113 protein-coding genes and 1 riboswitch (1 of these 114 running past the window's edge) are annotated in these 113,867 nt (G+C 59.2%); of the genes, 51 read left to right on the top strand and 62 right to left on the bottom strand.

What is annotated here, in order from left to right; translation table 11 throughout:
- Positions 1-850: the 3' portion of an AraC family transcriptional regulator gene (locus CL546_RS16505; protein WP_290496862.1), read on the top strand. Its footprint begins 170 nt before the window's first position; the window shows 850 of its 1,020 coding nt (coding positions 171-1,020); its start codon lies off the left edge, out of view; its stop codon occupies positions 848-850.
- Positions 851-1,026: 176 nt separating this feature from the next.
- On the opposite strand, the gene hldE is transcribed toward CL546_RS16505, so the two are convergent.
- On the bottom strand, positions 1,027-2,454 hold the full coding sequence (gene hldE / locus CL546_RS16500; protein ID WP_290496861.1) for a bifunctional D-glycero-beta-D-manno-heptose-7-phosphate kinase/D-glycero-beta-D-manno-heptose 1-phosphate adenylyltransferase HldE: 1,428 nt from the start codon (positions 2,452-2,454) through the stop codon (positions 1,027-1,029).
- 189 nt (positions 2,455-2,643) lie between these two features.
- Here hldE and CL546_RS16495 point away from each other — a divergent pair, with 189 nt between their 5' ends.
- The 4 genes from CL546_RS16495 to CL546_RS16480 are packed head-to-tail and all read left to right on the top strand — an operon-like array spanning position 2,644 to position 6,669.
- Complete coding sequence (locus tag CL546_RS16495; protein WP_290496860.1) at positions 2,644-3,810, top strand: hypothetical protein; 1,167 nt, start codon at positions 2,644-2,646, stop codon at positions 3,808-3,810.
- 7 nt (positions 3,811-3,817) lie between these two features.
- On the top strand, positions 3,818-4,732 hold the full coding sequence (gene lpxL, locus CL546_RS16490) for an LpxL/LpxP family Kdo(2)-lipid IV(A) lauroyl/palmitoleoyl acyltransferase (RefSeq protein ID WP_290496858.1): 915 nt from the start codon (positions 3,818-3,820) through the stop codon (positions 4,730-4,732).
- Positions 4,678-5,892 (top strand): O-antigen ligase family protein, encoded by a 1,215-nt coding sequence (locus CL546_RS16485; protein WP_290496857.1) that lies wholly within the window; start codon positions 4,678-4,680, stop codon positions 5,890-5,892. The genes lpxL and CL546_RS16485 overlap by 55 nt, the downstream gene beginning before the upstream one ends.
- Positions 5,893-6,669 carry a glycosyltransferase family 25 protein gene (locus CL546_RS16480; RefSeq protein ID WP_290496855.1) on the top strand — a complete coding sequence of 259 codons (777 nt, stop codon included), beginning with the start codon at positions 5,893-5,895 and terminating at the stop codon, positions 6,667-6,669.
- Here the strand turns inward: CL546_RS16480 and CL546_RS16475 are convergent.
- The 12 genes from CL546_RS16475 to tfpB all read right to left on the bottom strand — a co-directional run bounded on the left by CL546_RS16475 (position 6,666) and on the right by tfpB (position 20,907).
- Positions 6,666-7,190 carry an acyltransferase gene (locus CL546_RS16475; protein ID WP_290496854.1) on the bottom strand — a complete coding sequence of 175 codons (525 nt, stop codon included), beginning with the start codon at positions 7,188-7,190 and terminating at the stop codon, positions 6,666-6,668. The genes CL546_RS16480 and CL546_RS16475 overlap by 4 nt on opposite strands.
- 2 nt (positions 7,191-7,192) lie before the next feature.
- The gene (locus CL546_RS16470) at positions 7,193-7,969 is read right to left on the bottom strand and encodes a sulfotransferase family protein (RefSeq protein WP_290496853.1); all 777 of its coding nucleotides are present in this window, start codon (positions 7,967-7,969) and stop codon (positions 7,193-7,195) included.
- Positions 7,966-8,919 (bottom strand): glycosyltransferase, encoded by a 954-nt coding sequence (locus CL546_RS16465; RefSeq protein WP_290496852.1) that lies wholly within the window; start codon positions 8,917-8,919, stop codon positions 7,966-7,968. Before CL546_RS16465 ends, CL546_RS16470 begins: the two co-directional genes overlap by 4 nt.
- Positions 8,916-10,343: a phosphotransferase gene (locus CL546_RS16460; RefSeq protein WP_290496851.1), complete on the bottom strand. Its 1,428-nt coding sequence runs from the start codon at positions 10,341-10,343 to the stop codon at positions 8,916-8,918. The genes CL546_RS16465 and CL546_RS16460 overlap by 4 nt, the downstream gene beginning before the upstream one ends.
- Complete coding sequence (rfaP, locus tag CL546_RS16455; RefSeq protein WP_290496850.1) at positions 10,343-11,188, bottom strand: lipopolysaccharide core heptose(I) kinase RfaP; 846 nt, start codon at positions 11,186-11,188, stop codon at positions 10,343-10,345. Before rfaP ends, CL546_RS16460 begins: the two co-directional genes overlap by 1 nt.
- The gene (locus CL546_RS16450) at positions 11,185-12,276 is read right to left on the bottom strand and encodes a glycosyltransferase family 4 protein (RefSeq protein WP_290496848.1); all 1,092 of its coding nucleotides are present in this window, start codon (positions 12,274-12,276) and stop codon (positions 11,185-11,187) included. Before CL546_RS16450 ends, rfaP begins: the two co-directional genes overlap by 4 nt.
- Positions 12,273-13,298: a lipopolysaccharide heptosyltransferase I gene (gene waaC / locus CL546_RS16445; protein WP_290496846.1), complete on the bottom strand. Its 1,026-nt coding sequence runs from the start codon at positions 13,296-13,298 to the stop codon at positions 12,273-12,275. Before waaC ends, CL546_RS16450 begins: the two co-directional genes overlap by 4 nt.
- Positions 13,299-13,301: 3 nt before the next feature.
- Positions 13,302-14,090 carry a lipopolysaccharide kinase InaA family protein gene (locus CL546_RS16440; RefSeq protein WP_290496844.1) on the bottom strand — a complete coding sequence of 263 codons (789 nt, stop codon included), beginning with the start codon at positions 14,088-14,090 and terminating at the stop codon, positions 13,302-13,304.
- Positions 14,087-15,142 (bottom strand): lipopolysaccharide heptosyltransferase II, encoded by a 1,056-nt coding sequence (waaF, locus tag CL546_RS16435; RefSeq protein ID WP_290496843.1) that lies wholly within the window; start codon positions 15,140-15,142, stop codon positions 14,087-14,089. The genes CL546_RS16440 and waaF overlap by 4 nt, the downstream gene beginning before the upstream one ends.
- Positions 15,143-15,150: 8 nt before the next feature.
- Positions 15,151-16,077: a branched-chain amino acid transaminase gene (locus tag CL546_RS16430; protein ID WP_290496842.1), complete on the bottom strand. Its 927-nt coding sequence runs from the start codon at positions 16,075-16,077 to the stop codon at positions 15,151-15,153.
- A 42-nt stretch (positions 16,078-16,119) separates the two neighbouring features.
- Positions 16,120-18,984 carry a bifunctional [glutamate--ammonia ligase]-adenylyl-L-tyrosine phosphorylase/[glutamate--ammonia-ligase] adenylyltransferase gene (gene glnE, locus CL546_RS16425; protein ID WP_290496840.1) on the bottom strand — a complete coding sequence of 955 codons (2,865 nt, stop codon included), beginning with the start codon at positions 18,982-18,984 and terminating at the stop codon, positions 16,120-16,122.
- A gap of 111 nt (positions 18,985-19,095) precedes the next feature.
- On the bottom strand, positions 19,096-20,907 hold the full coding sequence (tfpB, locus tag CL546_RS16420) for a type IV pilus assembly ATPase TfpB (RefSeq protein WP_290496838.1): 1,812 nt from the start codon (positions 20,905-20,907) through the stop codon (positions 19,096-19,098).
- 312 nt (positions 20,908-21,219) lie between these two features.
- On the opposite strand from tfpB, the gene CL546_RS16415 reads away from it, so the two are divergent.
- The 3 genes from CL546_RS16415 to argA all read left to right on the top strand — a co-directional run bounded on the left by CL546_RS16415 (position 21,220) and on the right by argA (position 24,660).
- Positions 21,220-21,900, top strand: coding sequence for a TIGR00153 family protein (locus CL546_RS16415; RefSeq protein WP_290496836.1), 681 nt, complete (start codon positions 21,220-21,222; stop codon positions 21,898-21,900).
- Between the two features lie 10 nt (positions 21,901-21,910).
- Positions 21,911-23,179 carry an inorganic phosphate transporter gene (locus CL546_RS16410; RefSeq protein ID WP_290496834.1) on the top strand — a complete coding sequence of 423 codons (1,269 nt, stop codon included), beginning with the start codon at positions 21,911-21,913 and terminating at the stop codon, positions 23,177-23,179.
- A 161-nt stretch (positions 23,180-23,340) separates the two neighbouring features.
- Complete coding sequence (argA, locus tag CL546_RS16405) at positions 23,341-24,660, top strand: amino-acid N-acetyltransferase (protein WP_290496832.1); 1,320 nt, start codon at positions 23,341-23,343, stop codon at positions 24,658-24,660.
- 88 nt (positions 24,661-24,748) lie between these two features.
- Here argA and CL546_RS16400 read toward each other — a convergent pair whose 3' ends face one another.
- Both CL546_RS16400 and CL546_RS16395 read right to left on the bottom strand, forming a co-directional pair.
- On the bottom strand, positions 24,749-25,396 hold the full coding sequence (locus CL546_RS16400; protein WP_290496830.1) for a hypothetical protein: 648 nt from the start codon (positions 25,394-25,396) through the stop codon (positions 24,749-24,751).
- 95 nt (positions 25,397-25,491) lie between these two features.
- Complete coding sequence (locus tag CL546_RS16395) at positions 25,492-26,370, bottom strand: hypothetical protein (RefSeq protein ID WP_290496828.1); 879 nt, start codon at positions 26,368-26,370, stop codon at positions 25,492-25,494.
- A 786-nt stretch (positions 26,371-27,156) separates the two neighbouring features.
- Between CL546_RS16395 and ilvD the strand changes: the two genes are divergently transcribed.
- The 7 genes from ilvD (at position 27,157) to CL546_RS16360 (ending at position 35,594) form a co-directional block, all read left to right on the top strand.
- Positions 27,157-29,004, top strand: coding sequence for a dihydroxy-acid dehydratase (ilvD, locus tag CL546_RS16390; RefSeq protein ID WP_290496827.1), 1,848 nt, complete (start codon positions 27,157-27,159; stop codon positions 29,002-29,004).
- A gap of 81 nt (positions 29,005-29,085) precedes the next feature.
- Complete coding sequence (locus tag CL546_RS16385; protein ID WP_290496825.1) at positions 29,086-30,402, top strand: 2-hydroxychromene-2-carboxylate isomerase; 1,317 nt, start codon at positions 29,086-29,088, stop codon at positions 30,400-30,402.
- Between the two features lie 118 nt (positions 30,403-30,520).
- Positions 30,521-30,907: an MAPEG family protein gene (locus tag CL546_RS16380; protein ID WP_290496824.1), complete on the top strand. Its 387-nt coding sequence runs from the start codon at positions 30,521-30,523 to the stop codon at positions 30,905-30,907.
- Positions 30,908-31,007: 100 nt separating this feature from the next.
- Positions 31,008-32,003 carry a 2Fe-2S iron-sulfur cluster-binding protein gene (locus tag CL546_RS16375; protein ID WP_290496822.1) on the top strand — a complete coding sequence of 332 codons (996 nt, stop codon included), beginning with the start codon at positions 31,008-31,010 and terminating at the stop codon, positions 32,001-32,003.
- A 149-nt stretch (positions 32,004-32,152) separates the two neighbouring features.
- On the top strand, positions 32,153-33,472 hold the full coding sequence (locus CL546_RS16370) for a paraquat-inducible protein A (RefSeq protein ID WP_290496820.1): 1,320 nt from the start codon (positions 32,153-32,155) through the stop codon (positions 33,470-33,472).
- Positions 33,469-35,088 carry an intermembrane transport protein PqiB gene (pqiB, locus tag CL546_RS16365; RefSeq protein WP_290496818.1) on the top strand — a complete coding sequence of 540 codons (1,620 nt, stop codon included), beginning with the start codon at positions 33,469-33,471 and terminating at the stop codon, positions 35,086-35,088. The genes CL546_RS16370 and pqiB overlap by 4 nt, the downstream gene beginning before the upstream one ends.
- A complete protein-coding gene (locus CL546_RS16360; RefSeq protein ID WP_290496816.1) occupies positions 35,085-35,594 on the top strand; it encodes a PqiC family protein in 510 nt (169 codons plus the stop codon). The genes pqiB and CL546_RS16360 overlap by 4 nt, the downstream gene beginning before the upstream one ends.
- Positions 35,595-35,728: 134 nt before the next feature.
- Here CL546_RS16360 and CL546_RS16355 read toward each other — a convergent pair whose 3' ends face one another.
- The 7 genes from CL546_RS16355 to CL546_RS16325 form a co-directional block, all read right to left on the bottom strand.
- On the bottom strand, positions 35,729-36,961 hold the full coding sequence (locus CL546_RS16355) for a heme biosynthesis HemY N-terminal domain-containing protein (RefSeq protein WP_290496814.1): 1,233 nt from the start codon (positions 36,959-36,961) through the stop codon (positions 35,729-35,731).
- Positions 36,958-37,923, bottom strand: a complete 966-nt coding sequence (locus tag CL546_RS16350) for a uroporphyrinogen-III C-methyltransferase (RefSeq protein WP_290496812.1) — start codon at positions 37,921-37,923, stop codon at positions 36,958-36,960. Before CL546_RS16350 ends, CL546_RS16355 begins: the two co-directional genes overlap by 4 nt.
- Before the next feature lie 209 nt (positions 37,924-38,132).
- On the bottom strand, positions 38,133-38,864 hold the full coding sequence (locus CL546_RS16345; RefSeq protein WP_290496810.1) for a uroporphyrinogen-III synthase: 732 nt from the start codon (positions 38,862-38,864) through the stop codon (positions 38,133-38,135).
- Positions 38,861-39,793 carry a hydroxymethylbilane synthase gene (hemC, locus tag CL546_RS16340; RefSeq protein ID WP_290496808.1) on the bottom strand — a complete coding sequence of 311 codons (933 nt, stop codon included), beginning with the start codon at positions 39,791-39,793 and terminating at the stop codon, positions 38,861-38,863. The genes CL546_RS16345 and hemC overlap by 4 nt, the downstream gene beginning before the upstream one ends.
- Before the next feature lie 170 nt (positions 39,794-39,963).
- The gene (locus CL546_RS16335) at positions 39,964-40,275 is read right to left on the bottom strand and encodes a TRL-like family protein (RefSeq protein WP_007150603.1); all 312 of its coding nucleotides are present in this window, start codon (positions 40,273-40,275) and stop codon (positions 39,964-39,966) included.
- Positions 40,276-40,386: 111 nt separating this feature from the next.
- Positions 40,387-41,127: a LytR/AlgR family response regulator transcription factor gene (locus CL546_RS16330; protein WP_290496807.1), complete on the bottom strand. Its 741-nt coding sequence runs from the start codon at positions 41,125-41,127 to the stop codon at positions 40,387-40,389.
- A 13-nt stretch (positions 41,128-41,140) separates the two neighbouring features.
- Positions 41,141-42,169 (bottom strand): sensor histidine kinase, encoded by a 1,029-nt coding sequence (locus tag CL546_RS16325; RefSeq protein WP_290496873.1) that lies wholly within the window; start codon positions 42,167-42,169, stop codon positions 41,141-41,143.
- Between the two features lie 134 nt (positions 42,170-42,303).
- On the opposite strand from CL546_RS16325, the gene argH reads away from it, so the two are divergent.
- A complete protein-coding gene (gene argH, locus CL546_RS16320; RefSeq protein ID WP_290496806.1) occupies positions 42,304-43,698 on the top strand; it encodes an argininosuccinate lyase in 1,395 nt (464 codons plus the stop codon).
- A gap of 69 nt (positions 43,699-43,767) precedes the next feature.
- On the opposite strand, the gene rnk is transcribed toward argH, so the two are convergent.
- Entirely contained in the window at positions 43,768-44,163 is a 396-nt protein-coding gene (gene rnk, locus CL546_RS16315; RefSeq protein ID WP_290496804.1) for a nucleoside diphosphate kinase regulator, read from the bottom strand.
- A gap of 247 nt (positions 44,164-44,410) precedes the next feature.
- Between rnk and lptM the strand changes: the two genes are divergently transcribed.
- From lptM to CL546_RS16300, 3 genes are all read left to right on the top strand, one after another.
- Positions 44,411-44,596, top strand: a complete 186-nt coding sequence (lptM, locus tag CL546_RS16310; RefSeq protein WP_290496802.1) for an LPS translocon maturation chaperone LptM — start codon at positions 44,411-44,413, stop codon at positions 44,594-44,596.
- 2 nt (positions 44,597-44,598) lie between these two features.
- Positions 44,599-45,840: a diaminopimelate decarboxylase gene (gene lysA / locus CL546_RS16305; protein WP_290496801.1), complete on the top strand. Its 1,242-nt coding sequence runs from the start codon at positions 44,599-44,601 to the stop codon at positions 45,838-45,840.
- Between the two features lie 97 nt (positions 45,841-45,937).
- Positions 45,938-46,942 (top strand): Solitary outer membrane autotransporter beta-barrel domain, encoded by a 1,005-nt coding sequence (locus CL546_RS16300; protein ID WP_290496800.1) that lies wholly within the window; start codon positions 45,938-45,940, stop codon positions 46,940-46,942.
- Here the strand turns inward: CL546_RS16300 and nhaC are convergent.
- Entirely contained in the window at positions 46,929-48,404 is a 1,476-nt protein-coding gene (gene nhaC, locus CL546_RS16295; RefSeq protein ID WP_290496799.1) for a Na+/H+ antiporter NhaC, read from the bottom strand. The two genes, CL546_RS16300 and nhaC, sit on opposite strands and share 14 nt — an antisense overlap.
- A gap of 177 nt (positions 48,405-48,581) precedes the next feature.
- The gene (locus CL546_RS16290; protein WP_290496798.1) at positions 48,582-49,430 is read right to left on the bottom strand and encodes a 23S rRNA (adenine(2030)-N(6))-methyltransferase RlmJ; all 849 of its coding nucleotides are present in this window, start codon (positions 49,428-49,430) and stop codon (positions 48,582-48,584) included.
- 217 nt (positions 49,431-49,647) lie between these two features.
- Between CL546_RS16290 and dapF the strand changes: the two genes are divergently transcribed.
- From dapF to CL546_RS16265, 5 genes are all read left to right on the top strand, one after another.
- The gene (dapF, locus tag CL546_RS16285; RefSeq protein ID WP_366604585.1) at positions 49,648-50,496 is read left to right on the top strand and encodes a diaminopimelate epimerase; all 849 of its coding nucleotides are present in this window, start codon (positions 49,648-49,650) and stop codon (positions 50,494-50,496) included.
- Positions 50,497-50,562: 66 nt separating this feature from the next.
- Positions 50,563-51,288, top strand: a complete 726-nt coding sequence (locus CL546_RS16280) for a DUF484 family protein (protein ID WP_290496796.1) — start codon at positions 50,563-50,565, stop codon at positions 51,286-51,288.
- A 16-nt stretch (positions 51,289-51,304) separates the two neighbouring features.
- On the top strand, positions 51,305-52,228 hold the full coding sequence (gene xerC / locus CL546_RS16275; protein WP_290496794.1) for a tyrosine recombinase XerC: 924 nt from the start codon (positions 51,305-51,307) through the stop codon (positions 52,226-52,228).
- Positions 52,229-52,293: 65 nt separating this feature from the next.
- A complete protein-coding gene (locus CL546_RS16270) occupies positions 52,294-53,001 on the top strand; it encodes an HAD family hydrolase (protein ID WP_290496793.1) in 708 nt (235 codons plus the stop codon).
- Positions 53,002-53,018: 17 nt separating this feature from the next.
- Positions 53,019-53,333, top strand: a complete 315-nt coding sequence (locus CL546_RS16265; RefSeq protein WP_290496791.1) for a YqcC family protein — start codon at positions 53,019-53,021, stop codon at positions 53,331-53,333.
- A gap of 151 nt (positions 53,334-53,484) precedes the next feature.
- Here CL546_RS16265 and CL546_RS16260 read toward each other — a convergent pair whose 3' ends face one another.
- Positions 53,485-54,465, bottom strand: a complete 981-nt coding sequence (locus tag CL546_RS16260) for a ChuX/HutX family heme-like substrate-binding protein (protein WP_290496789.1) — start codon at positions 54,463-54,465, stop codon at positions 53,485-53,487.
- A 390-nt stretch (positions 54,466-54,855) separates the two neighbouring features.
- Positions 54,856-55,032, bottom strand: a complete 177-nt coding sequence (hemP, locus tag CL546_RS16255) for a hemin uptake protein HemP (RefSeq protein ID WP_007149677.1) — start codon at positions 55,030-55,032, stop codon at positions 54,856-54,858.
- A 280-nt stretch (positions 55,033-55,312) separates the two neighbouring features.
- Between hemP and CL546_RS16250 the strand changes: the two genes are divergently transcribed.
- From CL546_RS16250 to CL546_RS16240, 3 genes are all read left to right on the top strand, one after another.
- Positions 55,313-55,807 (top strand): DUF6231 family protein, encoded by a 495-nt coding sequence (locus CL546_RS16250; protein WP_290496787.1) that lies wholly within the window; start codon positions 55,313-55,315, stop codon positions 55,805-55,807.
- 79 nt (positions 55,808-55,886) lie between these two features.
- Positions 55,887-56,579 carry a hypothetical protein gene (locus tag CL546_RS16245; protein ID WP_290496786.1) on the top strand — a complete coding sequence of 231 codons (693 nt, stop codon included), beginning with the start codon at positions 55,887-55,889 and terminating at the stop codon, positions 56,577-56,579.
- Between the two features lie 116 nt (positions 56,580-56,695).
- Positions 56,696-57,118: an OsmC family protein gene (locus tag CL546_RS16240; protein WP_290496785.1), complete on the top strand. Its 423-nt coding sequence runs from the start codon at positions 56,696-56,698 to the stop codon at positions 57,116-57,118.
- A 190-nt stretch (positions 57,119-57,308) separates the two neighbouring features.
- Here CL546_RS16240 and CL546_RS16235 read toward each other — a convergent pair whose 3' ends face one another.
- The 4 genes from CL546_RS16235 to CL546_RS16220 form a co-directional block, all read right to left on the bottom strand.
- Positions 57,309-57,818, bottom strand: a complete 510-nt coding sequence (locus tag CL546_RS16235; protein WP_290496784.1) for a dihydrofolate reductase — start codon at positions 57,816-57,818, stop codon at positions 57,309-57,311.
- Positions 57,819-57,891: 73 nt separating this feature from the next.
- The gene (locus tag CL546_RS16230; protein WP_290496783.1) at positions 57,892-58,725 is read right to left on the bottom strand and encodes a thymidylate synthase; all 834 of its coding nucleotides are present in this window, start codon (positions 58,723-58,725) and stop codon (positions 57,892-57,894) included.
- Positions 58,722-59,519, bottom strand: a complete 798-nt coding sequence (gene lgt, locus CL546_RS16225; RefSeq protein ID WP_290496782.1) for a prolipoprotein diacylglyceryl transferase — start codon at positions 59,517-59,519, stop codon at positions 58,722-58,724. The genes CL546_RS16230 and lgt overlap by 4 nt, the downstream gene beginning before the upstream one ends.
- A 6-nt stretch (positions 59,520-59,525) precedes the next feature.
- Positions 59,526-60,329 carry a sulfite exporter TauE/SafE family protein gene (locus CL546_RS16220; RefSeq protein WP_290496781.1) on the bottom strand — a complete coding sequence of 268 codons (804 nt, stop codon included), beginning with the start codon at positions 60,327-60,329 and terminating at the stop codon, positions 59,526-59,528.
- A 169-nt stretch (positions 60,330-60,498) separates the two neighbouring features.
- On the opposite strand from CL546_RS16220, the gene CL546_RS16215 reads away from it, so the two are divergent.
- Positions 60,499-61,272, top strand: a complete 774-nt coding sequence (locus CL546_RS16215; RefSeq protein ID WP_290496780.1) for an NRDE family protein — start codon at positions 60,499-60,501, stop codon at positions 61,270-61,272.
- 35 nt (positions 61,273-61,307) lie between these two features.
- Here CL546_RS16215 and CL546_RS16210 read toward each other — a convergent pair whose 3' ends face one another.
- From CL546_RS16210 to CL546_RS16200, 3 genes are read right to left on the bottom strand one after another with little or no spacing between them, the layout of a single operon-like run.
- Positions 61,308-62,741: a M20/M25/M40 family metallo-hydrolase gene (locus tag CL546_RS16210; protein ID WP_290496779.1), complete on the bottom strand. Its 1,434-nt coding sequence runs from the start codon at positions 62,739-62,741 to the stop codon at positions 61,308-61,310.
- 55 nt (positions 62,742-62,796) lie between these two features.
- Complete coding sequence (gene ptsP, locus CL546_RS16205; protein WP_290496777.1) at positions 62,797-65,070, bottom strand: phosphoenolpyruvate--protein phosphotransferase; 2,274 nt, start codon at positions 65,068-65,070, stop codon at positions 62,797-62,799.
- Complete coding sequence (locus CL546_RS16200; protein WP_366604575.1) at positions 65,063-65,608, bottom strand: RNA pyrophosphohydrolase; 546 nt, start codon at positions 65,606-65,608, stop codon at positions 65,063-65,065. The genes ptsP and CL546_RS16200 overlap by 8 nt, the downstream gene beginning before the upstream one ends.
- Before the next feature lie 191 nt (positions 65,609-65,799).
- Here CL546_RS16200 and CL546_RS16195 point away from each other — a divergent pair, with 191 nt between their 5' ends.
- Positions 65,800-66,453, top strand: coding sequence for a histidinol-phosphatase (locus CL546_RS16195; protein ID WP_290496776.1), 654 nt, complete (start codon positions 65,800-65,802; stop codon positions 66,451-66,453).
- A gap of 12 nt (positions 66,454-66,465) precedes the next feature.
- Positions 66,466-67,437: an imelysin family protein gene (locus tag CL546_RS16190; RefSeq protein WP_290496774.1), complete on the top strand. Its 972-nt coding sequence runs from the start codon at positions 66,466-66,468 to the stop codon at positions 67,435-67,437.
- 171 nt (positions 67,438-67,608) lie between these two features.
- On the opposite strand, the gene CL546_RS16185 is transcribed toward CL546_RS16190, so the two are convergent.
- Entirely contained in the window at positions 67,609-68,208 is a 600-nt protein-coding gene (locus CL546_RS16185; RefSeq protein ID WP_290496772.1) for an outer membrane beta-barrel protein, read from the bottom strand.
- 226 nt (positions 68,209-68,434) lie between these two features.
- Here CL546_RS16185 and CL546_RS16180 point away from each other — a divergent pair, with 226 nt between their 5' ends.
- From CL546_RS16180 to CL546_RS16140, 9 genes are all read left to right on the top strand, one after another.
- On the top strand, positions 68,435-70,960 hold the full coding sequence (locus CL546_RS16180) for a heavy metal translocating P-type ATPase (protein ID WP_290496770.1): 2,526 nt from the start codon (positions 68,435-68,437) through the stop codon (positions 70,958-70,960).
- Positions 70,957-71,610 (top strand): class I SAM-dependent methyltransferase, encoded by a 654-nt coding sequence (locus CL546_RS16175; protein ID WP_290496768.1) that lies wholly within the window; start codon positions 70,957-70,959, stop codon positions 71,608-71,610. Before CL546_RS16180 ends, CL546_RS16175 begins: the two co-directional genes overlap by 4 nt.
- Positions 71,607-71,966: a cupredoxin domain-containing protein gene (locus tag CL546_RS16170; protein WP_290496766.1), complete on the top strand. Its 360-nt coding sequence runs from the start codon at positions 71,607-71,609 to the stop codon at positions 71,964-71,966. The genes CL546_RS16175 and CL546_RS16170 overlap by 4 nt, the downstream gene beginning before the upstream one ends.
- Before the next feature lie 53 nt (positions 71,967-72,019).
- Positions 72,020-72,517, top strand: a complete 498-nt coding sequence (locus CL546_RS16165; RefSeq protein WP_290496764.1) for a DUF411 domain-containing protein — start codon at positions 72,020-72,022, stop codon at positions 72,515-72,517.
- 243 nt (positions 72,518-72,760) lie between these two features.
- Entirely contained in the window at positions 72,761-73,408 is a 648-nt protein-coding gene (locus CL546_RS16160; RefSeq protein ID WP_290496763.1) for a LysE family translocator, read from the top strand.
- A gap of 22 nt (positions 73,409-73,430) precedes the next feature.
- Positions 73,431-73,838, top strand: coding sequence for a hypothetical protein (locus CL546_RS16155; protein WP_290496868.1), 408 nt, complete (start codon positions 73,431-73,433; stop codon positions 73,836-73,838).
- A gap of 35 nt (positions 73,839-73,873) precedes the next feature.
- Positions 73,874-75,835, top strand: a complete 1,962-nt coding sequence (locus CL546_RS16150) for a copper resistance system multicopper oxidase (protein ID WP_290496761.1) — start codon at positions 73,874-73,876, stop codon at positions 75,833-75,835.
- Positions 75,832-76,566: a copper resistance protein B gene (locus CL546_RS16145; protein ID WP_290496759.1), complete on the top strand. Its 735-nt coding sequence runs from the start codon at positions 75,832-75,834 to the stop codon at positions 76,564-76,566. The genes CL546_RS16150 and CL546_RS16145 overlap by 4 nt, the downstream gene beginning before the upstream one ends.
- Positions 76,567-76,637: 71 nt before the next feature.
- Entirely contained in the window at positions 76,638-77,207 is a 570-nt protein-coding gene (locus CL546_RS16140) for a c-type cytochrome (protein ID WP_290496757.1), read from the top strand.
- Between the two features lie 91 nt (positions 77,208-77,298).
- Here the strand turns inward: CL546_RS16140 and can are convergent, their stop codons facing one another.
- Both can and moaA read right to left on the bottom strand, forming a co-directional pair.
- The gene (gene can, locus CL546_RS16135) at positions 77,299-77,946 is read right to left on the bottom strand and encodes a carbonate dehydratase (protein WP_290496755.1); all 648 of its coding nucleotides are present in this window, start codon (positions 77,944-77,946) and stop codon (positions 77,299-77,301) included.
- Between the two features lie 54 nt (positions 77,947-78,000).
- Positions 78,001-79,014, bottom strand: a complete 1,014-nt coding sequence (gene moaA, locus CL546_RS16130) for a GTP 3',8-cyclase MoaA (protein ID WP_290496753.1) — start codon at positions 79,012-79,014, stop codon at positions 78,001-78,003.
- Between the two features lie 202 nt (positions 79,015-79,216).
- Here moaA and CL546_RS16125 point away from each other — a divergent pair, with 202 nt between their 5' ends.
- Entirely contained in the window at positions 79,217-79,705 is a 489-nt protein-coding gene (locus CL546_RS16125) for an FKBP-type peptidyl-prolyl cis-trans isomerase (RefSeq protein WP_290496751.1), read from the top strand.
- Positions 79,706-79,906: 201 nt separating this feature from the next.
- Positions 79,907-80,725, top strand: coding sequence for a glutamate racemase (murI, locus tag CL546_RS16120; protein ID WP_290496749.1), 819 nt, complete (start codon positions 79,907-79,909; stop codon positions 80,723-80,725).
- Between the two features lie 46 nt (positions 80,726-80,771).
- On the opposite strand, the gene CL546_RS16115 is transcribed toward murI, so the two are convergent.
- The 11 genes from CL546_RS16115 to cbiB all read right to left on the bottom strand — a co-directional run bounded on the left by CL546_RS16115 (position 80,772) and on the right by cbiB (position 92,918).
- On the bottom strand, positions 80,772-81,596 hold the full coding sequence (locus CL546_RS16115) for a hypothetical protein (RefSeq protein ID WP_290496747.1): 825 nt from the start codon (positions 81,594-81,596) through the stop codon (positions 80,772-80,774).
- A gap of 15 nt (positions 81,597-81,611) precedes the next feature.
- The gene (locus tag CL546_RS16110) at positions 81,612-82,292 is read right to left on the bottom strand and encodes a class I SAM-dependent methyltransferase (protein ID WP_290496745.1); all 681 of its coding nucleotides are present in this window, start codon (positions 82,290-82,292) and stop codon (positions 81,612-81,614) included.
- A gap of 96 nt (positions 82,293-82,388) precedes the next feature.
- Positions 82,389-83,846, bottom strand: a complete 1,458-nt coding sequence (locus CL546_RS16105; protein ID WP_290496743.1) for a cobyric acid synthase — start codon at positions 83,844-83,846, stop codon at positions 82,389-82,391.
- A 172-nt stretch (positions 83,847-84,018) separates the two neighbouring features.
- The gene (gene cobO / locus CL546_RS16100; RefSeq protein WP_290496741.1) at positions 84,019-84,630 is read right to left on the bottom strand and encodes a cob(I)yrinic acid a,c-diamide adenosyltransferase; all 612 of its coding nucleotides are present in this window, start codon (positions 84,628-84,630) and stop codon (positions 84,019-84,021) included.
- The gene (locus tag CL546_RS16095) at positions 84,623-85,987 is read right to left on the bottom strand and encodes a cobyrinate a,c-diamide synthase (protein ID WP_290496740.1); all 1,365 of its coding nucleotides are present in this window, start codon (positions 85,985-85,987) and stop codon (positions 84,623-84,625) included. The genes cobO and CL546_RS16095 overlap by 8 nt, the downstream gene beginning before the upstream one ends.
- 45 nt (positions 85,988-86,032) lie before the next feature.
- Positions 86,033-86,797, bottom strand: coding sequence for an ABC transporter ATP-binding protein (locus tag CL546_RS16090; protein WP_290496738.1), 765 nt, complete (start codon positions 86,795-86,797; stop codon positions 86,033-86,035).
- A gap of 44 nt (positions 86,798-86,841) precedes the next feature.
- Entirely contained in the window at positions 86,842-87,822 is a 981-nt protein-coding gene (locus tag CL546_RS16085; protein ID WP_290496736.1) for a FecCD family ABC transporter permease, read from the bottom strand.
- The gene (locus CL546_RS16080; RefSeq protein WP_290496735.1) at positions 87,809-88,690 is read right to left on the bottom strand and encodes a cobalamin-binding protein; all 882 of its coding nucleotides are present in this window, start codon (positions 88,688-88,690) and stop codon (positions 87,809-87,811) included. The genes CL546_RS16085 and CL546_RS16080 overlap by 14 nt, the downstream gene beginning before the upstream one ends.
- Positions 88,691-88,717: 27 nt before the next feature.
- The gene (locus tag CL546_RS16075) at positions 88,718-90,571 is read right to left on the bottom strand and encodes a TonB-dependent receptor domain-containing protein (RefSeq protein ID WP_290496733.1); all 1,854 of its coding nucleotides are present in this window, start codon (positions 90,569-90,571) and stop codon (positions 88,718-88,720) included.
- A 135-nt stretch (positions 90,572-90,706) separates the two neighbouring features.
- A riboswitch (cobalamin riboswitch) is annotated at positions 90,707-90,921 on the bottom strand.
- A 72-nt stretch (positions 90,922-90,993) separates the two neighbouring features.
- Complete coding sequence (gene cobD / locus CL546_RS16070; protein ID WP_290496732.1) at positions 90,994-91,989, bottom strand: threonine-phosphate decarboxylase CobD; 996 nt, start codon at positions 91,987-91,989, stop codon at positions 90,994-90,996.
- Positions 91,986-92,918, bottom strand: a complete 933-nt coding sequence (gene cbiB / locus CL546_RS16065) for an adenosylcobinamide-phosphate synthase CbiB (protein ID WP_463671049.1) — start codon at positions 92,916-92,918, stop codon at positions 91,986-91,988. The genes cobD and cbiB overlap by 4 nt, the downstream gene beginning before the upstream one ends.
- Positions 92,919-93,029: 111 nt before the next feature.
- Here cbiB and cobT point away from each other — a divergent pair, with 111 nt between their 5' ends.
- Entirely contained in the window at positions 93,030-94,085 is a 1,056-nt protein-coding gene (gene cobT / locus CL546_RS16060; RefSeq protein ID WP_290496730.1) for a nicotinate-nucleotide--dimethylbenzimidazole phosphoribosyltransferase, read from the top strand.
- A gap of 55 nt (positions 94,086-94,140) precedes the next feature.
- Positions 94,141-94,737 (top strand): histidine phosphatase family protein, encoded by a 597-nt coding sequence (locus tag CL546_RS16055; protein WP_290496728.1) that lies wholly within the window; start codon positions 94,141-94,143, stop codon positions 94,735-94,737.
- 182 nt (positions 94,738-94,919) lie between these two features.
- On the opposite strand, the gene cobU is transcribed toward CL546_RS16055, so the two are convergent.
- The 4 genes from cobU to moaB all read right to left on the bottom strand — a co-directional run bounded on the left by cobU (position 94,920) and on the right by moaB (position 97,921).
- The gene (gene cobU, locus CL546_RS16050) at positions 94,920-95,444 is read right to left on the bottom strand and encodes a bifunctional adenosylcobinamide kinase/adenosylcobinamide-phosphate guanylyltransferase (RefSeq protein WP_290496726.1); all 525 of its coding nucleotides are present in this window, start codon (positions 95,442-95,444) and stop codon (positions 94,920-94,922) included.
- The gene (locus tag CL546_RS16045) at positions 95,444-96,022 is read right to left on the bottom strand and encodes a PhnA domain-containing protein (protein ID WP_290496724.1); all 579 of its coding nucleotides are present in this window, start codon (positions 96,020-96,022) and stop codon (positions 95,444-95,446) included. The genes cobU and CL546_RS16045 overlap by 1 nt, the downstream gene beginning before the upstream one ends.
- A 112-nt stretch (positions 96,023-96,134) precedes the next feature.
- Positions 96,135-97,376, bottom strand: coding sequence for a molybdopterin molybdotransferase MoeA (locus CL546_RS16040; RefSeq protein WP_290496722.1), 1,242 nt, complete (start codon positions 97,374-97,376; stop codon positions 96,135-96,137).
- Positions 97,377-97,408: 32 nt separating this feature from the next.
- Positions 97,409-97,921, bottom strand: a complete 513-nt coding sequence (gene moaB, locus CL546_RS16035) for a molybdenum cofactor biosynthesis protein B (RefSeq protein WP_290496721.1) — start codon at positions 97,919-97,921, stop codon at positions 97,409-97,411.
- A gap of 155 nt (positions 97,922-98,076) precedes the next feature.
- Between moaB and CL546_RS16030 the strand changes: the two genes are divergently transcribed.
- Positions 98,077-99,441 (top strand): cytochrome P450, encoded by a 1,365-nt coding sequence (locus tag CL546_RS16030; protein ID WP_290496719.1) that lies wholly within the window; start codon positions 98,077-98,079, stop codon positions 99,439-99,441.
- A gap of 89 nt (positions 99,442-99,530) precedes the next feature.
- On the opposite strand, the gene CL546_RS16025 is transcribed toward CL546_RS16030, so the two are convergent.
- The gene (locus CL546_RS16025; RefSeq protein WP_290496717.1) at positions 99,531-100,361 is read right to left on the bottom strand and encodes a mechanosensitive ion channel family protein; all 831 of its coding nucleotides are present in this window, start codon (positions 100,359-100,361) and stop codon (positions 99,531-99,533) included.
- Between the two features lie 177 nt (positions 100,362-100,538).
- Between CL546_RS16025 and CL546_RS16020 the strand changes: the two genes are divergently transcribed.
- Together CL546_RS16020 and CL546_RS16015 are read left to right on the top strand one after the other, a co-directional pair.
- A complete protein-coding gene (locus CL546_RS16020; protein WP_290496715.1) occupies positions 100,539-101,180 on the top strand; it encodes an MBL fold metallo-hydrolase in 642 nt (213 codons plus the stop codon).
- 3 nt (positions 101,181-101,183) lie between these two features.
- A complete protein-coding gene (locus tag CL546_RS16015) occupies positions 101,184-101,717 on the top strand; it encodes a mechanosensitive ion channel domain-containing protein (protein ID WP_290496713.1) in 534 nt (177 codons plus the stop codon).
- Between the two features lie 217 nt (positions 101,718-101,934).
- Here CL546_RS16015 and CL546_RS16010 read toward each other — a convergent pair whose 3' ends face one another.
- Positions 101,935-102,618 carry a hypothetical protein gene (locus tag CL546_RS16010; protein ID WP_290496711.1) on the bottom strand — a complete coding sequence of 228 codons (684 nt, stop codon included), beginning with the start codon at positions 102,616-102,618 and terminating at the stop codon, positions 101,935-101,937.
- A 160-nt stretch (positions 102,619-102,778) separates the two neighbouring features.
- Between CL546_RS16010 and CL546_RS16005 the strand changes: the two genes are divergently transcribed.
- The 3 genes from CL546_RS16005 to CL546_RS15995 all read left to right on the top strand — a co-directional run bounded on the left by CL546_RS16005 (position 102,779) and on the right by CL546_RS15995 (position 104,229).
- Positions 102,779-103,111: a BPTI/Kunitz-type proteinase inhibitor domain-containing protein gene (locus CL546_RS16005; protein ID WP_290496710.1), complete on the top strand. Its 333-nt coding sequence runs from the start codon at positions 102,779-102,781 to the stop codon at positions 103,109-103,111.
- Complete coding sequence (locus CL546_RS16000; protein ID WP_290496709.1) at positions 103,108-103,446, top strand: DUF4870 family protein; 339 nt, start codon at positions 103,108-103,110, stop codon at positions 103,444-103,446. Before CL546_RS16005 ends, CL546_RS16000 begins: the two co-directional genes overlap by 4 nt.
- Positions 103,447-103,536: 90 nt before the next feature.
- Entirely contained in the window at positions 103,537-104,229 is a 693-nt protein-coding gene (locus CL546_RS15995) for a DUF2057 domain-containing protein (protein WP_290496707.1), read from the top strand.
- 129 nt (positions 104,230-104,358) lie between these two features.
- Here CL546_RS15995 and CL546_RS15990 read toward each other — a convergent pair whose 3' ends face one another.
- On the bottom strand, positions 104,359-104,778 hold the full coding sequence (locus CL546_RS15990; protein WP_290496706.1) for a secondary thiamine-phosphate synthase enzyme YjbQ: 420 nt from the start codon (positions 104,776-104,778) through the stop codon (positions 104,359-104,361).
- An 89-nt stretch (positions 104,779-104,867) separates the two neighbouring features.
- Between CL546_RS15990 and CL546_RS15985 the strand changes: the two genes are divergently transcribed.
- The gene (locus CL546_RS15985) at positions 104,868-105,674 is read left to right on the top strand and encodes an SDR family NAD(P)-dependent oxidoreductase (protein WP_290496704.1); all 807 of its coding nucleotides are present in this window, start codon (positions 104,868-104,870) and stop codon (positions 105,672-105,674) included.
- Positions 105,675-105,784: 110 nt separating this feature from the next.
- Here the strand turns inward: CL546_RS15985 and CL546_RS15980 are convergent, their stop codons facing one another.
- Positions 105,785-106,738, bottom strand: a complete 954-nt coding sequence (locus tag CL546_RS15980) for a 2-hydroxyacid dehydrogenase (RefSeq protein ID WP_290496703.1) — start codon at positions 106,736-106,738, stop codon at positions 105,785-105,787.
- 35 nt (positions 106,739-106,773) lie between these two features.
- On the opposite strand from CL546_RS15980, the gene CL546_RS15975 reads away from it, so the two are divergent.
- Entirely contained in the window at positions 106,774-107,442 is a 669-nt protein-coding gene (locus CL546_RS15975) for a 2-thiouracil desulfurase family protein (RefSeq protein ID WP_290496701.1), read from the top strand.
- Positions 107,443-107,899: 457 nt separating this feature from the next.
- Here the strand turns inward: CL546_RS15975 and CL546_RS15970 are convergent, their stop codons facing one another.
- The 6 genes from CL546_RS15970 to speA form a co-directional block, all read right to left on the bottom strand.
- Entirely contained in the window at positions 107,900-109,417 is a 1,518-nt protein-coding gene (locus CL546_RS15970) for a flavin-containing monooxygenase (RefSeq protein ID WP_290496699.1), read from the bottom strand.
- Between the two features lie 2 nt (positions 109,418-109,419).
- Entirely contained in the window at positions 109,420-110,268 is an 849-nt protein-coding gene (locus CL546_RS15965) for an SDR family NAD(P)-dependent oxidoreductase (RefSeq protein WP_290496697.1), read from the bottom strand.
- Positions 110,269-110,325: 57 nt separating this feature from the next.
- Positions 110,326-111,255, bottom strand: a complete 930-nt coding sequence (locus CL546_RS15960; protein WP_290496695.1) for a metal-dependent hydrolase — start codon at positions 111,253-111,255, stop codon at positions 110,326-110,328.
- A 319-nt stretch (positions 111,256-111,574) separates the two neighbouring features.
- A complete protein-coding gene (locus tag CL546_RS15955) occupies positions 111,575-112,030 on the bottom strand; it encodes a DUF4112 domain-containing protein (protein WP_290496694.1) in 456 nt (151 codons plus the stop codon).
- Positions 112,030-112,374, bottom strand: a complete 345-nt coding sequence (locus CL546_RS15950; protein ID WP_007151020.1) for a Rieske (2Fe-2S) protein — start codon at positions 112,372-112,374, stop codon at positions 112,030-112,032. Before CL546_RS15950 ends, CL546_RS15955 begins: the two co-directional genes overlap by 1 nt.
- Before the next feature lie 259 nt (positions 112,375-112,633).
- The coding region (gene speA, locus CL546_RS15945) for a biosynthetic arginine decarboxylase (protein WP_290496691.1) at positions 112,634-113,867 on the bottom strand (1,234 nt) is incomplete at its 5' end.

The following is a 113,867-nucleotide window of genomic DNA, read 5'->3' as shown; positions in this document are numbered from 1 at the left end:
GCCACGGGTAAACGACCCCATGCTGGGCTTCGAGATGGGCAGCCGGTTTGGCTTTGCCGGCTACGGCCAGCTGGCCATGCTGTTGATGACCAGCGAAACGGCCTTCCAGGGTTTTCAGTTCGGCGTGAAATACCAGGCCCTGACCTATCTGTACGGCGAAATTGCACTGGTGCCCGGCGAGCAGACGACCGCTCTGGAGCTGTACCCGATTCCCTTACCGCCTGAAGTGAGCCGCATTCTGATCGACCGGGACATGGTGGGCACCTTCAAACTGATTAATGACATTCAGACCCAGCTCAATCTGGACCTGAAACCGATGGAGGTGTGGATGCCCTACCCACGCCCCGCCCATGCCAAGACTTTCGAGGACTATTTCGGCTGTCCGATTCGTTACGATCAGCCCCATTGCAAGGCGGTGATTCGCAACCAGGACATGGGTATACGCATGCCTGGCTACAACAAAATGGCTCAGGACATGTATCGCCAGCAGTGCGACGCCATGCTGGCCCGGCGCGAAGCGCCCACCGCTGACCTGGGCGGGCGCGTCATGGCGTATCTGAACCTGTTTGTACGGACCTTCCCTACCGCCGAGCAAGTCTCTCAGGCATTCGGCATACCCGAGCGCACTTTCCGGCGCCAGCTCAGCAAGGAGAACCGCCCTTTTCAAGGCATCATGGATCAGGTCAGGGAAGACAAGGCCCGGCGCTACCTGGGGGATTCAGAGCGCAGCGTGGCGGAGATTGCCGAATTGCTCGGCTACAGCGAGTCCGCCGCCTTCGTTCGGGCTTTTGAGAGGTGGACAGGGACTACGCCAGCTCGTCATCGCAATGGCCTGAAGGGTCAATCGTAGAAGCGCCACTTGAGGCGCGAAACGAGCGTCAGCGAGTAACGAGTTTCGAGTTGCGAAAGGCAAACCCCAAACCCTTCCGGTTTGGATGTGTTGGTTTTCGAAACTCGCTTCTCGTGACTCGAAACTGGGTTGTTCGCGCCTCAAGCGACGCCCCCACAGACGCTTCGTAGAAAAGGTCAGTCCTGACGAATGCGTTCAACGATCTTGGTGGTAGAAATGTCATCGATAAAATCGAGCACCTTCCCCTCGCCGCCATAGCCTTTCACAAACTCGTGACCCACGACCTGATCCACGCTGTAGTCACCGCCTTTCACCAGCACATCCGGCTTGATGGATTCCAGCAGCGGCTCCGGTGTATCCGTATCGAACGACACCACCCAGTCCACCGCTTCCAGCGCGGCCAGCACGGCCATGCGGCGCTCAAGCGGATTAATCGGCCGGCCCGGCCCTTTCAAGCGGCGAATCGATTCATCACCGTTGACGGCCAGCACCAAGCGATCCCCCTGCCGACGAGCCGTATCCAGATAGCCCACATGGCCAGCATGAATGATGTCGAAGCAGCCATTGGTGAAGACAATTTTCTCCCCCTGGGCGCGGGCATCCTCGATGGCGATCAACAGCTGTGCTTCGGTCATCACTCCACGGCCCAGCCCACCTTCCTGGTGCACCGCCCGGCGCAGCTCTGGCGCAGACACCACGGCAGTACCCAGTTTGCCGACCACGATACCGGCGGCGATATTGGCCAGCGCGACGGCATCTTCCATGGCAGCACCCGCCGCCAACGACACCGCCAGCACGGAAATAACGGTATCCCCGGCGCCGGTCACATCAAACACTTCCCGGGCCCGGGCCGGCAGGTGCAGTTCTGGTTGGCCATCGCGGAGCAGGGTCATGCCTTTCTCGCTGCGCGTGACCAACATGGCTTGCAGATCCAGATCACGGATCAGCTGCTGGCCCTTGGCAATCAGGTCCTGCTCATCCTTTACTGCCCCTACCACAGCTTCAAACTCACTCAGGTTCGGCGTCAGCAGGGTCGCCCCGCGATAGGGCTCAAAATCGGTACCCTTGGGATCCACCAGCACCGGCACACCCGCTTCACGGGCCAGCGCAATCAGGCCGGGACAATCACGCAGGGCGCCTTTGGCATAATCCGACAACACCAGCGCCCCACAGTGAGATAACTGCTGCTTTACCTGCTCGGCAAACGGCCCCGGGTCCTGATTGTGGAAGGCTTCTTCAAAATCCAGCCGCAGCAATTGTTGCTGACGACTGATCACCCGCAATTTGGTAATCGTGGGCAGCCCATCCACTTTCTGGAAATGGCAGCCCACTTCCGCCGCCGCCAGCCGCTCTTCCAGAATCGAGGCGGCTTCATCATTGCCCGTCACCCCGACCAGCTCTGCACGGGCGCCCAGGGCGGCCATGTTCAATGCCACGTTGGCGGCACCACCGGGGCGGTCTTCCAGCTCGGTAACGCGCACCACCGGCACCGGTGCTTCCGGCGAAATGCGGCCGGTGGGGCCGTGCCAATAACGATCAAGCATGACATCGCCAGCCACCAGAACGCGGGCCTGGGCAAAAGAGGGAATTTGCGGGTTTTGCATCAATGTCTCCAAAAGACAACAGAGCCGAATTGCCCGCAATTGTAGCATAGCGGTGGAGGCAAACAGGTTCTAACAGTACACTTCGCGGCACGCCGCTACCTGCTGACCGGGCACAACAATTACGCATCGCCACGCTGTCAGGGTATCATTCAGCAACTCTTGGCCAATTTCGGAGCAACAGGACACTCTATGCCGCCACTGCCCCCCAACATCATGCAAGGTCGCTGGTTACGCTGGTGGCTGACATTGTCATTTGCGGTGATGTTCAGCGGCGTATTCCTGTTCAACTCCCGCATCGGCCTGCTCAACGTGCTCGATGTGCTGTTCTTTCTGCCCGGGCTGACCCTGCTTACCCGCGCGGTGGTCAGTGGTGACCACCGGCTGATGACCTCGCCCTTTCTTGTTCCGCTCTATCTGCTACTCGCCTGGGCCCTGCTCAGCCTGGCCTGGGCAGAGGAACCCAACTCCTCGCGGACGGTGCGCGGCGTGGTGCAAATCGTGGTCATGGTGGGCCTGTTCCGCTGGCTGCACCTCTATTTCCGCAACACCTTCAAGCAAGCCATGGCCAACGGTGCTCTGTGCGCCATGGTCGTGGCCACGGTGGTGATGGTCAGCTATTACACCACCCAGCCGTTCAGCAGCCCTCTGTTCAGCGAGCCTGCCAACCTGATTTTCCGCATGCCTTCCCTTGATCCCTCCCTGGCGCTGATGGCCATGGTGGCACCAACCTTCATCCTGCTGGCCCAAGGCATGGAAGAAGGCGCCTCCGGGAAAGGCGGACGCCGGCTGGTCGGTGCTGCGGTCGGGTTTGGTTTCTTGTGTCTGACGTCGTTACCGCTGGGGTTGATGAGCCTCATGCTCGGCATTGCCTGGCTGATCAGCCGCGGTCCGCGCCGCTTGCTGAGCCTGATCCCGCTGGTGGCTGCCCTCTACCTGATGGTAGAAGGCAGCCACAGCGTGACTGTGATCAACTACTTTACCCACCCTCTTATTGGTAACGGGTTGAACCATGAAACCCTGAACGGTGTGCTGGCCCATGATGGCGGCCACTTACGAACACTGGCGCACCCGCGCAACATCTTCCTGCTACTGATCCACGGGCTGGGGCTGATTGGCCTGGTGCTGTTCATTGCGAGCTGGGCAAGCCCACTCACCGCACTACTGCAACGACAGATCAACTGGCATGAGAATGCCGCCTACACCATTGCTGTGGTGCCCGGCCTGTGCATGACATACGCGGCCGGTGCTTATTTGATGGTGCCATTTCAGGCCAGCTGGCTGAGCCTGTGGTTGCCGCTGGCGCTGTTGCTGGCTCGCCTCAGCGAACGCCCTGCCATCCGCCCGAACAGCCGCTGAGAGCCTCATGGGAAAACGTACCAACCGCCCCTCACGGCTCTCCGATCCTCGCCTTTATCCAAGCTGGGTTGGTGCTGGCCTGTTCTGGCTGATCGGGCAACTGCCCTGGAATCTGCTGCTCGCAGCAGGACGAGGCCTTGGCCGTCTCGCCTGGCATCTGGCAAAAAACCGCCGCCATGTTGTGCAAACCAACATCCGACTTTGTTTTCCTGAATTAACCCCGCAAGAACAGGAAGCATTAGCCCGCCGCTGCATGATCAGCACCGGTGAAGCCATTCTGGAAATGGCCGGCAGCTTCAGTAACCACCGCATCAAGCTGGCCGAACGGCTGTCCATCAAAGGCATGGAGCACATCAGGAATGCCCAAGCGGCGGGGCAGGGGGCGTTATTGCTGGGCATGCACTTTAACAGTGTGGATGTGGGCTCGCGCCTACTGAGCTACGCCCTGGATATTAATGCGGTCTACCGCCCCAACGACAACCCGGTGATTGACCGCCTAATTAACAAAGGCCGTCAAAAATACGTGGAAGGGGTCGTTGATCGCATGGACATCCGCCAAATTGTGCGCCTGCTGAGAAACGGAAAAGTTGTCTGGTACGCCCCGGATCAGGACTATGGCACCGCCCATGCGGTCTATGTGCCTTTCTTCGGCATCCCCGCCGCCACTATCACCGCCACCAGCCGCATCGCCCGCATGGGCAAGGCCGCAGTCATCCCCTGCGCGCACTATCGCTTACCCGGCGGCCGCTACGAAATCGAATTCGGCCCGGCGCTGGAAGACTTTCCCTGCGGTGACGATGAACAGGACACCGCTCGCATCAATAGCACCATTGAAGGCTACGTGCGCAAATGCCCGGAGCAGTATCTGTGGGTGCACAAGCGGTTCAAGCACCAGCCCGCTGGCCAGCCGAAGCGTTATTAATGAGTTCACTTGAAACCCGTACCGACCGTTTTTTTTCTGTCTGGCTAATCATCGGATTCCTGCTCTATGCGTTTGGGTTTTTCCTCGCACCATCCAGCAAGGCGCAGTATCTAACCCTTTATATTGGATTGATTTTGCCGGCCCTGTATTTCTCCTTCTTTCACTTCAAGCAGTATTTCCTGGAAAATGACAAGACCCTGCTGTGGATCCTGTTTATCACTGTCGCCTTGTACCTCCCCTCTGCCTGGGCAGACGGAGATACACTGGACACGCTCCGAAAGAACCTTAAAGGGGTCTTGTTCGTTGTATGCCTGTCAATCGCGGTACGGCACACCTACCTCACATCGCCTCGACTTATTGGGCAATTGCCTGCTGCGCTTCTCGGCTGTGGGGCAATCGCGCTCGCCCTGTTCTATATTAAATTGGCGCAATCAGGAGTCGTGGGCGGAGGCGTACCAGGAATGGGCAACCTTGGAGAAAATCCCAACGAGACAGGGCTCGCGCTTTCAGTTGCATTGATTATTCTTGCTAGCTCCATGGCTCGCAAACCGTCCCCAGCAGGCATACTACTTTGCCTGACATTTCTCATTGCCATTTATCTGGCCTATAGCAGGGCCGCTCTCTTGGGGCTCGCCGTTACACTGCCGTTCATGCTACTCCACCAATACGGCAAACCTCGGGCCGCCACGACCTTTCTTGTATGCTGCAGTGTAGGCGCCATCGCCGTAGCAGGAATGATGCTGATGGGAGAGCTGGATGCCGACAAACTCCTGAGCCGGCGCCCCAGCCTGTGGAAGGATTTTCTTTCGCACAATTCCGGCTTTCACTGGGCCTGGGGGGCCGGCCTGCCAGGCAGCATTACGGTTTTCTCGGAGATATTGCAGCGCAAGCTTGAACCGCACAGTCTGTATTTCGCCCTAGGCCTAAGAGGAGGAATTCTTGCAATTACACTATTCCTTGGACTGGTGCTTGCAGCTGTCATTAGACATGGCATCAAACCCTCTTCAAATAGCGTCTGGCTCTATATACTGATGTTCGGCATGATTACCCAATGTTTTGAGGGCGTTTATCCAGTAAGGCCGCCGAACAGCTTCTGGCTGTATACTTGGCTTCCACTCTTTATGTTGTTGCTTACTACCAACAAGAATCCGGATCGCTGAATGTCTGCGCAAATACAACGCTATAATATTCTTGCTATTGCGCAACCCGCCGAGGTCCAGCGCAGAAGGCATCTGGACGAAATGCTGTCGTCTCTTGGCATGCAGTATCAGCTTGTCAAAACATCACCGCCGGTGCCTCAGAGCCAGTGGCACGAAGTCGGTTTCGATCATGAAAAATCTCGCTCTATCCTGGGACGAGACCTTTCCTGCGGAGAAATCGGCTGCTTTCTCAGCCATCGCAATGCCTGGAAGGTTGCAGCCAATGCAAACTCGCCCTCCTTGATACTGGAAGGCGATGCAAAACTGGACCAGGATTCGCGAAATGTCTGCCAACTGCTCGCCCAGCGCGCCAGAAGCTGGGAACTGGCCATGCTGTATTACTCCAAATGCGTACCTTCTGTCTGGCAGCAACAACGATTGGACGATACGTTCCGATTAGCGAAGTTTGCCAACCGACGGGCATACTGCCTGGCAGCCTACATGGTCACCCCTGAAGGGGCGCAAAAACTACTGAATATGAGCGAAACATTTTACTTGCCGGCCGATGATTTTGTTTCCGGGGGATGGATCAGAAAAGACCTGGATATGTATGCCGTGATTCCTCAGGCGGCCGGCCTTTGTGAAATTCAATCGTGCCATTCCAACCTGGAAGTCGGACGGCAAAAAAACAAGAAGCGCAAACACAAGAAAAAAGATAACACTCAACTTCTACGCCGGCTGGAGCTCTATCTGAGAGAGCTGGGCCAGCGATACCGCTGGCCACGTAAAAGCCTTTAGGGTGACTCTCCCTGGTCAAGCGCCTTGATAACTCGAGCGGGAACGCCACCGACTAACGTCAGGGCCGGAACCGGACGATTAACCACCGCTCCCGCTGCCACAACGGCGCCATCCCCGATTTCGACACCCGCAGTAATTATCGCGCCAGCACCGATCCATACATCCTTGCCGATAGTAATGGGCGCACCGGTAGTGCCGCGGCGACCCTTTTCATTCAGATAAAGGCTGTGTTGCGCACCCTCGAAACATACACGCGGCCCAATACGACACCGCTCTCCCAGTGTTATCGACGCTTTCGGACAAGCAAACCGCACCTCGGTATTAATAAAGCAGCCCTTGCCAATATGCACTTTCCCGGCCCCTCCGATGGGACGAAGCGTCACGGATCCGTACACCGTGGAACGGCCCTGTATATCCATGCCTGCAGCCTTGAGCAGTAGCCAGCGAATCTTGTCGCTGAACTTCAACCGCGGAAGATGATTAGCCAGCCCCAGAAACAGAAACTCCCGCCACTGCTGCATGGCTATAACCCCCTTGCCCTGAAATAACGGCGCCGCTTGCCCACAAAACGAAACTTTTGCTCAAGATGCTTCCAGAATTCCGAGGAATCCGAATACCGACAAGGAAAGTCGTTCGCTTCGATACCCTCAAGACATTCCTTCCACTGGTTGTCTTCCTCGTAACCATGCTCGACCAGATCGGCAAGCAGCTGAGGATAACGCTCCACCTGCTGCTTGAGACGTGGCAGGTGCTCTTTCCAACCAGCAATCCTGGATAAATCCACCTCACGTACGCCGCCGAGCGCGTTCTGTGCATCCTCACCTGCGCGGGCAACTTCATGGAAGCGATTGAAATCGTGCGCTCGCGACAGAAAGGGAAATTGCGCTTCTATTTGCGCCTGTACCTTCATGGGATCACGGACCAGATCCTCATAACGCAGCAACAATACACGAGGGTGTTCGGCAATCGCTGCCGCACCTTTCTCCGCCCGCTTCCATACCGGGTAATTGCAAAAGTACATGCCTGGCCAGGCCTTGTGCATGCTGCAAATCACAGAGCGGGGATCGCGTAACATGACGATCACATGCAAGGCAGGGTCACGCTCAAGCAGCGGCGCCATCCACAACACGTCATTGGGTTTCTTGGAAAGGCGCAATCCCTGTTCATGGGGCGTCACCTTGAAAATGGTTTCTTCATGATCAGAGTGCCCCTGATGGGGGTAGCAGGCCACCAGCATTTCCGCCATCAATGTCGTGCCACTGCGCGGACAGCCCACCACATGGAGATTGATCGCATTCATTTACCTGCTCCCAGAATCTTTAACCGGTCACGCCAGGTGATCGGAGGGGCCGGCTGAATCTCTGCCGAAAGCAGCTCTGGAAATGCTGCCGCCCGGTCGACCCAGCGATGCTGCTTTGTCACCAACGCCTGCCCTGCACGGGCTATACGCTCTGCCGCCGGAGAATCTGACGCCAGCCAGGCAAGCTTCTCCTCCAGCTCTTGCTCGCTGTCATACAGGACCACATTTTCACCTTCGACAAAACCCAGTGCAGCCTGCTCCTGCTCGGGCTGGCGCCAGGCAACCAGCAAACAGCCTGCTGCCATGGCTTCAAAATTCTTGATCATATACTCGCCGAAACCGATATCCGCGCTGACAAAACAACGGATCTGGTTAAGCAAACGGTTATAGGGTTCACCAGGGTCCGCACGCAACAACGCCACCCGCCCCAGTTTCTCTTGGCGCAGAAGGAACCGTTTGCGCTTCTTGTATACCTTGTTCTTCACCCTGCCCACGAAAGCGGCAACCTCTGTTCGCGGGATACCGAGATCGGTAATGACCTTGTTGTCATAACCCTTGGGCAAATAGCAGGCATCAATGCCTTCGCTTCGTAACTGGTTCGCCAGTTGCGATCCAGACACAATAATCCGGACCTCACCGATATCTCGCAGCACAGAAGGATAGCGTTTGTACCATTCACTGGAAGACACATTGTTCTGACAGACATCGTGATCAAACACGACCAGCCCGGGGGCTCGCTTCAGACACTGGTAGCGTTTACCAAGACGGCGCAGATTTGTGTCTGCGATAACCCTGTCGTAACCGCTGAAATCTGCCCCATTGAAATACGCTTCAAGACCGTGCTCCCGTGTCACTTCCACATGGTCGAAGTCAAACACTTCCCGGGCCGCCTCCCACAACGGGCGCGTCACCATCAACTTGCCATCGGTGGACACAATCAGGGTCTTCATAACCAGCTCTCAATCGATTTCAGTCGGGCCTGATAATAACTTTCGAATTCCTGCTCTGCCCCTGCTGCCAGTGCCTCACGGGGCTTCCAGCTCTCAAACAATCGCCTACGCTGTGCCTCCAGAGCGTGAGGCAGTGCGCCCCCCGGGAAGCGCACCATGCCATCCAGATCGATAACCTGCAGGACACCATCAACAAAAAGAAAATTAGTGTACTTGCTATCCCCATGACTGAAACGCATCAAAAGCATGGTTGCGAAAAAGTCGGCCATCTGCCTGAGCGCTTTCTCCCGGAACGGCCCGCCTTCTTCACAAATCTCAGGCAGCATGCGCCCATTTACATGTTCACAGACAAGATATTCTCTGCCCGTCAGCCCCTTACTTTTCTCCGACACGAAGCACAATGCCCGGGGAGTATGAACATGCACAAGCGTCAAATAGCTCGCATTCATCCAGGAATTCCGTGCCCGGCTGCGAAACTGTCTGGCCAGTCTTTTGGCAAAACTCTTCAGGTTATAGCGCTTGATCACTACCGGCTCTGCGCCGATATCGACACGCCATACCGTGGCGCTGTTTCCATCCTTGAGGTTCTCACTGCCGGGCAAAGTGTTATCCAATCCCCTCTCCAGCAAGCCCTTCACTTTTTCCAGGTCGCCACGTCGACACATACCCGTAAGGCCTGGCACATGAAGCTCCGCAAACTCGGTACAGTCGCGCAAGGATTTCTTGACCAGTTTGCGCAAGCGCTTGTCACGGACCCCCGCCAGCTTTCGGGCAATGTCTCTGGCACTGAAAATACCGCCATACCAACGAGCGACCCTGTCAGCAGAGGGCAAAGACAAAGGCGGAAACTGGGCCAGAAGCAGGGCAAGATTATCCAAAGCGGTGCGAGCAGAGGGCGGGCCTTCTGACACCTGGATATCACCCGCATCAATTACGTACCAGTTATCACCATGCTGAATAAAATTATTCAGATGGATATCCCGCTGCAGCGCCCCGGCCTTATGCATCCGGGCAGTCAGCTCCACCAGAGACTGCAGCAAGACCTGATGCCCGGGTTCATCCGCCTCCTTCAGAACGATGCCAGCAGAGCGCTCACCCAAATGCTCGAGCAGCAACATCGCCCCCTGGTCTTCCTCTTGAGCGACCAGAATATTGGGGGCAGGAATCCCTCGTTGTTGCAGATCCTCCAGAACACGCTTTTCACGGCTGAATTCCCTCATGGATCGAGAGGCCTGTGAAAAAATCTTGATGACGACCCGCGCCCCCGCTGCAGTCTTCCCTGCATAAATGGCTCGCCTTGAAGGCATGAAACGCAGCAGCTTTTCCACCCGAATTGCCGACTCACCCACTATCAGGGTCGCGGGCAACCCCGGCGTGCGGGTCGCCAGCAACATCTCCACAGAAACCTCAGGTGCTACCGCCATCAGATATCTTTCCCCGGGTGCTCGTTGAATTGCAGAGGCAACCGGGGTTCTACCTCAAAATATCGGCGATAGATTTTTTCTGCCTCGCGACGCGCAGCGCCCCAGAGCGACACATCCTCCAGAGCCTGACGTAATGGCAAACCGGAATAAACCCGAATGAAACGCAATATATCCCGCCGCGTCATGCCGAAGCGGGCAGTAGAGAAATACAGCCCGCCCAGATCCTTTATCTGCCAGCGTCGCGGCACTTTGCTGCGAACCTGAGAGCGATGAAGGTCGATGAGATACATACGCCCAGTTGCCACTTGCTGCTGCACATCCTCCTCGGGCATGAGAAAGTGCGCAAGATAGAAATCCCGGTGGTTAATACCGGCCTGATGCATGATCCGGGCAATATCCGCAACCCTCTCAATCAGGGCGCGCTTGAACTGCGTTGGCATCTCACCGGCTTGCACCCAGCGCTCCCCCACATCTTCCAGACTCAGCGTTTTGGTAAGATCATCGGTAACGATAAACGATTCAATCGAAGCCGGGTTGACACCGCGACTTCCAAACGCCGCCACGGTCATGGTGTCCAGTCCAGCGGCACGAACCGCATTAATGGCTCTTACTTCATCCATGGCGCCCAATACCGGCAATTTACCCTGGGTGAGGTTCTTGAAAATTTCTTTCCAACCGATGCCACCGTGGTATTTGAGAAAATAGCTTCGCCCATCACCATGAAAGCGAAGTGTTCTCCGTCCCTCACGGGCCCGGAAAATATCACCGTCCTGCCGGGCAGCCTCGGCAAAGGGATCACCCTCACCCCAAAGGGCATCAATATCCTCGCGCAAAAACAGTTTCACCGGCCAACCTCCACGGCATCGACTACGTTCTGCGCCAGACGATAAAGCGCCGGCGAGGAGCCATACTCCAGCCCCGCCGCCTGCCATCCCCCCGGCACACTGCCTATCATTTCCTGTAGCGTCTGGTTGAGATCACGCTGGCTAAACGGCGACGGGATCACTTCTCCGGAGCCCGCCTCCTTCACATAACGAGCATAACCGCAGGTATCCGTCGTCAATACCGGCAGACCCGCCACAGTGGCTTCTATCAACACCATACCCGCGGATTCCCGGTAGGCTGGATGCAACAACAAATCTGCGGCTTGCATGAGTGCCGGCACATCGTCACGGGGACCCAACACGACAACCCGGTTTCGGATGGTTTCGTCCACGCCACTCAGGTATGGCTCGGCATCGTCGTTCCCGACGATCATTAGCTTCGTGCTATCAGGCAATTTCGTAAACGCCGCCAGCACCCGATCCAGGCCCTTCACCTTGAAACCAGACCCCAGGAAGAGGATAAGCGACTCGTTATCGGCGACAGCCAGCTCGCGACGAACCTGGTTTCTGAGTTCCTCATAATTCTCCGGGCGGCGTCGATCCGGCTCAATGCCGGGCGGCAGCACCTGATAGCGGGAAGCAGGCAGAGGGTAATGATTCAGGTACTGATCCCGCTGATCGTCATTGAGAAAAAGCAAATGGGGGCCCGTGGCCGCCATTACCTGCTCTTCCAGTTTGAGATAGGCAGCATAGCGGGGTAGCCAACGTACAAGGGGGAACTTGCCCGCCACGTGAGCAGCAAAGCAACTGTCAGCAGCAAAATACACATCCAACCCGGGAAGGCGGTTAAAGCCCAGCACCCGGTCATAGCCCCCGGCTTCGACCGCCCGCTGTACGGCGCCCGCAAAACTGGCCATACGTCCATGATTGCTTCGCCCGGACACAGGCAGAACATGAAGGTCCACGCCCTCAATGAAATCCCCCTGCCATTCACTGACGAGGGCCTCGACCTCGTGACCTCGGGTTACCGCTTCACGGGCAATACGAGCAAAATCCCGCTGCAAGCCGCCCCAGGGGAAATAGTGATAGAGCACCATCGCCAGCTTCACGGATTCTGCCTCCGCAACGTCCGCCAGACCGCAGCCGGCTTCAAGGTACTGAAACAGGGCGGCTCCACACCCTTACCCAGCTCCCCACGGTAAGTGCATTTCTCCTGCACGCAGGGCGCGCAGGGAAAATCCGCCGCCAATGACGAAGCACGCATGCCCAGCACCCCGGTCAGCATCGGGTCCGTAGGACCATACAGAGCCACACCCGGCAAGCCGGCAGCGGCGGCCAGATGTGCCAGCCCGGTATCCACGGCGATAAAGGCATCCCAACTCAACAGTTTGTCGGTCAGCGCATCCAGCCCCATTTTGGGCAACACACAAACGCGCTCCAGCCCCGCGGCCAGCCGCTCGGCGCGAGCCTTTTCTTCGTTATTACCCCAGGGCAGATGGACACGGTGGCCGTCGCTACTTGCCAACTCAAGGAGCTGACGCCAGAAGGCTTCCGGGTAATGTTTGGTGGGCCAGGTAGTGCCATGACAGAACACCAGTTCTGCCGGCTCGCTCAAGGGCGTTGGTACATGCTCACGGGGTAGTCCATAGTCTGGCGCGGCATCGGGAAGGGCGTAACCCAGAGCCAGGGAAAACAATTGGCGAACCCGCTTAATGGCGTGCTGACCGCGAGCCACAGGGAGCGGATAATCCAGTACTCTGGCCGACAACCCCTCCCGCGCAGAGTGCTTATCAAGACCGAATTTGGGACCACGGGAGAGGCGCGTAACAAACGCGCTTTTCAGCAAGCCCTGGGCATCAATCACCGCATCATAGGAGGTTGACTGAACGGCGGACTTGAAAGCCGCCCACTCCCCGGAGCGGCGCGCCTTGATGGGATGCTTACGCCAGCGGCGCAGGGCACAGGGAATGACAGTGTGAACGGCAGGGTGACGGCGGGCCAAGTCGGCAAAGCTGTCTTCCACCACCCAGTCCACCTGCAGATCAGGAATGGCAGCCAGCGCATCGGTGAGAGCCGGCAGGGTATGGATCACATCCCCCATGGAGGAGGTCTTGATCAGAAGCACACGCATGAATTAGCGACCTACCTTGTCTTTAAACTTTCGCTCCAACCGGTCCAGAAGTGAGCGTCCAGCAGCACCTCCCAGGGGTTGAGCAAGGTATTCCCGCAGAAATCTCAGCCTGTCCCGGTCAGACAACCCTTTTGTTCGCCTCGCCAGACTTTCGAGATCCCGCACACGGGGGCGCCAGTGCTGATAGTGCGGCCGGCAACGCTCCAGGTCGATAAACCGGGTATCATATCGCTGCCGCAACTCAGACCAGGCAACAAAAACATGCTTGGGATACAGATTTTGATGAGCCAGCCCTTGCTCATGCAGCAACCGAACTGCCGCCGCCACATCCCGAATCAATGCAACCCGACGCCCCAAAGGCAGCTGGCGAAAAGGCGCACTGTCCAGACTTTGAAAGTTCTCCAGGCCCAGACTCACCAGCATGGCTTCCTTGTCCCCGCTCACATTGTTCGCAGAAAAAAACAACGGCTCTACCACGGGCACACCCATCTGCCAGCAACGCATCATGGCCTTGTACTCCTGATACAGTGTTGCCTGGCCGCGAAATGGGTGCCTCACACTGCGCCGCACGTAGTTGCGCTGGTGTTTGATATACACCCTTTTCTCAACACCGTCGGGATCAGTGACCACAGCACTAAAAACCTGGCTCAGCCCGCGTCCCCTCCGATTCGGTTTGTCGACCAGAGTTCTGTCCAGAGCCAACCAATCATCAATGGTTGTGAGGCCACATCCTTGTAAAGCCTGTCGCCAGTGGGGGTGGAAATAACTGGCGCTCAATTCCGTTTCTATCACTCATCTCCAACCAATTGCTCCAGAGCCTCAATAACCTGCGACGGTGGCAGTTGGCGCAAGCAGTTCAAGTGACCCAGCGGGCATTCACGCTCGAAACAGGGACTGCACTCCAATCCCAATCGTACCACTGCCACCCGGTCGCCCAGGGGAGGCGTAAAGCCGGGAGAGGTGGAGCCGTAGACGGACACCAGTGGCCGCTTCAGGGCGGCCGCAATATGCATCAGGCCAGAATCATTACTGACCACCGCCATGGTGGCCGAGAGCAGGTCCACAGCCTGCTCCAGGGACGTATTCCCCGCCAGCACCACCGCATGTTCATCGGCGCCATTCGCCAACGACCCGACGATAACATCGGCCACGGGCTGGTCTTTTCCGGAACCAAAGATCCATACCTGCCCGCCACGCTCGATCCAGTGCTGGGCCACTGCAGCATAATGATGCTCCGGCCAGCGCTTGGCCGGACCGAATTCAGCCCCGGGACACAGCCCCAGCACCGGGCGGTCCAGGTTCAGATTATGCGCCGCCATAGCCCCATTGCGCGAATCGTCACTGACCTGCAAGTGCGGGGCGGTAATATCTTCCAGCCCCGGAACCGGTGCGCCTTCCGGCAACGCCAGCGCCACAAAGCGCTGCACCATCAAGGGGTAGCGTTGCTTGTCCAGTTTGCGCACATCGTTGAGCAGCCCATAGCGCATTTCGCCGCGCCAGCCGGTGCGCACCGGGACCTTCGCCGAAAACGGCACCAGCGCAGACTTGAGCGAATTGGGCAGCACATAACTTTGCTGATAGTGGCCGCGCAAGGATTTCCCCAGTGCGTGCCGCTCCCCAAGACGCAAATCGCCATGGTCAAACGGCAACGCCAGCGCCTCACGCACTTCAGGCATGCGTGACAGCAGCGGCCGGCACCAGGTCGGCGCCAGCACATCGATAGCACAATCGGGGTATTGATGACGCAGTTCGGAAAACAGCGTTTGCGCCATCACCATGTCGCCGACCCAGGACGGGCCGACGACAAGGATGGCGGAGGGCGAGTCGGTCAAGGTAGCCGGCATCCGCCTGTTTAGCTCACGTAAGTGAGCCAGTCTCCATAGTCGTCATCCAGCTTGCCGCGCACCAGATCGAAATACACCGCCTGCAATTGCTCGGTGACCGGGCCACGCTTGCCTGCACCGATGATGCGGCCGTCCAGCTCACGAATCGGCATCACTTCAGCGGCAGTCCCCGTGAAGAAAGCCTCATCGGCGATGTACAACTCGTCGCGGGTAATCCGCTTTTCGCGCACCGGGTAACCGCGCTCTTCGGCCAACTGAATGATGGTTTTGCGGGTAATGCCATCCAGGCAAGAGGTCAGTTCCGGGGTGTAGATGATACCGTCACGAACCAGGAACACATTCTCACCGGAGCCTTCCGCCACATACCCTTCGTTATCCAGCAGCAACGCCTCATCGGCACCGCCAGACAGCGCTTCGTTCAGCGCCAGCATGGAGTTCATGTAGTTACCGTTGGCCTTCGCCTTACACATGGTGATGTTCACATGGTGACGCGTATAGCTGGATGTGCGCACCTTGATGCCCAGCTCCAGTGCCTCCGGTGACATGTAGGACGGCCATTCCCAAGCCGCCACCATCACATGCACTTTCAGGTTGTGGGCACGCAGGCCCATGCCTTCGCTACCGTAAAACGCCATCGGGCGCAGGTAGGCGTGAGGCAAATTATTTTCACGAATTGCTGACAGATGCGCCTCGTTGATCTGCTCCTTGGTAAAGGGCAGCTTCATGTTGAGAATATGCGCACTGTTGAAAAACCGGTCGGTGTGATCCTGCAGGCGAAAAACAGCCGGGCCGTTTGCCGTTTCGTAGGCGCGCACGCCCTCAAAAACGCCCATGCCATAATGCAGGGTGTGCGTCAGCACGTGCACCTTGGCCTCCTGCCAGGGAACCAGCTCGCCATCCAACCAGATAAAACCGTCTCTTACAGCCATCGACATGGCAGTGATACTCCCAGAACTAAGGACCCTTGAGCGAACGCCCTACAGGTCGAACCAATGCTTCCAGATCGCTCGCACGCCTTCACGCAAATCGCGGAATTGAGTGTCGTCGACAATGGATTTCTCTTTGCGCAACGAGGCGCGATGAGCCGCGGACCGGTAAGCCAGGTAGGCTTCCCGCAGCAGGCCGGCATCCTGTGCCGACATAATGTCCAATGCGGCCAGTGTTTCCAGCAAGCGCACATTATCGGTGAAGCGGGTCAGTTCACCGTGGGAGGAGGCCCATCTCAGAACCCCGTATTGCACCATAAATTCGATATCAACGATACCTCCCGGATCCTGCTTGAGGTGAAAAGTGTCCGGGGTTTTGTCGGCCAGGTGATCCACCATCTTGGTCCGCATGGCCAGCACGTCTTCGCGGAGTTTGTCCTGCGGGCGCGAATCACACAGCACCTGATGACGAATATCGTTGAAGCGGGTACGCGCCCGGCTGCAACCGGCCACCACCCGGGCACGCACCAGCGCCTGATGCTCCCAGGTCCAGGCATCGTTGCGCTGGTACTTTTCAAACGCATCCATGGAACTCACCAACAGCCCGGCACTACCGGACGGGCGCAGGCGCGTATCCACTTCGTAGAGCTGGCCGCTCATGGTGCGCGTGCCGATGATATGCACGATGCGCTGCCCCAGGCGGGCATAAAACTGCTCGTTAGAGACAGATTTTTCCCCGTCGGTCATGCCACCACTGGCCGCATCGTGAAGGAACACCAGGTCCAGGTCGGAATTGTGTCCCAGCTCGATGCCCCCCAGCTTGCCATAGCCCACCACCACAAAATCCGGGCTACAGGGCTGGCCATCATCCCGCGACGGGCGACCGTGGCGCTCGACCATGGGCTCCCAGGCCAGCATCACCACCTGATTGAGAATACTCTCGGCCAGCCAGGTCAGGTAATCGCTTACCTTCATCAATGGCAGCACTTCGGTCACTTCCGACGCCGCCACCCGCAACAGATGGGCCTGCTTGAAATTACGCAGCACCTCCATCTGTTGTTCCAGGTCATCTTCTGCCACCCGCAACAACTGCTGGCGCAGCTCGTCATTCAGCTCTGCCCGTTCCGGCGGCGAGTAAAGGGTGCGCACGTCGAGAAGCTCGTCGAGCAACACCGGGTGACGGGTGAGTCGCTCGGCAATCCAGGGGCTGGCGCCAGACAATTTCACCAACTGGGTCAGCGCGCTGGGGTTTTCCACCAGAAGTGCAATGTAGGCACTGCGGCGCAATACCGCTTCAACAAAGGCAATCAAACGCGTGGCCGTCGTTTCACCATGCCCCTGGTAGCCCAGGGCTTCGAGCATCAACGGCATCAACCGGTCCAGCCGCTCACGGCTGATGGTCTGCATGTTTTCTACCGACCGACTATTGCGGAACACATCCAGCTTGGCATAAACGGCATCGGCATCCTGCACACCGATGGCACTGAGCTGTGCTACCGCAGCATCGTCATCCAGCTCGCCCAACCACAGATCCAGCAGCTCCTGATCGGCCCCCTGGGCCGCATCGGTTTCCTGTTCCGGGTCGGCAATCACCTGGCTGAAATGATGGCGCACACTCTCCCGGTAACGGCGAAGCTTGCGCTCAAAGGCGGCACGGGCAGAAAAGCCCATGGCAAACGTCAGCCGCTGCCAGCCCAATTCGTCATCCGGCAAGCGCTGAGTCTGCTTGTCCGCCACCGCCTGCAGGCGGTGCTCCACATCCCGCAGGAACAGGTAGGCCTCGGTGAGCTCATCGGCCACATCGTCGGGCAGCAGCTCCAGCTCCACCAGTTGCGGCAAAACCTTGATCAGATTCGGCTCACGCAGGGCTGGCAGCTGACCACCACGAATCAGCTGAAACGCCTGCACAATAAATTCCACTTCACGAATACCACCGGCGCCCAGCTTCACATCGGCCTGCATGCCCTTGCGATTCACTTCCCGCTCGATCAGGGACTTCATTTCCCGCAAGGACTGGAAGGCGCCGTAGTCGATATAGCGGCGATAAACGAAGGGATTCAAGCGCTTGATCAGGCGATCACCGGCCTGCAGATCGCCAGCCATGGGCCGCATCTTGATCAGCGCATAACGCTCCCATTCGCGGCCCTGGGTTTCGTAATACCCTTCCATGGCATCGAAACCGATCGCCAAAACACCGCTCTTTCCCCAAGGACGCAGACGCATATCTACCCGGAAAACAAAACCGTCGGCAGTGGTCTGATCCAGCGCCTTGATCAATTGCTGGCCCAGGCGAACAAAGAATTGATGGTGGGTTAGCGCGCGGCGCTCGCCTTCTATTTCACCCTCGTGCTCGTAGGCAAAAATCAGGTCGATATCGGAAGACAGGTTCAGCTCGTGGGCGCCCAGCTTGCCCATGGCCAGCACCACCAGCCTCACGGGGTTACCGTCCGGGTCCAGCGGGGTACCACTGCGCTCACAGGCCCAGCCGTACAGCACCGACAGCGCCTCGTCGATAAGGGTATCCGCCAGCAACGACAGGTCCGCCACGGCACTGTGGTAATCGCCGATCCGGGCCAGATCCCGCCAGACAATGCGCACCATATGACGATGACGCAGACGGCGCAGGGCCCGTTTGAGGCTGTCCTCGCTGTCGCATTGCGTCAGCAGGGTGCGAATTTCCTCTTTCAGGGACGACGCCGCCAGCGCCTGGCTAAGGTCACTGGCCAGCAGCCACTCCCCCAGCCCCGGATCGCGCTGAAACTGGGCCGCCACGTAGTCAGAGCCCGCCCATACACGGGGCAAGTCGGCCAACAGGCCATCGGGGATACGGTGCCCGGATTCGACAAAGTGCATCCAGTGCTGGCTGACCAGCACCGAGAGTTCATCCGGCAGGGAGTGATATTGGGGTTCATTCATGGGCGGCTATTGTCGTACGGCGAGGGGAAAGCTACAAGCATGACGCCTGACGCCTGACGAGAGCTCGGTTTTTTGGCGTCACGCTTCCGGCATCGGGCATCCGGCGTTCATTCACCCCATCAGGATATCCTGTGACGGTGTCACCCGCATAACCTCTTCAATGGTGGTCAAGCCTTTCGCCACTTTCATGGCCCCGCTGATACGCAGCGGCTTCATGCCCGATTTCAGCGACGCCCGGGTGAGGGTTTCCAGGTCTGCGCCACGGGTGATGTGATTCTTCAGGGTGGTGCGCAACGGCATGGTTTCATACACCCCCATACGGCCCCGATAACCCGTGCCCCGGCATTCCAGGCAACCCACTGGCTGATACAGCGTCTCTGGCATCTTCATCTTGAAGGGGCGAACCAGCTCATCCCAGGCCAGCGGGTCCGTTTCACTGGGCGCCTTGCAGTTCGGGCACAGGGTTCGCACCAGCCGCTGTGCCATCACCCCCAGCACCGTGGCACTGATCATGTAGGGCGGCACGCCCAGGTCAATGAGGCGCGTCACCGAGGACGGCGCGTCATTGGTGTGCAGGGTCGACAGCACCAGGTGGCCGGTCAGCGCCGCCTGAATGGCCATATCGGCGGTTTTCAGGTCGCGAATCTCACCGATCATGATGATATCCGGATCCTGACGCAGCATGGCCTTCACCCCCTGGGCAAAGTCCACATCGATATTGGCCTGGATCTGCATTTGGTTGAAGCTGGGCTCCACCATTTCGATGGGATCCTCAATGGTGCAGACATTCACCTCACTGGTGGCCAGCTGCTTGAGAGTGGAATACAGCGTGGTGGTTTTCCCCGAACCGGTGGGTCCGGTCACAAAGATGATGCCATGGGGATGGCTGGTCATCTGGTTCCAGGTATCGTGATCCTCTTTGCTAAAGCCCAGCTGCTCGAAGCTGCGCACCAGCACGTCCGGATCGAACACCCGCATCACCATTTTTTCCCCAAACGCGGTGGGCAGCGTGGAGATACGCAGTTCGATCTCATCCCCTTCCGGCGACTTGGTTTTCAATCGCCCATCCTGGGGTTTGCGCTTTTCCGCCACGTTCAGGCGGCTGAGGATTTTCAAACGGCTGGTCACCGCCGCCATGATGGCCGCCGGCAATTCATACACATCGTGCAAGACACCATCGATGCGAAAACGCATCTTGCCGGTTTCCCGGCGCGGCTCCAGATGAATATCACTGGCCCGCTGGGAAAACGCGTACTGCAGAATCCAGTCCACAATATTGACGATATGCTGATCGTCCGCGTCGTGATGCCCCTTGCCCACTTCCAGCAACTGCTCGAAGTTGGTAATGCCCGACATTTCCTGGCCGGTATTGCCAGCGGCGCCGGCGATGGAGCGGCTCAGGTTATAGAACTCGATCCGGTAGCGGCGCATTTGCTCCGGATTGACCAGCACCACTTCCAGCTCACGATCGCGCAGCACCTGCTGCAAATGGGGTTGCCAGTCACGCACAAAAGGCTGATCGCAGGCCACCACCACCTTGTCACGGTGCACTTCCACCGCCACGATGCCGTGGCGCTCGGCGAAAGCGTAGCTCATCACATTGGTGACCTGATCCACATGCACCTTGAGCGGGTCAATGTTGTATACCGGCAAACCGCTTTTGGCCGACAGCCACTGGGTCAGAAAGTCCACATCCAGCAACTGATGGGTATCGGTCCGGTCCGTGAGGCGGTATTTGGCCAGCACCTGAATGGCGTGCCAATTCAGCTCTTTCTTCTCGCGCGGCGTGGTAGAGATGACGTTGAAGTCTTCCTGGCTGACGCGGCCTTCATCCAGCAACTCGCGCATCAACCAGCGCACATCAATCAGCAGGCCGTCCAACTTGGCGGGATCAGCGGGGGCGTTAGCGCTCACTTTCGTCACTCTTTCTACTCTCCCAAATTCTTCACAGCACGCGGGCGGCGCCCGCACCACAACGGAGAAACACAAATACAGCCCCGGTGAACCGGAGTCATCTCATTATTCTGGCGTAGCCAAAGGCGGGCTATCAGCCTCTTTACTGTAACCCTAACACTGAACCCCTGACAGCCCCGTCCGCTTTCTCTATACTCGCGACCCAATTCATGACGGAACTGTGACATCGTTGTCACCGGCCCGCCGCCGCTACCCGCCAGCAGCGAATAGCGGCATCATGGGAAGCTGTTTCCAACCCTAAAACTTGGACCCGAGGCGCCTATGTCCTTTGGAAGCTCCATTGCCGGCCTGTTCGGCCGCTCGCCAATCAAACCCCTGCAACAGCACTACGACACCGTTCACGACTGTGCCCGCACACTCGCAGACTTCTTCGCTGCCGTGACCGAAAGCGACTGGGACAAAGCCCGCGCCGCCCGCAAACGCATCGCGGAGCTGGAAAACCAGGCCGACGAACTGAAGAAAGAATTTCGACTGAACCTGCCCAAAAGCCTGTTTTTGCCCATGCCCCGCACCGATCTTCTCGACCTGATCAGCGTGCAGGACAAGGTGGCCAACAAGGCCAAAGACATCTCCGGGCTGATGCTGGGCCGGCAGATGACGATTCCCGCGGTACTGGCTGATGTCATGCTGAGCTATGTACAAGGTGCCATCGACACCTCCGCCCAGGCCCAGAAAGCCATCAATGAACTCGATGAGCTCATCGAAACCGGCTTCAGTGGCCGCGAAGTCCAGATCGTGGAAGAGCTCATCGAAGAGCTGGACCGGCTGGAGCGCAACAACGACGAGCAGCAGATCACCATCCGTTCCACCCTGTTCAAGCTGGAAAGCGAACTGCCCCCGGTGGATGTCATTTTTCTCTACAAGATCATCGAATGGGTAGGCGATCTGGCTGATCGCGCCCAGAAAGTGGGCGGCCGCCTGCAGATGTTGGTCGCACGCTAGGAGAGTTCTTATGGAGTGGATGTTAGAGCACAGCTATCTGATGCTGCTGCTGGCCGGGGCCTTCGGCTTCCTGATGGCCTGGGGCGTGGGTGCCAACGATGTGGCTAACGCCATGGGCACCTCAGTAGGTTCCGGCGCCTTGACCGTGAAACAGGCGGTAATGATCGCCATTGTCTTTGAATTCTGTGGCGCCTATCTGGCCGGTGGCGAAGTGACAGCCACGGTACGCAAGGGAATCGTGGATGCCGGCGTCTTTGCCGAATTCCCCCACTATCTGGTCTACGGGATGATGTCCGCGCTACTGGCCGCCGGCATCTGGCTGATCGTGGCCTCCTGGTTTGGCTGGCCCGTTTCCACCACCCACTCCATTGTCGGCGCCATCGTCGGCTTTGCTGCCGTAGGCGTGGGTGTGGATGCGGTCCACTGGGACAAGGTAGGTAACATCGTCGCCAGCTGGGTCACCTCACCGCTTCTCGCCGGCTTTATCTCCTTCGCCCTGATCAAGAGTGTCCAGAAACTGGTTCTCAGCCAGGACGATCCGTTCCAGCGAGCCAAGCGCGTGGTGCCCTTCTATATGTTCCTGGTGGGCTTCGCGATTAGCGCTGTCACCTTGCTGAAAGGGCTCAAGCATATCGGCCTGGATATCAGCTATGGCGCCAGCCTCGGTTGGTCCGCAGTGGGGGGCCTTGTGGTCGCCCTGATCGGCGCAGCCTTCCTCAGCCGCATTCAACCGGACCCGGAAGCCGATAAGGATTTCCGCTTCCACTCCGTGGAGCGCATCTTTGCGGTACTGATGATTTTTACCGCCTGTGCCATGGCTTTTGCTCACGGCTCCAATGATGTGGCCAACGCAGTGGGGCCACTGGCCGCCATCAACAGCGTCATCGTCAACGAAGGCATGATCGGCGGGGAAGCCACCATGCCGGGCTGGATTCTGCTGGTCGGCGCCATGGGCATCGTTTTCGGTTTGGCTATTCTCGGCGCCCGGGTCATGGCCACGGTGGGCAAGAACATCACCGAGCTGACCCCCAGCCGCGGTTTTGCCGCCGAGCTCGGCGCTGCCGGCACCGTGATCCTGGCTTCCGGCACCGGCCTGCCCATCTCCACCACTCACACCCTGGTGGGGGCGGTACTGGGTGTCGGCATGGCCCGGGGCATTGGCTCTCTCAATTTGCGAGTGGTGAGCACCATCTTCACCTCCTGGGTCGTCACCCTGCCCGCCGGCGCCTTGCTATCGATCCTGTTCTTCTACTTCTTCAAGGGATTGTTTGGAGCCTAGAGAGACGCCTCACGCTTCACGCAGCAGGCAACACGCTAACGCCGCCCTTCGGGGCGGCGTTTTTGTTTAACATCAAGCGTCCGGCATCTGGCCTCAGGCGTAATTCGCTGGCTATACTGACCAATCAACCACTTACCACCCCAATTTCAGGGAAACACGCCGTGCCCAGCATCACTCCCGACAGCCAGGTTCACTGGTTCCGCAATTCGTCCCCGTATATCAATGCGCACCGGGGCCGAACTTTTGTGGTCATGCTGTCCGGGGAGCTGCTGGACGGCCCGCGCCTGCCTACCCTGATTCACGATCTGGCACTGCTCAATAGCCTGGGCATCAAGCTGGTACTGGTCCATGGCGCCCGCCCACAAATTAGCGCCCGGCTGGCGGAATCCGGTATCGAGTCCACCTTCGAGCAACACATGCGCATCACCGACAGCGCCGCGCTGGATAGCGTCATGGCGGCGGTCGGCGCATTGCGCCTGAAGCTGGAAGGCCTGTTCTCCATGGGGCTGGCCAACTCGCCCATGCATAACGCCAGCATCCGGCTGGTCAGCGGCAACTTCGTGGTGGCCAAACCGGTAGGCGTGCGCGGCGGTTTCGACTATCAACACACCGGTGAAGTGCGGCGCATCGACGTGGATGCCATTCGTCAGCAACTGGGTAACGGTAACGTGGTGCTCCTCTCGCCGGTTGGCGGCTCGCCCACCGGCGAGCTGTTCAACGTCAACGCGGAAGAAGTGGCCTCCACGGCCGCCATCGCCCTGGGCGCCGACAAGCTCATCATCATGGGCGAGCACCTGCGCCTGGCCGATCCGCAAGGCGAGCTTGTGCGCGAACTCAGCCCCCAGCAAGCCGGCAAACTGCTGGCCGGCGATCAGTACGAAAACAACGGCGTGGACCGGCAACTCACCGCCGCCTGCCATGCCGCCAGCAATGGCGTGGCCCGGGCCCACCTGCTCGATGCCCAGGTGGACGGCGCACTGATCAAGGAACTGTTCACCCGCGACGGCTGTGGCACCCTGGTGACGAGGGAAACCTACGAAACCATCCGTGGCGCGCGCATTGAGGATGTGGGCGGTATTCTCGAACTGATCGAACCACTGGAAGAAGACGGCACCCTGGTGCGCCGCTCAAGAGAGCTACTGGAAAACGAAATCCAGCGCTTCGCCATCATCGAACGCGATGGCATGGTCATCGCCTGCGCCGCCCTCTACCCCTTCCCCGAAGACAAGACCGGCGAACTGGCCTGCGTCGCTGTTCACTCCAGCTACCGCAAAGGTCAACGGGGCGCCCAGGTACTCGCCTACCTGGAGCGGCGGGCACGGGAACAGGGCCTGCACAGCTTGTTCGTGCTCACCACGCTCACCGCGCACTGGTTTCAGCAACAGGGGTTTGAAGCGGCGGGCGTCGATGCACTGCCAGGCGCCCGGCAGTCGCTGTATAACTGGCAGCGGAATTCGAAGGTGTTTGTGAAGGGGCTTTGAAGATTGTCGCCGGTTTTCTAACGCCCGGCGCAGCGGGCCGGTTTGGAGCGCCAGCGGAAAACCGGTCCCGTTGACGCATTGGTTAGCTCTACTTGTCATCATCTACTGGGAAACCGGCTTTTCCTGATTGTACAAACTTGGCGATCTTCAAAATACGCCGATAGTGCGCCATTATTAGCTTCGCGCTTTCCTCAACATCTTTCGTTTGCTCATCGAGCTGCTTGATGTTCTCGAAACCAAGACCTTTTGCCAATTCATGTGTAAGTTTCTGAGCGATAGCGGCTTTCTCAGCATCTAATTTCATTGAATTACGCTGGTATTTTCGCCGCTGCTCTTGCAAGTCTGTAAATATTTTATGAAGTCTTTTATAAGTTTCAGCTATGGCGACAGGCGTTCCGAGGTATATTCCTATTACTTTCGCAACTTGAAGCGCTACGTCAACATTGAGAACCATATCCAGCCAGCCTGGAGAGGCATACTGAATGGATTCAATCTGAGGTTGATCTTCCTTTTGAATATTCGCTCTAAAAATGTCATAGATATTGACGTAGCTAAGGCCATCTCGAAGCTCGTATTGCTCTAGGACTGACTCTAACCTTCTGGTATCGGAATGTTCTATAGATGAATCTAAACAATAGATAAATGAATAATTCTGGAAATACACCCTAGAAAAGACTGTAAGGTCCTCTAGAGACCACTTCCCATCGAGCAAAACTCGATATACTCCCTGCTCCATAATTTCCCCTTACCTTTCTTGTGAGCTAACGCCCGGTGCAGCGGGCTAGTTGTAGCGAGGCACGAGCGAAAACTGGGTCCGACTGCCGCCGATTGTTATCTGAATACTTTTTTGCCAAATTGGTCGTGATCATGTGTGAATGCCTCAAATAGCTTTGAACTTGCCGCTTTATCCGGGTTTTTTCTTATGTACTCTTCAAAGCTAGCTTTATGCTTTTCCGGTATTTTGTCGTATGCATCTGAAATTGCTTGGGCCTTCTCAACAATGTAATTGATGAAACCATCTGGCCACCAATATTCTCTGGGGCTAATCTTTCCGTGCTTAATGGCTATTCTGCTAGATCTCATCTTTCTCAGATCTTTTGCTTTAATCACCCCCAAAACAATGAAACAGGGGAGCTTTGTATATACGTATAAATCTGTCGAATTACCAACAATATCCATAGACATTGTACGTAAAAAATACCTATTGATATTTGGTGGCAACCCTGACTCGGTTGTTGATTCAATTCGCTCTAGAGGGAATACATGCTGTTCGTATTGATAAAGATTTGATTCTTCACCCAGAAGAAACTTTTCCAGATGGCGCTCAGCATCATCTAGAGCTTTGTTGTAATCTTCAGATTTTTGTTCAGCTTCATTTTTACTACGAATATATGTAAGCGTCCGCCAAGACAACGAGGCACATAGCCTTGACATCCATTCACCGTAACTTGCTACTGATTCACCTTTATCTGCGAATGGGTAAAAAACCTTGTTTGTAAACTCTCGCTCCCACTCAGAAAACAGCGCTTCACAATCCCCACAAAGCCAGTATTCTTTCGCGATATCCTGAGCACGCATATGAACTTCGTTACTTTCCCGAATGTAGCCTGTAATACCAGTTCGCTTTATCCACTTACCAATGAACTTCGGAATGAAGTGGCTTTCTTTTAACACCGACTCAGAATGGCAAAGCCGACAAATTCCTTGCACCACAACCTCCTAGTTCAGATAACAGGTATTAGGAAGCCGGCTCGAATATCCAATGAAGGCGCCGGCTTCATATCACAGTTATCGAATTCGTATAACGAAAAAGAAAACCCTATTTCTCAGCATGTTACCAAGCTAAGACTGATCGCATGATTCAATATTCTGACTTCTTCCTTTGCCCGGACCAATAACACTGTCCAAACGCCAGATATTTCCTCTCCGCTTTAACGCTTCCATTCTTCCTCACAAACACCCCATAAAGGCTCGGCGACCCCAAGGAAAACTCAGAATACTTAATGTTGTGGCCATAAGCCGGAAGCCTCTCCCATGCGGCTTCTCTCAAGCCTTCGCGTTTAACGGGAAAACTCACTCTATCTCGGCAACTTACAAAAATATGTAAGCCATATCCTACATGTTCAACTTACGGGCGGGTGAACAACGGGGCTTTGCCGCCCTGTGCTATCACAAGCACTTTCGCCTACCCAGGAGACCGTCCACGAAGAAACCCTGGAAGCGAGTAACGAGTTTCAAGTCACGAAAACCCAAAAGACGAGCCCACTGAGGGTTTTGCCTTTCGAAACTCGCTTCTCGCAACTCGAAACGCCATTTTCGCGCCCCACCGAGCGAAGCGAAGGAACGCCGGCAAGGCGGCCCCGAAGGGGTGAGCAGAGCGAATAACTGGCGCCCCTACAGCCCGGCTCGAAGGCCGACCGAATCCCTACAGCCCGGCCCCTCTCTGGGTTACAATGCTCGGCTTACGTCCCGCTATTGACCATTAACGAGGTTCCCATGCCGCAGTATCGCTCCCGTACCACCACCCATGGCCGCAACATGGCTGGCGCCCGTGCCCTGTGGCGCGCAACGGGCATGAAGGACGGGGACTTCGGTAAGCCGATTATTGCCATCGCCAACTCCTTTACCCAGTTCGTTCCCGGGCACGTGCACCTGAAGGACATGGGCCAGCTGGTGGCCGGTGAAGTGGAGAAGGCCGGGGGCATCGCCAAGGAATTCAACACCATTGCGGTGGATGACGGCATCGCCATGGGCCACGACGGGATGCTCTACTCCCTGCCCAGCCGCGACATCATTGCCGATTCTGTGGAATACATGGTCAACGCCCACTGCGCCGACGCCATTGTCTGCATTTCCAACTGCGACAAGATCACCCCCGGCATGCTGATGGCGTCCATGCGCCTGAATATTCCGGTGATCTTCGTGTCCGGCGGCCCCATGGAAGCGGGCAAAACCAAACTGGCCGAGGGCAAGCTGGATCTGGTGGACGCCATGGTCATGGCCGCCGATGACAGCGTGGACGAAGAAACCCTGAACGAAGTCGAGCGCTCCGCCTGCCCCACCTGCGGCTCCTGCTCCGGCATGTTCACCGCCAACTCCATGAACTGCCTGACCGAAGCGCTGGGCCTGTCCCTGCCCGGTAACGGTTCACTGCTGGCCACCCACGCGGACCGTCGCGAGCTGTTCCTGGAAGCCGGCCGTCGCATCGTGGATATCACCCGACGCTATTACGAGCAGGACGAAGACGCCTTGCTGCCACGCAATATCGCCTCGGTGAAAGCGTTCGAAAACGCCATGAGCCTGGACATCGCCATGGGCGGTTCCACCAACACCGTTCTGCACTTGCTGGCGGCGGCGCTGGAAGGTGAAGTGGATTTCACAATGGAAGACATCGACCGCCTGAGCCGCAAGGTGCCGTGCCTGTCGAAAGTGGCCCCGGCCACCCAGAAATACCACATGGAAGATGTGCACCGTGCCGGTGGCGTCATGGGCATTCTCGGCGAACTGGACCGGGCCGGCCTGCTCAACCGGGATATCCCCATGGTGCATTCAGCGTCCGTGGCCGAGGCCCTGGAGCATTACGACATCATGCGCACCCAGGACGAAGGCGTTAAAAAGATGTTCACCGCCGGCCCGGCAGGCATCCCCACCCAGACTGCCTTCAGCCAGGACACCCGTTGGGACAGCCTGGATGACGACCGCGAGAACGGCTGCATCCGCAACTACGAAAACGCCTACAGCAAGGACGGCGGCCTGGCCGTGTTGTACGGCAACATCGCCGAGCGCGGCTGCATCGTGAAAACCGCCGGGGTGGATGATTCCATCCTCAAGTTCACCGGCCGCGCCCGGGTGTTCGAATCCCAGGATTCGGCGGTACGCGCCATCCTCGGTGATCAGATCGTTGCCGGCGATGTGGTGGTGATTCGCTACGAAGGCCCCAAAGGTGGCCCGGGCATGCAGGAAATGCTCTACCCCACCAGTTACCTGAAATCCAAAGGGCTGGGCAAGGAATGCGCATTGCTGACCGATGGCCGTTTCTCCGGCGGCACCTCCGGCCTGTCCATCGGCCACGCTTCTCCGGAAGCGGCAGAAGGCGGCGCCATTGCCCTGGTGAATGAAGGCGACACCATCGATATCGATATCCCCAACCGCACCATCCGCCTGGATATCAGCGATGAAGAGCTGGCGCATCGCCGCACCCACATGGAAAACCGTGGCAAGCTGGCCTTCAAGCCCAAGGAAATCCGTCCACGTCGGGTCTCCACCGCCCTGAAAGCCTACGCCGCACTCACCACCAGTGCCGACCGCGGCGCAGTGCGTGACTTAAGCCAGATCGGCGAATAAGCTGAACGATCAAGGCGACCGCAGGGTCGCCTTTTTCTTGTCGGCAGACATGGAACGCTACACAGAAGGAGACCTTCGCGAATGAGCCTCAAGCATAAATTAATGCCACTGGTCGCCAGACTCATTACCAGCGAAGGCCTGCAGCAATGTCGCCGCCGGCTGCTGGAATGGCGGCGCACACTCAAGCGCCAACCCCACCAGGCCACCTTCTATTTCCGTATCGATGATCCTTACTCGGTGTTGATGGCGCAGGTAATGCCCCGCTTTGCCCGGCATTTCGGCATTACTATCACCCCCCGGGTGATGCTGTATCTGGACCAGCAAATGTACCCCGCTGCCGACATGCTCGCGGAGCTCGCTCCCCGTGACGCCGCCAAGCTGGCCACCCTGCATGGGCTGGATTTCCCCGAAGACTGGCAACTGCCGCCCCGAGAGGTCAGCCTGGCCGCCACCCGCTGCCTGCTGAAACACGAAGGTGACGAGCGCTTCTGGAGCCTGGCCGCCGCCCTCGCCGATGCTTTGTGGCGCAACGATCACGACAAACTGGAAGCCCTGCTCAGTGAGCATGGTCAACAGGCTGCCGACCGGGCCCAGCTCTCTCTGGAAGCCCGCCGTGACCAGTTCCTTAACGACGGCCACTACCTCACCGGCACCCTGCACTACGCCGGCGAGTGGTACTGGAGCGTGGAGCGGCTGGATCATCTGGGCCACCGGCTTAACGATCTGGGCCTGGGCAGTGCCGACTGGCCACTCCCCTACGGCCGCGCCAAACGGGCCCGCCTGAAAGACACTCCGGAAGCCCTTAAAGGCACCCCGCTGGTGCTGTATTTTTCCTTCCGCAGCCCCTATTCCTACATCGCCCTGGCGCGTACCTATGCACTGGCAGACCACTACGGGCTGGACCTGAAAATCCGCCCGGTGCTGCCCATGGTGATGCGCGGGCTCACAGTCCCCAAAGCCAAGCGTTTCTATATTCTCAAGGACGCTGCCCGGGAAGCCCGCCTGCACGCGGTGCCGTTCGGCAAGGTCTGCGACCCGGTGGGTGCCGGCGTAGAACGCTGCATGGCCATCTGGCCCTTTGCCGAAAAAGAAGGTCGCCTGCGCGAATGGTTGCGCGCCGCCGCCACTGGCATCTGGAGCCAGGGCATCAACGCCGCCAGCGATAACGGCCTGAAGTTCCTGGTGGAGAACGCCGGGCTGGACTGGAATCGGGCTCGCCGCTGGCTGGATGACGACGATTGGCGCGAACAGGCAGAAGCCAACCGCGATGCCATGATGGCCGCGGGAAGCTGGGGTGTGCCGAGCTTTATGACTCAAGATGACATGGTCTGGGGGCAGGACCGTTTTGCGATAATCGAGAACAGCCTGCTAGCCTCACGAATCGATGACAAGGACTGAGATACCCTCGCCTTCATTCCCGTAGGAGCGGCGCTTGAGCCGCGAAGCCTGAGGCCTTTGCGCTAACAGCTTCGCGGCTCAAGCGCCGCTCCTACGGTATAACAACGGAGAAAACGTAATGACCATTGCTTACTGGTGCGTGCTTGCCGCCATTTTCCTGCCGTATCTGTCCACCGGTATCGCCAAATTTCAGGGCGGGTTCGGCGCCAGACAAAATCACAATCCTCGCGAATTTCTGGAAACCCTGGAAGGCGGCCGCAAGCGTGCGCACTGGGCGCAACTGAACGGCTTTGAAATCACCCCGGCCTTTGCCGCCGCCGTGATCATCGCCCACCTGGCGGCCACCTCTCCCCAGGGCACCATTGATGGCATCGCCCTGGCCTTCGTGCTCAGCCGAGTCATGTTCACCGTTTGCTACGTAGCCGACTGGGCCAGCGCCCGCACCCTGGTCTGGGCCTTCGGCATGGGTTGTATCGTGGCGCTGTTCGTTGGCGTGGGCGGATAACTTCAGTCGCGAGTGACGAGGAGCGAGTTGCGAAAGGCAAAATCCGAAACAAATAATTTCGCTTTTACGGTTTTCGATACTCGGTACTCGCAACGTTTCCATGCCCCAGACCTTCACCATCACCGTCAACGGCAAGGGCGACTTCCCCTGCCGCACGGACCAAACCATCGTCGACGCCGGCCAGCAGGCCGGTTTCGGTTTCCCCGTTGCCTGCCGTAATGGCGTATGTGAACGCTGTATCGGTCGCCTCAGTCATGGACAGGTGCAACAGAAAAGCCGCACCATTCACGCGGGCGATGCCAGCAGCTCCCAGGTGTTATACTGCGTCGCCCTGCCACTCAGCGATTGCGAGATAGATGTGCCCGAGGTAACCGCGCCCGGCGAACTGCCGGTCCACCAGATTCATTGCCAGATCCAGCAGATCGACGCACTGAACCATGACGTCAGTCGAGTATGGTTGCGCCTGCCTGCCGGCAAGAAAATCCAGTGGCACGCGGGCCAGTACCTGATGCTGAACCTGCACGGCGAAAGCTATCCGTTTTCCATCGCCAACCATTGCGATGGCCGCGATATTGAGCTGCACGTCCGCCATGGCGATGACAACAGTGCCGCCCAGGACATCATGGCCAGCCTGCAGGCAGACAGCACCGTCAGCACAACCCTGCCCGCCGGCCTGCGTTTTATCGACAGCGCACCGGATCAGCCGGTGTGGTTTATCTGCGGTTCCACAGGTTTCGCGCCGGTGAAAGCCATGATCGAACGCCTGATAACCCTGAATTTCACCCAGCCCGTGCGGCTGTTCTGGGGCGCACGCACCGACGCGGATCTGTACCTGCCCCACCTGCCAGCCCAATGGCAAGGCGCCCTGGCCGACTTCGATTTCGTCACCTCCCTGTCGGACATTCGCCACCCGGATCACGCTGAAGGGCTGGTCCATGAAGCCGCGCTGGAAGCGCTCAGCGAACCCGACCTGCCCCTGTTCTTCCTGGGCGGCTCCCCACCCATGGGCTGGGCGGTGTTCGATGCACTGGTCGCCGAAGGCGTGCCCGCCGGCAACATCCACTGCGACGTGTTCGATTACGCCCCACGGGACTGACTGCTACGGCCTTGTGGGAGCTTGCCTGCAAGCGAATGCCATGACGTAGCATTATTCATATCTCGTGCAAGCAAGCTCCACAGCGCGCGGCTTGTCGTTTGTAGCCCCTAACTGCTCTAATGTGGCCATATACCTTGGGAAGGGCCGACATGGCGCAGGACGCGAACCACTCTAGCCAGACATTATTGCTGCCTTGCCACGAGTGCGACCTGGTTTCCGAGGTGCCCCCCCGCCACGATGGCCAGTGGGTGCACTGCCCTCGCTGCCAGCACCCGCTGATGCGCCCGGCAGACAACGACCAGCTCACCCCTGCCCTGGCGTTCACCGCCCTGCTACTGCTGACGCTGTCTTTATTGTTTCCCTACCTGGGCTTCGAGAAGAACGGTATTGAACGTGCCATGACCGTTACTGACGCGGCCTACGAGCTGGCGATTTATCACCATCCGGCTCTGGCCGTCATCGTCATCGCCACCATTATTGTGATCCCTGCGCTGTACCTGTTGTCGGTGTGCTGGATCCATATGAGCCTGGCCAGCCCCGGACGCCTGCCGGGCAGCCTGTTTCTGGCTCGCTGGTTGCCGCGCATGCAGCCCTGGATGATGGCCGATGTCTTCGCCATCGCCGCCCTGGTCAGCCTGGTGAAGATCATCGCCATGGCCCATATCCAGTTACTGTCCGCCTTCTGGACCTTTTCCGGATTCGCCCTGATCCTGCTGATCACTGTCACCCGCATGAACACCATCGGCCTGTGGCAACGGCTACTCGGGGATCTGCAACAACCGCCTCACACCCAGGCGGGAAAAACCGCCCAATCCCAGGGACTGATCGGTTGCCAGTGGTGCGGCCAACTTCAACCCCTGGAACAACCCCATCGCTGCCATCACTGCCACAGCGCTCTCCATGATCGCCACCCTTTCAGCCTGCAGCGAGTCTGGGCCCTGCTGGTCACCGCCATTCTCTGTTGTTTCCCGGCACACCTGTTCCCCATCATGATCACCACCAGCCTGGGCAAGACCGAACCCTCTACCATCATTGCCGGCGTCATGCTGTTTCTGCGCCACGACGACTGGCCCATCGCCCTGATCATTTTCACCGCCAGCGTACTGGTGCCCTTCGGCAAGATCCTCGCCCTTGGCTGGCTATGCATTGCAGCCCGCCGGCAGCAGGCACTGGACATGACCAGCCAGATGAAGCTCTATCGCCTCACTGAATGGATTGGCCGCTGGTCCATGATTGACGTGTTTGTGGTCGCCATCATTGTGGCTCTGTTCCAGATGGGCAATATTCTTACTGTCACCCCCGGCGTGGGCGGGCTGGCATTTTCTGCCGTGGTGATTTTCACCATGCTCGCGGCACACCAGTTTGACCCACGCCTGATCTGGGATCGGCAGCTGCAACTGCAGCAATACTCAAAACGACGCTCCGCACAACGTCAGCCACCCACCCTTGAACCGGAGAAACAACCTTGAACCAGGCCGACTCGCCACCGTCACATCGCCGCCCGCGGCTGTCTGCCGTCTGGCTGATTCCGTTGGTGGCCGCACTGATCGGCCTGTGGCTGGTGTTCAGTTACCTCTCCAGCCAGGGTCCGGTCATCACCCTGGAGCTGGAAGACGCGGAGGGCATTAACGCCGGCAAAACCGCCGTTAAAATGCGCAATGTGCAAGTGGGCGTGGTGGATAGCGTCAGCCTGTCCGAAGACCTGAGCCACACCCTGCTCAGCGTACAGATGCAGGCCGACACCGAACGCATGCTCACCGATGACACTCAATTCTGGGTGGTCAAACCGCGGGTCGGCCGCGAAGGCATCAGCGGCCTGAGCACAGTACTGTCCGGTGCCTATATCGAATTACTGCCCGGTAGCAGCAGCAAGAAAGCCAAAACCTTTACCGTCAAGAACTCACCACCTCCGGAAAAAACCGGTGACGGCCTGTTCCTGAAACTGATCAGCGAGCCGGGCACCAACATCAACAATGGCGACCCGGTGAGTTTTCGCAGCCTGAAAGTGGGCCGTGTGGTGGAAACCGAATTCGACCCACGGGCGAAACTGTTCCGCCACCGTCTGTTCATCGAAAAACCCTACGATGTCCTGGTCACGGACAGCAGTCGTTTCTGGAAAGTCTCCGGCATCGGCTTCCAGCTCGACGCCCGCGGATTTCAGGCCCAGCTCAGCTCCCTGGAAGCCTTGCTTGGTGGAGGCATTTCCTTCTCCGTCCCCGATCCCAACATGAGCACCGGCATCCCGGTGGATGATGATCACCAGTTCGTGCTCCACGACAGTCAGGAAAATGCCCGCCGGGCACTCTACACCCAGACCCTGGATTACGTATTGCTGGTGGAGCGCAGCGTCCGCGGCCTGCAGGCAGGGGCGCCGGTGGAATACCGCGGCATTCGCGTCGGCACCGTGGAACGGGTTCCATGGGCCTTTGGGGCAGAAGGCCCCAATGCCATGACAGACAGCCCCATTCCGGTATTGATTCGCCTGGAACCACAACGGGTCAACCACCAATCCGGTATCGCCTTGCCCACATGGAAAGAGGAAATCAGCCAGATGGTGGACAACGGTCTGCGTGCCAGCCTGAAAGCCGGCAATCTGCTGACCGGCTCCCTGTTTGTGGATCTGGAATTTCATCAGCACGCCTCCGCGGTGGATACCACCCTCACGTATCGCTCCGTGCCCGTTCTCCCCTCCGTGGAAAGCGGCGGCCTGAGCAAACTGGAAGACCAGCTTCACGCCCTGCTGAAAACCCTCAACGGCTTGCCCATGCAGGACATGGCCAACAACCTCAACAGCAACCTCAAGCACCTGTCAGGCGTCACAGGTCGCATCGAAAGCCTGCTGGATGATCCCGCTCTCAATGCGCTTCCCCAGCAAATTTCCGACAACCTGAACGCCCTGGAAAGCACCCTGCAAGGCTGGCAGGCTGGCGGCGATGGCTACCGGGAACTGCAAGGCACCCTGCAGAAGCTCAATCGTTTGCTTGATGACGCTGAACCGTTGCTCGACACCCTGAACGAACAACCCAACGCATTGATCTTCCAGCGCCACCCTGCCGCCGACACCCAACCTCGAGGTGCACAATGATCCGCCTGCTCGCCATCACCGCCCTGCTCGCCGGCCTGTGGGGCTGTAGCCACGCCCCCGAAGCATCGCCGCCGGGCTACCTGCTGCCCTCCGCCACGCAAGCCGCGCATTCACCACTAACCATCAAGGTGCGCCTGGCCAACTACCTGAACCGGGGCGGCATTGTCATGCAACTCAGCGACAGCGAGATACAGGTCGCCCGCCACCATCGCTGGGCCGAACCGTTGACCACGCAATTACAACGCGCCCTGGAAGCCAGCCTGCCCCACGCAGACGAAAAGACGCTCATCGTGGAGCTGACCCGTTTTCAGGGGCTGCAAGGCAAAGACAGGGATTCCGCCGTCATCACCGGTCGCTGGGCGCTGACAGGAAACAATGGGGACGCAACACAGGGGCGTATTCAATGGGAAGCCGCGCTGGACAACGGCGGCTATGCCAATCTGGTGAGAACGCTGGATCAGGGCTGGCAGGCAGTGGCAAAGGATATTGCCACCACCATGGATTGAAGGGGGGCTTGCCTGCATCCCCTAATGCGTTGTCGGATTACGGCCTTCGGCCTAATACGACCTACAAGGTGCTGCGGTTTTTGTAGGTCGTGTTAGCCGCGTAGCGGCGTAACCCGACAAAACGACATTCAACACTACTGCACGCTTTTATCAGGTAACGGCAAGGCCGGCAGGCTGCCTTCCAGTTGCGCCATACGGCGATCGAAGGCAGACATGGCCTTGCTGGAATCCCCCAGCGCCCGGTACAGGCGCGCCAGTTCTGCCAGCGCTGTAGCACTCTGGCTGGAATTGGCCGCGGCCTCGAAAAAGCCCTGGGCCTTGCCCCACAGACGCGCTTTCAGTGCAACGCGCCCGGCGGTGATCAACACCGCCGCATTGCCCGGCCGTTCCGCCAGCCACTTTTCCAGCACCTGCAGCAGATCGTCCGGGGGAATATCGTCGATAGCTTCCAGCACCGGCGGCAACCGGTCGTCCCACTGGTGGGCCAATTGCTCGCGGACCAGGTTGAGGGCACCACGACCGCCACCCAGTTGGGCCAGAAAACCGGCATAACGCGCCACCATGGCCGGGTCGTTCTTCAATGACACTGGGACATCTTTCCACAGCTTGCGCAGTTCATCCCGACGACTATCGGCGTCATTGAAGCCCGGCTTGCGGGCGGTTTCCTGCAGCCACGCCAACCAGGCCCGGCGCTCACGACGAATCTGGTTGGTCTCACCAAAGGCCCGCTTCAAGCGCGGCATCAGGGCACACAGGGTCTGCCAGTCCTTCTGGCTTTCCAGCACGTCGGCATAGGTATTGAGAATACGCTTGTTGCGCGGTGCCATGTCCGCCAGCACCTTCAACTCGCTGCGAGCCTGCTCCGGGTAACCGTCATCCAGAGCGAAGCGCGCCTTCATCAAGCCGGCGACCAGGCGGCCACGCCGGTCAGTGCTGGCCTGTTCCAGATAGTGCTGCGATGCCTCTACCTTGTCCTGTTCCTGGGCGGCTTGTGCCGCCAGCAACCAGGCCACCAACGGCCAGTCACCATCCTCACCGGCGGCCACCAGCAGGCGTTCCGCCTTTTCCTGTTCGCCATCCACCAGCTGCAAAAAACCACTGCGCAAACGGCGCTCTGCCACCGCTTTTTTCCAGCGGCGGGTAGCACGTACTGGCTCCATGGCATTCCAGGCCGCATTGCCCAGCAAGGTCAGCACCACCAACGCCACCGCGCCAAGCAGGGCCATCAGCACCACAAACCCCAGGGTGGTATCCACCGACACGGAGTCACGGATGATCAGCACATAACCAGAATCCGCCGCCATCCAGCGCCCCAGCGCCAGCGCGGCAACCAGGGCGATAATAATCAGCAGGACGACTTTCTTCATGCGCCGCCCTCCTTGCGCTTAAGGGCTTCGATAGCCGCCAGCCCATTACCAATCTGGGGCAGGGCCTGGGCCACACTGGCGCCGCCCATTTCTTTCAGGGTCGCCAGCATTTGTGCGGCACGGGGGTCATCGTCCCGGAACCATTGTTTCAGCGTGCTGCGGGCATTTTCGACGGCCTGACCATAGGCCTCAGCGCGCCCCTGCATCAACGCCAGCTGTGCCTGCTGCAGACTGCCGTCCAACGTCAGACGCACCAGCGAGGCCTGCTCGCCCGACAACGGCAGCGGTACCGCCCCTTCATGGCGACGTACCGTCACCGGCATCCGGTCCAGCACGTCCTGCCACCAGGCTTGATCCACATCCGGGGTATCACGCTCCGGGGGGGACGCTTCTGCGGGTACCGCCAGCTCGGCGACCAGCTCACGCAAGGCACCCAGACGCAGCACCATGCCCTGCACGTCCACCTGGCTGGCGCCACTGAGGGTTTCCATGTCCAGTGCCAGCGCCTTGCGGGCCGGCAGCACGGCGGGATCATCCAGACGCGCCAGCGTTTCGTCTGCGGCCTTCAGCAGCCGGCGCGCGGCCAGCGCATCCTGGGTAAGCAACAAACGCTGGCTGGCCAGGCTCGCAAGGGCTCGCGCCTCGTTGATCAGCCACAGGCGCTGCCCACCGCTTTTCAGGTCGGTCAGGGCCGCGCGGTCTTTGGTCATTTGTGCCGCCAGCTTGGTCTGTTCTTTCTCCAGCCCGGACAGGGCCGCTTGCACCTGGGCTCGCTGACTGGCCAACTCGCCCTTCACGGTCGTCACCTGATCTGCCAGGCTGCTTTTTTCGCTTTTCAGCCGGGTGAACTCCTGCCACCCCCACCAGCCAGCCGTCCCAAGTGCAGCCAGCACCACCAGTACCAGCAGCACAGTCAAAAGGCTTACCCCGGCCTGGCGGGAAAAAGGACGATCCTGCGTCATGTCAGCTCCGTTGTTGTCATAGTGAGGCGTGCGGAGTCTCTCCCCCCTTGCACCCCCGGTGTGGCGATACCCGATAGCATTGCAAAAACCTTAAAGTGAGCGCCCATTGCTGTCCAATCATTAACGGTTAGATCGGGTAAAAAGGTTCATCGCGGCCGGGGGATCCTCCGGGGCACAGCCTGAGACAGCGAAAGAAGAAGGGGCTTGCCTTAACGCCCGGCGTCGCCAGCGACCAGTGCCGCCAGCATATCTTCGTCATGGGCACTGGCTGCCACCCGCACAGGGCCACCGTGGCTGACCTGTACTGCCGCCGCCACCCGTGCCCCCGCCGCTACCACCCCACAGCCTGCAGGCAACGCTGCCTGTAGCGCCTGCCAGCCCTGCACACTGGTAATCATCACCCAGTCGATCTGGGCAGAAAGGGTAATGCCACTGACCCCATGGCGCCGGTAAAAGGCCAGCGCATCAACACGGGCGCCCCGCGCTTCCAGGCTTTGCGCTAACAACTCACGGCCGCTGTCGCCCCGGCAGATCAGCACCTGTTTTTCATGCAGCTGTTGCAGGCAGGGCAACGCCAGCACCGCTTCGGAATTAAAGCCGTGTTCCGGCACCGTGGCGGGCAAGTGCCAGGATGCCAGCTCCGCCGCCGTAGCCCGCCCCACCGCCAGCCAGTGCACACCCACCGGCCACTGAGGCCACAGGTCCGCCATGGCGGACAAGGCCAACCGGGCAGCATTCACGCTGGCAAAAAACACCGCGTGATAACGGTCCAGCTCCATCAGGGTGCGTTGCATGGCGCCATCCACCGGCACCGGCTCTATTATCAGCGCCGGCTGGTGAAGGGGCTGAAACCCCGCCTCCACAAGCAGGGCCATCAGCCGTTGCTGCTGGCCCGCAGGGCGGGTAACGACGACCTGTTGCTGCCGTCCTTGCTCGGTCATTGGCGTGCGTACAGGGCCTGCAAAATGGCATCTGCGCCCTGGGCCAAGAGCTGTTCGGCAATATCGATACCCAGTTCCGCGCCGTTAGCCCGTGGGGCCGAACCTTCCGCCCGCAACACCCGGCTACCATCTTCCTCGGCCACCAGACCGCGCAGCCACAGCTGGCCATCTTCCAGCAACGCAAACCCGGCAATGGGGACCTGGCAGCCCCCTTCCAAACGGCGGTTCATGGCACGCTCTGCCACCACGCGATCCCAGGTATCCACATCACTCAACGGTGACAGCAACTCAATGGTGCGCACATCCTCTTCGCGACACTCGATACCCACCGCGCCCTGGCCCACCGCAGGGAGCGATTCTTCCGGCGGCATTTCGTAGCGAATGCGATCGTGCATTTCCAAGCGCTTCAGCCCCGCCGCCGCAAGAATAATGGCATCGAATTCACCGGCATCCAGTTTGCCCAACCGGGTCTGCACATTGCCGCGCAGGCTTTTCACTACCAGATCCGGGCGGTTGGCTTTCACCTGGGCCTGACGACGCAGGCTGGATGTTCCGACGCAAGCACCGTGGGGCAGCGACGACAGGCTATCGAAGGTATTGGAAACAAACGCATCCCGGGGGTCTTCACGCTCACAGATCACCGGCAGGGCAAAGCCTTCCGGCAGCTCCATGGGCACATCCTTCATGGAGTGCACGGCGATGTCCGCGCGCCCGTCCATCATCGCTTCTTCCAGCTCCTTGACGAACAGGCCCTTGCCACCAATCTTGGCCAGCGGGGTATCGAGAATCTTGTCACCCTGGGTCTTGATCCGCACCAGCTCCACCGCCAACCCTTCATGCAGGCTTTCCAGACGCAGCTGAACATACTCGGCCTGCCAAATAGCCAACGGGCTGGAACGGGTGGCGATACGCAAGATTTCGCGGGACATGGGGCATCCTGAGGGCAGTGAATTAGGCCGCCAGTCTATCAGTTTAAGCAGTGATTAGGAGAGGCCCTGGAGGCGGAAAGGCACGAGTAACGAGAAGCGAGTTTCGAAAGGCAAAACCCGGAAGAAGCAAAAGGAGTTTCGTAACTCGTTACTCGCTTCTCGCCACTGGATCAGTTCCCGTAGACCACCACGGTAAATTCCGCCAGCACCCCAAAGAAGTTCTGGGATTCATAGTCCACGTGGTGGATTTCGGTGATCCCGCCATTGCGGGCGGCGGTCTGGATACTGGCATCACCGGAGGCAATCACACCGAGGATGGAGCGAGCGCTGGCGCGGCCCACACGGGTGGGTTTTTCCGAGGAAGCCGTGGCGGCCATGGGCGCTTTCACATTGCCGTACAGAAAGCCGGTAACCGGCATGGTGGCGCTGGCACAACCGCTGAGCACTACCGCGCTGACCAGAAGAAGGAGTGTCTTTTTCATCACAGAGGTCCTGTTTTTGTTATTCGTTGTCGTTCCGTTCTTTGTCGTTCGATGCAACAGGTCCAAGGCTAGCATGCAGCCCGGACCGTGTTAATTACTCCGCGCCCCCCGTTACAGGCTTTGCAGCACCCGCCGCAACCCGGCCACATGGCGCCGGCTCACAGTCAGCCGTTCGTCCACACCGCGCAGACGCACCTGATGGTGCCCGGCGGTGGCCATTTCCATGCCTTCAATATAGCGGAGTGCCACCAGCGCATTGCGGTGGATACGCACAAACTGGTCACCGAATTCGGTTTCCAGCTCTTTCAGGGTCTCGTCGATCAGCACTTCGCCTTCGCTGAAGCACACCGTCACGTATTTCTGGTCGGCCAGGAAGTAACGCACATCGTCCACCGGCACCAGCTCCAGCCCCCGGTGGGTACGGGCGCTGATATGGCCGCGACGGCGCGGTTTTTCTTCGCTCACCTCATCGCTGATTTCTGCCAGTTGCACGCGGTTCAGCGTCTTCGCCTTGGTCAGCGCAGTGGTCAAGTCGGCCGCATTAACGGGCTTGAGCAGGTAATCCACCGCGTGCACCCGGAACGCCTGCAAGGCATGCTCATCATAGGCGGTACAGAAAATCACCGCCGGCGGGCTGTCCATCTTGCCCAGGTGCTCCGCTGCCTCCATGCCATCCATTTCCGGCATGCGGATATCCATCAGCACCACGTCCGGCTTGCAGGACTGGGCTTCAATGATGGCTTCACGGCCATTGGCCGCCTCTGCCACCACCTCGGCGTTCTCGATTTTATCGACCAGACGTTTGGGCCGGTCCCGAGCCAGTTGCTCGTCATCGCAGACAAGTACCCGCATAAGTCCCATCCTTTTATTGCAGCGGATATCGAATTTCGATCTCGTATTCTTTTTGTTCCGGGCGGGATTCTACCGCCACTTCGTCACCGTACAGGGCTTCCAGCCGGTGACGTATATTTTCCAGCGCCATGCGGTTGCCTTTGTGATGCCCATCGCCTTCCGGCTTCGGATTGCTCACCGACAGTACCAGATTTCCATTGTGCGCGACGGCACGGATGGTCACCATCCCGCCCGCCGATAATGGCTGTATGCCATGATAAATGGCATTTTCAAGCAAGGGTTGCAAGGTTAATAGCGGAATCTTCAGGGATTTTGCGTCTACCTGGATATCCCATTCCACCTGCAACCGCTCGCCCATGCGCAGCTGCTCAATATGAATATAGCGCTGACACAACTCCAACTCTTCTTCCAGAGACGCCTCATTACCGCTGTTCTTCAGGCTGGCGCGAAACAGTACGGAGAGATCTTCCACCACCTGCTCGGCACCGTCCGGGTCCACCGCGATCAGGCTGGCGATAATGTTCATGGAGTTGAATAAAAAATGCGGGCGAATCCGTGACTGCAGCGCCTGAATGCGCGCCTGCAGCTCCGCCTGGCCCTTTTGGCGCAATTGCTCCTGCACATAGAAATAGCGCATGACCAACCCGGCAATAATCGCCGCAATCAGGCCATTTACCGGAATATCTGCCGACCACAACCCCGTTTCCAGCGCGCCACCGCCGACCCAGGCCATCACCAGCCGGGCAATAATGCTGAACAACAAGGTGTCGGCCACCACCAGTAACACCACCACGGTGGAGGTCCAGGCAGGCGGCAGGCGATTCAGGCGATTGCGCAGTTGGCAAATCAGCGCCGCAGAGCTCAGCCCCACCCACTGCACAAACAGGGAGGTGATCGCCAGCCGGCCAACGCTGAAGTCATCGTAGTAAGTGGCCACCAGCGTCACCACCAGTGCCATCAGCTCGGCCACCACCACCACCACCAGCACCGCACGAGTGCTACACAGGTCAGGCAGAAAACTGTTATTGGCCGGGACATCCATGGCCACGAATGCTCTCCTTATACGGAAAAACAATTAATTATTAGGATGTTATACCTGAACGAACCGCCACTCCCAAGGAATACTGTCTCCCTGCTATACTTGCGCCCCCGCAAACCAAGCGTTGAGCAAGTACGATGACTGACAAGCAGCAGAACAAACTCTGGGGCGGCCGCTTCAGCGAGTCCACCGACCAGTTCGTGCAGGAATTCACCGCCAGTGTGAACTTCGACCGCCGCATGTACCGTCAGGACATCTACGGCTCTCAGGCCCATGCCACCATGCTTGCAGAAGTGGGCGTGCTCACCGATGAAGAGCGCGACGCCATCATCCAGGGGCTGCGCGAAATCCAGCTGGAAATCGAAAACGGCGAATTCCAGTGGTCCGTGGCACTGGAAGATGTGCACATGAATATCGAAGCGCGGCTCACCGACAAGATCGGTATCACCGGCAAGAAGCTGCACACCGGCCGCTCCCGCAACGACCAGGTGGCCACCGACATTCGCCTGTGGCTGCGCGACGAGCTGCTGATTCTGGAAGAACAGTACCTGCACCTGATGGTCGGCCTGCTGGACCTGGCCGAACGTGAAGCGGCCACCATCATGCCCGGCTTCACGCACCTGCAGACCGCCCAGCCGGTGACCTTTGGGCACCACTTGCTGGCCTGGTTCGAAATGCTCAAGCGCGATCGCGAGCGCCTGTTGGACTGCAAGAAACGGGTTAACCGCATGCCGCTGGGCGCCGCCGCCCTGGCCGGCACCACCTACCCGATCAACCGTGAACGCACCTGCGAGCTGCTCGGGTTCGACGGCGTCTGCGAGAACTCGCTGGACGCCGTAAGCGACCGGGATTTTGCCATCGAATTCTGCGCCCTGGCCGCCCTGACCATGACGCATCTGTCACGGATCAGCGAAGAACTGGTGCTGTGGACCAGCGCCCAGTTCAATTTCATCAACCTGCCCGACCGTTTCTGCACCGGCAGCTCAATCATGCCGCAGAAAAAGAACCCGGACGTGCCGGAACTGGTGCGCGGCAAGACCGGTCGCGTCAACGGCCACCTGGTCAGCCTGCTGACCCTGATGAAAAGCCAGCCACTGGCCTACAACAAGGACAACCAGGAAGATAAAGAACCGCTGTACGACACCGTGGATACCCTGAAAGGCAGCCTGCGCGCTTTCGGCGACATGGTTCCGGCCTTGGAACCCAACCGGGAAGTGATGCGCGAAGCCGCCCGTCGCGGTTTCGCCACCGCCACCGATCTGGCCGACTACCTGGTGCGCAAGGGTATCGCTTTCCGCGACTCCCACGAGATCGTCGGCAAGGCCGTGGCTTATGGCGTGGAGAAGAAAAAAGACCTGGGAGATATGTCCCTGTCTGAGCTGAAGCAATTCAGTGACCAGATCAACGACGACGTGTTCGACGTCCTGACCCTGGAAGGCTCAGTCAGTGCCCGCAACCACATCGGCGGCACCGCCCCCGACCAGGTCCGCGCGGCCGTGGCCCGTGCCCGCGAGGCGCTGGATAACACCTGATACTGACCATTCGGCAAGGCGGGCAGATTCAAAATCTTCCGCCTTGCCTCTCTGGAACCGGTCTATCCGTTATCCCAGATCTTCGCCATTGGCTTCCGGCTGATACTCAACAGCAAGAATCTCCAGTTTCAGGGTCTTGCCGTTGGGCGCCGGCCAGTCGATGCTCTGCCCCACCGACAAGCCCAGCAACGCGGCCCCCACCGGCGCCAGTATCGACACCCGCTCCGGACCGTTATCCTGCGGATACACCAGCGTCAGGCTCATTTCCCGGCCACGCCCCTGCTCCCGGCAACGAATCCGCGAATTCATGGTAACAACGTCCGCCGGCATGTCCCTGGGCTCTACCACCGTGGCCCGCAACAGCTCTTCCTCCAGGCCATCGGCCACTTCCCCATCCACATCAGACAGCAGCGCCTCCAGACGGGCAACGTCTAAACGGGACACGGTAATGACGGGAAGCTCCATGATTTTCTCCTTAAAGTAAAACGCCCCACACAGGCACGCACAGGCCAACAATGCTGAATACATTCAGACACAGGCGAGGCACACACAGAAGGGGCGAAACGATCAACAGAAATGCGTCCACATTACGCAGACTATGCAGCGATAGTAGACGTGATCCGTTTTTTCTCAAGCGGCGTTATCGGACACCACCACATTACCTCCAGAGTCACGAACCGTTATACTCACACCCCAGCAAACGGAGTACCCCATGCGCCCATTCAGCCTGTTACTGTTCCTGCTTCTGGCCGGCTGCGGCCAGAAAGGCCCGCTGTACTTTGATCAGGAACGCAACGCGGCAACGCCAGCCGACAGCAACCAAGCGGCGCAGGCCGACGCCACAGACAGTGACGACACCCAAGACGAAGACGACGCCAACGCGTCCGGACAGGAATAATCATGGACCCCTTTCAGTACCGCGACGGTGAATTGTTCGCCGAAGAACTTCCCGTAGAGCAACTGGCAGATCGCTTCGGCACGCCGCTCTACCTGTATTCCCGTGCGGCTCTGGAGCGTCATTATCTGGCCTTCGATGAAGCCTTCGGCGACCACCCTCACCAGGTGTGCTACGCGGTGAAAGCCAACTCCAACCTGGCGGTGCTGAATGTGCTGGCCCGGTGTGGCGCCGGGTTCGATATCGTCTCCGGGGGCGAACTGGAACGAGTGCTGCGCGCCGGGGGCGATCCGGACAAGATTGTCTTTTCCGGCGTGGGCAAAACCGCCGATGAAATGGCCGCTGCCCTGAAAGCCAACATTCATTGTTTCAATGTGGAATCCGCCGCGGAGCTGGAACTGCTGAATCTTGTGGCCGGCGAACTGGACATGGAAGCGCCCATCGCCATCCGGGTAAACCCGGACGTGGACGCCCAGACCCACCCCTACATTTCCACCGGCCTGAAAGACAACAAGTTCGGCGTGGACATCAACAAGGCCCCGGCCCTGTACCAACGCGCCCACGAGATGCCCCATATCCGCATTCTCGGTATCGATTGCCACATCGGCAGCCAGCTCACCAAGCTTGCGCCCTTTGAAGACGCCCTGGAACGGGTATTGAAGCTGCTGGCCCAGCTGCAGGAACACGGCATCGAAATCCATCACCTGGATCTGGGCGGCGGCCTGGGCGTCACCTACGATGACGAAACCCCACCGGACCGTGCCGCTTACGTGCAGGCCCTGCTCAAGCACATTCCCGGCGAGCTGCCCGTACACATCGAACCGGGCCGCTCCATTGCCGCCAACGCCGGCCTGTTCATTACCCAGGTGCTGTTCCTCAAGCCCACCGAGCACAAGAACTTCGCCATTGTCGACGGCGCCATGAACGACCTGATTCGCCCCAGCCTCTACTCGGCCTGGCAGAACATTGTCCCGGTAAAACCCCACGACGCCGATTGCCGTGAATGGGACATCGTTGGCCCGGTGTGCGAAACCGGGGACTTCCTGGGCAAGGATCGCACTCTGTCTCTGGAAACCGGCGACTTGCTGGCCGTGCGCAGCGCCGGCGCCTACGGCTTCGCCATGGCCAGCAACTACAACAGCCGCAACCGCCCCGCTGAAATCATGGTGGATGGCGACCAGGCCTTTGTGGTGCGCCAGCGGGAAACCTATGACGAGCAGCTGAGACTGGAATCACTGCTCCCCTGAAGCACGACCTGGCAGGACACAGAAAACGGGCTTCGGCCCGTTTTTTGTTTTACGCTTTGGCTGACACGGTCACGCTCTGGATTGGATCCTGCACATCATGAGTTTCCGCTCCTCCCTGCCATCACTCTTCTTGCCAGTGCTACTGCTGGCCAGCGCTCCTGGCAACACGGCAGCCAACAACGCTGTTAACCGGGCCGTGCAATTGAGCCTTGCGGAAAGTTTTGTCACCGCCAACCTGCTGACCAGCGGCGACGCGGTACGCTTCGGCTTTTGGGACTTCGACCCCAACACCCTGCTGAACCTGAACGATGACAACTTCGGCTCGCTGGAATCCCAGGAACTGCGCCAACGCATCACCACCTTTAGCTTGCCCTACACCTGGCAAACCCCTCTGGCAGAAACCGGCAATACCTTGACGCTAGGCGCCAAGGCTGCCTATGTGGAAAACGCTCAGGAAACCCAGATCATCAGCAGCACCAGCCAAGCCAAAGACGAAATCAAGAGCTCGGTCAGCTCCCTGAGTGCCGGAGCGGCATTCAGCCGTCGGCTGTCCACCCACTGGGACATTACCTTTTCCACCTACGCGCACTGGATGCGTTACCGCAACGACACTCAATTCAATACCGCCGATTCCCAGGCCATCGCCCCCGCCATCAACGGGCTTATCACCAACTACAACGCGGATGCCTGGCTGCTGGAGCCCAGCAGCCGGCTCACCTACTTCATCGGCGGTGAGCATGCCGAAGTGCAGTTGTTCAGCGACATCCATTATGTCACCGGGCGCACCTTCAACATCGACCATACCGCTCACGACGTGGCACCAGAAGCCTGGTACTGGTCCCACGGCGCACGCTGGAAACACCCTTTCGTCACCCGCATCCTGCCCGGCCAGAACGTGTGGATGCAGGCATCACGCTACGATCTGGGCGGCGATCTGGAAGGCTCCCTGGGCAATCATTATTACTACGAGGCAGGCGTGGGGTGGCTGCTGGATATGGGCAACCGCATTCCCTTCATGGACAACATCGGTATCGGCATCAATCTGAATTACGGCAGCCTGCTGCGCGGCGGCACGCTGGTGCTGCTGTTTAACGAGGGGTAGCGTGCGCTGACCGGTCAGGCGGGACAAGTCGCAGCACCTTGATCCCCAGCCAGGCATAGACCAGCGCCAGCACAGGGTTGATCAGATTGAAGAAAGCATAGAAAAGATAATCCGTCACCGGTACCAACAACACCGACTGCATGTAGGCGCCGCAGGTATTCCAGGGAATAAGCGGGCTGGTGATGGTGCCACCGTCCTCCAGGGCACGGGACAGGTTCACCGGGGCCAGCCCCTCTTTTTCATAAGCCTCACGGAACATGCGCCCGGGCATGATGATCGAGATGTACTGGTCGGCGGTGAGAATGTTACTTCCGAAACAGGTCACCAGTGTGGCCGCAATCAGCCCTGCTGCGCCTTTTACTGCGGCTAACAGCCCTTCGATCAAACGGGCCAGCAAGCCTGCGTGCTCCATGACGGCACCAAAGGTCATTGCACAAATAATCAGCCATACTGTGTTGAGCATGGATGCCATGCCACCGCCGGACAGCAGGTCATTCAACGTGGCATCACCGGCTTCCACGGTGATGCCTTGATAAAAGGTCTGCCACACCACTTTCAGGGCCGCCACACTGTCTGGCGCAGCCACGCCGGCTTGCGCGGCAATCGCTTGCGGCTGAAAAATCAGGGCCCACACTCCGCCCAACAGCGCCCCCAGAAAGATAGCCGGCAATGCCGGCATCCGCTTGAGTGCCAGCACCAACAGCACCAGCAAGGGCAACAGGTGCAGCACGGAAATATCAAACTGGCTTTCCAGCCCCTGCAATAGCGGGGTTATCCGGTCTACGCGGTCACCGGCAACATCCGCATTCAGCCCCATGACCAGAAAAATCAGCAGGGCAATGCCAATGGAAGGCACCGTGGTCCATAGCATCAGGCGAATATGTTCGAACAATTCCGAACCTGCCACCGCTGGCGCCAAATTGGTGGTTTCAGACAACGGTGAAATTTTGTCGCCAAAATACGCGCCGGAGACCACCGCACCAGCAGCCACCGGCAACGACAACCCCAGACCGCTGGCCACCCCGATCAACGCCACACCCACGGTGGCCGCCACGGTCCAGCTTGAGCCGATGCTCAGGGCAATAATCGCGCAGATCAGGCAGGCCGCTGCATAAAACAAGGAAGGGTTCATCAGCTCAAGGCCGAAGTAAATCAGTGACGGCACAATACCCGCCAGCCGCCAAGTGCCGATCAAAGCCCCCACGCTGAGCAAAATCAGCACAGCCCCCAACGCCACCGAAATGCCTTTGATCATGGCGGTTTCAATATCCCGCCATGCCATGCCGTTCTTGAAGGCGATCAGTGACGCTAGGCCAGCACAAAACAACAGGGCAATCTGATTGGGGCCGGACGATGCGCTATCACCGTACAGGTACACCGCCGACGCCAGCAGACCTACCAGCACCACAACAGGAAGCAGGGCATCGAGCAATGAGGGGCGGCGATATCGGGATTCAGTCATAGCGGCAACATTCTGCGGCTGAGCGTCGGTTATGCCTGACGGATAGCCAGTAAGCACTCACCGTCGGGGCAGAAAGCGGCGCAGTCTATCAGCGGTAAGGCAGGGCAGCAGCACCGGTCGTCGGAGATGCCAGCGCGCGACACAAGCCGGCAGCGCCGTCCCATTCCGGCTGGAGCGTCATTCCGCTTTTTCCCCTGTCAGTTGCTTCACCAGCGTATGCCCATTGGCATCACACAGCGCGTCTTTCAATAACGGCATGGCCTGAGCCATGTGCTGGGCCAGCGTGTAAGGCGGGTTGATAATCAGCATGCCGGTGCCGGTCATGCCACGGCCGGAAGCATCCGGGCGCACACAACACTCCACCCGTAACAGGTTGGGAATGCCGGCTTTCACGAAACGGCGAATAAAACTTTCTGTGCGATTGCGATCCAGCACCGGATACCAGATGGCATAGGTGGCGGTGGCAAATTTTTCCATGGCCATCTGCACCGCAGGCAGCACGCCGTTGTAATCCGCCTCCATTTCGTAGGAGGGATCAATCAGCACCAGGCCGCGCCGATGCTGTGGCGGAAGCAGAGCCTTCAGGCCTTGCCAGGCGTCCTCTTTAAGTACCTGCACGCGCTTGTCGTCAGCAAACTCACGCTTGAGCAAGGCAAAGTCGGTGGTGTGCAGCTCAGTGCATTGCAACACATCCTGCTCGCGCAGCAGCCGGGCACTAATCTGCGGCGACCCGGGATAGTCGGTCAGCCGGCCCACCGGGTTCAGCTTTTCCACCAGCGACACGTACTGGTCAATCACCCCAACCCCGGTGCGCTTGCCAAATAATTTGGCAATCCCTTCCTGGTACTCACCTGTCTTCTGCATGTGCTCGCTGGCGATGGCATAGCTGCCTGCGCCGGCATGGGTGTCATGCACGGTGAACGGTTTGTCCTTCTTTTTCAGGTACTCGATGATTGCCACCTGCACAATGTGCTTGAGCACATCCGCGAAATTGCCGGCGTGGTAACTGTGACGGTAGGAAAGCATGACGGACACCTGAACAAGAAATGGAAAACGCCTCGCGGCGACAGAGTCGCCGCGACTAATGGGCGATTGTACCTTGCCCGGCAGGCCGAGGGTCTGTTTTTTGACTCATCAACGGGAAGAATCAGCACCATAGGCATTTTGCGCCACCCCGGGCACTGATTTCAGCCCCGCGAGGCCGTACAATGTCCTTTTAACAACCACGTCAGCGGACAACGGCATGAACCTGCGCTTTACCAAAATGCACGGCCTGGGCAACGACTTCATGGTCATCGACGGCATGCGTCAATCTCTGCCAGAAACCGGCCTGCCACTGCCTGCGGACGAAATTCGCCGCCTGGGTGATCGCCACTTTGGCGTGGGTTTCGACCAGATGCTAATCGTGCAGCCGGCCCGTGCCGCTGACGCGGATTTCCGCTACCGCATTCTCAACGCCGACGGTTCCGAAGTGAGCCAGTGCGGCAACGGCGCCCGCTGCTTTGCCCGCTTTGTGCGCGAACAGGGGCTCACCGACAAGCGAGAAATCCGGGTAGAAACCGCCGCCGGCCAGATGACCCTCACCGTCACCGAGGATGAGCAAGTCACCGTGGACATGGGCGCGCCCCGCTGGGCACCCGATGCCATCCCCATGACGGCCAAAAATGAAGCGGACAGCTATTTCCTGGTATCCGGCACACAGGCCTGGGAAGTGGGTGCAGTGGGCCTGGGCAACCCCCACTGCACCCTGCTGGTAGAGAACGTGGATACCGCCCCGGTGGACTCTGTCGGCCCACTACTGGAAAGCCACGAGCAATTCCCCGAGCGGGTAAACGTGGGCTTCATGCAAATCGTTAGCCGCAACGAAGTCCGCCTGCGCGTCTACGAGCGGGGCGCCGGAGAAACCCTTGCCTGCGGGTCCGGCGCCTGCGCCGCTGTCGTTATCGGCCAGCGCCGAGGCTGGCTGGATACCGCCGTCACCGTGCACCTGCCGGGCGGCGCCTTGCACATCTGCTACGATGGCCAGGGCGGCATCCAGATGACAGGCCCCGCCAGCCATGTCTATGATGGCGCTATTGAGATCACTCTTTAGCTGGCGACGACAAAGACCAGCAACGTCAGTGCCGACTGACCCGAATGATGACAAAGGACAGGATTGATGACGGATCAGACCCCAGCCAGCGCCGACCAGGTCGCCGCCTACCTGCGTGAACATGCCGATTTCTTTCAGCATCGCCCGGAGCTGCTGGAACTGTTACGCCTGCCCGATTCCAAAGGCCAGGCGGTATCGCTGCTGGAACGTCAGGCGTCGATTCTGCGCGAGCGCAACACCGAGTTGCGCGACCGGCTCAACGGCCTGCTGGATGTGGCCCGGGAAAACGATCACCTGTTCGACAAGACCCGCCGTCTGACCCTGTCACTGTTGGAGGCCCGCGGCGCCGAAAAACTGTTCCGCAATCTTCTCACCAGCCTGAGTTCGGACTTCCATTGTGATCAGGTGGCGCTGATGCTGTACGACCGGGAAGTCCCTATCCTCGGCGACCTGCGTAACCAGATCCGCTGCGTGGACAGCGACGCCCTGCCCAGCGCCCTCAACCATCTTCTGCGCAGCGGCAAAGCTGTATGCGGTGCCATGCGCACGGAAGAAATGGAAGCGCTGTTCCAGGACAATGCCACCGACATTCGCTCCGCCGCCATGGTGCCACTGGAATATCAGGGCCGTCTCGGGCTGCTGGCCATTGGCAGCAAAAGCGCCATGCACTTCCGCAGCTCTCTGGGCACGCTGTTTATTACCCATATTGGCCAAGTCCTGAGCCGTCGCCTGCACGAAGTCGTGCGCCAGTACCCTCATCAAGCAGCCAAGAAAACCAGCGATATCAGCTAAACGAGAGGCGCTAACCGTGGACAGCGACAGCACTGGCACAGCGCCAACGGTCAACGCCTTCCTGACTCACCTGGCCAGCGAGCGCCGTCTTTCCCCGCATACCGTCAGCAGCTATCAGCGAGACATCATCGAGGCCCGCAAGATCCTCGGCACTCAGCCCTGGGATACTCTCACCGTCCATGACATCCGCAGCCTGGTCGCCTCGCTGCATCGCCAGGGGAAAAGCGGTAAAACCATCCAGCGCATGCTCTCCACCCTGCGCACGTTCTTCCGATACCTGATGCGCGAAGGGCTGGCCCGTGATAATCCGGCCATGGATATTCGCGCCCCGAAAAGCGGCAAACGCCTACCCAAGGCACTGGATGCGGATCAGGTCAGCCACTTGCTGGATGCCGGCACCAACAGCAGCGAACCGCTGGCCCTGCGCGACCAGGCCATGATGGAACTGCTCTACGCCTGCGGCCTGCGGCTGGCAGAGCTGTTGAGCCTGAATCTGGACAGCATCGACCTGCGCGATGGCCAGCTACTGGTCACCGGTAAAGGCAACAAGACCCGCCAGCTACCCGTGGGCAAACCCGCCCTCACTGCCGTACGCCGCTGGTTGAAAGTGCGCACCTTGCTGGTCAAAAGCAACGAACAAACCGCCCTGTTCATCAGCAAAAACGGCCGTCGTCTGTCGCCATCCAGTGTGCAGCAGCGGCTCAAACGACACGCTCTGGAGCGCGGGCTCGATGACCACCTGCACCCGCACAAACTGCGCCACTCCTTTGCCACTCACCTGCTGGAATCCTCCGGCGACCTGCGCGCCGTGCAGGAGCTGCTCGGCCATGCGGACCTGGCCACCACCCAGGTTTACACCCATCTGGACTTCCAGCATCTGGCCCAGGTTTACGACGGCGCCCACCCCCGCGCCCAGCGCAAAAAAGACGAAGACGAATAAACCCTCCCCCTGACGCCAACAAACCTGTGTGCTGCAACTACCGGTTTTACGATAAACTAGCGCCCATGAGCACACTCAAGCTGATTACCTTCGATCTGGACAACACGCTTTGGCCCGTGGATGAAGTAATCCGCAAGGCCGAAAAAGCGTGCAGTGACTGGATTGCTGACCGGCACCCGGATGCCGCCCGCGCCCTCAACGCAGAACGGGTGCGCATGGTGCGCACCACCCTGCTCAAGGAGAACCCCGGCTACCTGGACAACCTGACCGCTCTGCGTCAGGACGCCATGACCCGGGCCTTCATGGATGCCGGCTTCAACGATGCCGAAGCCCGCAAGATTGCCCTGGACGCCTTCGCAGTGTTCCATCAGGCTCGCAACCAGGTATCGTTCTTCCCCGGTGCCCGCGACGTGCTGGAAACACTGGCCGACAGCTACCAGCTCGGCGCCCTCACCAACGGCAACGCAGACCTGCGCCAGATCGGCATCGCCGACCTGTTCGCGTTTCACCACTCCGCGGAAACCATCGGCAAACGCAAACCCGCCCCGGACATGTTCCATGCCGCCCTGCAATCCGCCGGGGTTCAGGCTCACCAGGCCGTCCACGTGGGAGACCACCCGCTGGAAGATGTGCACGCTGCCCGCGAGCACGGCATGCACAGCGTCTGGGCCAACCTGATTGACCTGCCCTGGCCGGTTGAACTGGAGCGCCCCCGTCACCATATCCACAACCTGCATGAGCTACCGGATCTGGTGCCGCTCTTCGATGACTGACCGCGGATGATTTCCCCATGAGCCAACGCGCCCAACTTGCCTCGCTACTCGATGACCTGCAAACAGAACTGGACCAGCAGGGCCTGTGGGCCCCGCAACCGCCCGCCCCGTCCGCCTTTGACAGCAGCACGCCATTTTTTGCCGACACCATGAACTTCAGCGAGTGGCTACAGTGGGTCTTCATCGCCCGTTTCCGGGCCATTCTGGAAGCGGACCATCCCCTGCCCGGACAATGCGATATTGCCCCCATGGCTGAGGAAGCCCTGAAAGGTATGGAGCAGGACGTGACAGGAATCATCAGTCTGATCAAGCAATTCGATGATCAGTTTTGAATGAACTGACAAAGCGCCTGACACGGGCTGACGACAGCCCTGCCTCGCTTCAACTTATTACTCCAGCCTCTGCCATGCGGCAGGAGCACCGTAGAAAAGTCGCGGCTGAAACGTCTCTACTTTTCCCAATCCAGTCGAGCGTAGCTCGTAGCTAGCGAATAACACTATCTTTCAACAGCGCCCGCCACTGGCTTTCCTCGTCGCCGGCGGACAGGGTCCACAACCACTGGCCACGGCTATCCAGCGCTTCCAGGGCAGTGACCACCTCCCCATCACCCGGTTTGCGCAGGCGCCACAGGCTGTCCATCTTGGCCATGTCCAGCGACACCAACGCACCGTTATGAGCCAGATGGCAATGGCTTCCCTGCCAGCGCGGCGAGGACCAGGGCGCGGTCATGCACAGGCGCACCCCCTGATTGCCCACGCACAAGGTGGTTACCGTGTCCCGGACAGCAGCCTCAGCCAGCACCGCGGGCAAGGTTTCCGGCCGCACCTGGCAGGCGAAACTGTCACGCACCGAACGGTACAAAACGTCGCGCTGCTGGTCGCAGCGCTGCAACAAGCCGGCAAAATCCTCGTCATCCGTGCTGCTGGCCCAGTCCCGTTCCAGCTGACTGAGTGATCCGAGGTCTCCGGCCACACTGCGCGGCAACACCGCCGGCAAGTTGAGCGTTTGCTGGTCCGGATGGAGCATGGCGCACACCAGCTCTTCGAACGCCAGGCCACCACTGTCCGGGGCCACCGCCATCTGCTGCAGGGGCTGCCCGTTACGATCAAAGAAAACCAGGCTACGGGCCGGCAAGGCGCCAGTGGGTTCCAGCACCGCCAGGACCGAATGCCACTGCCCGACCTGCAAGCTCTGCCGCAAACGACAGCGCTCCCCCACGGACTCCAGCCACCATTCACCAGGCACCCCGGACTCACCATCCTGCAGGGCTGGGTAATGCATGTTCTGGGAAATGCGCGAACCACTGGAGAAGGTCGTCACCACCAGTGAACCCAGCCGGTACAACGCTTTGAGAATTGCCAGCGGCTCATCCTGCAACCGCAATACCCGGTCACCGAGTGCGGCGCCACACTGCCTCAACAGAGGAGATGTGGCCGGGGCCGAGGGCCATGCCATGACAGACATACTGCCTCCAAAAAAATAGCGCAGCAGGCAACATGCTTCACGCCACAACGCGGTGACAGAGTCATAACTATTGCCGCTTACTGCCGTGCCGAAAGAGTGGGCGCGGCTGGCAGACAACATAATGACAACAGGTCCTGCGCGTTGCGGCAGGTGGCATACTGCATGCCGAAGGGCCTTAAATTAGGTGTGGAAAGCTGGCTGCGGCTGGCGGATCCACGTCAGGGAGAACAATGAGAAGCGGCATGCGACACGCTCAACGCAACAACACGCACAAAGCGCTTCTGATTTTCAAAGCCCGAATCCCGCGTGAAAAACGTGAGCGCGGGGCAAGGCTTTTAAAAACCGACAATCAACGACCGTGTTGTTGCGTATAGCGTGTTTCGTGCGGCGTCACTTGGTCAGGATCAATTTGTTGTTGGACGTACGGCGCAGCTGGTAACGCTCACCGGCATGCTCGATCCACAACTTGCCCTGGTGGTTAAGCAGCAAACCGCTGGCCACACTGCTTTCCGCATTGATGGCAACCTGGCGCGTGGTAGTGGCAACGTTTTTCTTTACCTGAGACATGCTGACCTCCTTTTCGTATATGAGAATCATTATCATTATTGATTGGACAGTCGTCAACGCCTGTTTTTCATTTTCTGATGAAGATCTCATTTCAGTGGTCACTGCTCTGGCCTGCCCACCCCAACCTCCCCGCGGCCATCGTTAAAACACGCTGTCAAAGACCACTGGGGTATCGATAACTGCAGTGCATCAAAAACTGCAAAACGCTACCCAACCCCCTATCGAAAGCCACCCATATTGGCGTTAGACTGAAATCATGAATATTGCGACGGCACACTCCATGACCGAATCTCCACAGGAACGCCTGGCCGCTATTCTTGATAGCCACCAGCCTTCCTCCATTTTGACTGTCAGCCTCAACCCCATTCCTGTCGTTGCCCAATGGTGCAAAGACCACAACTGCACCCTGCTGGAAATTCAGGAACAGAACCCGTTCCCCGCTCTGGATGACATAAACCGGGTAGACATGGCCATCGTGGCGGATCAGCTGGAATACATGCCCCAGCACGACGGCGAGGCACTGATGGGGTTGCTCCGCAACCTGCACACCGACTCCATGGTCGCCGTGTACCAACCCACCCTGGCTCCGCAAAGACTGCGCTGGCCGGCCAACGGGTTTCTGGCTCTGGGGTGTCGTGAACAGGGGCATTTTGCTGAAGACGGTCGCGAGTTGAACATCTATAGCTACGATCTGGATAACTACAATTTCGAACGCAAGTGGAATAACCCGCGCTTCTGGGCCAACCCGGAAAACTGGGGAAAATACTGGTGGTAGCCCCAGCAGGGCGCTGCGTTCTGGAAATGGACGCAGCGCTGTCGTATGGTTGCGCCGTCGACTGAATTGATGGCTCACCATGATCGGACACCGTTTTCGCGAAATTTTCATCTTCTGGTGGCGGCACCTTGGCCCGCTGTTTCTGGTCACCGCACCCTTTGCACTGATTACTGAAGCCACCCAATGGGTCTTCGGCCCATCGTTCGTGCTACCGGAAACCGAAGGGGCGGCCCTGCAATTCAGCGGCATTAGCCTGGCCATTATTTTGTTGGTACGCCCCCTGGCCGAAGGCGCGCTCTATGTACAGCTGTCCGCCAGCAGCAACGGGAAACCACGCGGGCTGCTCGCCTGTACGGCGCCGGCGTTACTGGTCTACCCGCCCCTGCTCCTTACCTATGCATTGATGGCGGTTGGCGTGTCACTGGGCTGGATGGCCCTGTTCTTCCCGGCGGTATGGGTCTATACCCGCCTGTGTTACGCCCCTCTTCTGGTGATCCTCAAACAACAAAACCCCATAGAAGCCCTGCGCCAGTCCTTCCGGATGACACAATCACAGCAATGGCCGCTTCTACTAATCCTGGTACTGGTATTCCTCGCCTACCTGATGATGAGCAGCCTGGTCGCCAGCGCTATCCTGGGTGTGGTCAGCCATACCACCGCCGCCTCGTTACTGGCCGCTCTGCCGGTATCGCTGATGAGCGCTCTGGTGAATATTGCTGTGTTCCGTTACTGGTCCTTAAGCCAGCCCGACGGCCCTTCCAGGGCCGCCTGACGGCGAGATAGCGGCGCTGGACCCAAGTCGTCATGGCAAGCGGCCATTTTGATGGCATACTGCCCTGACAGGTGCTGGGAACAACCTGCTAACGACGCATCAACCGGGGAAATTTCGTGCCACAACACACCATGCATTTAAGCTGGACCGCCCACGGCGATCAGGAGCATTACCTCTGGCACCTTGCAGACGGCAATGAAGTGCGCGTGGTCGATGGCCATCACGGCCATCAGGAATTCATGGAACCGGAAGAAGCCTTCCTGGCTGCCCTGGCCAGCTGCCACCTGCTCTCGTTCCTCACCGAAGCAGCCCGCGAAGGGTTGTCAGTGGCCAGCTACGATGACGACCCCCAGGGTGTGCTCGGGCAAAACGACCAGGCAAAGATCTATATGCAAACCATGGTGCTACAACCGCTAGCCACCTTTAATGGCGAGCAACCGGACATCGCCAAAATCCAGGCTCTTCACCAGCGCGCCCACGAAAAATGCTTTATCGCCCAGTCAGTGAGAAGTGAGATTCGGATCGAACCGCGCCAGTAACAGCAGTTACAAACTGAAAGTTGAAAAGGAAAGCCGCGTCCGCCTGTATGGCTGCACGCGAAAGATGACATTTGCTGAAACGGAAAGCCCCAAAAAAAAGGCCACGTCCTGATTCCGGGCGCGGCCTTTTTCGGTTAGGGGTATGCCCCAACCTTCAACGCGTTTGATCGTTACACTTTCAACTTTGAACTCATTTCCTCTCGTAGACCACGAAGGAATAGTCGTAGGGATTCGGGCCTTCGGCGGCGAAATCTTCGCGGCCAATCTCTTTCCATTCAGATCTGTCGTATTCCGGGAAAAAGGTGTCCCCGTCCACGTCAGCGTGAACCTCGGTGAGATAGAGCCTTTCGGTCTGCGGCAGCGCCAGCGCATAGATTTCGGCCCCGCCCATAATCACCGCTTCTTCCTGTCCTTCAATGAACGCCACATTCTCTGCCATGGTGATGGCGTCACCCACGGTGGCCACCACCTTGGCGCCCTCAGCCTGATAATCCGGCTGGCGGGTAATCACGATATTGGTGCGCCCGGGCAGCGGCCCCTTCAATGATTCCCAGGTCTTGCGGCCCATGATCACTGGCTTGCCAAACGTCACCTGCTTGAAGTACTTCAGGTCATTGGGCAGATACCAGGGCAGCTTGTTGTCGCGACCGATCACATTGTTGCTGGCCTTGGCGACCATCATGGAAAGACGAATGGACATTTAAACCTCGCAGCAGGCAACACGCTTCATGCCTCACGCGTGCTGGCGTGTTGCGTGAAGCGTGAGGCGTCTCTTAAATCGCCACCGGCGCCTTGATGTGCGCGGCGGGTTCGTAATTGCTGACGGTGAAATCGTCAAAGGTAAAGGCAAACAAATCTTTCACCGCCGGGTTCAGCGTCATTGTCGGCAGCGGGCCGGGCGTGCGGGCCAGCTGGGTGTCGGCCTGCTCCAGGTGGTTGGAGTACAGGTGCGCATCGCCCAAGGTGTGAACAAAGTCGCCCGGCTGGAGGTCACACACCTGCGCCATCATCAACGTCAGCAGCGCATAGGAGGCGATGTTGAACGGCACCCCCAGGAAAATATCCCCGCTGCGCTGATACAACTGACAGCTGAGCTTGCCGTCGGCCACATAGAACTGGAACAGGCAGTGGCACGGCGGCAACGCCTGCTTGCCCGCGGCGGCATTGGCATCCGGCGAAATGGACGGGTCCGGCAATACCGCCGGGTTCCAGGCGCTGACCACCAGGCGTCGGGAGTCCGGGTTGCGCTTGATTTCTTCCAGCACCTCGCTGATCTGGTCAATCACTGTGCCATCCGGGGTTTTCCAGCTACGCCACTGCTCACCATAAACCGGGCCCAGCTCGCCCTCAGGGGTCGCCCAGCCATCCCAGATGGATACCCCGTTTTCTTTCAGGTAGCGGATATTGGTATCACCGGACAGGAACCACAGCAGCTCATGAATAATCGAGCGCAGGTGCAGCTTCTTGGTGGTGAGCATGGGAAAACCCTGGCTCAGGTCGTAACGCATCTGATAGCCAAACACCGCATAGGTGCCGGTACCGGTACGGTCTTCCTTATAGATGCCGTTCTCGCGGACGTGACGAAGCAGATCAAGATATTGCTTCATGGCTTCACTCCTCGCTCATCGTTTCGATACGCCCAAACCAGCATGGCAATACCGAGAATAATCATCGGGATGCTCAGCAGCATACCCATGGTTAACCAGCCGCCAGCCAGATAACCGATGTGGGCGTCCGGCTCCCGGAAGAATTCCACAAAGGTGCGTGCGCAGCCATAACCGATACCGAACAGGGCCGTCACCGCCCCCGCCGGGCGAGGTTTGGCCGAATACACCCACAACACCAGAAACAGCACCACACCTTCCAGCATCATCTCGTACAGCTGGGAAGGATGCCGCGCGATCTGCAGCGGATCGGTGGGAAACACCATGGCCCAGGGGGCATCACTGGCGCGGCCCCACAGCTCAGCATTCATGAAATTACCGAAGCGGCCTGTGGCCAACCCGATGGGCACCATGGGCACCATGAAATCCGCCACCTGAAAATACCGTTTGCCGGTTTTCCGGGCGAACAGCCAGAAGGCCACTAGCACCCCGATGGCGCCACCGTGGAAACTCATGCCCCCGGTCCACACCGCAAACAGCCACAGAGGGTCAGCCAGGAACTTGTCGATATTATAGAAGAACACGTAGCCAAGCCGGCCACCGACGATCACGCCCATGGCACCGTAAAACACCAGATCGCCCACCTGATCCTTGGTCCAGCCGGAATGGGGCTGCTTCGCCCGGTACATGCCCAGCAACCAGGCCGCAGCAAAACCGAACATATACATCAGGCCGTACCAGTGCACTTTCAGGGGGCCGAGGGCGAACGCCACCGGGTCGATCTGCGGGAATTCCATAGGTTGTTATCCAAAAGCCAGTTTGAGGCCAAGCACAAAAAGCACCAGAGCGAAGACCTTTTTCAAGGTGGCGGACGGCAGCCGGTGGCTGAGCCGCGCACTCAAGCGCGCAAACGGGAAGCTGGTGAGCACTATACCGGCTGTGGCAGGCAAAAACACATAGCCCAGCGCCCCATCCGGCAAGTGCTGCTCATTCCAGCCCGCCACCGCAAACCCCAGTGTGCCGGCAATCGCAATCGGCAGCCCACAGGCAGAGGAAATGGCCACGGCTTCCTGCATTTTCAACCGGCACCAGCTCAGAAACGGCACCGTCAACGAGCCACCGCCGATACCGAAAATGGCGGAACCGGTTCCGATCAGCAGTCCAGCCAATCCCAGCCCCGGCGCCCCGGGCACCCGTTGCGGCAGGCTTTCATCCACCGTTTTACGCCCCACCAGCAACATCTGCAGGGCAATCAACATGGCAAACAGACCGAACAAGCGGGTCAACAGTTCCCCTTTCATGGCATCGGCAATGAATGCCCCGGCGAAGGCCCCCAGCACAATGCCTACCCCCAAACGCAATGCCACCGGCCAGCGCACGAAGCCGGCCTTGTGATGCGTGCGCACCGCGCTGATAGAGGTAATGATGATGGTACTCAAGGACGTGGCCACCGCCATCTTGGCAACCAGCTCATCGGGAAATCCCAGGCCGTGAAACAGAAAAATCAGGGCCGGCACGATGACCACGCCCCCACCCAATCCGAGCGCCCCGGCCAGCAGGCCAGCGCCCACACCAACCCCCAGACAGATCAGAAACAGTTCCAGCACAACCTCTCCAACACAACTCGCGGCAAGGCAGGTATGCTAGCACGGGTGAATGCCGGACGCCGGACGCTCGAGGCCTGACGCTGAACCCCGTCAGGGCCCCAATCATTGGAACAACAACCCAGCCGTGTTGGTGGCGTCAGGCGTGCGAGAGACAAAAGAAGGAAAACCCATGTGCATTGTTCTGCTCGACTGGCAGCCTGGATCAAACACACCATTGAAAGTAGCAGCGAACCGGGATGAGTTTCATGCACGGCCGGCGGAAGCGGCGCGCTGGCGCGGCGACATTTTCTGTGGGCTGGACCTGACCGCCGGCGGCACCTGGCTGGGCATCCACCGTAATGGTCGCTTCGCCGTCGTCACCAACTACCGCGAGCCCATCACTGACCGCCAACCCGGTGAACGCTCCCGGGGCCTACTGCCTTTCGCCTTTCTGGAAGGGGCACAAACCCCGGAACAGTTCAGCCACAGCCTCGCAGAAGAGCAGCATCACTACGGCGCCTTCAACCTGCTGGTGGGCACCGTGAGCGCAGACACCAGCCACGACAGCCTGTGGTATCTGGGCAACCGTGGCGCGGCGCCGCAGGCGGTCCAGCCCGGCATTCACGGCCTCAGCAATGGCCTGCTGGACGATCCCTGGCCCAAGGTAGAACGCGCCAAACAGAACCTGGCCGACGCCACCGCCGCAGGCGGGAGTCTGGAGCAGCTACTGCAGGTGGTTAACGATCATTATCAACCCAGCGACAGCGAACTACCCGACACCGGTGTGGGGATGGATCTTGAGCGGCTGGTGGCGCCCGTCTTTATCCAGTCGGAAACCTACGGCACCCGCGCCAGCAGCGCGGTGATTCTGGACCGTGATCAGGGGCCGCAAATGCTGGAACAAGTGTGGCAACCGGACGGCCACGCCGCCGGCCACCCGAATTGCAGCTTCAGCAACGCTTAACCGCTGTCTGGGAAAACCTTGTTGCAGGCCGGCCCTTACTCCTCGCCCAACATCACCCCGGCATAAAAACGCACCATCCGCGGGTACTGCTCTCTGGACAGGCGTTCGTTGTGGCCATGGAAGCGTGGCAAGTCGTCTTGACTCAGGGCAACAGGCATAAAGCGGAAAATCTGATCGGACACGGCCTGATAATGGCGCGCATCCGTGCCGGCGATCAGCAGGAAAGGCGCCACCACCGGTTGCTCCGGCAGTGACCTCGCAAGGCCCGCCAAACGCTCAAAGGCAGGGGAAGGAATCTCACTGGTCGGTGACGGGTCAGACAGAAAGGTGTCCAGGGGCGTCACGGTAATCGAATCCGGCAACTGCTCTTCCAGATAGGCCAGCAAGGATTCACGGCTTTCCCCCGGCGCCAGGCGGAAGTTGATGGTCGCTTCGGCAGTGGCGGGGAGTACATTATCCTTTACCCCGGCACGCAACAGCGTGGGTGACATGGTGGTGCGAACCAGGGCATTGGTTTCCGGTTTGCCGGATAACTGCTTCACAATTAACGGCTCAAACAACCACAGATTGGCAAACACCATTCGCTGGGCAAACGGCTGGTACGGCGCGACTTGCTGCAGCATTTTGCGGGTAGGCTCGCTCAACCCGGCAGGGCGAGGATTATCCTGCAAGGCCGCAATCGCGCTGGCCAGATCCCCCACCGCCGTTTTCGCTGGCGGGCGGGAGGAATGCCCTGGTTCCGCGCGGGCTTCCAGAGTCACGGTCATGTAGCCTTTCTCGGCAATGCCGATCAGCGCCACCGGCTGCTCAATGCCCAAGGTGCTGCCGGGCAACATCATGCCGCCCTCATCCAATACCATGCCGAACCGCAGATCCTGCTCTGCCATCCAGTCCGCCATGCGGCTGGCGCCTTCACTGCCACCGGTTTCTTCATCGTGACCGAACGCCAGCCAGACGTCACAGGCCGGCGTGCGACCTTCCGCCAGCAAGGCTTCGGTGGCTTCCAGGATCGCCATCAGGCTGCCCTTGTCATCCATGGCACCACGGCCCCAGACAAACTGTGAATCCACCACGCCGGCGAAAGGCGGGTGTTCCCAGGCATCCGGGGACGACACCGGCACCACATCCTGATGGGCCAACAGCAAGACAGGCACACAATCATTGCCGGAGTCCCAGTGGTAAAGCAGGCTGTGACCAAAGGTTTTCAGCGTGAGCGCCTCATGGCTCAACGGGAAAGACTGGCGCAGGAAATCATGGAAGCCATCAAAGGCTTGCGGCTGATTCGGCAAAGTAGCAAATCGCAGGGCACGGGAGAGACGTGCCGTCATCTCGGATTCGTTCAATGCAGATTCAAAAACCGGCAGAGGGATAACCGTTTCGCTGGGTTCTTTTACCTTCAAGGTGTTGAACAACAGCACCGCCAGCAACACAAGCAACGCCACCACGATCAACAAGAACGCGCGCTTCATGACTCTCTCCCGGTTAACTTTTATTGTTTTAACGCCGACACGGTCCATATTCGTGTCAGGACAATACCTTGCGATTGCGCAACAAATCGCCCAGCCCGGCCTTGGTGAGTTGCAAGTCCACGTAAGAGGCAATCACCTCGCCGTTATCCATGGCCAGCACTTCATTGAGAAGACGGCGGACAAAGCTGATATTCACCTGACGAATAGCGGCTTTCACTTTCAACAGGTTGGATGCATTCATGGAGAGCACGTCCACGCCCATGGCCATCAACAGCAAGGCCGCGCTGGGCTCCCCTGCCATCTCGCCACAAACTGACACCGGCGTGTCTTCTTCGCGAGCCTGTTCCACCACGTGCAGCAGCGCATGCAGCACCGCCGGGTGATAGGAGTTATAAAGCGCCGCCACCTGGCGATTGTTACGGTCCACCGCCAACAAATACTGGGTCAGGTCATTGGTGCCCACGGACAAAAAATCCACCCGCTGAGCCAGTGCCCGGGCCTGATATACCGACGCCGGCACTTCGATCATCACGCCCACTGGCGGCATGGACACATCCAGCCCTTCGTCCCGCACCTCCAGCCAGGCACGGTGAATCAAATGCTGCGCTTCTTCCGCCTCAATCACGCTGGTGATCATGGGCAACATGATGCGCAGATTATTCAGCCCCTCGCTGGCCTTGATCATGGCACGCACCTGCACCATGAAAATTTCCGGGTGGTCCAGGGTGACACGGATACCGCGCCAACCCAGGAAGGGGTTTTCATCTTCAATAGGGAAGTAACTCAGGGATTTATCGCCGCCGATATCCAGGGTACGCATGGTCACCGAATGGGGAGCAAATGCCGCCAGTTGTTCGCGGTAAATCACCCGCTGCTCTTCTTCCGACGGGAAACGATCGCGGACCATAAACGGAATTTCCGTCCGGTACAGGCCCACCCCTTCCGCACCCCGCTCCAGCGAGCGATTGATGTCAGTCATCAGGCCGGTATTTACCTGCAATTTAATCCGCGAGCCGTCCAGGGTTTGCGCCGGTTCATCGCGCAGTTTTTCCAGGCCGGCCTGAAGGCTCTCTTCCTCGGCAATAATTTCCTGGAACTGTTGCTTGAGCTCCGGCGAGGCATTGGCCACCACCCGCCCCCGGAAACCATCGACGATGATTTCCTTGTCGTCCATTTGCTTGAGGGGCAGATTCTGTGCGCCCACCACGGTGGGAATCCCCATGGCCCGCGCGACAATGGCCATATGTGAGTTGCGCGAGCCACGGGTGGTAACGATGCCGCGCACCCGCTCACGGGGCACTTCCATCAGCATGGGCGCGGAAATATCTTCGCCGAGCAAAATGCATTCGTCGGGAAAGATGACGTGACGCCGGGTCTGGCTCTGCAGCTGCGCCAGCACCCGACGCCCCAGATCACGCACATCCGCCGCCCGCTCACGCAGATACGGGTCATCCATCATTTCGAAATTACGCACATGGGCATCGACCACCGTGCGCAAGGCGCCCTGGGCCCACTGCCCTTCGCGGATCTGGGCGATCACTTCCGCTGGCAGAGCGTGGCGATCCAGCATGCGCAGATAGACATCAAACAACGCTTGCTCTTCCGCCCCCAGCGAGCGAGAGGCCCGCTCGGCCAGATCACGGATTTCCTGACGCACACGCACCAGCGCATCGTCCAGCCGGGAAATTTCGTCGCTCACATCAGCAACGGCACGATCCGGCACGGAGGCCAGGTCCGCCTCCGGAAACAGCAACACGCCATGGCCAATGGCTGCGCCGGGGCAACCGGGCAGGCCGTCATAGAAACTGGGCAAATCGCCGCTGCCACCCAACTGGTCGAACAGCACACCCGAGGCATGGGCATGGGCAATAACCGCCGACAGCTGGGCGGAGATGGTCACCAGAAAGGCTTCTTCGCTCTGGTCGAAACGGCGCACATCGCGCTGCTGGACCACCATGACACCCAGCACCTTACCGTGGTGCATCACCGGCACACCCAGGAAAGCATGGAAGGCATCTTCCCCGGTTTCTGCCAGATAATGGAATTTCGGATGGGTAAAGGCGTCTTCCAGGTTGATAGGTTCTTCGCGCAGGCCCACCTGCCCCACCAACCCCTCCGACAGGCCCAGACTCACCTTGCCCACGGCTTCCTGCTTCAGCCCTTCCGAGGCCATCAGCATGTAGCGCTGCTCTTCCTCGTCACGAAGATAGATGGAGCACACTTCCGTGCCCATGGCATCGCGAACCCGCTTGGCCATCAAATCCAGCGCACTGGGGATATCCGCTGCGTTGTTCACTTCCTGAACAATTCGCCGCAGGGTATCAAGCATCAGACGTGTCTCCAGAGGTAGACGGGTTTGGGGAACGCACGCCCGGCGTCCCCTTCTTCAGGGCCGGGGCCAGTTCACGCAAGGCGCGGGCATAGACCCCGCGCTTGAAATGCACCACCTTGCGAATCGGATACCAGTAATTGACCCAGCGCCAGTCCTTGAACTCCGGACTATCGCTGGCGAACAGGTCAATGGCCTGCTCCTCCGCCGTCAGCTGCAACAAAAACCATTTCTGCCGCTGGCCAATGCAATGCGGGCGATTGCGGGGCCGGCGCAGAAAACGGCGCGGCAGACGATAGGTCAGCCAGCCTTCCGTGCTGGCAATAATGTCCACATGCTCCGGCAGCAGGCCCACCTCTTCTTCCAGCTCGCGAAACAGCGTTTCTTCCGGGGTTTCCCCGGGCATCATGCCGCCCTGCGGAAATTGCCAGGCATCACGGTTGCCCACCCGGCGACCCCAAAATACCCGGCCATCCTGGCCGGCAATAATGATCCCGACATTCAGCCGAAACCCTTTGTCATCAATAATGCCTGTCATGTTGTCTCTTCGAGTCCACGCGCAATCGTGGACTCTGGCTCCTTGTCAGCCCATTAAACCTTGCCGGGCAACCTGCGATCAATGCACAACCGTGCAACAAACGCACCAAAACAAGCACGAAACCAATGAAACCGTCGGTATGACTTGTCATCGGCTTCGCATAAAATGACCTCTTCATGTAAGGAGGGGCCATGACGCTCGCGATTTTCGACCTGGACAACACCCTGATCGGCTGCGATTCCGACCACCTGTGGGGAGACTGGCTGGTAGAGAAAGGCATTGTTGACCAGCAGCTCTACAAGGAAACCAACGACCAGTTTTACGTGGATTACCAGAATGGCCGCCTGGACATCATGGCCTACCTGCGTTTTTCCCTGAAAGTGCTGGCTGATAACGACATGGCCCAGCTGCATTTCTGGCGTGAACAGTTCCTGGCAGAAAAGCTCGACAGCATGTGGCTGCCCAAGGCCGAAGCCTTGCTGCAAAAGCACCGTGACCAGGGCCACACCCTGATGATCATTACCGCCACCAATGACTTTGTGACCGCCCCCCTGGCGGATCGCCTTGGCGTGGATCACCTGATTGCCACCGTCGCAGAGTGCCGCCGCGAGCGCTATACCGGCGACGTAGCGGGTACGCCCAGCTACCGCGAAGGCAAAGTGGAGCGGCTCGCCGAGTGGCTCAGCGCCAACAACGAAACCCTGGAGAACAGCTGGTTCTACAGCGACTCCCACAACGATCTGCCGCTGCTGCGCAAAGTCGACAATCCGGTGGCCGTGGACCCGGACAGTGCCCTTGAGCGCGAAGCCCGAGAGCAGGGCTGGCCCGTGATCAGCCTGCGCTAACCGGAATTGTTTATGCGTTTTTTCCTTATGGCATTACTGGCAGGCCTGCTACTGGCCTGCGACAACGACAGCAAAGACGACACAGAGTCGGCCCCCGGGCCTGCCAGCGCCCACACCCTGACAGACATTCCCGCCGCAGAGTGGCAGCAGCAGGCCGACGAACGTTTCACGGCCGCCGCAACAGCATGGCAACAGGCCCTGACCCGGTTCGAGCAAAGCCCCAATGCCGATAATCTGGCAGCACTACGCGACGCCCTCAGTCAGTGGTACCAGCGTTTTGCCAGCCAGTACCTGCTACTGGCCAGCCGCGCCTGCCAGCAGGACGGAAGCGCCAACCGGCAGGCGATTCTGGCCCGGCTGGATAGCTGGCCGCTGTATCCCGGCTACCTGGATGCCCTGCCCGAATGGCCGGAATCCGGCCTGATCAGTGACCCGTATCTGGAATTGACCCGCCAGAACCTGCGACGCCAGCATGGCGCCACCGACCCGGCGGAAGCCAGCCTCGGTTTTGCCGCCCTGGCCGTGGCCCTTAACGGCACGACCGGCAGCCCCAAAGCGCTGGCCGCATTCAGCGGTGAAGAAGGCCCCCCGGCCCGGCGTCGCCAGTACCTGAAACTGGCGGGTGAACAACTGGTGGCCGATCAGCAGCAGCTATCATTGAATCGTCCGCTGAACGAACTGGCACTGCAATGCGGCCTGATGGAAACCCTGGCTCACTGGCAGCAGCTGCAAGACCCGGCCAGTGAACAGGAGGAGGGACTGCTGATCCCTGCGCTGAGCACCTCCATCAATGAAACCGGCCTGCTCAACGCCGTACAGACCATGGACCCTGCGGTCCTCGCCCGCTGGGACCAGGTCAACCCCGGCATTGCCGGCTCAATCAAGCAAAGCGAAGAGAAAGGCTGGGCGCCCATTAAGGCCTGGCTCACCACAGTGAGCATAACCCGCCAGATGCCGGGCTCCACTGAAAGTAGGCCGGATTAGCCTGAAAGGCGTAATCCGACATTATTCGGTTTAAGGTCTTGCGTCCCTGGGTAACGTCGACCCAGGAAGGCGGACAAGCAGGGCCATACGCCAAACACAAAAAAAGCCCCGCCAGGCTCTCACCCGGCGGGGCTTTCTACTTCCAGACACACTCTCTTGGAACGAGCGACCTTAGAAGTTGTAGCGACCGAAGACGCCGTAGGTATCACGATCACCACCAACGATGACGCGCGCACCCAGATCCACCGCCTGGCTCACCTTGAACAGGCCCTGGCCGTAAACGCCCAGGTCGTCATCGTAGAGGTCCTGATACGCCAGACCACCGGACAGTTCCAGCTTCTCGGTAGTGGCATGACGCACACCACCACGCACCTCGAAACCGATTTCATCGTCGTCATTGCCCGGATCATAGTCACGATCATCGTAAATAATGTCGGCACTGGTGACGAAATCCAGGCCCCGCTGCAGCGGGGTATGGAAACCAATACCACCGGAAATTTGGCTACCGTCGAGATCACCATTGCGGCCATAGTCGCCGTCAAAGAAACCCAGGCTACCACGCAGGAACAAGTGCTCATCCAACGCAAAAGACCCTTCAGCGCTCAACGAATCCACGTCCACATCGTTATCCAGATCCCAGCGATCGTAGGCCAGCTGGCCGTAGCTGTAGGAAAAGCCGTTATCACGGACGGCGGAAGTTTGTTGCGCCGCCATGGCCGGAGCAGAAACGGCCAGAGCAATACCTGACACAAGCAATGTTTTCTTAAACATAAATCGTCCTCACTGATATCGAAAAGTTCGGCATCCAAGATGGTCACACTATGTGGTCTTATTGAGCGCAATGCATTGTGATGGTTCCGTTTTTATGACGTTTTTATAAAAATTTTCAATGTAGCCAGCAATTTATAGCATGGCTATTGACCTTGGGGTTACCCCAAGGTTTAACACTGTATGCTGACATATCCCCTTGGCATCAGATTGCTTCACAGGAGCCACCATGCCGACGCAAACGCGCACCCAGACCCTGCCCATCAGCGGCGCCACCTGCCAGGGATGCAGCCGCACCATTACCTCCGCGCTGGAACAGGTCAGCGGCGTGGAACGTGTGACCGTAGACCTGCAAGCCCAACAGGTCGCCGTCACCGGTTCTGCCTCGCGCAACGCTCTTCAGAAGGCGCTGGTACAGGCCGGCTACGGCGCTGACATGAATGATTCCGGTCATGAACACGATGACCACAACGACGATAACGGCACCGCCAGTGAACCGGCATCGCAAGCGGCACAATCAATACAGTTGAACATCAGCGGCGCCACCTGCGCGTCCTGCGTGCGCACCATTGAAAGCGCGTTGCGTGGCACACCCGGCGTCCACGGCGCGGACATGAACTTTGCCGACCGCACCGCTCAAGTCACCGGCACCGCCAGCACCAACGCCCTGATTAAGGCGGTGGAAGACGCTGGATATGGCGCCAGTGAAGCCCGTGACGATGACAACGATGAGCAGGAAGCCAAAGAGCGGGCACACTACCGCCAGTTGCTGCGGCACATGTGGCTGGGGCTCGGCCTGGGCGTGCCGTTGATGGCCTGGGGCCTGCTCGGTGGCGACATGATGGTTCGCCCCGGGGAAATCAGCCAGTGGGTATGGCTGGGCATCGGCATTGCCACCCTCGCCGTACTCGCTACCGCCGGCCGGCATTTTTTTGTCGGCGCCTGGAAAGCCTTCCGTAATCATAACGCCAACATGGACACCCTGATTGCACTGGGCACTGGTGCCGCCTGGCTGTACTCCATGGTGGTGGTCTTGCTGCCTGGTGCCCTGCCAGAAGCCGCCCGGCATGTGTATTTCGAAGCCAGCGCCATGATCATCGGCCTGATCAATCTCGGCCAGGCACTGGAGGTTCGCGCTCGCGGCAAGACCAGCGCCGCAGTAAAACGGTTGCTGGACCTGGGCGCCAAAACCGCCCGCGTGATCCGCGATGGCCCGAATCAGGAAAAAGTGGAACAGGACATCCCGGTGGAGCAGGTGCAAAACGGCGACACCCTGCGCGTTCGCCCCGGTGAAAAAATTGCCGTGGACGGTACCGTCAAGGAAGGCGAAAGCCGCATCGATGAATCCATGCTCACCGGCGAGCCCATGCCGGTAAACAAGGCACCGGGAGACACGGTCAGCGCCGGCACCCTCAACGAAGGTGGCACCCTGCTCTACACGGCCACGGCCGTCGGTAAGGACACTGCGTTGTCCCGGATTGTTGCACTGGTCAAAAAAGCCCAGGGCAGCAAGCCCCCCATTGGCCGCCTGGCGGATCAGGTGTCGGCCATTTTTGTTCCCACCATCATGTTGATCGCCATCGCTGCCGCACTGGTGTGGTTCAACGTGGGTCCGGAGCCGCGCCTCACCCATATGCTGATCAGCGCCACCACCGTGCTGATTATTGCCTGCCCCTGCGCGCTGGGCCTGGCCACGCCCATGTCGGTGATGGTGGGCGTCGGCAAGGCTGCCGAATACGGCATTCTGATTCGTCAGGGCGAAGCCCTGCAGACCAGCAGCCAGCTGGACACCATCGTCCTCGACAAGACCGGCACCATCACCGAAGGCAAACCTGCCGTCACCGATATTCTCTGCGCCGAGGGCCAGCAGGAAAACACCATACTGGCCCTTGCCGCCAGCCTGGAAAGCGGCTCCGAACACCCGCTGGCCACGGCAATTGTCAACGAAGGGAAAGAGCGGGGTTTATCGCTGGACGACGCCACTCAATTCCAGGCCCTGAACGGCAAGGGGGTCATCGCCACCATCAATGGCAAAACGTACCGGCTGGGTAACCGCCGCTGGTTGGAAAGCGAAGGGGTAACCATCAATCTCGACAGCACACCCCTCACCGACAAGGGTACCACCCCGCTGTTTCTGTCGGAGCAAAAAAATCTGCTGGCCATTATTGGCGTGGCCGACCGCATTAAAGATGACTCCAAAGCCGCCATTGCCCGCCTTAAAGCGCAAGGGCTGAAAGTCATCATGATTACCGGAGACATTGCTGCCAGCGCCAACGCCATTGCGGAACAGGCTGGTGTGGATGACGTCATGGCGGAAGTGCTGCCGGAAGACAAGGCGAAAAAAGTGGCCGCCCTGCAAAAAGAGGGCCGCACCGTGGCCATGGTGGGCGATGGCATTAACGATGCCCCCGCCCTGGCCCAGGCCGATGTGGGCTTTGCCATTGGCACCGGCACCGACGTGGCCATCGAATCTGCTGCCATCACCCTGATGGGCGGTTCACTGCACGGCGTTGCCGATGCCATGGCGATTTCCTCCGCCACGGTGCGTAATATCAAACAAAACCTGTTTGGCGCCTTTGTCTATAACAGCCTGGGCGTACCAGTGGCTGCCGGCATACTCTATCCGCTCACCGGCAGCCTGCTCAGCCCGGTGATCGCCGGCGCGGCCATGTCGCTCAGCTCCGTCACCGTCGTCACCAACGCCAACCGCTTGCGGTTTTTCAAACCTAAACACAACCAGGAAACAAGCGCATGACACCGGAGCAACTTGCCGCACAACTGCGCCACCCCCAGGGTGAAGAAGGCAACAAGGTCGCAGACAATATGGATGACCGAAACAGCCCGGTGATTCTCGCGGCCTACCAGGCTCTGGCCCCTGCTGACGGCGACCGGATTCTGGAAATCGGCCCGGGGAGTGCGGGCCACCTTCCGGGCTTGTTAGCGCAGGCGAGCAACCTGCACTACACCGGCCTGGATGCCTCCCGGGATATGGTCTTGCGAGCCCGCGAACGTTACCTGGGTGAAACCCGCGCCGCCTTTATCCACGGCGAACTAACCCAAGCGCCGCTGGCCCCCGCCAGCATGGACCGCATTGTTGCCGTCAACGTGGTCTATTTTTGGCAGCCTCTGCCTCTCGCGCTAAATGTGTTGAACCTGTTATTACGCCCCGGCGGCACCCTGGTGCTGGGCCTGCGTGATCACAACAGCATGGCCAACCTGCCGGTGTTCAAGCACGGCTTTTCCACCTACCACGGCCCCGAATTACAGCAGGCCCTGGAGCAGGCCGGCTTTACCGACACCACGCTGGACACCTTTGCCGAAGACAGTGTGGATGTACTCGGTGACACCATGCACAAGCGATCAGTGATACTCACCGCTCGCAAACCCCGGGAGGCGGCATCATGACTATTTTCATCAACCTGGCCGGCCTGATATTGATGGCATTGGTGGTCTGGTGGTTCTGGCTATCGCACCGCAAAAGCACCGCACAGGCCACCACACAGGAAGCCACCATTATTGTCGAAGACGGGGTCTACTCTCCGGCCTCCATTCGTGCCAGGGCAGGGCAATCCCTGACCCTGCATTTCGACCGGCGCGACCCGTCCCCCTGCGCCGAGCAGGTGATATTCCAGGGGCTGGACACCAGTGAGTTTCTGGAAACAGACTCAATCACCACTCTGACCCTGAACAATCTGCCGCAAGGCAAGTACCGCTTCACCTGCCAAATGCAAATGTACCAAGGCACCTTATTTGTGGAATAAAGGGGAAAGACATTCCCGGATACACTGCAACACCAACCAAACAGGAAACGCCCATGAAAATCTGGATCACTCTTTTTACTGCCTTGCTACTGGCCGCCTGTGGCGATAACGAGCCGGCCAAACCCAGCGTGGCAAACACAGACGCCACCGCACCCGCCGCTACCGCCACCAGCGACAGGGTGCTGGAAGTGTATAAATCCCCGACCTGTGGCTGTTGCGGCGCCTGGGTTGAGCACATGGAAGCCAACGGCTACACCGTCAACGTGCACGAACAGCAGAACCTGCAATCCATCAAGGAAAAAGCTGGCATTCTGCCCGGCACCGGTTCCTGCCATACCGCCTTTATCGACGGCTACGCCATTGAAGGCCATGTTCCCGCCAGCGACGTGGACCGCTTGCTGGACGAACGCCCCGAAGGCAAAGGCCTCACCGTTCCCGGCATGCCCGTGGGCTCCCCCGGCATGGAAATGGGCGACCGTAAAGACGCCTACGACGTGCTGTTGTTTGATGAAAACGGCACCGAGGTATTCAGCCACCACCCGGGAAACTAGACCGAGTTCAAAGTTAAAAGTTGAAAGTTCAAAAGCGCGGGAAAGAGAGCTCCATATTTTATGCCCTGCCCGCGCCCTTAACGCTGAACCGCGAAGTCCCGAGCAGCCATTCAGTCACGGGCATCAACTTCGCGTTTCAACTTTAAACTGCTTGCCGCCCAATCGCATCTCACTGCTGCGCTGCTCTTCAACCTGTCATACCAACCCGCTAAAGTGTCTGCTTTGCGTGTAACGAGACCCTGAATGCTTCCCTTCCATGACTGGCTGTTGCTGGCCAGCATCTGTGCCCTGGGGGCCATGGCCCCCGGCATCAGCTTGGCGGTGGTGACCCGCCATACCCTACACGGAGGCCATCGGGCCGGCGCGATCGCAGGCGTGACCCACGCCCTGGGCATCGGCATCTGGGCGGCAGCCACCGTCACCGGCATGGCCATCCTGTTCCGTCGCTACCCGGTACTGGAGCAGCTTTTTTCCCTGGCCGGGGCCCTGTTCCTGTTATGGATGGCCTGGAAAAGCTGGCAGGCAGGCCGCGTGCCCCTGCCCCCCGCCGATTCAGGCGAGCGCAGCAATGTGCTTCATGGCGCCGCCCGGGATGGCTTTCTGGTGGCCTTCCTCAATCCCAAAGTCGCGCTGTTTTTTCTCGCTGTGTTCAGCCAGTTCCTGGAAGCAGACATGGCCCACGCTGCACGGGTCCAGATCGTACTCACCGCCATGCTCATCGATGGCGGCTGGTACATTCTGGTGGCCATCATGCTGGGGCGCAGCCGCTTGCTGCCCTGGTTACGTGAACACCACCATTGGGTGGAGCGCGCCACCGCCGTGCTACTGGTGATCATTTCTGCCAGCGTGGTCATCAACACCTTGACCCAGAACCGCTTGACCTTGGGGTAACCCCAGGGTCAATAATGTGAGTATGTCGAGTGTATTGAAAAGACAGAGCCGGGCGATTATCGCCACCTTACTCGCCGCCACCCTGATGGTGGTGAGCAGCTTGCTGTCTGCAAACACGCTCACCATGGCCATGTCCACGGCTACCGACAGCCCCATGCCGCCCTCCTCCATGACACACTGTCACCACTCTGCCGACACGCCCAACGGTGACATGGCCGCCGGCCACGACATGACGCAGATGCAGATGAACGGCTGCGAAGACAGCGACAGCTGCCAGTGCATTACCCTGTGCCAGATCACCGCCGCCAGTGACGCTGCCTTTGTGGCGAATGCCTTTATCCCCTCGCCCCCCGGCACGGACTCCCTCATTACAACGATTCACGCCGGTATTCATCGCCTGCCGTTACGCCCACCGTCCCTGTCTGTTTGAGCTGATTTTTTTCTCAAACAAACAGGAGCATTCCAATGAAAACGCAATCGCAGATTTCCCTGCCACGACGTCGTTTCGTGCAGGGCCTGGCACTGGGTGCCGCCGGGCTGGGGCTCGGACTCAACGCCCGTCAACTACTGGCCAGCCAGGGCCACACCGGCGCCCCGATTCTCACCGGTGATACGTTTCACCTGACCCTGGGCGGCGTCGACGTCAATATCACCGGTAAAACCCGCCCGGCCACCACCATTAATGGCGGTATCCCCGGCCCCACCCTGCACTGGAATGAAGGTGACACCATCACCCTCAAGGTGACCAACCTGTTGCCTGAGACCAGCTCCATCCACTGGCACGGCATTCTTCTGCCCTTCCAGATGGACGGCGTACCCGGGCTCTCCTTCGATGGCATCGCCCCCGGTGAAACCTTCACCTATCGCTTCACCGTGAAACAAAGCGGCACTTACTGGTACCACAGCCATTCCGGCTTTCAGGAGCAAACCGGGATCTATGGCGCCATTGTCATTCATCCGCGCGCCCCTGACCCACACACAGCGGACCGTGACGAAGTGGTGTTGCTCTCTGACTGGAGCGATGAAGACCCTGAGCATATTTACGCCACCCTGAAAAAGCTCAGCCATTACTACAATTTCAATGAACGCACCGTATTCGACACCCTGAGTGACTTCCGTAACAAAGGGGTGATCGAAACGCTCAAGGACCGGCACATGTGGAACACCATGCGCATGAGCCAAAGCGACCTGGCGGACGTGACCGGTTACACCTATACCTATCTGATGAATGGCCAGAGCCCCGCCAATAACTGGACGTGCCGATTCAATCCCGGTGAACGTATACGCCTGCGTTTTATCAACGCCAGCGCCATGACCTTCTTCGACATTCGTATTCCCGGCCTCGACATGACCGTGGTGGCCATGGACGGCCAACCGGTAAAACCGGTGGATTTCCATGAATGCCGGCTGGGCGTGGCCGAAACCCTGGATGTGATCGTGGCCCCGAAAGCCGATCAGGCCTACACCCTGTTCGCCCAGAGTATCGACCGCAGTGGCTTCGTACGCGGTACGCTAACACCGGATGCTACCCTTTCCGCTGTGGTCCCTGAGATGGACGCGCCCCCGCCGCTGGGTCACACCGAAATGGGCATGGGCGCCATGGACCATCAATCGATGGACCATGGGAGCATGAATAAAAAGGCCATGGACAAGGACACCATGAACCATGACCACATGCAGCATCACGGCATGGGCCATGGCGATATGACTAAGGGGGGTATGGCGCACCACGGCACCGCCCATGCCGACCCCGTTCCTTTTGCCGTCGACAGCAACAACCCGGACCTGCCACCGCGTGACAGCGCCATCGAACATCCCGCCAGTGAATTCGGCCCCGGCGTCGACATGCGCGCCATGGCGCCCGGCGACATGCTTTTCGATCCCGGTATTGGCCTGCGTGACCGGCCCTGGAAAGTGCTCACCTATGCCGACATGGAAACCCTCGGCAGCACTCCCAACAACCCCATCGACAGTCTTCAACCGGACCGGGAAATCGTGCTGCACCTGACCGGCAACATGGACCGGTACATGTGGAGTTTTAACGGCATCAAGTTTGCCGATTCCGTGCCCCTGGAACTGTTCCACCACGAGCGTGTACGCATCACCCTGGTGAACGACACCATGATGACCCACCCCATCCACCTGCACGGCCTGTGGAGCGACCTGGAACTGGGGGACGGGAAACTGCTGCGCAAGCACACCATCACCGTCAAGCCTGGCGAAAAACTCAGCTACCTGGTACGCGCCGATGCCCTTGGGCGCTGGGCCTATCACTGCCACCTGCTCTACCACATGGAAGCAGGCATGTTCCGGGAAGTGCGCGTGGTTGATGGCAGCACCAGCCCCGCCGCTGCGTCGACGCCTGATACTCAGACACAAGGCATGCACGGCACACATGACCAAGATCATGGAGGGCACCGCTCATGAAAACATTGATGACGCTCCTGGCAGGCAGCCTCACACTGGCGGCCACCTCACCAGCCCTGGCCATGAGTAAAAACGAACCCCGTTTCACCCGTGTCACCGTCGATCAGCTGGAAGCCCGTGACAGCGATGAAGGCACCGTCATGGCCTGGGAAGCCAGCGGCTGGCATGGCGGCGACCTGAACAAGCTGTACTTCAGCACCGAAGGCGAGCGGTTAATGGATCCGGAGCACGACGACGAGGATGCCGGTACCGAGGGCGCAGAAACCCGCCTTGCCTGGAACCGGGCCTTTGCGCCCTTCTGGGACTGGCAGCTGGGTGTGCGACGGGACTGGCAACCGGACGACCCCAACCGGGACTGGGCCAGCATCGGTGTTCAGGGCGTCGCGCCCTACCTTTTCGAAGTGGACGCCAATTTGTTCGTGGGAGAAGACGGGCTCACCAATCTGCGAGTCGAGGCAGAGTACGAACTGCTGCTCACCCAAAAGCTAGTGCTGGTTCCGGAAATAGAGGCCAACTTTTATGGCAAGGAAGACAAGGAACTGGGCATCGGTAACGGCCTCACGGATATCGAAGCCGGGCTGCGCCTGCGCTACGAAATTCGCCGTGAAATCGCCCCCTACATCGGCGTCAATTGGGAAAAGCAGTACGGCGACACCGCGGACATGACACGGGCTGCCGGCGGGAAAACGGAAGAAGGCACCGTTGTTGCCGGCATCCGTTTCTGGTTCTGATCTTGCCACGGATGTGCCCGGCCGCCATGGCCGGCGCATCCTCCCACTCTTTCATTGTCAGGGAGAACACGATGAAAACCGTCATTAGCACGCTGCTGGTTATCGCGCTGCTTGCAGCCGCCATCATCGGCATGGTCATTGTCACAGGCAGCTACAACTTTGCGGCCGACGAACCACACTGGAGCGTGACCGAGAAAATCATCAGTAGCGCTCGCCACCGCTCTATTGACCTGCGTGCAGAACATATTCCGGTGCCCAACGACCTGGACGACCCGCAACGCATTCACCGCGGCGCAGAGCACTACCAGGCCATGTGCGTGGGCTGCCACCTGGCGCCGGGGATCGAGGAGAGCGAACTGCGTGAAGGCATGTATCCGCGACCGCCTGCACTGGCGGAACACGGCATTCATGACCCGAAAGGCGCGTACTGGGTCATCAAGCACGGCATCAAAATGAGCGGCATGCCCGCCTGGGGCAAAAGCCACGATGAACAAAGCCTGTGGGACATGGTGGCCTTACTCAGCGCCTTGCCTTCCCTGAGCGAAAGCGACTGGCAGGCACTGCTGGGCGACTCAGACAGGCCGCCAACCGGGCATGATCATGGAAGCAGCGGCCATGTTGGCGCCGGGCACCATCACTAACACCACCATTTACACCATCAAACACAGCACCAAAAACAGCACCAAAAACAGCAATCATCCGCCTGGCCCTGACGAGGGCCAGGCGTAACCGCTAACCGGAACAGTTATCGTACTCGTCCGTTTCCAGACTGCGCAGTTCACCATTATTCTGAATCTGGATATCCAGATCCCGCAGGTGACCATCACCGATACCGTAAATCCAGCCGTGGATGGTCAGCGGCTGATCGCGGCGCCAGGCCTCCTGCACCACGGTAGTATTGGAGACGTTGATCACCTGGCGCGCCACGTTCAGCTCACACATCTTGTCCACGCGCGCCGAATCATCTGGCAGCTCGGCCAGATTCTTGCGATTGCGCAGATACAACTCGCGGACCTGTCGCAGCCAGTTATCAATCAGCCCATGGGGCACATCTTCCATGGCAGCCTTGATACCACCGCAACCGTAATGCCCCACCACCATGATGTGTTTGACCTTCAACACATCCACGGCGAACTGCAGCACTGACAGCAAGTTCAGGTCGGTGTGGTTAACCAGGTTGGCCACGTTGCGGTGAACAAACAGCTCACCAGGCATCATGCCCACGACTTCATTGGCAGGCACCCGGGAATCGGCACAACCGATCCACAGATATTCCGGGTTCTGCTGTTCTCCCAGCGCCTTGAAGAAGCCGGGGTGGCGCTGTTCGATTTCGTGGCGCCATTTTTCGTTGTTGGAAAACAAATCAGGTAGGGATTTCATGGTCTCTCGCTTTTTTACGCAATCATGCTACACGCGGCACGCTAACACGCCGCCTTAACCACCGGTCATATTCATAAATCGTACCAGTTGCTCACCCGGGGCCAGATTAAAGTCGTGCCGCTCCGGCTTGATGGCCATGGCATCAATGATCGCCTGGCGCAGGGGGACATCATCCGTGGGGTGCGCCCGTAATACCGCACGCAGGTCCACGCTGTGTTCGTGGCCCAGGCACAGAAGCATACGGCCTTCGGCTGTAATTCTCACCCGGTTACACAAATGGCAAAAGTTTTGTGAGTGAGGAGAAATAAACCCGATGCGACTATCACTGCCCAGCACCTGCCAGTAACGGGATGGCCCGCCGGTTTTTTCTGCCATGGGCACCAGCGTCAGTCGCTGGGAGAGCTGGTTGCGCAGCGCCTCGGAGGAGACGAACTCCAACGCCCGGTCATGTTCGCTGATGGCCCCCAACGGCATTTCCTCGATAAAGGCAATATCCAGGCCCCGCTCCAAGGCGAAATCCACCAGCGCCGGCACCTCATCCTGATTGCGCCCCCGCAGGATCACGCTGTTCAGCTTGATGCGGCGGAAGCCGGCATGGCCGACCGCCTCGATCCCCGCCAGTACCTTGTGCAAATCGCCGGTGCGCGTGAGGGCGCGGAAGCGTTCCGGGTCCAGGGAATCCAGGCTGATATTAAGCCGGTCCACCCCCGCCGCCTTCAATGCCTGCGCGTGGCGGGGTAAGCCGGCGCCATTGGTGGTCATGTTCAGTTCACGCAGACCGTCAATGGCACCAATATTGTGCACCAGGTGCGCCACATCACGGCGCACCAGAGGCTCCCCCCCGGTCAGGCGAATGCGCTTTACCCCCAACTGCACCAGTACCCGCGCCAGCCGTGCCATCTCTTCCAGGGTCAGCACCTGGGCGCGGGGAACAAAGGTCATATCCTCCGCCATACAGTACACACAGCGGAAATCACAGCGGTCCGTCACCGACAAGCGCACGTAATCAATGGTGCGCCCGAAGCGGTCCTGCAGTACCGGATTATCAGTGGAAACATCAGCATTCATGCCGGTACTGTAGCAAATGCGGGGCCAATCCGGGCAATCACGGCCCTGCACGCCCGTCGGGCCGACTCGGCTCTGGTTGGTCAGGCCCTTGCCGGTCTTGTTAGAATGTTCGCCGACCTGAATACAGGGCGCGATCAGGCCATGAAAACGACATGACCGCCACGCCTCTTATTCCGAATTCATCTACCCCTAAAGGGTTTCCATGCAAATTTCTGAAAATGCCGTAGTGTCCATCCACTACACCCTGACCAACAACGCCGGTGAAACCATCGATTCTTCCGTCGAGCGTGGCGAGCCCCTGGCGTACCTGCACGGCGCCGGCAATATCATTCCGGGCCTGGAAAATGCCCTGGTAGGCAAGGCCGCTGGCGACAAGCTGGATGTCACCGTTACTCCGGAAGAAGGCTACGGCGAGCGTCACGAGCAGCTGATTCAGCAAGTGCCGAAAACCGCGTTTGAAGGCAACGAAGATAACCTGCAGCCGGGCATGCAGTTCCAGGCGCAGACCGAAGCCGGCCAACGCGTCTTCACCATCACCGCCGTTGAAGGCGATGAAGTGACCGTCGATGGCAACCACCCGCTGGCAGGTGAAACCCTGAACTTCGCCGTGGAAGTGACCGACGTACGCGAAGCGTCCGACGAAGAGAAAGAGCACGGCCACGTACATGGCCCGGAAGGTCACGATCACTGATCGCTGACGGCTCGCACGAAAAAGGCTCCTTCGGGAGCCTTTTTTTATGCCGCTCTGCGGCTGCAACAGGCTCCACGCAACACGCCTCACGCCTGCGCGCATAGAGAAGCTCACTTCACGAAAAGGCTGACTTCGGCGTACCCTCCTATACCTGTCCGTCTTGGTATATCCTTGGGCCTTCGTTTCCATCCGAATAGTCGTATGACCCACCCCGGCCCCATTGGCATCTTTGACTCCGGCATCGGCGGCCTATCCATTGCCCGCCGGATTCGAGAGCTGTTGCCCAACGAAAACCTGCTCTACGTGGCAGACTCCATCCACGCGCCCTATGGGGAAAAATCCGAGCACTACATTCGGCAACGAGCGGATGCGGTTACCCGGTTTCTCCTGGAAAGAGAGGCCAAAGCCATTGTGGTGGCCTGCAACACCGCCACTGTCTCTGCCATTAGACAGCTGCGCGCCGATTACACCTTGCCGATCATCGGCGTAGAACCGGGCATCAAGCCGGCAGCCCTGCAGAGCAAGAGCGGCGTTATCGGGGTGCTGGCCACCAGCCAGACTCTAAAAAGTGAATCGTTCAACAACCTGAGCCGGCTGTTCTCGGAAAACGTGCGCGTGGAAATCCAGCCCTGTCCCGGGCTGGTTGAACAGATTGAAGCGCTGGAGCTGGACAGCGAAGCGACCCAGACCCTGGCCGCCCGCTATGTGCAGCCGCTAATCCAGAAAGGCGCGGATCATATCGTCCTGGGCTGCACCCACTATGCGTTTTTGGCGCCGCTGATTCGCCGGGCAGCGGGTGCCCACGTGGAAGTGGTTAATACCGATATGGCAGTAGCCCGCGAAACCGTGCGACGACTGCAGATGCACAATTTGTTATCAGATAGCCCACAAGCAGGCAGCGCCACATTCTGGAGCAGCGCCGAAACGTCCCTGGCTCACCGTCAACTGGAAACACTGTGGGGCGAACGGGCGGCAATCCATGCGATGCCCTCGCCTGACATCGAGCAAAAACGCCCGTAAGCCCGCCAGCCCTTACCCGATTGAACCGTCACCCACACTACAGCTATCAGTTCATGAACTGCATGTTAAAGCCAAGAAAGATCTGCCACTCCGGCTGATTGGGGCCTTTATCGGCAACAGAAAATTGTGGTTCTACAAAAATGTTGTAAACCGTTTTGTCCTTTTTAATGACCTTGCCCGCCCCAATCCCCAGAGGCATGCTGTAGTTGTCATTTTCAAAGTTATACACCCAGATCGGGGCGGCACGCAGATAGTTACCGCCGCCCAGCTGATAAAACGCAAACGGCTGGAAGGCGCCGGCGTTTACGTCCTCGCGACCATCATCGCCGGCAAAGCTTTCCTGCCAAGTCAGCAGGTAGCCATACTGAAATGTTGGCGAGCTGGCATTGAACAATACATTGGCAAACCCCGCCGACCATTTTTCACTGCCCAGCTCATCCTTCCCGGCAGTCGGTGCGGTAAGCTGCGGGCCAACACCAAAACTGATCGCCGGGTTGCCGGTATCAATCAGGTAAGCCGCAAACACATTGAGATCGCCCACCCCGGTTTCCTTGCCTCCCCGCGGTGCGGTTGGAAACGTATTGATCGGCAGAGACGCGCGGAAGAGCCAGTTGGAATTGCCCACAGAAAAGGGCGTGGCGAAACGAAACCAACCCTGGTTCGCAGACTCATCACTCTCCGTCAGCTCACCGATGTAGTAGTCCTGGATATTGAAGGCGGTCATATCCGCCAGTGGATTATTCGCCTGAGCGGCGGCACTTCCTGTATTGCCCGCAGCCTCCCCTTGTTCTGACTCTTGCGCCACCACAGCACTGCTCAATAGAGCCAGTGTGGGCAACAGGATTTTGCTGATGCTTGCTGTTCTTTTCATGGTTATTCATCCCTCTCACTCGCAATCCGATTCCCTTCCGCCGGGCGCCCGGCCAGAGAACAAGGCCGCACACCCTTCGATCTTCACCTTGACGTCATCAAGCCGTGAATTCAGCGCCTCAGAAAGCGCCACATCGTTATCATCACGATTATTGAAAATGCCCTTGGCGTTATACAGGGACATTAACCCTCTAGCCGTCGGGGAACGATTCACTCCGTCATGCAACAGGGTCGCGCCAAACACCACTGCGCCCGGGGCAAGCAATGGCAGCACGTTATCCAGCGCTGCAGCCTTGTCGCTCATACTGCCTGGCAAGCAGTGCAACAGCAGGTTCATGGCCAGGGAATCGAAGCGCTGAGTGGAGAGCTGAACGGGTTCAAGGACATTGCACTGATAAACCAACGGCTGATAGCGGGCAATGCGTTTCGCGCACGAGGAGAGACTGTGCGCATTCATATCCATGAGTGCCACTCTCGGAGACGGAGAGGGAAAAGTGACTTTATCCAGAAAATAACCCGTCCCGACACCCACATCGAGATGGTTAGCGCTAACGTGCTGTTGATAGTGACTCAGCAGTACATTGGCGGGACATTTCCACACCCAACGGCAAGACAAACCGAGCACTGCTTGGTCGTAAAGTTTCAGGGCGAGAGGCGTGTAGATGGCTTGCCCTGCATGCACCGCATCCTTGTGCATCTGGTACTCCATTGCAGAGGGAGGAGTTTAAATTTTGAATAATAGAGTTTTTTTTTACCACATCCCCGGCCAAACAAAAACGACACTCAGGGGCTTTTATGACCCCTGACGCAAACCCATCGCAGACAGCAATCCGGCCATATCGATATGCTCATCCAGCATTGTCGACAAACGATCCAGCCCCTCTTGCCGGTGCGCGTCATAATCCACCGCTTCACGGCTTTCCAGCCCCGCCCACCGCAAGATCGCTGTGGCCGCCTGCGCATGGTCAAAAAGGCCGTGGAGATAGCAGCCCATTATTTGGTTATCCTCGCTGATTGCACCATCCTGACGCTGTGAAAACTGCAACATCGGACGCAAGAGAGCAGGCCCTTCGGTAATGCCATTGTGAATCTCATACCCCTGAATCCGGGTATCCGCCGGCAGAAAACGCCCTTCCACATTACGCAACTGCTTGCCAGGAACCAGACGAGTCGTCATGGGCAACCATCCCAGGCCAGCCATACTGCCCGCCTCGCCTTCCAACGAATCAGGGTCATCAATCCGCTCGCCGAGCATCTGAAAACCACCGCAAATACCCAGCACCTTGCCGCCGTAACGCAGATGCTTTTCGATCTGTTTGTCCCACCCCTGTTCACGCAGGAAGGCCAGGTCCGCACGGGTGGCCTTGCTGCCGGGGAGGATCACCAGATCCGCCGCCGGCCAGGGCTCGCCCATTTTCACGAACCGCAGATTGACCTGTGGATGCAGGCGTAAAGGATCAAAATCATTGTGGTTACTCATGCGCGGCAACAGCGGCACTACCACATTGAGGGCATCAGTTTCGTGTTCGCCCTGCTCATCCACCGCATCTTCCGCATCCAGCGTCAGACCATGCAGATAGGGCAGCACACCAAACACGGGTTTACCGGTGCGATCTTCAAGCCAGTCCAGCCCGCCCTGCAGCAAGGAAATATCGCCACGGAAACGGTTGATGACAAACCCCCGGGTGCGCTGCTGTTCGCTTTTCGACAAAAGATCCAGCGTACCGGTGAGATGGGCAAAGACACCGCCGCGATCGATATCGGCAACCAGAATAACCGGGCAATCCACCATCTCGGCAAAGCCCATATTGGCAATGTCATTGTCACGTAAATTGATTTCCGCCGGGCTACCCGCGCCTTCCACGATGACCACATCATACCGGGAAGTGAGCGCCTGCCAGGCCGCCAGCACCGCTTCACTGGCGGTCTTTTTGTAAGCGTGATAATCCAGCGCCTGCATATTGCCCAGCACCTGGCCGCGAATGATCACCTGGGCGCCCATGTCTGTCTGCGGCTTGAGCAGCACCGGATTCATATCGCTGTGCGGCTCTACCCCGCAGGCCAACGCCTGCAACGCGGTAGAACGACCAATCTCGCCGCCATCCACGGTCACCGCGCTGTTCAGCGCCATATTCTGCGGCTTGAACGGCGCCACCGAATATCCCCGCTGCGCGAACCACCGGCATAGCGCCGCCACCACCGTGCTCTTTCCCGCATCGGAGGTGCAGCCCTGCACCATCAGGGTCCGCATGAGAAAAACCCTGAGTTGAAAGTTAAAAGTTCAAAGTTGAAACGCATTCCATCTCTCTTGATTACGTCAACGCCATCACCGCGCCTAGTGGCATTGACGCGGGCACAGACATGAAAAACAGAGAACTTCTCCCGCGCTTTTAAACTTTGAACTTTACACTTTGAACTGCTCTTCACAGCTCCACGCCCTTCTGCGCTTTCACCCCCAGGTCCTTGAACGCATGCTTCACCACTTTCATTTCGGTGACGGTATCTGCCAGTTCAATCAGCTCCTTTGGCGCATAGCGGCCGGTGACCACGGCGTGCTGCATGGCCGGGCGATTTTGCAGGTCGTCCAGCACCCGATCCAGATCGAGGTATTCGTAGCGCAATGCGATATTGAGTTCATCCAGCAGCACCATGTGATAGCTGTCATCACGCAGCATGGCACTGGCGACATCCCACGCCGCACTGGCGGCCGCCACATCCCGCTCCCGGTCCTGGGTATCCCAGGTATAGCCTTCACCCATCACGTGATAATCCACATTGGGCAGATCACGGAAAAAGGCCTCTTCGCCGGTACTGAAGGCGCCTTTAATAAACTGCACCACACCCACTTTCATGCCATGACCCAGTGCCCGCGCCACCATGCCGAAACCGGAACTGCTTTTGCCCTTGCCCGGCCCGGTCAGCACCAGCAGGATGCCCTGTTCCTTGTCCGCATTGGCAATGCGTTGCTGCATGATTTCCTGTTTCTTTGCCATGCGGTAAGCATGGCGCTCTGGGGTTTTCGCATCATCACGCATGGTCGGATCCTGTTTGAGAGGGGGTATTGTGATCAGGGGAAAGGGGGCCGGCACGGAATTGCCCGCTAAAAATATCCGCCACGACTTGCGGCGCTGAAGGGAAATAACCATGGAAGAAGCTCGCCACCAGGCCCTTGTCCTGATAAACCGACTCGCCTTCTGTACCCGTTTGTTTACGGCTAAAAATGGCCGGCGTCAGTGGTGTGGACAAACTGCCATGGTGAAAAGTGTGGCCACGTAATTCCCCACGGGGAGTGGCCAGCGCCTGCATTCCCAACCCATGCAGTTTCTTTGTCAAAAACGCTTCACCCGGCAAGAGTCCGAAACCGGCATGGCGCTTTTCCTCACCGTCTACCAGGGTCGCCATACAACTCATCAACCCGCCACACTCCGCCAGAATCGGTTTGCCGGCAGCATGGTGGTCGCGAATGGCATCGCCCATAGCGGCATTCCTGGCCAACGCTTCCCCGTGCAGTTCCGGGTAACCGCCAGGTAGCCATAACGCATCGACATCAGGCAACGCGGTTTCCTGCAGCGGAGAAAAAAACGTCAGGGTCGCGCCCATCTCCCGCAGTGCATCCAGATTGGCCGGATAAATAAACGCAAACGCTGCATCACGGGCAATACCGATACGGCAGCCTTTCAACAAGGGTGGCAACGGCTCGGGAGCGGGCGCAGAAAAATGCACCGTTTGCGGCAATCGATCCAGACCTGCGTCTTGCAACACCGCAGCAGCCTCATCCAACAGTGCATCCAGATCTGCCAACTCGTGGGCCTGCACCAGCCCAAGGTGTCGTTCGGGCAATGTCATGGCCGCATGTCGTGGCACCGAGCCCAGCAAGGTCACACCCGCAGGCATTCCCTCGCGTACCAGGTCGCCATGGCGCTGGCTGGCCACCCGGTTAGCAATCACCTCGTTAACGACCAGATCATCGCGGTAACTCGACAACCCCAGAGCAATGGCACCGAACGTTTGCGCCATGCCCCAGGCATCAATCACCGGCAACGCCGGAATGCCCGCCAGCACCGCCAGGTCGGCACTGGATGGGGTGCCGTCAAACAAGCCCATGGCACCTTCTACCAGAATCAGATCGGCGTCTTGCGCGGCCTGTACCAGCCGCCAGCGACATTCATCCTCACCGGTCATCCAGGGTTGCAACTGGTACACCGGCGCGCCGCTGGCCTGCTCCAGAATCATCGGATCCAGATAATCCGGACCGAATTTGAACACGCGGACCCGGCGCCCCGCATTGCGGTGCAGCCTTGCCAGTGCTGCGGTAATCAGGGATTTTCCCTGCCCGGAACCGGGTGCGCTAATCAACGCCGCCGGCACCGAGGCATTCAACAAGGTTGGCATCGTATAACTCATCGCGTTTGATCGCCCCAGCGACTGCTGACGCACTTACCCCGGCACAAACACCGGCACTCCATTCACTTGCCCTACCACCAGTTTCTGGTCGTAAAGACGCTCCAGTGCTGCCGGCACCAACATGGTTTGTGCCGGGCCGAAACACAGCTCCCCATCCGGATACAGCAACAACAAGTGATCACACCAACGGGCTGCCAGATTCAGATCGTGCAAGCACATGAAGACAGCAGCGCCGTTATCTGCCTGCTGATCCAGCAACTCCATGACCGCTACCTGATGATGCAGATCCAGATGATTGGTGGGCTCATCCGCCAGCCAGATGGTTGGCTGCTGGGTCAGCGCCGTGGCAATGGAAACCCGCTGCCGTTCACCGCCGGACAAGGTACTCACCAGGCGATCCTTGAGCAGGTTCAACGACAACGCAGACAACGCCTCTTGAGCGAAACGAATATCCTCAGCGCTCTCGCGTTGCCAGGCAGACAGAAAAGGATGGCGGCCTATCAGAACCGTTTCCATCACCGTGGCAGGGAAGCTGTCCTGACGCTCCTGGAACACCACCGCCACCTGCCGGGCCACCTCTCGGCGCGACAGGCTTGCCAGCGGTGAACCATTGAGAATCACCTGGCCACGTCGCGGTGGCCGCAAACCCGCGAGGGTATGCAGCAATGACGTTTTGCCCGCCCCATTTGGCCCCAACACGCCCCAGCGCTGGCCGGATTTCACCTGCAAATTAAGAGGCTCGCCATCCGCGCGACCCGGGATATCGACAATCAGATTTTCAATGTCCAGCACCGCCATGGCGCTCTCCGTTCGGGTTGCAGGGGGGCTTTGCCCCTCATCAATCAGCGACTGCGATGCAGCAAAAACAGGAACGTGGGCACACCCAGCAAGGCCGTTATCACCCCTACCGGCAACTGCTCCGGCGCCATCACCGTGCGTGCCAGCGTATCGGCCACGGTCAGCAAGGTGCCGCCGGCCAGCACACTGGCGGGCAAAATGATTCGCTGATCATTGCCCAGCAACAGCCGCAGCATATGCGGCACAATCAAGCCGACAAAGCCCACACTGCCCGCCGTGGTCACCGCCACTGCGGTCAGCAGGCTGGCGAGGATATACACCAGCCACTCCAGCGGCTTTACCGCAATGCCCAGCGCCGCCGCCTGTAACGGCCCCCGCGCCAGCACATTAAGACTGCGCCCCAGTGGCAACGTGAGCAGCACCGCCGGAATCAATACCAGCCAGGCACCATAGGGCGCACGGGCGTAACTCAAATCGCCCATCAGCCAATACAGCATGCCCGGCAGTCGATCCGCCGGGCTCATGGTCAACATGAAGGTAATCACTGCGCCCCAACCGGCGGCCACCACTACGCCGGTCAGCAGCAGTCGCGTCGGGGTCCAGCCTCCGCCACCTTGCGCCAGACCAAACACCAGCAGGGTGGACAGCAAGGCGCCAGCAAACGCTGAGCCGGACACCAGCGCCAAACCGCCACCAATCAACATGGCCCCCAGCGCACCAACGGCCGCACCACCGGAAATACCCAACACATAGGGGTCCGCCAGCGGATTACGCAACAGCACCTGCATCAGGGCCCCGGCCAATGCCAGCAGCCCCCCGGTAGAAAAGGCCGCCAGCGCACGGGGGGCACGCAGCGACACGATCAGCTCCCGGTACAGTTCACTGCCGCCACCGGTCGCCACCGCCCACAGGTCCTGTAGCGAAATCGACACACTGCCCACCGCCACCGACAACAACAGCGCCAGCAGCCCCAAACCCGTCAGCCCCAACAGGGCGGGAAGCGCCCGCTGCTTACTGGCGGGCACGAGCAGAATCCAGGTGCCGGCACAGGGTACGGGCACCTGTCAGCATTTGCGGCGTGGGCCGCTGCAATGTGGAGGGCGAAACAAAAAACAGATTGTCGTTTTTCACCGCCTGCAGGGTGGCAAACTGCCGCCAGGGATCCAGCCAGCCGGGGTCATCTTCGCCCATGCCGCCCGCAACAATGGCCTGTGGGTTTTTCTCCAGCACCGACTCCTTGCTGATACGCGGCGCCAGCGTGGGCAGATCGGCGAACACGTTTACTCCGCCACAAACCTGAATCGCTTCACTGATCAGATGCTCACGGTTCACCGTCATCAACGGCTCTTCCCACACCTGATAAAACACGCTGACTTTCGCCGCATCCGCGTAACGCTCACGCAGGGCATCAATGCCCGCGCGGAAAGCATCCGCTGCCCCCTTGCCAACCTGTTCCGTCCCGGCCAGCCGGGCAAACCGTTCCAGCGTGGTGCTCACATCCGCAAAGCGGCGTGGTTCGCTGTAATACACCGGCAACCCCAGCGCTTTCAGCTGCTCCACCTGAGGTAGCGGATTGCCACTGTGCCAGGCCACAATCAGGTCCGGATCCAGCGCCAACACGGCTTCCAGATCCAGGCGTTTGTAACTCCCCACCCGCGGTAATTTTTTCGCCGCTGGCGGGTAATCGCTGAAGCTTACCGCCCCCACCATCTGTTCACCGGCCCCTGCCGCAAACAGCAGCTCGGTAGCGCCCGGAGACAAGGCAATGATGCGGCTGGCCGGCTTGTCCAGACAGAGTTCACGCTGGGTATCGTCGGTGACACACACCGCCGCCATGGCCGTGTGAAACAGGGCCAGCATTGGCAGCAATAACCCCCAACGTAAAACGCGCATCCACTCACTCCATCTGATTGTTCTGCACTACCTATCGTAGCGCAGGCTCAACATTACCGAACGTCCTGCGTTCATATAGTTCCAACCACCAAAATTCTGTGCGGTGGTGTATTCCTTATCGAGCACGTTTTTTACCGCCAAGCGGGTGGACCAGTTGGGCGCGAAATTCCAGCCTGCCCGCAGATCCAGCAGGCCAAAGCCGGACAGCCGCACGTCGTTATCGGCATCGTTATAACGGTGGCCTTGCAACACCACGCTGCCGCCCAGCGAGAACTCTCCCACGGCCCGATCCAGATCAAAACGGAAACTGCGTTGTGACTGGCGCTGCAGCACCAGGCCGGTGTCCCGGTCTTCCGGATCCTGGGCAGTGAAGGCAGCCCCGGCGCGCCATTGGTTGATATCCACGCCCACGGCCAGCTCCGCACCACGAATACGCGCCCGGTTCACATTGAACGGTGCGTAACGCCCCCCTTGCAAGGCATAGGCAATCAGGTCATCCACGTCCGTCTGGTAGGCGGCAATGTCCCAGTACCAATGCTGATACTGGCCGCGCACTCCCACTTCCGTGCTTTGTGAGCTTTCCGGGTCCAACTGATCGTTGCCAAACCCCGGGAAATACAGATCATTGAAGGTCGGCGCGCGAAAGGCGGTGCCATAACTGGCCCGTAGCCGATGATTCGCATCCAGCTTGTAGCCCACCGCCAGGCCGCCGGTGGTCTCGCTGCCATAGGCTTCGTTATCATCGTAGCGGCCGCTGGCCTGCACATCGAAGGCACCGAAGTTCAGCAACAGCTGAGCAAAACCCGCCGTGTTTTCGCGCTCGTCTTCCGAATACAGCGTGGTGCTGTCCACCAGGTCCTGCAAGTAATCGGCACCGACTACCAATTGGTGGTTCCCCAGCGCAAAAATATTCTGCCAGTTCGCCGCCCGGCTGCGGGTATTAAAGATGCTGTCCCGATCGCCGTCGGTGAAATTCTCATTCTCGTCACGGGCATCACTGAGGATAAGTTTGCTCAGCCAGCTTTCCGTCACCCACACCTGCCCTTTCACGCCCGCAATCTGCATGGCGTAATCGGTCACTTTTTCCTGCTCGGGGGTGCTGCCTTCAAATTCGGTACTGCCCGCCGCCCGAAAACCGAACACGCCGATTTCCGCATCGTTATCAAAACGGTGAGTGACCCGAGCCACTGCCGAGGTATTGTCATAACCACGGTCTTCACTGCCCTCACGGATTTCCGTGCCATCGGTATCGAAGCGGTCCACCGCCACGTTATAACGGGTGCCGTCCTGTTCGCCCTGGGCCCCGGCCGCAACCCGGCGACTATTGAAGGATCCGCCGCCCAATTCCATCCAGCCAGTCTGTTCATTGCTCAGATCACGGGCACCCGGAGTAAAGACCTGCACCACCCCACCCACAGCATCGGCGCCATAGAGGCTGCCACGGGGCCCACGCACGATTTCGATACGGTCAATCAACGTGGTCGGCAAGAACTGCCATGACGGGCTACCGGCGGTGGCGGAGCGCAGACGCACCCCATCAACCATCAATAACGTGGAGCTGCTCCCGGTCCCCCTGAGGTACACACTGGTGGCTTTGCCGAAGGCACCGTTGCCGGTGATATCCACACCGGGCTGCCCGCGCAGCATCTCGGTCATGTCCTGCGGCTGACGCTCGCGCAACTGTTTCTCATCGATCACCGTCACTGACGACAGTGACGCCTCCGTGGTGCGGCTGGTCAGCGTCGGTGTAACCACCACCGGGTCGAGCATCGAAACTTGCAAAGCCGCAGCATTATCGGACTGCGCGGGTTCAGCGTAGGCAAACAACGGCCACGCGCACAAAGACATCGCGGCACTGACCGCAACGGAACGAAACAACATCGGAAGATCCCCCTCTGCCGTGCCCACCCGCACGGCCTGGATTTAGCCGCAGCAGAACAAGCACAGGGAGACAGGCGCGAACGCGCCGATATACCCCGCCATCGCCCACCGCAACGCCTGGTTGGAAGTCGCAGAGGACTTCCTTACCTTCTGGCCGGTCTCCGGGCTGATGAGCGAGGAGCAACCTCTCGACAGCCGCCTTCCCATGCAAAAGCACAGTGGCGTTTCGACCGTCGTTAACTCAATCACCGTTGCGGGGGCAGCGTCGGATTTAGAGCCAAGGGCTCCCACCGACTTCCCGTTTAACCCGCCCTGTGTTCAGGGAAGGCACCGAAAGGTGGCGCGAAAATACCAACGGCGGGGGGAACAAGCAAACACAAAAGTCTTTTATGAAAGGAACTCACGTCGCCTTGAGCAAAGCTTCAAGCCGACACAGACAGCGCTGAACGCAAACGATCCCATTGCACCTCACTGCCTGCCAAGCCAAACCGCAAGGCCGCTGGCTCGGTAAAATAACGTACCAGAACGCCCTGCCGTGCCAGTGCCTCAAAACGCCCCTGCGCTTGATCATCCGGGCACCAGGCAAACAGGTCACTGTCTCCCTGGGGAGACAATCCCGCAGCGCTCAGCACCCCATCCAGGCGTTTACGATCCTCACGCAACCGCTGGCGCTGCTGTTGCTGCCAGGCCCGATCCTGAAGCGCCTGCGCCATCACATACCGGGCTGGATGGCTCATGGCCCACGGGCCCAGCGCAGCCTGCATGGCCGAGCACAACGCCGGCTCAGCCACCATCAGTCCGGCCCGCAATCCCGCCAAACCGAAAAACTTGCCCAATGAACGCAGCACGATCAACCCGGTCTGATGCGCCTGCGCAGCCAGCGAAGTACCGTTGCTGGCATCCAGAAACGCTTCATCCACCACCAGCCAGCCTCCCCGTCCCGCCAGTTGTTGATGCCAGCCCCGCAGGGTCTCGGCGGGTAACAACGCGCCGCTAGGGTTATTGGGATTCACACACACCAGCACATCCAGTCGCGGCAGCGTGCCTGCAACCGCCGTTGCCGCCAACGGCACCACATCATGCCCCGCCTGCCGCCAGGCGCGGGCGTGCTCGGCATAGGCTGGCGCCACCACCCCGACCCGGCAAGGCCGCCGCAAGGCCGGCAAGGTTTGCAGCGCCGGCTGACTACCCGCCACCGGCAGGCAACCGGTATCGACAGGCAGCTTTAACCAGTCACGCGCCACGGCATCCAGCCCATCGTCCTCTTCCGGCAGCCGCTGCCAAACGGCATCAGGAATGGCTGGAATGGGGTAACCGTACGGGCTGATCCCGGTGGACAGATCCAGCCAGTCGCTGCGCGGGATCCCCCATTGGCGTACCGCCTGATTCAAACGCCCGCCGTGCTCCAGCCCGCTCACACCGACACTCCCACTATCAAGATCACACACCACAACCCCAGGCTGCGCTGCACCAGCACAATGGCCGCGTTTATGCTGTTCGCCTCTGCCGGCCGCCCTGCGCCCAGCAAGGGTTTGTCTTTCCAGCCACCGTGGTAAGGCGCAGGCCCACCCAGCTGCACCCCCAACGCCCCGGCACCGGCGGCCATCACCGGCCCGGCATTGGGGCTGTCGCAGGCAGGCGCCTGCCGCCGCCAACAACGTAACGCCAAGCCACAACGCCCCTGCAATCCGCCGATCAACGCATAACTCAGTGCCGTCAGCCGCGAAGGGACCCAGGCCAGTACATCGTCCAGTCGCGCGGCAGCCTTGCCGAAGCGTTCAAAACGGGCCGTGCGATATCCCCACATGGCATCCAGCGTATTCACCAGCCGATGCAATACCGCGCCGGGCAGCCCTGCCACCACAAACCAGAACAGGCTGGCGAATACCGCGTCGGCACCATTTTCCAGCATGGATTCGGTAGCAGCCCGGGCCACGCCGGTGGCATCCAGCGCCTGGGTATCACGGCTGACAATACGCGCCACCTGCTCCCTGGCCGCGGGCAAGTCCTGCTCCCGCAGCGCTTTCGCCACAGCACGGCCATGCTCACCCAGACTGCGCATGCCGATGACCAGCCACAAACCCACTACACTCACCAACCAGGCGCCCCAATTCGGCAACAACAGCAACAACAGCGCGACAAGAATCACCACCGGGAACACCAGGAGCACCAGCGCGCAGGCGCCTTTCGCCACACCGCCCGGTACGCCATTGTTGCAGCGCTGCTCCAGCCACGACGCCACCCGGCCAAAGCCCACCAGCGGATGCCAGCGGCGAGGCTCGCCCACCAGTGCATCCAGCACAATCGCCGCCACAGCCGCACTAATCAGGGAAACAGAAAGCATCATCGCCACGTCTTTGTCCGGTATCGATGGCGGGCAGTGTACTTGACACGCCCGGTTGCGGGGCAGAGGATTTGCCGCTTTCCGGCCCTGCGCCGCCCCGAACCGGAGACGCCCGTGAGCACGCCTTCCCCCTGGCAACAGCCGATTGTCACGCCCAGCGACAGCCACCGGCAAGCCGCCCTGCACCGCCAGACCCAACTCACCAAGCCCACCGGCTCACTGGGCCGCCTGGAGTCTTTGGCCGTCGAACTCGCCAGCTTACAGGCCACAGACCAGCCCCGCGCAGAACGCATCAGTATGGCCGTGTTTGCCGCTGACCATGGCGTCTGCGAAGAAGGCATTTCCGCCTTTCCTCAAGTGGTCACCGGGCAAATGATTGCCAACTTTGTCACTGGCGGGGCGGCCATCAGTGTTATGGCCAAACAACTGAACGCCGATCTGGACGTCATCAATCTGGGCACCGTCGCGCCACCCCCCATTAGCGACGGCGTTATTGATGAACAGATCGCCCCGGGCACCCGCAACCTGGCTCGACAAGCCGCCATGACCGACACCCAACTGCAGGCCGCTCTCGCCGCCGGAGATCGCGCCGCCCAACGGGCCGCCGAGCGAAACGCTCACCTGTTTATTGGTGGCGAGATGGGTATTGGTAATACCACCAGCGCTACTGCCCTGGCCTGTGCGCTGTTGGACGAAGACGCGGCTGCCCTCGCAGGTCCCGGCACCGGGCTGACCCCAGAAGGGGTTTCCCACAAAATCGTCGTGATTACACAGGCGCTGGCCCGTCACGGGAAACACTCCGACCCATTGGCGGCACTGGCCTCATTGGGCGGCTTTGAAATCGCCGCTCTGGCCGGCGCCTTTATCGGCTGCGCGGTGCGTGGCATCCCGGTATTGGTGGATGGTTTCATTGTCACCACTGCGGCCCTTGCCGCCTGCCGACTCCGCCCGGAATTACGCAGCTGGCTGCTGTTCGCCCACCAGTCACAGGAACCCGGACATCAGCGCTTGCTGCAAGCATTGGATGCCAAGCCTTTGCTGGATCTGTCCTTGCGATTAGGCGAAGGCAGTGGTGCTGCTGTAGCGGTACCGCTATTACGCAGTGCCTGCGCGCTGCATAACCGGATGGCCACCTTTGCCGATGCCAGTGTGAGTAATCAGAACGGATAAATTGTCGGATTACGGCTACGCCTAATACGACCTACGTGAGCGGGAATAGATACCAATGAGCACCACGTTTTTTGACTTGATTCGCCATGGTGAACCGGCTGGCGGTCAGATGTATCGGGGCCACAAGGACGACCCCCTGAGCGAGCGGGGCTGGCAGCAAATGCGTGATGCCATCGAAGCAGAAGATCAGTGGGACCACATCCTCACCTCGCCGCTGTTACGCTGCCGGGAATTTGCCGCCGAACTGGCCCGCGAAAAAAACCTGCCTTTCACCGTTGCCCATGATTTCAAGGAAATCAGCTTCGGCGACTGGGAAGGCAAAACCCGTGAGCAGGTGGCACAGGAGTACGGCGACCACCAGGCCAACTTCTGGCGCGATGCAGAAAGCCACCCGCCGAGCAATGCGGAAACCATTCAGGGTTTTCATCAACGCATCGGTGACGCCTGGACGCTATGGCAGGAAACATTGAAAGGCCAGCGAGTTCTGCTGGTTTGCCACGGCGGCGTCATTCGCATGGTGCTGAGTCATGTACTGAGCATGGCACCCAGCAAAGCCATGGCCGGCTTCCAGGTACCCTACGCCTGCCGCTCCCGGGTGCGGCTGGATCAAACGGAATTTGGCACACTGAGCTGCCTGGTCTCACACGGCTAGCCAGTTTTTTGTAGGAGCGCCGCTTGAGGCGCGAAACGCGCGTCAGCGAGTGACGAGTTTCGAGTTGCGAAAGGCAGCCCCCTTGAAAACCTTACGGGCTGGATGTGTTGGTTTTCGAAACTCGCTTCTCGAAATTCGAAACTGGTTTGTTCGCGCCGCAAGCGACGCTCCTACGGCAAGCGCTATGCTTCGCCTTTAAGCGTCTGCGTAATCCCTGCCACCGACAGCAGCACCGTATCGCATTTTTTTGCCAGTGACTGATTCAGCCAGCCCAGCTCATCGGCGAAGCGGCGGGTTAACGGGTCCATGCCGATGGTCCCCAGTCCCACTTCATTGCTGACGATCACCACATTACCGGGGTACTGCCCCAGCGCTCCAAGAAAGCTATCCCGCTCCCGGACAAACGCCGCGTCCCCTGCATGCAGCAGGTTGCTCACCCACAGGCTCATGCAGTCAATCAATACGCAGGGAGCCGGTGACAAGGTGGTCTGGCGGTTTAGCAAGGCGCCCAGATGCAGGGGCTCTTCCACCAACCCCCAGCTCGCCGGTCGTCGCATGCGATGGCGGCGAATGCGGTCACTCATTTCACCGTCGCCCGCAGTGGCCGTGGCCACATACACCACCGGATCGTTTTGATCGGTAACCCGCTTTTCTGCCAATGAACTTTTACCGGAACGAATGCCCCCGAGAATCAGACTGTGCGGCATCAGTTTTTCTTCACAAATTGCGTCAGAATGACAATGCGCTGGCCTTCTACCCGGCCTTCAATGTGCTCGGGGTTATCCTGAACCAGAGAAATATTGCGCACCGCGGTGCCGCGCTTGGCGGTAAAGTTGGCGCCTTTCACATTCAGGTCCTTGATCAGCGTGACCGAATCACCCGCTTCCAGCACGGCACCATTACTGTCGCGGTGCAGCTCCCGCGCTTCTTCCGGTTGGCCTTCGCCCGTGGCCTGGGCCCAGGCCAGGGTGTCGTCATCCAGATACAACATATCCAGCAGGTCCTGCGGCCACCCCTCTGCCTGCAAGCGCGTCAACATACGCCATGCCAGCACCTGCACCGCCGACACCGGGCTCCACATGCTGTCGTTCAGGCAGCGCCAGTGGTTGGCGTCTTCATTACCCGGATTGTCCAGTTGGGTCTGGCAGGTTTCACACAGCAGCACACTCTGCTCGGCCGTGCCATCCGATTCCGGCTGTACCGCATACACTGCCAGGGCATTACCCGCGCTACACAATTCACAACATGAATTGGCGCGGGCAAGCAACGAGGATTCCAGGGTCATGTAATACTCCTTTTTTGGGCGCGCAGTATAGCGGATTTGATAGCCCCGAACCGGGCGCAGGTGACAGCAATGGCTTTTGGCCATTTCTGACCCGGTAACAGATTTCTCGCGTCTATCCGCCCAGCAACCCGGAAAACGATAAAAACGGTAACGTACCGCCCGGCGATACCGTGCCGCCCACCGGCACCACCGCCAGGCCATCGGCCCACACGGCAGAACTCAACATTCCCGAACTCTGATTGGGGTGTTTCTCCAGCACCAGCTTGCCGCTCTTTTGTACACAACGTACGCGCAGATACTCCTGCCGTTTGGCCGGTTTTTTAATGGCGAAATCCACGGGTAGCGGCATGGCAGTTGGCAGCACCGTATCAGCACCACAAGAGCGGCGCAGAGCGGGCAGCACCAGCATCAGGTAACACACCAACACAGCCGACGGGTTGCCCGGCAAGCCAAAAAACGGAATGTCATCAATACGCCCGTAAGTGAACGGCTTGCCCGGCTTGATTGCCAACCGCCAGAAATCCAGTTCACCATGTTCCGCCAGCACCGCTCGCAGGTGATCCTCTTCACCCACGGAGACGCCGCCGGTGGAAATAATCACATCCGGGCGCTGTGCGGAATCGGTGAGCAGCCGAGTGAGGGTATTGCGAATAATGGCCGGATCATCGGGCAGGTGCTCGCGCTGCACATTCACAAACCCGCTTTGTTGCAACAGCTGCGTCAGTTGCGGACCATTACTGTCGAAAATTTTTCCCGGTAGCGGCGTTTCTTCCGGCGACTGAATTTCATCACCGCTGGTTAGGATCAGCACGCGCGGCGCATTCACTTTCACCGCCGCAACACCCACTGACGCAATCAGCCCCACTGCCTGGGGCGTGAGGCGCTCGCCACGCTGCATCACCACGTCATCGCAACGGGCATCCTGCCCCGCCGGGCGAATATTCTGTCCGGCAGTAACCGTATCCTTGCCCGGCAACCGCACCCGGGTTTGCGCAATTTCACAGTCTTCCTGCATCAGCACGGTATCCGCACCTGCAGGCACCGGGGCACCGGTAAAGATACGCGCCACCTGCCCCGGCGCCAGGGTCGCCGGCGCATCCCCCGCCGCCACCCGCAGCGGCATGGGCCGGGTCAGCCCCGGCTCGCCCAGGTCCGCATAGCGCAGCGCCACCCCATCCACGGCGGCGTTATCAAACGCCGGCACATCCACCCGGGAGGTCACCGCCTCAGCCAGATATTGCCCCTGACAATCGGCCAGCGGAACCTCCCGGACCGCCCGGAAGGGACGCGCCGAATCCAGCAGTCGCGCCAACGCCTCTGCCACCGGCATCAATGTCTGTTTGGATTCCTGCACGTTTCCTCCATGGTGCCGTCGCGGCGGCAGTTTTATCGGCGCACCTGGGCCACAAAATTACAGGGACGGTGCCGGGCATCCAGCTGCTCCTGAATGATGCGGTCCCAGCCGGTGGCGCAGGCATTGTTGGAACCGGGCAGACAGAAGATCACCGTGCGATTGGCCAGCCCGGCCAGGCAGCGGGACTGGATAGTGGAGGAACCAATGTCCTCCACGCTGACTTGGCGAAACAACTCACCGAAGCCTTCGATATGTTTGTCGAACAGGACCGACAACGCCTCCGGAGTAGAGTCTCGCCCGGAGAATCCGGTACCGCCGGTGGTGAGGATAATCTGGATGCTGTCGTCGGCAATCCAGTCGGAGACCACCTTGCGCAGCTGGTACACATCGTCCTTGACGATCTGGCGAGCGGCCAGGGTATGGCCCGCGTCTTCCAGGCGCTGCACCAACAGATCGCCGGAGGTATCGGTTTGTGGGGTGCGGGTATCACTCACCGTCAGCACCGCCAGCGCCAGGGGCTCGAATTCAGCCGCAGGTTTGGACATACACATCTCTCCTTAACAATGCCGCAATGCTAGCACGTGCCATGCCAGGGCGGCTGGACAGCACAGCACGATTTGACCGTTGCCGACAGCCTCTGTCCTGAGCTGCACAGCAGAGGTAGATTTATCCTATACAAGGTGTTTATCGGAGAACCGTCATGAACCGTATGGAAGTCGCCCAGCAAGAGGCCGCACAACTGCCACGGATGCCCCAACGCAAGCTGGAGGCTATTCCCGGTGACTATGGCTGGCCGCTACTCGGACATACCGTGCCGTTCCTGAAGGACTATCACAAACTGGTCACCGAGCACGCCGCGCAGCACGGGCTGGTCTTCAAAGGCTCGGTACTGTTTCAGCGTGGCGTGACCCTGCTCGGCCCGGACGCCAACGAGTTTGTGCTCAAGGATCCTGAGCATGCGTTCTCCAGCCGCGCCGCCTGGAACCCGATTCTGGAAAAACTGTTTACCGACGGGCTAATGCTGCGTGACTTTGCTGACCACAAATTTCACCGTCGCATCATGCAGCAGGCCTTCAAGAAACCGGCCCTGGCCAGCTACCTGGACCGCATGAACAGCCACATCGGCAGCGAACTCGGCAACTGGCCCACCGGCGAAGAACTGCGTTTTCTGGACCATATCAAATCCCTGTTACTGGACGTGGGCGCGCAAATATTTTTCGGCCTGGAAATGGGCCCGGAGTCCGACAAGGTCAACCAGTCCTTCATCGATGCCACCGACGCCTCCCTGGCGGTGGTGCGCCTGCCGATCCCCGGCCTGCTGTGGCACCGCGGCATGAAGGGCCGACGTTATCTGGAAGAATTCGTCACCGGACTGATCCCCCAGAAACGCGCCAGCGATACCCCGGATTTTTTCAGCGAACTGTGCAAGGCGGCCGACGAGGAAGGCGGCCTCTGCGACCAGGACGTGATGAACCACATGATCTTCCTGCTGTTCGCCGCCCACGACACCACTACCAGCACCCTGTGCTCCATTATTTACATGCTGGCCAAACACCCTCACTGGCAGGATGTACTGGTCAACGAAATGGAAGGGCTGGGCAAGGACACCCTGGACTATGACGACCTGGGAAAAATGGAGAAAACCGGCTGGGTATTCCGCGAGACCCTGCGTATGCGCCCGGCACTGACCACCTTCCCCCGCCGCACCGTCAAGGATGTGGAATACCAGGGGTACACCCTGCCCAAAAACACCCTGGTCAACGTGTCCACGCTCTACACCCATTACATGGAAGAATACTGGAGCAACCCGACCACCTTCGATCCGGAACGCTTCAGTGACGAACGCGCCGAGCACAAGCAGCACTTTTACCAGTGGGTTCCCTTCGGCGGCGGCCACCATAAATGCCTGGGACTGAACTTCGCCGAACTGCAAACCAAGACCTTCCTGTTCCAGTTTCTGAAACGTTACCGCGTCAGCGTCAAACCCGGCTATGAACTGCCCACCCAGCAGGTACCGCTGATCATGCCGAAGGATGGATTGCCGGTGGTACTGGAGAAGCGATAAAACAGTTTCGAGTGACGAGAAGCGAGTTTCGAAAATCCGAACCGATTTTGCTCTTCGCTTCTCGCTTCTCGCTTCTCGTAACTTAAGATTTAAGATTGCTGAAACAAATGCACATCCCGCTGCGGGAACGGGATGGTGATGCCAGCCTTGTCGAAGGCGTATTTCACCTGCTCGAACAAACCAAAATACACCGGCCAGTAATCCTCCGAATTGACCCACACCCGCGTCAGCATATTGATGCTGCTATCCGCATGGGCTGAGACAAAAATATTCGGATCGAATTGTTCACCGCTGAGAATACGGTCGTCATTATCAATAACCGACTGGATTGCGGCCCGGGCCTGCTCGATGCTGTCGCCGTAACTGATACCAAATTCGATATCCACCCGCCGCTGTGGCTCCACGAAAATGTTCTTGATGCAGCCGTTGGACATGAGCCCGTTGGGAATTACGATGCGCTGGTTATCGTAGGTAATCAGGATGGTGTTGAAGATCTGGATGTCCCACACCCTTCCGGTATATCCCTGCGCCTCGATAATGTCCCCCAGGCGGTACGGCTTGAAGAACAGAATCAGCACCCCACCGGCAAAGTTGCCCAGGCTGCCCTGCAGCGCCAGCCCCACCGCCAGGCCAATGGCGCCGAGCATGGCAATAAACGAGGTGGTTTCCACCCCGACCATACCTGCCACGGCCACCAGTAACAGAATTTTCAGCAGCACGTCGATGAAGCTGGTAAGGAACTTTTGCAGGGTGTCATCCACCGCCTTGTGGCCCAGCACCCGATTCATCCCCTTGATCACCCGCTTGATGATCCAGAAGCCGACCACCAGCGTAACCAACGCCAGCACCGCCTTCGGCAGATAGGCCATACTCAGCTCGATCGCCTTGTCCAGATACGGCTGGATTTGCTCCATATCCATGATTCCCTTCCTTAGTGAGTTATGTAGACCGTTAAATTACCACCAAGGCGTCAGCCGCAAACCGTCACTACGTCTGAATTTTCCAATATTTACCCTTGTCCCATAGCCGTCAGGGGAATGAATCCCCCGGCGGATTAACGCTATACTGCGGGCTCATTTTCCACCGCACAGACAGCCATGAAATACGCCATCCTGCCGGTCACCCAGTTTCAGCAGAACTGCTCTTTCCTGAAGTGCGAAGCCACCGACAAGGTCGCCATCGTCGACCCGGGCGGTGACCTGAACCAGATACTGGCGACCCTGAAGCAGGTGGGCGGCACCCCGGAGAAGATCCTGGTGACCCACGCCCACCTGGACCATGTGGGCGCCGTGGCCGAGCTGGCCGAAACCTTGGGGTTGCCCATTGAAGGGCCGCACCGCGATGACCAGTTCTGGATCGACATGTTGCCCCAGCAGGCACAGATGATGGGCTTTGCCCCTTCACCGCCGTTCACCCCAAACCGCTGGTTGGAAGGCGGCGATACCGTCACCGTGGGCAGCACCCAGCTGGAAGTCCGCCATTGCCCCGGCCACACACCCGGGCACATCGTGTTCTATCAGCATGAAAGCAAACTGGCCGTGGTCGGAGATGTGCTGTTCAACGGCTCCATCGGCCGTACCGACTTCCCCAAGGGGGATTTCGACACCCTGATCACCGCCATCAAGGAGCAGCTGCTGACTCTGGATGACGACGTCTCCTTTATTCCCGGGCACGGGCCCATGTCCACCATCGGCCACGAACGTACCCACAACCCCTTTGTTTCAGGCAAGCACGGATAGAACATGGATTCAGTAGTAATGAAATGGGGACTCACCGTCGTCATCGCTATTCTGGGTTGGGCCCTGTCCATCCTGCTGCGCGGCATCACCAAACGGCTGGGTCGGCGCCGCAATTACTCCCGCGCCCGTATCTTCCAGACAGCCGTAGTCATCAACAGCGCCAGCCTGATCATCAGCCTGATCGCTATTGGCGTGTTGTGGGGATTGAAAGGCGACGGCCTGATGGTGTTTGCCACCTCACTGATGGCGTTGCTCGGCGTGGCGTTGTTTGCCAGCTGGTCCATGCTCAGCAACGCCACCGCGGCCATTATTCTGTTCTTCAGCGCGCCCTATAGAGTGGGGGACCGCATTCGCCTGCTGGACGGCGACAATACTGTCACCGGGCAGATTCGTCACATGGGGCTGATCTTCATCACCATTCAGGATGAACTGGGCCACCGCTACACCCTTCCCAACAACCTGCTGCTGCAAAAAGCCGTGATCCGCCTGCGCGGCGACACCCTGCCCCGGGATCAGAAACACATGCGGGCAGATTAACGGTCACAACGCTCGGCTCGTGCCCCTGTAGAAGTTCCTTTCCAGGGGACGAACCGAGCGCAGCAAGGCGACAAGCTTTCAGACTCTATTTTGGGTAGGCGGTCTTGATGGGGCAGAAAAGACAGAGTGAGCTGCAGACGATGTGCGGTTCGTCCCCTGGAAGGGAACTCCTGCAACGGCTCCGCAGCGACCTCCAGGGAGCCACGCAAGCGCGTCGCTACATCCTGTAGCCAAAGCTCAACATGTACTGGGTACCATCGTAGGGAAAATCCGCAATGGCATCGTTGAAATCCATCTCTACGGTCTGCTCGCGCACCACAAGCCCGAACTCCGCGTTGCCTCCCACGGAAAAGATCAGCCCCAGCGAGGCGTAAGCCCCATAGCCAAAACTGAAATCCCGGTCATCCCCGTTCACCACCACCGCCGTACTCAGCGGCTGGGGGTAAGGCTTGTCTTGTTCCTGCTTCAGTGAGCCCATCAACAACATGGGGCCGCCGGAGACAAACAACCGCGCGCGATCACTGAAATTGATATCCCCGTAGCCACCCAGCAGGGTGCCGAACAGGAACATCTCGTTCTCCACCTTGACGTTCACGGTGGCGCCGCCATTCACCACCCCCGAATAACTCACTGAATCGTTCTGCCAGCTGACCAGCGCACCGCCTTCATAGCCGTAACGAAAGCGATCGCCGCCCCCCAGAATTTTCTGCACCCCGCCGGTGAAGAACGGCAAATCATCGTAATCCCCATCCAGCGTGGCGCCATTGGCGGTCACCGTGGTGTCTTCATCGCTCAGCTGCAGCTTGCCCGCCTGCAGAAACATATATTGAGCATCCTGGGCCCAGGCCGGCGCCGCCAGCAGCCCACCCACCAGGCTGATAATCCGCAACCCTTGTCTCACCGGTTTCCCCCTTCTGTAGCACCTTGAAAGCACCAGCATAGTGCAGATTTTCCACCAAGAACATGAACCGGTTACCGCCGCATTCAGAGTCCGGTAAAGTAGCAGTAACGGAGAATACCCGGCCCCACGGAGGGAACCGGAAACCCATAAAGGAACGACCATGCGAACCCTGCTGCTTCCCCTTATTACAGCCTTGATTGCCGCCGCTGCCCTGCTCGGTGGCTGCCAGAACAATCAGGAACCTGGCACCGCCACACTCCCGGATGCCTGCTCCCAGCCGCCGGAATCCGGCATGTGCAAAGCTGCATTCCAGCGCTATTACTACGATGCCGACACCGGCAGCTGTCAGGCCTTTATCTGGGGCGGCTGCAAGGGTAGCGTGCCGTTTGAAACCATGAAGGCTTGCACCCAGGCCTGTAATGCCACCGGCAGTCCGGCTCCCGCCAAGGGTGCCCCCGTCAGCACATCCGCCACCAAAGAGGCCCAGCAATGAGTAACACCAGCACCGCCAGCCTGGCACGTGTCGTCTACGTACTGCACCTGGTCGGCCTGATCACCGGCGGGCTCACGGCCATCGTCGGCGTCATCATCGCCCACCTTCATGCCGGCGAAGCCTCGCCACCGCTGCGCGAACACTTTCGTTTCCAGTACCGCACCTTCTGGATTGGCTTGCTGTACTGGTTCATCGCCGGCATCACCACCCTGGCCCTGATTGGCTGGCTGCTGATGGTGGTGATCACCATCTGGTGGATCGTACGCTGTGCCCGGGGCCTGAGCGCCCTGAACCGCAACCAGCCCCCCGGCAAGATCGACACCTGGGGCTTTTGATAGCACTCCGGACCATCTGTCACATAAATGACACAGATGCCGGCCAGACTGGCCGGCTCGCGCCCCTCAACCCGCTCCCAAGGAGAAGTCATGTTGTCCCTGCGCCTGCTTACCCTCACCCTCTGCACCCTGTTTCTCGCCGCCTGCGCCCGCAGCCCGGTAGTCCAGCTGTACGACGGCCCGGCCAAAGCCGACAGCCAGGTGCTCACCGTGAAGGTGCCCAGCGAAATTGAAGTGTTCACCATCAACGGCAAGGAAGTGGAAGGCGTGAACACCTTCTTCGCCACCGATTTCAAGGAACTGAAACTGGCCCCCGGCCGCTATGAGATTCTCGCTTACTACAAGGAGCTGTGGCAGCTGGATGCGGACAACCATGAAATCGTGAAAAGTAACCCGGCCAACTTCACTATCGAAGGCGCGCCTGGCGAGGAATGGCTGCTGGGGTTCAATACGCCACAGGACGTGGACGAGGCACGCGCCATGGAAGACAGCTTCTACGGTTGGGTGGAAAATACCAAAAACGGTGAACGCGTAGACGCGCAAAAGTCTGAGCTGATTCTTAATCGCGGCTTTCTGGCCCCCATCACCGGCGAAGAAGTCACCACGGCCACATCCAATAACGTGGCGCCACAGGCAGGGACAGAGGCAACCACAACCGCTTCCAACGCAACAAAAGGTACTAGCGTAGCACCGGAAGCCAACTACCTGGACACCCTGAAAGCCCAGTGGAAACAAGCCACCGCAGAAGAGCGCCGCGAATTCCTGCAATGGATTGCGGAATAACGAAAAACGAAACGAGTTACGAGTTACGAGTTACGAGTTGCGAAAATCAAAGGAAAGACCACTGGCCCGTGAGGGGACGGGTTTTTCTCTTCGAAACTCGCAACTCGCAACTCGAAACTGCTTTCCCCCTTACTCCCCCTGAATCGTCGCCACGACCCGCCTTGCACCACCGTGGTCGCGGTGTTCGCACAGATAAATGCCCTGCCAGGTGCCTAGCGCCAGCTGCCCAGCCCGAATCGGGATCGTCAGCGAAGGCCCGATCAGTACGCTCTTGATATGCGCAGGCATGTCGTCCGGCCCTTCCAAGGTATGTTCATAGTAAGGCGCGTTCTCCGGCACCATCACGTTCAGGTGACGCTCCAGATCCCCTCGCACATCCGGGTCAGCATTTTCATTGATGGTCAGCGAGGCGGAGGTATGCTGAATAAACAGGTGTAACAACCCCACCTCGATCTCCGCCAGCACCGGCAAGGCAGTCACCACCTCCCGTGTCACCAGATGGCAACCGCGCCGTTTGGCCGGCAACGTGACAATGTCCTGAAACCACATCTTCGTCCCCTTTGGACCTTGGCCCCCGGTGCCGTAAACGGCAGACTCCAGTGTCTGTATTTTTACCGCACAGCATTCAAGGGGTATGCATGAAACTCAAAGGCCAGACCATTGTACTCACCGGCGCCTCCAGTGGCATCGGCGCTGAAGCGGCCAAAATCATGGCACGAAAAGGCGCCACCCTGTGCCTGGTAGCTCGCCGTGAGGAGCAACTCAAAGAGGTTCAGCAGGCGATTGCAGCCCAGGGCGGCACCGCCTTTATCTACCCCTGCGATCTCAGTGACAACGCGGCCATCGAGGCCTGTGCCGCGCGCATTCTCACTGAACATACCCGCATTGATGCGCTGGTGAACAACGCCGCCCATTCCATTCGCCGCCCCATCGAGCAGTCTTTCGAGCGCCTGCACGATTACCAGCGCACCATACAGCTGAACTATATCGGCGCCGTGGCCATGACCCTGCAATTCCTGCCTCGCTTCCAACAACAGGGACACGGCCATGTGGTGAACATTTCCAGCCTGTCCACGCAGATTCCGATCCCACTGTTCTCCGCCTACCTGGCCAGCAAGAGCGCACTGGAATCCTTCACCCGCTCGCTGGAAGCGGAGATGGGTCATCAAGGCATCAGCACCACCGTGGTCTACTTCCCCATGGTGCGCACGCCCATGTCTTCGCGCACGGCCATCTATAAGTACATGCCGATGATGCACGTGGAAAAAGCCGCAGGCTGGATTGTAGAAGCCTGTGAAAAACGCCCGGCGCGCATCGCCCGCCCCATGGGAAAACTCGGCAGCGTGCTACTTGCCGCCGCACCAGGGCCGGTAACGCGACTGCCCCAACCCTTGTTTCGCGGCATGGATAAAATGCTCGCCAGCCGGTTAAAGAAAAAGCGTTAAAGGCAGGAGCGAGTGACGAGAAGCGAGTCGCGAAATTCACAATAGAAACCTTTCAAATCCGTTTGGTTTTGCTTCTCGTAACTCGCTGCTCGCAACTCGTCACTGTCTTTCTAACTCACCACATTGATCGGCGATCCCGCCTGCCATTGACGAATATTCTCCACCACCCCATCCAGCACCCGTTGCCGGGATTCCCGGGTGCCCCAGGCGTTGTGTGGGGTAATCAGCAGGTTGGGGATGCCGCCGGCAAGCAACGGATGGTCCGCCGGCGGTGGCTCGCTGCTGAGCACATCCAGGCCCGCCCCACCGAGTTGACCACTGCGTAACGCGTCTACCAACGCCGCCTCATCAATCAGGCCTCCACGGGCGGTATTCAGCAGCAAAGCGCCGGGTTTCATCTGCGACAGAAACGCCGCATCCACCAGCTTGTCGGTCTGCGGTGTTAACGGGCAATGCAGGCTGATCACATCCGCCGCCGGCAACAGTTCAGCCATCGGCACCCGCCCGGACGGATTGCCCTGGGCCTGAAACGATTCGGCAACCTTCACCGTCATGCCGAACGCCTCCGCCAGGCGGGCGGCCTCCCGCCCCAGATCCCCGTAACCGATCACCCCAAAGGTTTTCCCCGCCAATTCCGTCATGGGATGGTCAAGCAGACAGAACTGGGGCGCCTGACTCCAGCCCCCCGAACGCACATCCTCATGGTAGGCAGTCAGCCGGGCCGCCAGCGATAGCAACAGCGCCATCGTATGCTGCGCCACCGACGCGCGGGCATAGCCCGTCACATTGCACACGGTAATGCCCTGGTCCGCCGCCGCCTGCAAATCCACATTATTGGTACCGGTGGCACAAATGCAGATAAGCTTGAGGGACGGGCAGGCTTTCAGCGTGGCGGCATCAAGTACCACCTTGTTGGTCACCACCACCTGCACACCGTCCAGCCGGGCCACACGTTGGTCGGCGCGGGTCTGCGGGTAAAGGGTCCACGACAACATATTGTCGAAGGCGGTGAAGTCCAGCTCGTCGGGAACCAGGGTATCGGTATCCAGAAAAACGCCTTGCATAACCTGTCACCTTTGGGGAAGAAGGGAGACCTGCCATGCTAACGGATTTGCTGGAAAAAATGGGCTTTGACCTGCCTCAACAGGACTGGGAAAAGCCCGTCGTCGGCGTCAGCGCCTGCCTCACCGGCCAAAAGGTAAGGTACGACGGCGACCACAAACACAACGCCATTCTGGTCCACCAGCTGGGGCCCTTGCTGCGCTTTCGGGAAACCTGCCCGGAAGTGGCCATTGGCCTGCCCGTGCCGCGCCCGCCCATTCAGGTGGTGCAGCTCGACGACCAACTGCGGGTGCGCGGCGTGGACCAGCCACAGCAGGATGTCACCGACGCCCTGGAAAACGTAGCCGCCACCCTGCAGCCTCCCCTGAGCGGTTTTGTGCTGAAAGCCCGCTCACCCAGTTGCGGCTACCTGAGCACCCCGGTGCACAACCCTCAGGGGCAACAGATTGGCATGGCCTCTGGCGCCTTTGCCCGCAAACTCCATGAGCTGTTTCCACGCATTCCGCTGGCCAACGAGGAAGACCTGGAAAAACCCGCCTTCCTGCAGGCGTTTTTGTTGCATGTGTATTGCTACCACCAATGGCACCACAACGAGCAACAGGGACAGTGGCTCAATCACATGCAGGAACAAACCGAACAACTGGACGAACCGCTACTCAGCGGCATGCGCCAGTATCTGGAAAAGCTCGGGCAGGCCATGCATTGAAATCAAGATGTCGGGTTACGGCTACGCCCTAACACGACCTACGAATAAGAATGCGAGGTTCTTGTAGGTCGAATTAGGCCGAAGGCCGTAATCCGACACCACAGCCGGAATCGCTTCCAGACACAAAAAAACGCACGGCCCGAAGACCGTGCGTTTTCTTTTTACCCGTACCGCCTTGTCACGATGCCTTGCGCAGCACCTCTTCATCAGGGCCTGTTCACATTAATTCCGTAGCCCCTGCTGGAGTCATTTTTTTGTCCAGTAGTTCCAACCGATGCGCAGTGTAGTTGCTCTACATAAGTAGCGGTTGGAGCTGCTGGACGGAAAAAGGGCCCAGCCCTTCGGGTTGTGGCCCCAAATGCGCCACTCGTTGTTGCTCGTCGTTCATTTGGAAACACCAAACATCTCTTCTCGCGCCTAGATTGGCGCATTTTGGGCCGCAACAGGGGCCACGTAATTAGTGTGAACAGGCCCTAAGATACGTCACCTCATAGTCATCCAGCTTGAAGGCACTCAGCTTTTTCTTCAGCGCCGCCAGCGACCAGGGCCAGGCGGCAAAGTTACGGCCGTTCTGGTCCAGGTAGTAGCTCTTGCAGCCACCACTGTTGAACACCGTGCCCTTCAGGTGTTTTTGCACCTTGTCGTTGTGCTGCTTGAGCACATCCGGGCGAATGGTGATTTTGCCGATATCATTGGCCTTCACTTTTTTCAGACCATCGATGATGTAATCCAGCTGTGCCTCGGCCAGGCCGATAAAGGAGTCATACACCAATACGTTCGGCCCCAGCACCAGAAACGCATTCGGCGTATTCTCCAGGGTCGCGCCCAGATACGCTTCCGGCGAGCTGTCTTTCCACAGGTCCGACAACCGATCACCATTGGCATTCACCACCTTGCTGCCAATCGGCGGATGCGACACATCAAAGCCGGTGCCCCAGATAACCACATCCACTTCATGGCGCTCCCCGTTAGCGGCGATAACCGTGTTGCCATCCACTTCCACCAGGCCATGGGGAATCAGGTTGGCGTTATCCGCCTGCAGGGCCGGGTAGTAATCGTTGGCGAACAGGATGCGCTTGCAGCCCAGAGTAAAGTCCGGCGTTACCGCCTTGCGCAACGCCTTGTCACTAATTTGCACGCGCAACAACTGCTTCGCCGCCGTGCTGACAGGCTTCAACACATTGGGATTACGCAGGCCAAAATTGATGGCATTCAGGGACGTGGCCACCGCCTTGCGCCAGCCACGCTGAATCACCGGCAACGCTTCAATAGTACGCTTGCTTCGGTCACCCAGGGGCAGGTCCGGCTTCGGCAGCACCCAGGGTGCGGTGCGCTGGAACACGAACAGCTCTTTCACCTTGGGCTGAATCTGCGGCACGAACTGGATCGCCGAGGCACCGGTACCAATCACCGCCACCCGCTTGCCGGTCAGATCGTAATCATGGTTCCACTTGGCGGAATGGAACATCTCGCCGGTGAAACTTTCCAGCCCCGGCAGCGCGGGGATTCTGGACTCCGTAATCGGCCCGGTGGCAAAAATCACCGTCCGCGCCAGGTACTGCCCGCTGGACGTGTCCAGCACCCACAGGTGGCGGCTTTCATCCCAGGTGGCAGCGTCCAGCGAGGTATTGAATTCAATCAACCGGGTGATGCCAAACTTGGTGCTCACGTCTTCCAGGTAATCGAGAATTTCCGGCTGCTTGGCAAACAGATGGCTCCACTTGCTGCTCAACGCAAACGAATAGGAATACAGTGAAGACGGCACATCACAACCACAGCCCGGGTAGGTATTTTCCCGCCAGGTGCCGCCCACGCGATCCGCCTTCTCGATAATCTTGAAATCGTTATAGCCTTCTTTTTTCAGCTTGATCGCTGCGGCGATACCGGAAATGCCGGCACCGACGATAAAGGAATCATGAATTTTTTCGGCCGACGCCTTGCGCGCAGCGGTCTTGGTCTTTTTTGCAGCGGCCATGGTTATGCCCCCTTGTGACTGACAAAGCGATAAGAGAAACCCAGGAACTTGGCGTACAGGTTGGGCGACGCCCGCTTCATCATCCAGAACAGCTTGGCGTCGACCTGGGGCGTGGTGTACAGCTCGCCCTTGTCCAGACGGTTCAGGGTCAGCCTGGCCACATCGTCACTGGTGGTCATGGCGTAGTTCATCAACGCATGGTCCGCCAGCCTGGAGTAACGGCCGGGGATACGGCCGTTCTTGATGATGTTGGTCGGCACCAGCGTCGGGCAGAGTACATTCACGCGAATGTTGTCCCTGGCCAGTTCCGAGAACAGGGTTTCGGACAGGGCACGCACACCGGCCTTGGTCACGTTATAAGCGCTCATTTCCGGTGCCGCCGTGTAAGATGCGGCGGAGGCCACGTTAATAATCGCGCCGCGCCCCAGCTTCTTGAAACCGGGCACAAAGTAGTGGCAGCCATGGATCACGCCCCACAGGTTCACGTGCATGCACCACTTCCAGTCATCCAGGCTCAGCTCATCGAACTTGCCACCCAGGCCCACGCCGGCGTTGTTGATGATCATGGTTGCCGGGTGGCCCAGCAAGGCTTCAGATTCCTCAGCCAGTTTTTTCACCTGCGCTTCTTCACCCACGTCGCAGTGAATGGCGAAGCCTTTGGCGCCTTGGGCTTCCAATAACGCCACGGTTTCCTGTGCCGCTTCCAGATTCACATCCGCACAGACCACGGCACCGCCACGCTTGGCCAGTTCCAGTGCAAAACTCCGGCCGATACCACTACCGGCACCGGTCACTACCGCATAGGCGTTCTTGCTGGGTTTGGCAAAACGCTGCTTCAAAAAAGTCATCATCTTGATTATCTCAACAGGTTATCGACGACACGCCCCGAAGCGGGCATGCCACGAAAATCAGGCGCGCAGTTTCGGCACGAATTCCTTGACCAGATACGGCGATAACAGACCCGTCTTCGGGTTCAGCAGCTTCTCCTTGTAATACTCAAGGTAGGCGGTGGTGTCGTGGTCGTTGGGATGAAAGTCGCGACGCAGGTAATCCAGAATGTGCTTAACCGTGCTGCCGTAAACGCCGTCTTTCGGGCCAGCCAGAAACACCAGGCTGGTTTTCACGTCTTTCCAGAAACGCAGGCTCAGCAGCTTGGTGGGCTTGCGATACACCGGAATGGCGGCGCCACCCAGCGGCACCAGGAACATGATGGTAAAGGCCGCCAGCGCAAAGCCACTCACCCGCAGCGGGTAGTTACCGGATAAGGTCTCGTAGACATCATAGGCAATGTCCTTGTGCTCGGACTCTTCCAGCATGTGCCACATCCACAGAGCGCGCTGCTTTTCATCACCGGTTTCGTAGAAGACGGCCTCGTTCTTCATCATGTATTCGGCCAACACCGCCGTGAAATGCTCAATCCCCGCCATCAGGGACAGCTGCATGCGGTTAGGCAGTTTCTTGAAGCCATACTCGAACACGTTGTCTGCCAGGAAACGGTAGAGCGCCACCGGGTAGCGATGCTCGGCGAGGGTATCGTTAAACTCGTCGTGCATTTTGGAGTGAATGGCTTCCTGGCCAATCAACGCCGTCACCCGCTGCTTCAGCACCGGGTCCTTGAGAAACTGGCGGTGGTAGCGGGCCGTGTCGATCACCAGCTCTTCGCCAAAGGTCAGGAAGATAGACAGCGCCTGAAAGTACGCAGTGGCAAACTCCGTATCTTTAAAGAAGGTGGTGTCGAGATCCTTGGCATCAAATTTGAAATCCATATGCCGGATGGGCACCTCGGGAGCGTTCCCGACGGTTTTCGGCGCGTATTGATGAAGGGTTGCAGTACTCATGAGGGTCACCTGTGTACGTGAGGCCAACGCCTGTAAAAAGTGGCTGCCGCAGGCAACGCATCACCTACACCATCCACAGTTACATTGATGGGTGACACAGTAAAGCGAATGCTTGTTCGGATTCAATTCGGATTGATTCTCCGCCACGGCACAAGCCGCAAAAAGCCGAAGAGAAGAAGGGGTATCACCTGGAATAAAGGGGACCCGGGTAAGTAAGCGCAAACAAACACGACCAACTCAGGCCACTTTTTGTCGGCCAGAGTCGGCCGTCATGAACAGTAAACAGGCAGAAAACCCGGCGACGGGCGCCGGGCATGGATCAAAGGATCAAGGTCAAACCGCCAGTAACCACGGCAAAGAGCACCGTCAGCCAGACCAGTGTCCACCACGGGAACGGCGGCGGGGGCGGCTCCACTTCCAGCTGCTTTTCCAGATAATTCTTCAGCAGCTTGGTGTTGCGGGTATTGGCTTTGTAGATGGCATCAAAAGCATCGCCCACCACCGGCAACAAGCCACCCAGGAAGTCGATGCCCATGTTGCGCAACATGCGCAGTTTTACGCCTTTGCTGGCGCCTGCGCGGTGGGCCTCCACCAGCACATAGCTGCCCAGCACCAGGCCCGCCGCATCACCAACGATCGGCACCAGGCCAATAATCGCTTCGGCGCCAATCTGAAACTTGGTAAAGGGAATGCCAATACTGCTATCAGTGAAGCGGCTGAATTTTTCCAGTCGCGCCAGCGCGGCTTCCTGCTGCGCCTTACTCGGGTTTGCCATTAGATCTCCACGTACAGCTGGCCGTCTTCTTCGGTTACTGGCCAGGTTTCCAGGGCTTTCTCACCCCGCACCACATTCAGCATCTGCACCCCCGGCGGGAAATTCGCCCACTCGGAGACTTCACCGGTGCGGATATCAAACTTGGCCCGATGCAACGGGCACTGCACACACTGGTCCTTGAGAATCTTGCCTTTGCCTAGCGACGCAAACATATGGGTGCAGCGCGCCTGGGTGGCGTAGAAGCCATCACTCAGGTGGTACACCACCAATTTGGTGTCCCCCGCCTTCATGGCGCGGCTTTGTCCTTCGGGTAGATCCTGGCTGGCACAGAGTTCATAACGCATGGTGCTCTCCTTGCTGGCTGAAATTTTGTTGTGGGCTACGAGTCGCTACGACGCACCTGTAGGAGTTCCCTTCCAGGGGACGAACCTTGCGCAGCAAGGAAATCGCCCGCAGGGCACTCAGGCCTTACCGCACTCGACAGGTTTCATTCATGGCATTGCGGAATCCAGGAAATCTCTGTCGCCTCGCTACGCTCGGTTCGCGCCTCGAGAGGCGCTCCTACAGCGGCTTCGTCGAAATGCATTTTGTGGCCGCGCTTCGCTACTCTAAATACGTATACCCTGCCAGGCCCTCACGTACCAGCGCGATAAAACCTTCTTGCTCGGCATCATTCAGATGCGCCTGGCGGCAATGTTGCTCCAGAGACGCCAGCAGCTTGTCGGTATCGTAGTTCACGTAGCGTAGCACCGAGCTCACCGTGTCGCCGTGAATGGCGTGGTCGAGCACGATGTTGCCGTTGTCATCCACGTCCACATCCACGGAATCCGTATCGCCGAACAGGTTGTGCATGTCGCCGAGGATTTCCTGGTACGCGCCCACCATGAAAATGCCCAAATGCCCGTTGAGCTGCTCCGGCAGCGGCAAGGTGGCCTCCACCCCTTCGCCATCCACGAACTGGTCGATGCGGCCATCGGAATCGCAGGTAATGTCCTGAATCACCGCCCGGCGGGTGGCGGGTTTATCCAGACCGGACAGCGGCAGCACCGGGAACACCTGGTTGATGCCCCACACATCCGGCACCGACTGGAACACGGAGAAGTTCACGAACAACTTGTCCGCCAGGGTTTCGTTGAGGCTATCGAGCAGTTCCCGCTGCTGCTTGCGCAGCGGATTCAGACGACCGCGCAGGGCCAGCAGGCAATTGATGTATAACTGCTCCCCGCGCGCCCGCGCCGCCAAACCCAGCTCACCGGCAATATAACGCTGGTGAATGTCCTGCCAGGCGCCGGTCACTTCCGAGAAGCGTTCCAGCAAATTGCCCGGCTCGCCACTCAGCACCTGTTGCAGCTCCCACAATTGCAGTAGCTCAGCCGCCTCATCCGCAGCGGGCGCCTCCACCGCCACCGGCGCCATCTGCTCCTGATCGGTGATGTTCACCAATAGCACCGCGTGGTGGGCAGTCAGCGCCCGACCGGATTCGGAAATAATGTTCGGCTCCGGCGCGCCGTGCTCCGCGCACTGCTGCTGCAGGGTCTGCACGATATGGCGGGCGTAGTCGGCCACGCCGTAGTTCATGGAACAATAAGAGCGCGAGTGGGTGCCTTCATAATCCACCCCCAGGCCGCCGCCCACATCCACGGTTTCCACTGCCGCGCCCAGGGCGCGCATCTCGGTGTAGTAACGGGCCGCTTCGCGCATGCCTGCTTTAATATCCTGAATATTCGCCACCTGAGAGCCCAGGTGGAAATGCAGCAGCTTCACGCAGTCCAGCCGCCCGGCGGCACGGCAATGCTCGATGGCCGCCATCAGCTGCGGCGCACTCAGGCCGAACTTG

Source organism: Alcanivorax sp. (genome assembly GCF_002726155.1).
Lineage (GTDB): Bacteria > Pseudomonadota > Gammaproteobacteria > Pseudomonadales > Alcanivoracaceae > Alcanivorax.
Note: the sequence above shows the minus strand (reverse complement) of the source record. Positions and strands in the feature narration are given on the sequence as shown.

What these genes read in the sequence shown, in the direction of transcription:
- hldE (WP_290496861.1), bottom strand. Translation starts at nt 2,454, where the DNA reads ATGCAAAACCCGCAAATTCCCTCTTTTGCCCAGGCCCGCGTTCTGGTG.
- CL546_RS16495 (WP_290496860.1), top strand. Translation starts at nt 2,644, where the DNA reads ATGCCGCCACTGCCCCCCAACATCATGCAAGGTCGCTGGTTACGCTGG.
- lpxL (WP_290496858.1), top strand. Translation starts at nt 3,818, where the DNA reads ATGGGAAAACGTACCAACCGCCCCTCACGGCTCTCCGATCCTCGCCTT.
- CL546_RS16480 (WP_290496855.1), top strand. Translation starts at nt 5,893, where the DNA reads ATGTCTGCGCAAATACAACGCTATAATATTCTTGCTATTGCGCAACCC.
- CL546_RS16475 (WP_290496854.1), bottom strand. Translation starts at nt 7,190, where the DNA reads ATGCAGCAGTGGCGGGAGTTTCTGTTTCTGGGGCTGGCTAATCATCTT.
- CL546_RS16470 (WP_290496853.1), bottom strand. Translation starts at nt 7,969, where the DNA reads ATGAATGCGATCAATCTCCATGTGGTGGGCTGTCCGCGCAGTGGCACG.
- CL546_RS16465 (WP_290496852.1), bottom strand. Translation starts at nt 8,919, where the DNA reads ATGAAGACCCTGATTGTGTCCACCGATGGCAAGTTGATGGTGACGCGC.
- CL546_RS16460 (WP_290496851.1), bottom strand. Translation starts at nt 10,343, where the DNA reads ATGGCGGTAGCACCTGAGGTTTCTGTGGAGATGTTGCTGGCGACCCGC.
- waaC (WP_290496846.1), bottom strand. Translation starts at nt 13,298, where the DNA reads ATGCGTGTGCTTCTGATCAAGACCTCCTCCATGGGGGATGTGATCCAT.
- waaF (WP_290496843.1), bottom strand. Translation starts at nt 15,142, where the DNA reads ATGCCGGCTACCTTGACCGACTCGCCCTCCGCCATCCTTGTCGTCGGC.
- CL546_RS16430 (WP_290496842.1), bottom strand. Translation starts at nt 16,077, where the DNA reads ATGTCGATGGCTGTAAGAGACGGTTTTATCTGGTTGGATGGCGAGCTG.
- glnE (WP_290496840.1), bottom strand. Translation starts at nt 18,984, where the DNA reads ATGAATGAACCCCAATATCACTCCCTGCCGGATGAACTCTCGGTGCTG.
- CL546_RS16415 (WP_290496836.1), top strand. Translation starts at nt 21,220, where the DNA reads ATGTCCTTTGGAAGCTCCATTGCCGGCCTGTTCGGCCGCTCGCCAATC.
- CL546_RS16410 (WP_290496834.1), top strand. Translation starts at nt 21,911, where the DNA reads ATGGAGTGGATGTTAGAGCACAGCTATCTGATGCTGCTGCTGGCCGGG.
- CL546_RS16400 (WP_290496830.1), bottom strand. Translation starts at nt 25,396, where the DNA reads ATGGAGCAGGGAGTATATCGAGTTTTGCTCGATGGGAAGTGGTCTCTA.
- ilvD (WP_290496827.1), top strand. Translation starts at nt 27,157, where the DNA reads ATGCCGCAGTATCGCTCCCGTACCACCACCCATGGCCGCAACATGGCT.
- CL546_RS16385 (WP_290496825.1), top strand. Translation starts at nt 29,086, where the DNA reads ATGAGCCTCAAGCATAAATTAATGCCACTGGTCGCCAGACTCATTACC.
- CL546_RS16380 (WP_290496824.1), top strand. Translation starts at nt 30,521, where the DNA reads ATGACCATTGCTTACTGGTGCGTGCTTGCCGCCATTTTCCTGCCGTAT.
- CL546_RS16375 (WP_290496822.1), top strand. Translation starts at nt 31,008, where the DNA reads ATGCCCCAGACCTTCACCATCACCGTCAACGGCAAGGGCGACTTCCCC.
- CL546_RS16370 (WP_290496820.1), top strand. Translation starts at nt 32,153, where the DNA reads ATGGCGCAGGACGCGAACCACTCTAGCCAGACATTATTGCTGCCTTGC.
- CL546_RS16360 (WP_290496816.1), top strand. Translation starts at nt 35,085, where the DNA reads ATGATCCGCCTGCTCGCCATCACCGCCCTGCTCGCCGGCCTGTGGGGC.
- CL546_RS16355 (WP_290496814.1), bottom strand. Translation starts at nt 36,961, where the DNA reads ATGAAGAAAGTCGTCCTGCTGATTATTATCGCCCTGGTTGCCGCGCTG.
- CL546_RS16350 (WP_290496812.1), bottom strand. Translation starts at nt 37,923, where the DNA reads ATGACGCAGGATCGTCCTTTTTCCCGCCAGGCCGGGGTAAGCCTTTTG.
- CL546_RS16345 (WP_290496810.1), bottom strand. Translation starts at nt 38,864, where the DNA reads ATGACCGAGCAAGGACGGCAGCAACAGGTCGTCGTTACCCGCCCTGCG.
- hemC (WP_290496808.1), bottom strand. Translation starts at nt 39,793, where the DNA reads ATGTCCCGCGAAATCTTGCGTATCGCCACCCGTTCCAGCCCGTTGGCT.
- CL546_RS16335 (WP_007150603.1), bottom strand. Translation starts at nt 40,275, where the DNA reads ATGAAAAAGACACTCCTTCTTCTGGTCAGCGCGGTAGTGCTCAGCGGT.
- CL546_RS16330 (WP_290496807.1), bottom strand. Translation starts at nt 41,127, where the DNA reads ATGCGGGTACTTGTCTGCGATGACGAGCAACTGGCTCGGGACCGGCCC.
- CL546_RS16325 (WP_290496873.1), bottom strand. Translation starts at nt 42,169, where the DNA reads ATGGATGTCCCGGCCAATAACAGTTTTCTGCCTGACCTGTGTAGCACT.
- argH (WP_290496806.1), top strand. Translation starts at nt 42,304, where the DNA reads ATGACTGACAAGCAGCAGAACAAACTCTGGGGCGGCCGCTTCAGCGAG.
- rnk (WP_290496804.1), bottom strand. Translation starts at nt 44,163, where the DNA reads ATGGAGCTTCCCGTCATTACCGTGTCCCGTTTAGACGTTGCCCGTCTG.
- lptM (WP_290496802.1), top strand. Translation starts at nt 44,411, where the DNA reads ATGCGCCCATTCAGCCTGTTACTGTTCCTGCTTCTGGCCGGCTGCGGC.
- lysA (WP_290496801.1), top strand. Translation starts at nt 44,599, where the DNA reads ATGGACCCCTTTCAGTACCGCGACGGTGAATTGTTCGCCGAAGAACTT.
- CL546_RS16300 (WP_290496800.1), top strand. Translation starts at nt 45,938, where the DNA reads ATGAGTTTCCGCTCCTCCCTGCCATCACTCTTCTTGCCAGTGCTACTG.
- nhaC (WP_290496799.1), bottom strand. Translation starts at nt 48,404, where the DNA reads ATGACTGAATCCCGATATCGCCGCCCCTCATTGCTCGATGCCCTGCTT.
- CL546_RS16290 (WP_290496798.1), bottom strand. Translation starts at nt 49,430, where the DNA reads ATGCTTTCCTACCGTCACAGTTACCACGCCGGCAATTTCGCGGATGTG.
- dapF (WP_366604585.1), top strand. Translation starts at nt 49,648, where the DNA reads ATGAACCTGCGCTTTACCAAAATGCACGGCCTGGGCAACGACTTCATG.
- CL546_RS16280 (WP_290496796.1), top strand. Translation starts at nt 50,563, where the DNA reads ATGACGGATCAGACCCCAGCCAGCGCCGACCAGGTCGCCGCCTACCTG.
- CL546_RS16270 (WP_290496793.1), top strand. Translation starts at nt 52,294, where the DNA reads ATGAGCACACTCAAGCTGATTACCTTCGATCTGGACAACACGCTTTGG.
- CL546_RS16265 (WP_290496791.1), top strand. Translation starts at nt 53,019, where the DNA reads ATGAGCCAACGCGCCCAACTTGCCTCGCTACTCGATGACCTGCAAACA.
- CL546_RS16260 (WP_290496789.1), bottom strand. Translation starts at nt 54,465, where the DNA reads ATGTCTGTCATGGCATGGCCCTCGGCCCCGGCCACATCTCCTCTGTTG.
- hemP (WP_007149677.1), bottom strand. Translation starts at nt 55,032, where the DNA reads ATGTCTCAGGTAAAGAAAAACGTTGCCACTACCACGCGCCAGGTTGCC.
- CL546_RS16250 (WP_290496787.1), top strand. Translation starts at nt 55,313, where the DNA reads ATGACCGAATCTCCACAGGAACGCCTGGCCGCTATTCTTGATAGCCAC.
- CL546_RS16245 (WP_290496786.1), top strand. Translation starts at nt 55,887, where the DNA reads ATGATCGGACACCGTTTTCGCGAAATTTTCATCTTCTGGTGGCGGCAC.
- CL546_RS16235 (WP_290496784.1), bottom strand. Translation starts at nt 57,818, where the DNA reads ATGTCCATTCGTCTTTCCATGATGGTCGCCAAGGCCAGCAACAATGTG.
- CL546_RS16230 (WP_290496783.1), bottom strand. Translation starts at nt 58,725, where the DNA reads ATGAAGCAATATCTTGATCTGCTTCGTCACGTCCGCGAGAACGGCATC.
- lgt (WP_290496782.1), bottom strand. Translation starts at nt 59,519, where the DNA reads ATGGAATTCCCGCAGATCGACCCGGTGGCGTTCGCCCTCGGCCCCCTG.
- CL546_RS16215 (WP_290496780.1), top strand. Translation starts at nt 60,499, where the DNA reads ATGTGCATTGTTCTGCTCGACTGGCAGCCTGGATCAAACACACCATTG.
- CL546_RS16210 (WP_290496779.1), bottom strand. Translation starts at nt 62,741, where the DNA reads ATGAAGCGCGCGTTCTTGTTGATCGTGGTGGCGTTGCTTGTGTTGCTG.
- ptsP (WP_290496777.1), bottom strand. Translation starts at nt 65,070, where the DNA reads ATGCTTGATACCCTGCGGCGAATTGTTCAGGAAGTGAACAACGCAGCG.
- CL546_RS16200 (WP_366604575.1), bottom strand. Translation starts at nt 65,608, where the DNA reads ATGACAGGCATTATTGATGACAAAGGGTTTCGGCTGAATGTCGGGATC.
- CL546_RS16195 (WP_290496776.1), top strand. Translation starts at nt 65,800, where the DNA reads ATGACGCTCGCGATTTTCGACCTGGACAACACCCTGATCGGCTGCGAT.
- CL546_RS16190 (WP_290496774.1), top strand. Translation starts at nt 66,466, where the DNA reads ATGCGTTTTTTCCTTATGGCATTACTGGCAGGCCTGCTACTGGCCTGC.
- CL546_RS16185 (WP_290496772.1), bottom strand. Translation starts at nt 68,208, where the DNA reads ATGTTTAAGAAAACATTGCTTGTGTCAGGTATTGCTCTGGCCGTTTCT.
- CL546_RS16180 (WP_290496770.1), top strand. Translation starts at nt 68,435, where the DNA reads ATGCCGACGCAAACGCGCACCCAGACCCTGCCCATCAGCGGCGCCACC.
- CL546_RS16175 (WP_290496768.1), top strand. Translation starts at nt 70,957, where the DNA reads ATGACACCGGAGCAACTTGCCGCACAACTGCGCCACCCCCAGGGTGAA.
- CL546_RS16170 (WP_290496766.1), top strand. Translation starts at nt 71,607, where the DNA reads ATGACTATTTTCATCAACCTGGCCGGCCTGATATTGATGGCATTGGTG.
- CL546_RS16165 (WP_290496764.1), top strand. Translation starts at nt 72,020, where the DNA reads ATGAAAATCTGGATCACTCTTTTTACTGCCTTGCTACTGGCCGCCTGT.
- CL546_RS16160 (WP_290496763.1), top strand. Translation starts at nt 72,761, where the DNA reads ATGCTTCCCTTCCATGACTGGCTGTTGCTGGCCAGCATCTGTGCCCTG.
- CL546_RS16155 (WP_290496868.1), top strand. Translation starts at nt 73,431, where the DNA reads ATGTCGAGTGTATTGAAAAGACAGAGCCGGGCGATTATCGCCACCTTA.
- CL546_RS16150 (WP_290496761.1), top strand. Translation starts at nt 73,874, where the DNA reads ATGAAAACGCAATCGCAGATTTCCCTGCCACGACGTCGTTTCGTGCAG.
- CL546_RS16145 (WP_290496759.1), top strand. Translation starts at nt 75,832, where the DNA reads ATGAAAACATTGATGACGCTCCTGGCAGGCAGCCTCACACTGGCGGCC.
- CL546_RS16140 (WP_290496757.1), top strand. Translation starts at nt 76,638, where the DNA reads ATGAAAACCGTCATTAGCACGCTGCTGGTTATCGCGCTGCTTGCAGCC.
- can (WP_290496755.1), bottom strand. Translation starts at nt 77,946, where the DNA reads ATGAAATCCCTACCTGATTTGTTTTCCAACAACGAAAAATGGCGCCAC.
- moaA (WP_290496753.1), bottom strand. Translation starts at nt 79,014, where the DNA reads ATGAATGCTGATGTTTCCACTGATAATCCGGTACTGCAGGACCGCTTC.
- CL546_RS16125 (WP_290496751.1), top strand. Translation starts at nt 79,217, where the DNA reads ATGCAAATTTCTGAAAATGCCGTAGTGTCCATCCACTACACCCTGACC.
- murI (WP_290496749.1), top strand. Translation starts at nt 79,907, where the DNA reads ATGACCCACCCCGGCCCCATTGGCATCTTTGACTCCGGCATCGGCGGC.
- CL546_RS16115 (WP_290496747.1), bottom strand. Translation starts at nt 81,596, where the DNA reads ATGAAAAGAACAGCAAGCATCAGCAAAATCCTGTTGCCCACACTGGCT.
- CL546_RS16110 (WP_290496745.1), bottom strand. Translation starts at nt 82,292, where the DNA reads ATGCACAAGGATGCGGTGCATGCAGGGCAAGCCATCTACACGCCTCTC.
- CL546_RS16105 (WP_290496743.1), bottom strand. Translation starts at nt 83,846, where the DNA reads ATGCGGACCCTGATGGTGCAGGGCTGCACCTCCGATGCGGGAAAGAGC.
- cobO (WP_290496741.1), bottom strand. Translation starts at nt 84,630, where the DNA reads ATGCGTGATGATGCGAAAACCCCAGAGCGCCATGCTTACCGCATGGCA.
- CL546_RS16095 (WP_290496740.1), bottom strand. Translation starts at nt 85,987, where the DNA reads ATGCCAACCTTGTTGAATGCCTCGGTGCCGGCGGCGTTGATTAGCGCA.
- CL546_RS16090 (WP_290496738.1), bottom strand. Translation starts at nt 86,797, where the DNA reads ATGGCGGTGCTGGACATTGAAAATCTGATTGTCGATATCCCGGGTCGC.
- CL546_RS16080 (WP_290496735.1), bottom strand. Translation starts at nt 88,690, where the DNA reads ATGCGCGTTTTACGTTGGGGGTTATTGCTGCCAATGCTGGCCCTGTTT.
- CL546_RS16075 (WP_290496733.1), bottom strand. Translation starts at nt 90,571, where the DNA reads ATGTTGTTTCGTTCCGTTGCGGTCAGTGCCGCGATGTCTTTGTGCGCG.
- cbiB (WP_463671049.1), bottom strand. Translation starts at nt 92,918, where the DNA reads ATGATGCTTTCTGTTTCCCTGATTAGTGCGGCTGTGGCGGCGATTGTG.
- CL546_RS16055 (WP_290496728.1), top strand. Translation starts at nt 94,141, where the DNA reads ATGAGCACCACGTTTTTTGACTTGATTCGCCATGGTGAACCGGCTGGC.
- cobU (WP_290496726.1), bottom strand. Translation starts at nt 95,444, where the DNA reads ATGCCGCACAGTCTGATTCTCGGGGGCATTCGTTCCGGTAAAAGTTCA.
- CL546_RS16045 (WP_290496724.1), bottom strand. Translation starts at nt 96,022, where the DNA reads ATGACCCTGGAATCCTCGTTGCTTGCCCGCGCCAATTCATGTTGTGAA.
- moaB (WP_290496721.1), bottom strand. Translation starts at nt 97,921, where the DNA reads ATGTCCAAACCTGCGGCTGAATTCGAGCCCCTGGCGCTGGCGGTGCTG.
- CL546_RS16030 (WP_290496719.1), top strand. Translation starts at nt 98,077, where the DNA reads ATGAACCGTATGGAAGTCGCCCAGCAAGAGGCCGCACAACTGCCACGG.
- CL546_RS16025 (WP_290496717.1), bottom strand. Translation starts at nt 100,361, where the DNA reads ATGGATATGGAGCAAATCCAGCCGTATCTGGACAAGGCGATCGAGCTG.
- CL546_RS16020 (WP_290496715.1), top strand. Translation starts at nt 100,539, where the DNA reads ATGAAATACGCCATCCTGCCGGTCACCCAGTTTCAGCAGAACTGCTCT.
- CL546_RS16015 (WP_290496713.1), top strand. Translation starts at nt 101,184, where the DNA reads ATGGATTCAGTAGTAATGAAATGGGGACTCACCGTCGTCATCGCTATT.
- CL546_RS16005 (WP_290496710.1), top strand. Translation starts at nt 102,779, where the DNA reads ATGCGAACCCTGCTGCTTCCCCTTATTACAGCCTTGATTGCCGCCGCT.
- CL546_RS16000 (WP_290496709.1), top strand. Translation starts at nt 103,108, where the DNA reads ATGAGTAACACCAGCACCGCCAGCCTGGCACGTGTCGTCTACGTACTG.
- CL546_RS15995 (WP_290496707.1), top strand. Translation starts at nt 103,537, where the DNA reads ATGTTGTCCCTGCGCCTGCTTACCCTCACCCTCTGCACCCTGTTTCTC.
- CL546_RS15990 (WP_290496706.1), bottom strand. Translation starts at nt 104,778, where the DNA reads ATGTGGTTTCAGGACATTGTCACGTTGCCGGCCAAACGGCGCGGTTGC.
- CL546_RS15985 (WP_290496704.1), top strand. Translation starts at nt 104,868, where the DNA reads ATGAAACTCAAAGGCCAGACCATTGTACTCACCGGCGCCTCCAGTGGC.
- CL546_RS15980 (WP_290496703.1), bottom strand. Translation starts at nt 106,738, where the DNA reads ATGCAAGGCGTTTTTCTGGATACCGATACCCTGGTTCCCGACGAGCTG.
- CL546_RS15975 (WP_290496701.1), top strand. Translation starts at nt 106,774, where the DNA reads ATGCTAACGGATTTGCTGGAAAAAATGGGCTTTGACCTGCCTCAACAG.
- CL546_RS15970 (WP_290496699.1), bottom strand. Translation starts at nt 109,417, where the DNA reads ATGGCCGCTGCAAAAAAGACCAAGACCGCTGCGCGCAAGGCGTCGGCC.
- CL546_RS15965 (WP_290496697.1), bottom strand. Translation starts at nt 110,268, where the DNA reads ATGATGACTTTTTTGAAGCAGCGTTTTGCCAAACCCAGCAAGAACGCC.
- CL546_RS15960 (WP_290496695.1), bottom strand. Translation starts at nt 111,255, where the DNA reads ATGAGTACTGCAACCCTTCATCAATACGCGCCGAAAACCGTCGGGAAC.
- CL546_RS15955 (WP_290496694.1), bottom strand. Translation starts at nt 112,030, where the DNA reads ATGGCAAACCCGAGTAAGGCGCAGCAGGAAGCCGCGCTGGCGCGACTG.
- CL546_RS15950 (WP_007151020.1), bottom strand. Translation starts at nt 112,374, where the DNA reads ATGCGTTATGAACTCTGTGCCAGCCAGGATCTACCCGAAGGACAAAGC.